General features: G+C 61.3%; 103 protein-coding genes, 1 tRNA gene and 3 pseudogenes (2 of these 107 running past the window's edge). 50 read left to right on the forward strand and 57 right to left on the reverse strand.

Going from position 1 to position 113,344, the window contains the following annotated elements:
- On the forward strand, positions 1-586 hold the end of the coding sequence (locus QAO71_RS15515; protein ID WP_280164838.1) for a methyl-accepting chemotaxis protein. The gene continues 1,322 nt to the left of window position 1, outside the view; the window shows 586 of its 1,908 coding nt (coding positions 1,323-1,908); its start codon lies off the left edge, out of view; its stop codon occupies positions 584-586.
- Positions 587-594: 8 nt separating this feature from the next.
- Here the strand turns inward: QAO71_RS15515 and QAO71_RS15520 are convergent, their stop codons facing one another.
- Positions 595-2,952, reverse strand: coding sequence for a multiheme c-type cytochrome (locus tag QAO71_RS15520; protein WP_280164839.1), 2,358 nt, complete (start codon positions 2,950-2,952; stop codon positions 595-597).
- Positions 2,953-3,082: 130 nt separating this feature from the next.
- Positions 3,083-4,777 (reverse strand): long-chain fatty acid--CoA ligase, encoded by a 1,695-nt coding sequence (locus QAO71_RS15525; RefSeq protein ID WP_036988989.1) that lies wholly within the window; start codon positions 4,775-4,777, stop codon positions 3,083-3,085.
- Positions 4,778-5,027: 250 nt separating this feature from the next.
- Here QAO71_RS15525 and QAO71_RS15530 point away from each other — a divergent pair, with 250 nt between their 5' ends.
- Complete coding sequence (locus tag QAO71_RS15530; RefSeq protein ID WP_036988988.1) at positions 5,028-5,516, forward strand: DUF3015 domain-containing protein; 489 nt, start codon at positions 5,028-5,030, stop codon at positions 5,514-5,516.
- A gap of 93 nt (positions 5,517-5,609) precedes the next feature.
- Positions 5,610-7,466: a DUF4105 domain-containing protein gene (locus QAO71_RS15535; protein ID WP_036988987.1), complete on the forward strand. Its 1,857-nt coding sequence runs from the start codon at positions 5,610-5,612 to the stop codon at positions 7,464-7,466.
- Positions 7,467-7,498: 32 nt separating this feature from the next.
- Here the strand turns inward: QAO71_RS15535 and QAO71_RS15540 are convergent, their stop codons facing one another.
- The 4 genes from QAO71_RS15540 to QAO71_RS15555 all read right to left on the reverse strand — a co-directional run bounded on the left by QAO71_RS15540 (position 7,499) and on the right by QAO71_RS15555 (position 10,558).
- Positions 7,499-8,593 (reverse strand): 3-deoxy-7-phosphoheptulonate synthase, encoded by a 1,095-nt coding sequence (locus QAO71_RS15540; protein ID WP_036988986.1) that lies wholly within the window; start codon positions 8,591-8,593, stop codon positions 7,499-7,501.
- Between the two features lie 259 nt (positions 8,594-8,852).
- A complete protein-coding gene (locus QAO71_RS15545) occupies positions 8,853-8,981 on the reverse strand; it encodes a hypothetical protein (protein ID WP_268875378.1) in 129 nt (42 codons plus the stop codon).
- A 153-nt stretch (positions 8,982-9,134) separates the two neighbouring features.
- Complete coding sequence (locus QAO71_RS15550; RefSeq protein ID WP_177173397.1) at positions 9,135-10,055, reverse strand: stomatin-like protein; 921 nt, start codon at positions 10,053-10,055, stop codon at positions 9,135-9,137.
- A 29-nt stretch (positions 10,056-10,084) separates the two neighbouring features.
- The gene (locus QAO71_RS15555) at positions 10,085-10,558 is read right to left on the reverse strand and encodes an NfeD family protein (RefSeq protein WP_036988984.1); all 474 of its coding nucleotides are present in this window, start codon (positions 10,556-10,558) and stop codon (positions 10,085-10,087) included.
- A gap of 328 nt (positions 10,559-10,886) precedes the next feature.
- Here QAO71_RS15555 and QAO71_RS15560 point away from each other — a divergent pair, with 328 nt between their 5' ends.
- Both QAO71_RS15560 and QAO71_RS15565 read left to right on the forward strand, forming a co-directional pair.
- Positions 10,887-11,834, forward strand: a complete 948-nt coding sequence (locus QAO71_RS15560) for a triacylglycerol lipase (RefSeq protein ID WP_036988983.1) — start codon at positions 10,887-10,889, stop codon at positions 11,832-11,834.
- 54 nt (positions 11,835-11,888) lie between these two features.
- Positions 11,889-12,869, forward strand: a complete 981-nt coding sequence (locus QAO71_RS15565; protein WP_280164840.1) for a lipase secretion chaperone — start codon at positions 11,889-11,891, stop codon at positions 12,867-12,869.
- Between the two features lie 3 nt (positions 12,870-12,872).
- On the opposite strand, the gene QAO71_RS15570 is transcribed toward QAO71_RS15565, so the two are convergent.
- From QAO71_RS15570 to QAO71_RS15580, 3 genes are read right to left on the reverse strand one after another with little or no spacing between them, the layout of a single operon-like run.
- On the reverse strand, positions 12,873-13,217 hold the full coding sequence (locus QAO71_RS15570) for a YdbL family protein (RefSeq protein ID WP_074779524.1): 345 nt from the start codon (positions 13,215-13,217) through the stop codon (positions 12,873-12,875).
- A gap of 14 nt (positions 13,218-13,231) precedes the next feature.
- Positions 13,232-13,420 carry a YnbE family lipoprotein gene (locus QAO71_RS15575; protein WP_036988981.1) on the reverse strand — a complete coding sequence of 63 codons (189 nt, stop codon included), beginning with the start codon at positions 13,418-13,420 and terminating at the stop codon, positions 13,232-13,234.
- 14 nt (positions 13,421-13,434) lie between these two features.
- Positions 13,435-15,726, reverse strand: a complete 2,292-nt coding sequence (locus QAO71_RS15580) for a YdbH domain-containing protein (RefSeq protein WP_280164841.1) — start codon at positions 15,724-15,726, stop codon at positions 13,435-13,437.
- A 73-nt stretch (positions 15,727-15,799) separates the two neighbouring features.
- On the opposite strand from QAO71_RS15580, the gene QAO71_RS15585 reads away from it, so the two are divergent.
- Positions 15,800-17,260: a phospholipase D-like domain-containing protein gene (locus QAO71_RS15585; RefSeq protein ID WP_280164842.1), complete on the forward strand. Its 1,461-nt coding sequence runs from the start codon at positions 15,800-15,802 to the stop codon at positions 17,258-17,260.
- A 15-nt stretch (positions 17,261-17,275) separates the two neighbouring features.
- On the opposite strand, the gene QAO71_RS15590 is transcribed toward QAO71_RS15585, so the two are convergent.
- From QAO71_RS15590 to gabD, 3 genes are read right to left on the reverse strand one after another with little or no spacing between them, the layout of a single operon-like run.
- Positions 17,276-18,514: an FAD-dependent oxidoreductase gene (locus QAO71_RS15590; RefSeq protein ID WP_036988976.1), complete on the reverse strand. Its 1,239-nt coding sequence runs from the start codon at positions 18,512-18,514 to the stop codon at positions 17,276-17,278.
- A 41-nt stretch (positions 18,515-18,555) separates the two neighbouring features.
- Positions 18,556-19,827, reverse strand: coding sequence for a 4-aminobutyrate--2-oxoglutarate transaminase (gene gabT / locus QAO71_RS15595; RefSeq protein ID WP_280164843.1), 1,272 nt, complete (start codon positions 19,825-19,827; stop codon positions 18,556-18,558).
- 29 nt (positions 19,828-19,856) lie between these two features.
- Positions 19,857-21,317, reverse strand: a complete 1,461-nt coding sequence (gene gabD / locus QAO71_RS15600) for an NADP-dependent succinate-semialdehyde dehydrogenase (protein WP_280164844.1) — start codon at positions 21,315-21,317, stop codon at positions 19,857-19,859.
- A 207-nt stretch (positions 21,318-21,524) separates the two neighbouring features.
- Between gabD and QAO71_RS15605 the strand changes: the two genes are divergently transcribed.
- Positions 21,525-23,486 (forward strand): DUF2235 domain-containing protein, encoded by a 1,962-nt coding sequence (locus QAO71_RS15605; protein ID WP_280164845.1) that lies wholly within the window; start codon positions 21,525-21,527, stop codon positions 23,484-23,486.
- The gene (locus QAO71_RS15610) at positions 23,483-24,157 is read left to right on the forward strand and encodes a DUF2931 family protein (RefSeq protein ID WP_036988972.1); all 675 of its coding nucleotides are present in this window, start codon (positions 23,483-23,485) and stop codon (positions 24,155-24,157) included. The genes QAO71_RS15605 and QAO71_RS15610 overlap by 4 nt, the downstream gene beginning before the upstream one ends.
- Positions 24,158-24,185: 28 nt before the next feature.
- On the opposite strand, the gene QAO71_RS15615 is transcribed toward QAO71_RS15610, so the two are convergent.
- Positions 24,186-24,647, reverse strand: coding sequence for a MarR family transcriptional regulator (locus QAO71_RS15615; RefSeq protein WP_083392482.1), 462 nt, complete (start codon positions 24,645-24,647; stop codon positions 24,186-24,188).
- Between the two features lie 207 nt (positions 24,648-24,854).
- On the opposite strand from QAO71_RS15615, the pseudogene QAO71_RS15620 reads away from it, so the two are divergent.
- From QAO71_RS15620 to QAO71_RS15635, 4 genes and pseudogenes are all read left to right on the forward strand, one after another.
- Positions 24,855-26,704 (forward strand): annotated as a pseudogene (locus tag QAO71_RS15620) (asparagine synthase-related protein).
- A gap of 2 nt (positions 26,705-26,706) precedes the next feature.
- Entirely contained in the window at positions 26,707-28,464 is a 1,758-nt protein-coding gene (gene ngg, locus QAO71_RS15625) for an N-acetylglutaminylglutamine synthetase (protein ID WP_280164846.1), read from the forward strand.
- A 10-nt stretch (positions 28,465-28,474) separates the two neighbouring features.
- Complete coding sequence (locus tag QAO71_RS15630; RefSeq protein ID WP_036988969.1) at positions 28,475-29,662, forward strand: osmoprotectant NAGGN system M42 family peptidase; 1,188 nt, start codon at positions 28,475-28,477, stop codon at positions 29,660-29,662.
- Between the two features lie 228 nt (positions 29,663-29,890).
- Complete coding sequence (locus QAO71_RS15635) at positions 29,891-31,798, forward strand: beta-ketoacyl synthase (RefSeq protein ID WP_280164847.1); 1,908 nt, start codon at positions 29,891-29,893, stop codon at positions 31,796-31,798.
- 308 nt (positions 31,799-32,106) lie between these two features.
- Here the strand turns inward: QAO71_RS15635 and QAO71_RS15640 are convergent, their stop codons facing one another.
- Positions 32,107-32,769: a glutathione S-transferase gene (locus tag QAO71_RS15640; RefSeq protein WP_280164848.1), complete on the reverse strand. Its 663-nt coding sequence runs from the start codon at positions 32,767-32,769 to the stop codon at positions 32,107-32,109.
- Between the two features lie 173 nt (positions 32,770-32,942).
- On the opposite strand from QAO71_RS15640, the gene QAO71_RS15645 reads away from it, so the two are divergent.
- Positions 32,943-33,182, forward strand: coding sequence for a TIGR02647 family protein (locus QAO71_RS15645; protein ID WP_036988966.1), 240 nt, complete (start codon positions 32,943-32,945; stop codon positions 33,180-33,182).
- Between the two features lie 55 nt (positions 33,183-33,237).
- Here QAO71_RS15645 and cyaY read toward each other — a convergent pair whose 3' ends face one another.
- On the reverse strand, positions 33,238-33,573 hold the full coding sequence (gene cyaY, locus QAO71_RS15650) for an iron donor protein CyaY (RefSeq protein ID WP_036988965.1): 336 nt from the start codon (positions 33,571-33,573) through the stop codon (positions 33,238-33,240).
- 92 nt (positions 33,574-33,665) lie between these two features.
- Between cyaY and QAO71_RS15655 the strand changes: the two genes are divergently transcribed.
- The 6 genes from QAO71_RS15655 to QAO71_RS15680 are packed head-to-tail and all read left to right on the forward strand — an operon-like array spanning position 33,666 to position 38,231.
- Positions 33,666-33,812 (forward strand): lipoprotein, encoded by a 147-nt coding sequence (locus tag QAO71_RS15655; RefSeq protein ID WP_083392483.1) that lies wholly within the window; start codon positions 33,666-33,668, stop codon positions 33,810-33,812.
- Positions 33,813-33,820: 8 nt separating this feature from the next.
- The gene (gene lysA / locus QAO71_RS15660; RefSeq protein WP_280164849.1) at positions 33,821-35,074 is read left to right on the forward strand and encodes a diaminopimelate decarboxylase; all 1,254 of its coding nucleotides are present in this window, start codon (positions 33,821-33,823) and stop codon (positions 35,072-35,074) included.
- A gap of 1 nt (position 35,075) precedes the next feature.
- Positions 35,076-35,906 carry a diaminopimelate epimerase gene (dapF, locus tag QAO71_RS15665; protein ID WP_280164850.1) on the forward strand — a complete coding sequence of 277 codons (831 nt, stop codon included), beginning with the start codon at positions 35,076-35,078 and terminating at the stop codon, positions 35,904-35,906.
- Positions 35,903-36,610, forward strand: coding sequence for a DUF484 family protein (locus tag QAO71_RS15670; protein WP_036988962.1), 708 nt, complete (start codon positions 35,903-35,905; stop codon positions 36,608-36,610). The genes dapF and QAO71_RS15670 overlap by 4 nt, the downstream gene beginning before the upstream one ends.
- Before the next feature lie 14 nt (positions 36,611-36,624).
- Entirely contained in the window at positions 36,625-37,518 is an 894-nt protein-coding gene (gene xerC, locus QAO71_RS15675; RefSeq protein ID WP_280165697.1) for a tyrosine recombinase XerC, read from the forward strand.
- Positions 37,519-37,532: 14 nt separating this feature from the next.
- Positions 37,533-38,231, forward strand: coding sequence for an HAD family hydrolase (locus QAO71_RS15680; RefSeq protein ID WP_348273400.1), 699 nt, complete (start codon positions 37,533-37,535; stop codon positions 38,229-38,231).
- A gap of 67 nt (positions 38,232-38,298) precedes the next feature.
- Here the strand turns inward: QAO71_RS15680 and QAO71_RS15685 are convergent, their stop codons facing one another.
- The 4 genes from QAO71_RS15685 to glnK form a co-directional block, all read right to left on the reverse strand.
- Entirely contained in the window at positions 38,299-38,604 is a 306-nt protein-coding gene (locus QAO71_RS15685; protein ID WP_036988960.1) for a hypothetical protein, read from the reverse strand.
- A gap of 123 nt (positions 38,605-38,727) precedes the next feature.
- Positions 38,728-39,183 carry a hypothetical protein gene (locus tag QAO71_RS15690; RefSeq protein WP_280164851.1) on the reverse strand — a complete coding sequence of 152 codons (456 nt, stop codon included), beginning with the start codon at positions 39,181-39,183 and terminating at the stop codon, positions 38,728-38,730.
- A gap of 125 nt (positions 39,184-39,308) precedes the next feature.
- The gene (locus tag QAO71_RS15695; protein ID WP_036988957.1) at positions 39,309-40,553 is read right to left on the reverse strand and encodes an ammonium transporter; all 1,245 of its coding nucleotides are present in this window, start codon (positions 40,551-40,553) and stop codon (positions 39,309-39,311) included.
- 53 nt (positions 40,554-40,606) lie between these two features.
- Complete coding sequence (gene glnK, locus QAO71_RS15700) at positions 40,607-40,945, reverse strand: P-II family nitrogen regulator (RefSeq protein ID WP_036988956.1); 339 nt, start codon at positions 40,943-40,945, stop codon at positions 40,607-40,609.
- A gap of 457 nt (positions 40,946-41,402) precedes the next feature.
- Between glnK and QAO71_RS15705 the strand changes: the two genes are divergently transcribed.
- Positions 41,403-41,645: an accessory factor UbiK family protein gene (locus QAO71_RS15705; RefSeq protein WP_036988954.1), complete on the forward strand. Its 243-nt coding sequence runs from the start codon at positions 41,403-41,405 to the stop codon at positions 41,643-41,645.
- 48 nt (positions 41,646-41,693) lie between these two features.
- Positions 41,694-43,217 carry a YifB family Mg chelatase-like AAA ATPase gene (locus QAO71_RS15710; RefSeq protein WP_280164852.1) on the forward strand — a complete coding sequence of 508 codons (1,524 nt, stop codon included), beginning with the start codon at positions 41,694-41,696 and terminating at the stop codon, positions 43,215-43,217.
- On the opposite strand, the gene QAO71_RS15715 is transcribed toward QAO71_RS15710, so the two are convergent.
- Positions 43,210-44,910: a bifunctional diguanylate cyclase/phosphodiesterase gene (locus QAO71_RS15715; RefSeq protein ID WP_280164853.1), complete on the reverse strand. Its 1,701-nt coding sequence runs from the start codon at positions 44,908-44,910 to the stop codon at positions 43,210-43,212. The genes QAO71_RS15710 and QAO71_RS15715 overlap by 8 nt on opposite strands.
- Positions 44,911-45,042: 132 nt before the next feature.
- Here QAO71_RS15715 and rep point away from each other — a divergent pair, with 132 nt between their 5' ends.
- Positions 45,043-47,049, forward strand: a complete 2,007-nt coding sequence (rep, locus tag QAO71_RS15720; RefSeq protein WP_074779765.1) for a DNA helicase Rep — start codon at positions 45,043-45,045, stop codon at positions 47,047-47,049.
- Between the two features lie 101 nt (positions 47,050-47,150).
- Here rep and QAO71_RS15725 read toward each other — a convergent pair.
- Positions 47,151-47,384 (reverse strand): annotated as a pseudogene (locus QAO71_RS15725) (c-type cytochrome); the annotation flags it as partial.
- A gap of 417 nt (positions 47,385-47,801) precedes the next feature.
- Here QAO71_RS15725 and QAO71_RS15730 point away from each other — a divergent pair.
- Positions 47,802-47,878: transfer RNA gene (locus QAO71_RS15730), tRNA-Arg, on the forward strand.
- A 129-nt stretch (positions 47,879-48,007) separates the two neighbouring features.
- Here the strand turns inward: QAO71_RS15730 and QAO71_RS15735 are convergent.
- The 14 genes from QAO71_RS15735 to QAO71_RS15800 form a co-directional block, all read right to left on the reverse strand.
- On the reverse strand, positions 48,008-48,622 hold the full coding sequence (locus QAO71_RS15735) for a recombinase family protein (RefSeq protein ID WP_280164854.1): 615 nt from the start codon (positions 48,620-48,622) through the stop codon (positions 48,008-48,010).
- 157 nt (positions 48,623-48,779) lie between these two features.
- On the reverse strand, positions 48,780-49,097 hold the full coding sequence (locus tag QAO71_RS15740; RefSeq protein ID WP_280164855.1) for a hypothetical protein: 318 nt from the start codon (positions 49,095-49,097) through the stop codon (positions 48,780-48,782).
- Positions 49,094-52,276 (reverse strand): hypothetical protein, encoded by a 3,183-nt coding sequence (locus tag QAO71_RS15745; RefSeq protein WP_280164856.1) that lies wholly within the window; start codon positions 52,274-52,276, stop codon positions 49,094-49,096. The genes QAO71_RS15740 and QAO71_RS15745 overlap by 4 nt, the downstream gene beginning before the upstream one ends.
- Before the next feature lie 26 nt (positions 52,277-52,302).
- A complete protein-coding gene (locus tag QAO71_RS15750) occupies positions 52,303-52,683 on the reverse strand; it encodes a hypothetical protein (RefSeq protein WP_280164857.1) in 381 nt (126 codons plus the stop codon).
- A 30-nt stretch (positions 52,684-52,713) separates the two neighbouring features.
- Positions 52,714-52,917, reverse strand: a complete 204-nt coding sequence (locus QAO71_RS15755; RefSeq protein ID WP_280164858.1) for a hypothetical protein — start codon at positions 52,915-52,917, stop codon at positions 52,714-52,716.
- On the reverse strand, positions 52,901-53,740 hold the full coding sequence (locus QAO71_RS15760) for a hypothetical protein (RefSeq protein WP_280164859.1): 840 nt from the start codon (positions 53,738-53,740) through the stop codon (positions 52,901-52,903). The genes QAO71_RS15755 and QAO71_RS15760 overlap by 17 nt, the downstream gene beginning before the upstream one ends.
- Before the next feature lie 9 nt (positions 53,741-53,749).
- Entirely contained in the window at positions 53,750-53,911 is a 162-nt protein-coding gene (locus QAO71_RS15765) for a hypothetical protein (protein ID WP_280164860.1), read from the reverse strand.
- A 940-nt stretch (positions 53,912-54,851) separates the two neighbouring features.
- Positions 54,852-55,655 carry a hypothetical protein gene (locus tag QAO71_RS15770; protein ID WP_280164861.1) on the reverse strand — a complete coding sequence of 268 codons (804 nt, stop codon included), beginning with the start codon at positions 55,653-55,655 and terminating at the stop codon, positions 54,852-54,854.
- Positions 55,656-55,666: 11 nt separating this feature from the next.
- Positions 55,667-56,002: a helix-turn-helix domain-containing protein gene (locus QAO71_RS15775; RefSeq protein WP_280164862.1), complete on the reverse strand. Its 336-nt coding sequence runs from the start codon at positions 56,000-56,002 to the stop codon at positions 55,667-55,669.
- Positions 55,992-56,270, reverse strand: coding sequence for a hypothetical protein (locus QAO71_RS15780; protein WP_280164863.1), 279 nt, complete (start codon positions 56,268-56,270; stop codon positions 55,992-55,994). The genes QAO71_RS15775 and QAO71_RS15780 overlap by 11 nt, the downstream gene beginning before the upstream one ends.
- Entirely contained in the window at positions 56,267-56,521 is a 255-nt protein-coding gene (locus QAO71_RS15785; protein ID WP_280164864.1) for a hypothetical protein, read from the reverse strand. The genes QAO71_RS15780 and QAO71_RS15785 overlap by 4 nt, the downstream gene beginning before the upstream one ends.
- Entirely contained in the window at positions 56,514-56,645 is a 132-nt protein-coding gene (locus QAO71_RS15790; protein WP_280164865.1) for a hypothetical protein, read from the reverse strand. Before QAO71_RS15790 ends, QAO71_RS15785 begins: the two co-directional genes overlap by 8 nt.
- Positions 56,642-56,842 (reverse strand): hypothetical protein, encoded by a 201-nt coding sequence (locus QAO71_RS15795; protein ID WP_280164866.1) that lies wholly within the window; start codon positions 56,840-56,842, stop codon positions 56,642-56,644. Before QAO71_RS15795 ends, QAO71_RS15790 begins: the two co-directional genes overlap by 4 nt.
- A complete protein-coding gene (locus tag QAO71_RS15800) occupies positions 56,839-57,036 on the reverse strand; it encodes a helix-turn-helix domain-containing protein (RefSeq protein ID WP_280164867.1) in 198 nt (65 codons plus the stop codon). The genes QAO71_RS15795 and QAO71_RS15800 overlap by 4 nt, the downstream gene beginning before the upstream one ends.
- A gap of 171 nt (positions 57,037-57,207) precedes the next feature.
- Here QAO71_RS15800 and QAO71_RS15805 point away from each other — a divergent pair, with 171 nt between their 5' ends.
- The gene (locus QAO71_RS15805; protein WP_280164868.1) at positions 57,208-57,705 is read left to right on the forward strand and encodes a hypothetical protein; all 498 of its coding nucleotides are present in this window, start codon (positions 57,208-57,210) and stop codon (positions 57,703-57,705) included.
- On the opposite strand, the gene QAO71_RS15810 is transcribed toward QAO71_RS15805, so the two are convergent.
- From QAO71_RS15810 to QAO71_RS15825, 4 genes are all read right to left on the reverse strand, one after another.
- Entirely contained in the window at positions 57,702-58,913 is a 1,212-nt protein-coding gene (locus tag QAO71_RS15810; RefSeq protein WP_280164869.1) for a site-specific integrase, read from the reverse strand. The genes QAO71_RS15805 and QAO71_RS15810 overlap by 4 nt on opposite strands.
- Positions 58,914-59,183: 270 nt before the next feature.
- Positions 59,184-61,922: an AAA domain-containing protein gene (locus QAO71_RS15815; RefSeq protein WP_280164870.1), complete on the reverse strand. Its 2,739-nt coding sequence runs from the start codon at positions 61,920-61,922 to the stop codon at positions 59,184-59,186.
- Positions 61,910-64,510: a DUF4011 domain-containing protein gene (locus QAO71_RS15820; protein ID WP_280164871.1), complete on the reverse strand. Its 2,601-nt coding sequence runs from the start codon at positions 64,508-64,510 to the stop codon at positions 61,910-61,912. The genes QAO71_RS15815 and QAO71_RS15820 overlap by 13 nt, the downstream gene beginning before the upstream one ends.
- 181 nt (positions 64,511-64,691) lie before the next feature.
- Positions 64,692-65,831, reverse strand: a complete 1,140-nt coding sequence (locus tag QAO71_RS15825) for a sigma-54 dependent transcriptional regulator (RefSeq protein ID WP_280164872.1) — start codon at positions 65,829-65,831, stop codon at positions 64,692-64,694.
- A 53-nt stretch (positions 65,832-65,884) separates the two neighbouring features.
- Between QAO71_RS15825 and QAO71_RS15830 the strand changes: the two genes are divergently transcribed.
- From QAO71_RS15830 to QAO71_RS15845, 4 genes are all read left to right on the forward strand, one after another.
- Positions 65,885-66,196 carry a DUF3325 family protein gene (locus tag QAO71_RS15830; RefSeq protein ID WP_036991977.1) on the forward strand — a complete coding sequence of 104 codons (312 nt, stop codon included), beginning with the start codon at positions 65,885-65,887 and terminating at the stop codon, positions 66,194-66,196.
- A 172-nt stretch (positions 66,197-66,368) separates the two neighbouring features.
- Entirely contained in the window at positions 66,369-67,850 is a 1,482-nt protein-coding gene (locus QAO71_RS15835) for a carbon starvation CstA family protein (RefSeq protein ID WP_280164873.1), read from the forward strand.
- 140 nt (positions 67,851-67,990) lie between these two features.
- Positions 67,991-68,578: a YigZ family protein gene (locus tag QAO71_RS15840; protein ID WP_280164874.1), complete on the forward strand. Its 588-nt coding sequence runs from the start codon at positions 67,991-67,993 to the stop codon at positions 68,576-68,578.
- An 87-nt stretch (positions 68,579-68,665) separates the two neighbouring features.
- Positions 68,666-69,190 carry a lipocalin family protein gene (locus QAO71_RS15845; RefSeq protein ID WP_074781337.1) on the forward strand — a complete coding sequence of 175 codons (525 nt, stop codon included), beginning with the start codon at positions 68,666-68,668 and terminating at the stop codon, positions 69,188-69,190.
- 217 nt (positions 69,191-69,407) lie between these two features.
- On the opposite strand, the gene QAO71_RS15850 is transcribed toward QAO71_RS15845, so the two are convergent.
- Together QAO71_RS15850 and QAO71_RS15855 are read right to left on the reverse strand one after the other, a co-directional pair.
- Positions 69,408-71,480 carry a TonB-dependent receptor gene (locus QAO71_RS15850; protein ID WP_136868667.1) on the reverse strand — a complete coding sequence of 691 codons (2,073 nt, stop codon included), beginning with the start codon at positions 71,478-71,480 and terminating at the stop codon, positions 69,408-69,410.
- Positions 71,481-71,698: 218 nt separating this feature from the next.
- The gene (locus QAO71_RS15855) at positions 71,699-72,403 is read right to left on the reverse strand and encodes a response regulator transcription factor (RefSeq protein WP_280164875.1); all 705 of its coding nucleotides are present in this window, start codon (positions 72,401-72,403) and stop codon (positions 71,699-71,701) included.
- 123 nt (positions 72,404-72,526) lie between these two features.
- Here QAO71_RS15855 and QAO71_RS15860 point away from each other — a divergent pair, with 123 nt between their 5' ends.
- Entirely contained in the window at positions 72,527-74,296 is a 1,770-nt protein-coding gene (locus tag QAO71_RS15860) for a S8/S53 family peptidase (RefSeq protein WP_280164876.1), read from the forward strand.
- Positions 74,297-74,311: 15 nt separating this feature from the next.
- Here the strand turns inward: QAO71_RS15860 and hemN are convergent, their stop codons facing one another.
- From hemN to ftsY, 6 genes are all read right to left on the reverse strand, one after another.
- Positions 74,312-75,700: an oxygen-independent coproporphyrinogen III oxidase gene (hemN, locus tag QAO71_RS15865; protein ID WP_036991962.1), complete on the reverse strand. Its 1,389-nt coding sequence runs from the start codon at positions 75,698-75,700 to the stop codon at positions 74,312-74,314.
- 118 nt (positions 75,701-75,818) lie between these two features.
- The gene (locus QAO71_RS15870; RefSeq protein ID WP_036991959.1) at positions 75,819-76,424 is read right to left on the reverse strand and encodes a hypothetical protein; all 606 of its coding nucleotides are present in this window, start codon (positions 76,422-76,424) and stop codon (positions 75,819-75,821) included.
- A gap of 81 nt (positions 76,425-76,505) precedes the next feature.
- On the reverse strand, positions 76,506-77,369 hold the full coding sequence (rpoH, locus tag QAO71_RS15875) for an RNA polymerase sigma factor RpoH (RefSeq protein WP_036991957.1): 864 nt from the start codon (positions 77,367-77,369) through the stop codon (positions 76,506-76,508).
- Between the two features lie 196 nt (positions 77,370-77,565).
- Entirely contained in the window at positions 77,566-78,576 is a 1,011-nt protein-coding gene (ftsX, locus tag QAO71_RS15880) for a permease-like cell division protein FtsX (protein ID WP_177173415.1), read from the reverse strand.
- A gap of 1 nt (position 78,577) precedes the next feature.
- Positions 78,578-79,240: a cell division ATP-binding protein FtsE gene (ftsE, locus tag QAO71_RS15885; RefSeq protein WP_036991954.1), complete on the reverse strand. Its 663-nt coding sequence runs from the start codon at positions 79,238-79,240 to the stop codon at positions 78,578-78,580.
- 3 nt (positions 79,241-79,243) lie between these two features.
- The gene (gene ftsY / locus QAO71_RS15890) at positions 79,244-80,527 is read right to left on the reverse strand and encodes a signal recognition particle-docking protein FtsY (protein WP_036991952.1); all 1,284 of its coding nucleotides are present in this window, start codon (positions 80,525-80,527) and stop codon (positions 79,244-79,246) included.
- A 102-nt stretch (positions 80,528-80,629) separates the two neighbouring features.
- Between ftsY and QAO71_RS15895 the strand changes: the two genes are divergently transcribed.
- The 6 genes from QAO71_RS15895 (at position 80,630) to ggt (ending at position 86,841) form a co-directional block, all read left to right on the forward strand.
- A complete protein-coding gene (locus tag QAO71_RS15895) occupies positions 80,630-81,994 on the forward strand; it encodes a pitrilysin family protein (protein WP_036991951.1) in 1,365 nt (454 codons plus the stop codon).
- The gene (locus QAO71_RS15900; RefSeq protein ID WP_280164877.1) at positions 81,994-83,565 is read left to right on the forward strand and encodes a pitrilysin family protein; all 1,572 of its coding nucleotides are present in this window, start codon (positions 81,994-81,996) and stop codon (positions 83,563-83,565) included. The genes QAO71_RS15895 and QAO71_RS15900 overlap by 1 nt, the downstream gene beginning before the upstream one ends.
- Positions 83,562-84,137, forward strand: coding sequence for a 16S rRNA (guanine(966)-N(2))-methyltransferase RsmD (gene rsmD / locus QAO71_RS15905; protein WP_280164878.1), 576 nt, complete (start codon positions 83,562-83,564; stop codon positions 84,135-84,137). The genes QAO71_RS15900 and rsmD overlap by 4 nt, the downstream gene beginning before the upstream one ends.
- 257 nt (positions 84,138-84,394) lie before the next feature.
- A complete protein-coding gene (coaD, locus tag QAO71_RS15910) occupies positions 84,395-84,874 on the forward strand; it encodes a pantetheine-phosphate adenylyltransferase (RefSeq protein WP_036991947.1) in 480 nt (159 codons plus the stop codon).
- 24 nt (positions 84,875-84,898) lie between these two features.
- Entirely contained in the window at positions 84,899-85,150 is a 252-nt protein-coding gene (locus QAO71_RS15915; RefSeq protein WP_036991944.1) for a YfhL family 4Fe-4S dicluster ferredoxin, read from the forward strand.
- A complete protein-coding gene (gene ggt / locus QAO71_RS15920) occupies positions 85,147-86,841 on the forward strand; it encodes a gamma-glutamyltransferase (RefSeq protein WP_280164879.1) in 1,695 nt (564 codons plus the stop codon). Before QAO71_RS15915 ends, ggt begins: the two co-directional genes overlap by 4 nt.
- Positions 86,842-86,904: 63 nt before the next feature.
- Here ggt and QAO71_RS15925 read toward each other — a convergent pair whose 3' ends face one another.
- The 4 genes from QAO71_RS15925 to QAO71_RS15940 form a co-directional block, all read right to left on the reverse strand.
- Entirely contained in the window at positions 86,905-87,243 is a 339-nt protein-coding gene (locus QAO71_RS15925; protein WP_036991941.1) for a hypothetical protein, read from the reverse strand.
- A 154-nt stretch (positions 87,244-87,397) separates the two neighbouring features.
- Complete coding sequence (gene mutM / locus QAO71_RS15930; RefSeq protein ID WP_280164880.1) at positions 87,398-88,210, reverse strand: bifunctional DNA-formamidopyrimidine glycosylase/DNA-(apurinic or apyrimidinic site) lyase; 813 nt, start codon at positions 88,208-88,210, stop codon at positions 87,398-87,400.
- Positions 88,211-88,214: 4 nt separating this feature from the next.
- Positions 88,215-89,558 carry a hypothetical protein gene (locus tag QAO71_RS15935; RefSeq protein WP_280164881.1) on the reverse strand — a complete coding sequence of 448 codons (1,344 nt, stop codon included), beginning with the start codon at positions 89,556-89,558 and terminating at the stop codon, positions 88,215-88,217.
- Complete coding sequence (locus tag QAO71_RS15940; protein ID WP_074781328.1) at positions 89,555-89,983, reverse strand: PaaI family thioesterase; 429 nt, start codon at positions 89,981-89,983, stop codon at positions 89,555-89,557. The genes QAO71_RS15935 and QAO71_RS15940 overlap by 4 nt, the downstream gene beginning before the upstream one ends.
- Positions 89,984-90,204: 221 nt before the next feature.
- Here QAO71_RS15940 and QAO71_RS15945 point away from each other — a divergent pair, with 221 nt between their 5' ends.
- The 6 genes and pseudogenes from QAO71_RS15945 to QAO71_RS15970 all read left to right on the forward strand — a co-directional run bounded on the left by QAO71_RS15945 (position 90,205) and on the right by QAO71_RS15970 (position 95,117).
- The gene (locus QAO71_RS15945; protein ID WP_280164882.1) at positions 90,205-91,719 is read left to right on the forward strand and encodes a 3-hydroxyacyl-CoA dehydrogenase; all 1,515 of its coding nucleotides are present in this window, start codon (positions 90,205-90,207) and stop codon (positions 91,717-91,719) included.
- Positions 91,720-91,723: 4 nt separating this feature from the next.
- Complete coding sequence (locus tag QAO71_RS15950) at positions 91,724-92,923, forward strand: 3-oxoadipyl-CoA thiolase (RefSeq protein WP_036991932.1); 1,200 nt, start codon at positions 91,724-91,726, stop codon at positions 92,921-92,923.
- Positions 92,924-93,066: 143 nt separating this feature from the next.
- The gene (locus tag QAO71_RS15955; RefSeq protein WP_036991929.1) at positions 93,067-93,363 is read left to right on the forward strand and encodes a hypothetical protein; all 297 of its coding nucleotides are present in this window, start codon (positions 93,067-93,069) and stop codon (positions 93,361-93,363) included.
- A gap of 39 nt (positions 93,364-93,402) precedes the next feature.
- The gene (locus tag QAO71_RS15960) at positions 93,403-93,885 is read left to right on the forward strand and encodes a YbhB/YbcL family Raf kinase inhibitor-like protein (protein WP_036991927.1); all 483 of its coding nucleotides are present in this window, start codon (positions 93,403-93,405) and stop codon (positions 93,883-93,885) included.
- Between the two features lie 117 nt (positions 93,886-94,002).
- Positions 94,003-94,119 (forward strand): annotated as a pseudogene (locus tag QAO71_RS15965) (DUF4442 domain-containing protein); the annotation flags it as partial.
- A gap of 188 nt (positions 94,120-94,307) precedes the next feature.
- On the forward strand, positions 94,308-95,117 hold the full coding sequence (locus QAO71_RS15970; protein WP_036991924.1) for a thioesterase family protein: 810 nt from the start codon (positions 94,308-94,310) through the stop codon (positions 95,115-95,117).
- Positions 95,118-95,278: 161 nt separating this feature from the next.
- On the opposite strand, the gene QAO71_RS15975 is transcribed toward QAO71_RS15970, so the two are convergent.
- A complete protein-coding gene (locus QAO71_RS15975; protein ID WP_074781325.1) occupies positions 95,279-95,947 on the reverse strand; it encodes a crotonase/enoyl-CoA hydratase family protein in 669 nt (222 codons plus the stop codon).
- The gene (locus QAO71_RS15980; RefSeq protein ID WP_280164883.1) at positions 95,944-97,578 is read right to left on the reverse strand and encodes an AMP-binding protein; all 1,635 of its coding nucleotides are present in this window, start codon (positions 97,576-97,578) and stop codon (positions 95,944-95,946) included. Before QAO71_RS15980 ends, QAO71_RS15975 begins: the two co-directional genes overlap by 4 nt.
- Positions 97,579-97,799: 221 nt before the next feature.
- Between QAO71_RS15980 and QAO71_RS15985 the strand changes: the two genes are divergently transcribed.
- The 8 genes from QAO71_RS15985 (at position 97,800) to QAO71_RS16020 (ending at position 107,437) form a co-directional block, all read left to right on the forward strand.
- Positions 97,800-98,585, forward strand: coding sequence for an IclR family transcriptional regulator (locus QAO71_RS15985; protein ID WP_036991920.1), 786 nt, complete (start codon positions 97,800-97,802; stop codon positions 98,583-98,585).
- Between the two features lie 138 nt (positions 98,586-98,723).
- Positions 98,724-100,817, forward strand: coding sequence for a 3-hydroxyacyl-CoA dehydrogenase NAD-binding domain-containing protein (locus QAO71_RS15990; RefSeq protein WP_074781323.1), 2,094 nt, complete (start codon positions 98,724-98,726; stop codon positions 100,815-100,817).
- Positions 100,818-100,874: 57 nt separating this feature from the next.
- The gene (locus QAO71_RS15995) at positions 100,875-102,071 is read left to right on the forward strand and encodes an acyl-CoA dehydrogenase family protein (RefSeq protein WP_036991917.1); all 1,197 of its coding nucleotides are present in this window, start codon (positions 100,875-100,877) and stop codon (positions 102,069-102,071) included.
- Positions 102,072-102,083: 12 nt separating this feature from the next.
- Entirely contained in the window at positions 102,084-103,217 is a 1,134-nt protein-coding gene (locus QAO71_RS16000) for an acyl-CoA dehydrogenase (RefSeq protein WP_074781322.1), read from the forward strand.
- Positions 103,218-103,388: 171 nt separating this feature from the next.
- Positions 103,389-104,138, forward strand: coding sequence for an electron transfer flavoprotein subunit beta/FixA family protein (locus tag QAO71_RS16005; protein ID WP_036991913.1), 750 nt, complete (start codon positions 103,389-103,391; stop codon positions 104,136-104,138).
- 1 nt (position 104,139) lies between these two features.
- The gene (locus QAO71_RS16010; protein WP_074781227.1) at positions 104,140-105,069 is read left to right on the forward strand and encodes an FAD-binding protein; all 930 of its coding nucleotides are present in this window, start codon (positions 104,140-104,142) and stop codon (positions 105,067-105,069) included.
- Positions 105,070-105,228: 159 nt separating this feature from the next.
- Entirely contained in the window at positions 105,229-106,545 is a 1,317-nt protein-coding gene (gene yegQ / locus QAO71_RS16015) for a tRNA 5-hydroxyuridine modification protein YegQ (protein WP_074778805.1), read from the forward strand.
- 94 nt (positions 106,546-106,639) lie between these two features.
- The gene (locus tag QAO71_RS16020) at positions 106,640-107,437 is read left to right on the forward strand and encodes an undecaprenyl-diphosphate phosphatase (protein ID WP_074778807.1); all 798 of its coding nucleotides are present in this window, start codon (positions 106,640-106,642) and stop codon (positions 107,435-107,437) included.
- A gap of 179 nt (positions 107,438-107,616) precedes the next feature.
- Here QAO71_RS16020 and QAO71_RS16025 read toward each other — a convergent pair whose 3' ends face one another.
- Together QAO71_RS16025 and QAO71_RS16030 are read right to left on the reverse strand one after the other, a co-directional pair.
- Positions 107,617-109,734 carry a TonB-dependent copper receptor gene (locus tag QAO71_RS16025; RefSeq protein ID WP_280164884.1) on the reverse strand — a complete coding sequence of 706 codons (2,118 nt, stop codon included), beginning with the start codon at positions 109,732-109,734 and terminating at the stop codon, positions 107,617-107,619.
- A 54-nt stretch (positions 109,735-109,788) separates the two neighbouring features.
- Positions 109,789-110,184, reverse strand: a complete 396-nt coding sequence (locus QAO71_RS16030; protein WP_280165699.1) for a DUF2946 domain-containing protein — start codon at positions 110,182-110,184, stop codon at positions 109,789-109,791.
- A gap of 224 nt (positions 110,185-110,408) precedes the next feature.
- On the opposite strand from QAO71_RS16030, the gene QAO71_RS16035 reads away from it, so the two are divergent.
- A complete protein-coding gene (locus tag QAO71_RS16035) occupies positions 110,409-111,560 on the forward strand; it encodes a diguanylate cyclase (RefSeq protein ID WP_036991903.1) in 1,152 nt (383 codons plus the stop codon).
- An 8-nt stretch (positions 111,561-111,568) separates the two neighbouring features.
- Here the strand turns inward: QAO71_RS16035 and QAO71_RS16040 are convergent, their stop codons facing one another.
- Together QAO71_RS16040 and QAO71_RS16045 are read right to left on the reverse strand one after the other, a co-directional pair.
- Entirely contained in the window at positions 111,569-112,681 is a 1,113-nt protein-coding gene (locus tag QAO71_RS16040) for a dihydrolipoamide acetyltransferase family protein (RefSeq protein ID WP_074778809.1), read from the reverse strand.
- On the reverse strand, positions 112,678-113,344 hold the 3' portion of the coding sequence (locus tag QAO71_RS16045) for an alpha-ketoacid dehydrogenase subunit beta (protein WP_280164885.1). Its footprint extends 329 nt past the window's final position; 667 of the gene's 996 nt are visible here — the last part of the coding sequence; the start codon falls outside the window, past its right edge — the gene reads right to left on this strand; the stop codon is at positions 112,678-112,680. Before QAO71_RS16045 ends, QAO71_RS16040 begins: the two co-directional genes overlap by 4 nt.

The raw sequence follows: 113,344 nt of genomic DNA on the forward strand, positions 1-113,344 counted from the left end.
CGAACGCCTCGCCGAAGAAGTTACCCGCTCCACCGAGGCTATGGAGCTGCTGAAGCAGGAAAGCAGCAAGATCGGTACGGTGATGGATGTGATCAGGGCAGTAGCCGATCAGACCAATCTACTGGCTTTGAACGCCGCTATCGAAGCCGCCCGCGCCGGGGAAGCAGGGCGCGGTTTTGCGGTGGTTGCTGATGAAGTGCGCTCCCTGGCCCAGCGCACCCAGCAATCCACCGAAGAAATCGAAGCTCTGGTAGCTGCCGTACACAGCGGCACCCAACAGGTCGCCAGCCGACTGAGCAGCAGCCACACCCTGGCCGGCAACAGCGTGGAGCTGACCCGCACCGCGGGCGCAGCGCTGAGCAGCATTACCGAGAGTGTGTCCAACATCCAGTCGATGAACCAGCAGATCGCCGCGGCGGCCGAACAGCAGAGCGCGGTAGCCGAAGAGATCAGCCGCAGCGTGGTCAACGTGCGCGACGTGGCCGAGCAGAGCGCGACCGGTAGCGATCAGACCGCCGCCTCCAGTATCGAACTGGCGCGGCTGGGTAATGAATTGCAGGTGCTGGTGAGCCGGTTCCAGGTGTAGGACGAGGTTTACCTGTCCGTAGCAGCGTCCGGCAGGCGGCGCGCCAGTTCCAACGCCTGCTGGTCGCCCGGATCGCGCTCGAGCAACGCATCAACGAACTCTCGGGCCAGCCCCGGTTGACCATGCCGGAAGCTGAAGCTGGCTCCCGCCCATAGCACGTCGCGGTCAGTGGGATGCAGTCGGCCGGCTTGACGCAGGATGGTCAACGCCTCCTCCGGCGCTGACGGCTCCACCGCCACCGCTAACACGTAGCCGGTACGCGGTTCGTCAGGCTGCAGCACCCAGGCGCGTCGCAGATGTTCCAGCGCCGCTTCACGCTGTTGCTGACGCACCAGTGACAGCCCCAGCGCATAATGCAGCATGCCTTCGGCTGGCAGTATCACCAGCGCCTCGCGCAAAAGCCGCTCCGTGGTTTTCTCCCGCCCCTGCGAGCGGTACAAATCAGCCAGGTTCAGGTAGTTTGCCGCGTCCAGCGGTGCAGCTTTGATCGCCTGACTCCAGGCCTCCTCCGCCTCTCCCGCGCGCCCCTGCCGCAAACGCAGCAGGGCCAGTTGGCCAAGGTGGCTGGAGCGTTCGGCATGCAACGCCAGCTCTTCTTCATATTCGCGCAGCGCGCGCTCGAAAGCCGGCTGTATGGCAGGCGGCAGATCGACATCCACCAGCTGACTGGCAGCCAGCGAGCGCAGGCTACGCAGCGGGTCGGCCAGCAGCGGCGCCAGGTAGTGCCGACGCAGCGCCGCAGGGCTATCCCCCAGCGCACGGATGCTGCCCAGGCGTACCAACGGATCGGGGTCTTGTAACCCCTTGGCCACAGCCTGCTGCTGGACCTGACCGAGCTGCGGTTGCAGCCGCTGCGCCGCGCTGCCGCGCACTATCGGCGCCAGTTGCGGATCGTTGACCAGGGTCGCGAGGTCCTGTTGCGCGGCCGGCAGTCCCTGATCGGCGGCGGCGATGGTGGTCGCAGGGGATGCCTGTTGCCAGCGGCCCTCCGGGAACCAGCCGGCAATCTGCTGCGCGGCCCAGTCCGGCTCGCGGTCGGTATGGCACCCGGTGCAGGCGTCTGGGGTACCCAGTTGTCGGGCCAGGTCGGGGCGCGGTACGGCAATGTTGTGATCGCGGCGCGGGTCGATGACCATATAGGTACGCTCCGGCATATGACAGCTGACACACTGGGCGCCACTCGAATCGGCAGCATGGTAATGATGCGTGGGCCGATCGAACTCTGTCGGCAGGTGGCAGCTGCTGCACAGTGCATTACCCTCGGCACGCAGCGCCTGGCTGTGCGGCTGATGACAATCACTGCAGGTAACGCCGGCGGCATGCATGCGGCTCTGGGCGAAGCTGCCGCTGATGAATACTTCCTCGCGCTGCTGGCCATCGGCAAAGTACAGCGGATCGCTGAGCAGTTCGGGGCGGTAGAAATCCAGCAATGGCAGGCCGGCGTGATACCCCTCGGCGGTAGCACTGCGCAACGAGTGGCATTGGGCGCACACCTGCTGTTCCTTGTCCGTGCTCAGCGGCACGCTGCGCCGCGCCGTTACCCGCCCCAGTTCATGCAGCCAGTGCATGTCCTGGCGCTCATCCAGCAACAGTGTCAGCCCCTTGTCTGGCCATTCCTGCCCCTGGGTCCATTGCAGATGCCGACTACCAGGCCCATGACATGCTTCACAGCCCACCCCCAGCTCCGACCATTCGGCGGCGAAGCTCTGCGTCTGCGCGTCGAAGCCCTTGCGGTAATCGGTAACGTGGCAGTCGGCGCACATGAAATTCCAGTTCTGCGCCGGGCCAGTCCAGTGCAAGGGGCTGTCATGCCGCACCTGCTCGTCCGGATACAGATGGAACCAGCGCTGGCCTCCCGCTGCGTGCGGCCGGGTATCCCAGGCGATAGACAGGGCCTGCAGGCGGCCACCGCCCAGATCGATCAGGTACTGCTGCAGTGGGTCCAGACCGAAGGTGTACAACACCTCGTATTCGGTCAACTGTCCGTCGGCACCGTCGGTGGTGACGAAGTAACGCCCGTCGCGCTGCTGGAAACGCGAAACGGTGCCGGCATGCTCGAAGCGGCTGTCATTGAAGTCCGCCAACACCGTCTCGGCACTGGCATGGGCCATGGCATGGGCATGCTGGGATTCCTGCCAGGCCTGATGCTGCTCGGAGTGGCAGCCGGCACAGCTGGCGCTGCCGATGAAGTCTGCCGGCGTCTGGTTGCGGACCACTGGCGGTGCAGGCGTTTCAACCGGGACGGCCGCGGCTGGCTTGGCGGGACGATACTGGCTGGCAAAGTAGCTTGCCAACGCCAGCAGCAACACGGCGACAGCCAATGCCAGCCAGCGCCATTTGCGAGAGGAGTGTTCGGATACTGCCATGGTGCGGTCCGATTATTATTGGATTGGGCGAATAATGCTTGCCCGGTAGCCCCGTGGCTACCCCTGGTGCGTAGAAACCTGCGCACAACCGCCAGTGTTTGCCCGCACCAGATAGTCGAACCCGCTGGATTCAGGCCGTCGCCGCTCTGGCCCGCTCCTCATCAACCAGTTCCTTCTTCGACAGCTTGCCCACCGGCGTGCGCGGCAGCGCATCACGGATTTCCATCGCTGCCAGACGCTCATGCTTGCCCAGGCGCGGTTCCAGGAAGGCCTGCAACTGGGCGAAATCAAAGGGCTGGGCGCCAGCCTTGAGCTTGATAAAGGCCTTGGGTGCCTGGCCGCGATAGATGTCATCGATACCGATCACGGAGACCTCCTCGACCGACGGATGCTCGTAGATCGCTTCCTCGATCACCCGCGGATAAACGTTGTAGCCACTGCACAGGATCATGTCCTTGGTACGATCGACGATGTACAGCCAGCCCTGCTCATCCATATAGCCGACGTCCCCGGTGCGCAGGAAGCCGTCCTCGGTCATCGCCTCGGCGGTAGCGTCAGCGCGCTTCCAGTAACCCGCGGTGACATTCGGGCCCGCGATGCATACTTCACCGCGCTCCCCCGGCGCCAGACTGCCGGCCGAGCCATCCAACGGCGCAATGCGGATGGTCGAGCCCGGCACCGGCATGCCGCAAGAGCCGGGGCGCGGCTCGGCGTCCTTGGGCGTGAAGGTGCCGGTGGTGGTGGTCTCGGTCATCCCCCAACCTTCGCGCAGGGCGCAGCCGGCCACGTCCGAGTATCGCTGCTGCACCTCCAGCGGCAACGGTGCGCCACCAGAGTTGCACAGCTTGAGCGAGGTCAGGTCCAGCTGCGCGGTCAGCGGGTGGGCTAGCAGGCCGATGAACATGGTTGGCACACCAGGGAAGGTAGTGATGCGGTTGTCATGAATCTCCCGCAACACCGTCTCGGCATCGAAGCGCGGGTGCAGATAGACCTCCGCGGCCATGCGTATGCTGAACAGCATATTGATCATCAACGCGTAGATGTGAAACGGCGGCAGCACCGCCAGGACCCGCTCCTGCCCCACCTGCAGCGATTCGTCCAGGATCGCCTGCAACTGGGAGCAACTGGCGGTGAGATTGGCATGGGTGAGCATGGCACCCTTGGGCGCGCCGGTGGTACCGCCGGTATATTGCAGTACCGCCAGGGTCGTCGCAGGATCAGCCAGTGGGTGGGCGACGAAGTTACCATCGTTCTCCAGCAGGCTGGCAAAGGATCTGGTGCTGGCGTCCCATGCAACCGTCGTCGCCGGGCCTAACTGGCCGGCTTGCGCCGCGCTGACCGGCCCACAGAATTCCGTCAGCTGGCCGACAATCAAACCCTGAAGACGGCTGCTGTGCACCAGGCCGGCCATTTTCGGATATAGAGCGGCCAGGTCCAGAGTCAGCATGAAATCGGTCTGGCTGTCTTCAATCTTGTGCGCCAGCGTACGCTCGGCATCCAGCGGTGAATAGTTGACGACCGTGCCACCGGCACGCAGCACACCGAGGAACGCGATGAAGTAGTGTGGGCAATTGGGCAGATACAAGCCTACATGCACACCCGGGCCGACACCCAGGCGTTGCAGACCGCAGGCGGCACGCTTGACCAGGTCATCCAGCTGTCGGTAGGTCAACTTGTGGCCGAGGAAGTCGATCGCCGGACGCTCGGCAAAGGCTGCAACAGCCTGGTCCAGCAAGGCCCACACCGGGCCTGTCGGCAATTCGGCATCCCAGCGCATGTTGTGGGGGTAGGAGTCCAGCCAACGTAATTGCGCACTCGCGTTCATGACACGCCTCCTCGGCTTGATTGTAATTATTGAAGCCCCAAACCTAGCGCCATAACACGCTTGCGCAAAGGCCAATCCAGCAGATATATACGCCGCCATAGATTGCCGAGGCATTTGTGATGAACCTCACAGATTGATTCTTTCGGCCTTCAATCTGCGGTAACCCGCTCATCCAAATCAGTAATCAAATTGCAATAAGCGAAGCGGGTTGCTAGATTCTGAAACTTCTTCATACAAACGGAAAAATGTCATGAAACGGATCCTGCTCGGTTCCCTGCTTGCTGCTGCTTCGCTCAACGCTTTCGCCACCGCACCGGGCGGTCCGGGCTGCGGCTGGGGCAACATGCTGTTCGAAGGCCAGCGCGGCCTGCCGTCCCACCTGGTTGCGTCCATCACCAACGGCACCTCCGGCAACGCCACCTTCGGCATGACCTCGGGTACCAACGGTTGCGATACCAGCGGCGCCCTGGCCTATAACGGCAAATCGATGATCGTTCTGAGCAGCATCATGAACGAGCTGTCCGAAGACATGGCCCGTGGCGAAGGCGAAGCTCTGACCACCTACGCCGTGGTACTGGGTGTGCCCGCCGAAGATCGCGCGCATTTCGCCGCCGTGACCAGCCAGCATTTCAATGACATCTTCAGCTCCGCCGATGTCACCGCCGAACAGGTCCACACTGCGACTCTGGCCGTGATGAAGCAGGACGCGGTTCTGGCCAAGTACGCCGACCAGGCCTGATCCCTGCATCACCATCCGGGCCGGTGCTTGCGCCGGCTACGGATACTTTCTCCCGGTGTCAGCTGACATCGCCGCTGCCCACTCCGGTCCTGCATGTCCATACGTTTGTTTCCCCTGTTGCTGAGCTTGCTCGGCACTGCCGTACAGGCGGCCCCGCAAGCTGACCCAGCCACACTGCAGACTCTGGCGGAAGATCCCTATTGGATTTCGCTCGGTCATTACGAGCAGCAAACCTTCGGCGGCTGGCAAAGCTATGTCGATGATGCTGATTTTTTCTTGGCCGTGGACGGTGAGCGCGCGCCGCTGGCGGAGCTGCAAGCCACGCTGCAAGCTCTGTATGCCGACCCGGAGCTGGCAGATGCCCACCCGCAATGCCGCTTCCCTTCGCGCACCCGCTGGCTCCGACAGCAATTACCGCTGGAGGACCTGCCCATCGTGGAGTGTGCAGAGTTCGCTGCCTGGTATGCCGATATCGACCCGCACACCACGGTGCTGGTGTTCCCCGATGCCTACCTGAACAGCCCCTCATCCATGTTCGGGCACACCTTGCTACGCATTGATTCAGCGGCCAACGAGGGCAGCGGCACCGCCCTGCTCAGCTATGCACTGAATTTCGGCGCCATGGTCGAGGGCATGGACAATAGTATTCTCTATGCCTGGAAGGGCCTCGCGGGCGGCTACCCCGGCCAGTTCGCGCTGCTGCCCTACCGCGAGAAACTCAGCGAATACAGCAGTCTGGAAAACCGCGACCTATGGGAATACCGCCTCGATCTGACACCCGAGGAAACCGGCCGCATGATCGAGCATGTCTGGGAGTTGCGGCAGATCCGCTTCGACTACTTCTTCTTCGACGAAAACTGCTCGTATCGGCTGCTCGAACTGCTGGAAATCGCCCGCCCGGGCCTGAAACTGATCGACCAGTTTCCGCTGACCGCCATTCCCGCCGACACGGTGCGGGCGGTGAAAGATGCCGGTCTGGTGCAAGATATCAACTACCGGCCCTCACGAGAGAAGGAGCTGCTGGCCCGCGCTGCACCGCTGCAGCCCAAGGAAGTAAGCTGGGCCCAGGCGCTGGCTGCCGATACCGGGCTGCTCGAGGATGCCGCGTTCCAGACCCTGCCCGCTGAGCGTCAGGCGCTGATCCAGGAAACCGCCTACCGCCTGCTGCGGTATCAGGCGGCCGGCCAGGAACGCGACGCCGGCAATGCGGCGCGCAGTTTCCGCATGCTGCAGGCGATCAATCAGAACCCACCACCGCGGCTGGAGATCGCTACTCCGACTCTGCCCGAGGACGGTCATGAATCGCGCACCTGGCAACTGGCACTCGGCAGTCAGGACCATCGTAGCTTCGCCGAGTATGGGCTGCGCATGGCCTACCATGACCTGAACGACAATCTGGCAGGCTTCCCGCTGGGAGCGCAGATCGAACTGGGTAAGTTACGTGTACGTCAGTATGAAGGCAATCACTGGCAACTGGAGGAACTGGGGCTGGTCAGCATCCGCTCGCTGACGCCCCGCAATCAGTTGCTCAAGCCCTGGTCATGGCAGGTCGAGACCGGCCTGGAGCGAGTCGCGGGCAAGGATGGCAAGCAGCGCCTGGTCGGTCATCTGAATGGGGGTGCCGGCGCCACCTGGGCTCTCACTGAGAATGTCTTGGGCTATGCCCTGATGACGCTGCGCGTCGAGCATCATCAGGATTTTGCCGCCATACTGAGCCCGGCTGCCGGCTTTGACAGCGGCCTGCTATGGCGCAATCGCGCCGGCAACCTGCTGCTGGAAGCCCAGGCCGACTACTTCCACAATGGTGAAGTGCGCCGCAGTCTCGGGCTGACCCAGCAGCTGGAGCTGGCCCGCAACCTCGGGCTACGGCTGACCGCCCAGCGTGAATTCAGCCAGTGGAGCGCGCCACAGAATGAAGTGATGCTGCAGCTGCGCTGGTATCACTACTGAGTTTGCGCTTCGGGGGCGCGCCCCCGAAGCGCTCAACCCCGCCGCAGCCGTTCAGCAGCGCCGCGCAACATCCGCTCGGTCCCATCCCACCCCAGGCAACCATCGGTAATCGAAACACCGTAACGCAGCTCACCCGACAGCGGTTGATTGCCATCAAACAAGTGACTTTCCAGCATTACCGCCCGCAGACTGGCATCACCGGCCAGCCGCTGATCAATCACATCTTCCAGCACGGCCGGCTGGCGTAGCGGGTTCTTGCCGCTGTTGGCGTGACTGCAGTCGACCATGATGCTCGGCTCCAGCCCGGCGCTTTCCAGGGCCGCCCGCGCCATGGCGACGCTCATCGCATCATGATTCGGCCCCCGGTTGCCGCCCCGCAGCACCAGATGAGTGTCCGGGTTGCCCAGCGTTTCCACCAGTGATGGCCGACCCAACTCGTCGATACCGAAATGCTGATGCCCATGGGCTGCAGAACGCATCGCATCGATGGCGATGCCCATGCTCCCGTCCGTGCCGTTCTTGAAACCCACCGCCATATCCAGGCCGCTGACCAGTTCCCGGTGAATCTGCGACTCACTGGTGCGCGCACCAATCGCCGCCCAGCCCAGCAGATCATCAATGTAACCCGCCACCAGCGGCTGTAGCAGTTCACTGGCCAACGGCAGGCCCAGATCGATCATCTGCAACATCAGCCGGCGCGACAGCTCCAACCCCGCCGCCATATCGCCGCTACCATCCAATTGTGGATCGTAGACCAGCCCTTTCCAGCCAACCGTGGTACGCGGCTTCTCGATATAGGCTCGCATCACCAGCAACATCTGGTCCTCAACCTGCGGTGCCAGATCGGCCAGGCGCTGGGCATATTCCAGCGCCGCGTCGGCATCATGAATCGAGCACGGTCCAACCACCACCAGCAGGCGCTGGTCGTCGCCATTGAGAATATTGCGGATGGCCTGGCGCTGGGTCTGAACCTGTTCGGCCTGCCGGTCGTTCAGTGGCAAGCGCTGACGTAGTACCGCTGGGCTCGGTAACGGGCGGGTGCGACGCTGGGCATGCTGGATAAGGCTCTGGGCCTGCTCGGGGCTGGGTACAACGGAAAGCTGCAGGGCGGATACGGAAGAATTCATCAGTGCTGTCCTCAGCTGCGCGGTTCAGTCCGCGCAGCGCTCTATCGTGTTAGTCGTTGCAATGTCTGTGGATTCTGGGCGCGACCACTAAATCGCCAGCTGCAGTAACGGTAGGAGTAGGTAAAGTGATTGCTCATGTCTGAATCCTCTCAATGCATTGGCCGTTATTGGCCGAAAAAACAAAACCCCCGGTCGGGTGGCCGACCGGGGGTTGCTGAGTAGTGCGGTGGGCGGCCCGTCTGGAGTGGGCCGCCTGGTATCAGGCCAGCCCTTGGCTAAACCAATACCCATAAAAATAAGTGGAAACACCCGAGCTTGCATCACAGACAGCAGCAGCCACGGCATTTGCCGGGGTGCGATGGTGCTGAATGGATGTGCTGACTGACATGGGTTTCTCCATTGAATGACAATTAACTTACTGCATTAGCGGGTGCTATTCAACCATTGCGTCAAAGCATGGCAGACCGCGATGACGACAGAATGACACTAGCGGCGCATACCGCACGGTTGCCTGCCTGATGCCCCTGTCGCCACCTCTTGCCTACTGCTTCACCGTATCCAGCGTCTTGGTAATCGCTGCCACCGCAGACCCGATATTACTGAGTTCCGCCGGCAGAATCATGGTGTTATTAGTCTTGGCCAGCTTGCCGAACTCGTTCACGTACTGCTCGGCTACCCGTAATGCCACGGCGTCCTTGCCGCCAGGTGTGGTAATGGCATCGCCCACCAGGCGCAGGCCTTCCGCCGTGGCCTGGGCCACCAGTTCGATCTGCCGCGCCTTACCCTCGGCTTCATTGATCTGGCGCTGTTTGTCCGCTTCGGAAAGGTTGATGGTTTCCTGCTTGATACCTTCCGAGACATTGATCTTGGCCTCGCGCTCACCCTCGGACTGAGCCACCACCGCACGACGTTCCCGTTCGGCACGCATCTGCTTTTCCAGAGCATCGAGAATGGTCGCCGGCAACTCGATATCGGCGATCTCGTAGCGCATCACTTTCACTCCCCAGGGCCGCGCCGCTTCATCCAGCGCAGCGACCACCTGCGTATTGATTGCTTCACGCTCTTCAAAGGTCTTGTCCAGGTCGATCCTGCCGACTACCGAGCGCAGAGTGGTCTGCGCCAGCTGGGTAGCGGCATAACGATAATCGGCAATGCCATAGCTGGCGGCCTTGGGGTCGACCACCTGCAGGTAGATCACACCGTTGACCACCACCTGGATGTTGTCCTTGGTGACGCAGGCCTGGCGATCCACATCGATGGCCTCTTCCTTCATGGTGTGCCTATAAGCGATGCGGTCAACGAAGGGGATCAGCAGATGAAAGCCCGCCTCCAGAGTCTTCGCATATTTGCCCAGCCGTTCAACCACATAGGCCGAACGCTGTGGCACGATCTGTGCCGTCTTGGCGATGGTAATGACGATGAACGCCAGTAGTGCCAGTGAAAGCATTGTTGCGATTTCCATTGCGCGTTGCTCCAGTTATTTAAGTGAATTCAGATCGATCGGTCGGGACGTGAGGTGCTTACGCGCAGCACGATACCATTGATGGCAATGACCCAGGCAGTTTCACCGGTGCGCAGGGGCTCATCGGACTCGGCATCCCATTTGGCACCATTGAGCTGCACATCACCAGTGCCATCGAGGAAATCAGTCAGTACGGACACCCGGCTGCCGACCACGCCAACATCATCCAGGTCCGTTTTCGCCCGGCCGCCGACGCCACCGCGTAGCCAACGCGTGCAGTGACGCCGCAAGCCGAACAGGGCAACCAGACTGATGACGCCGAAGCACAGCAACTGCAACGCCAGACTGTCGATTACCCCCATCAGTGTCAGCAGTCCGACCGCCAGCGCACCCACACCGAAGAAGACCGCCACCAGGCCGGGAATGAAAAATTCGGAAATCAGCAGCGCAAAGCCGAGCAAAAGCCAGAAGGCATATCCATTGAGAAAGCTGTTCAATAACATCGCTTCATCCTTGTGGGGCCCGCTCTCGGGCATCAAAGCGCCAGACTAACAGATCAACGCGGGAAAGCGGTAAGGCACACGCTGCATCGCGACACCTGTCACAAATGATGGCTCTTTGCCTTTTTCATACCGCTCATCGGATAGATTTGGTGAATAGGATAGCGCCAGAGCGGGTGACCCAGTGGTCAACCCGCGCCCGGCAGGTCCGCTGCTATCGCGACTCGTCGGTCGCTCGCAACACACCTATGCTCAGCCGGTCTCTATCAGGCCTCACCGCCTGTGCAGTCAGAGCCCACAAGCATAAAAATAATCGGCCAAGGGTAATCATATGAAACACAATCGCCTTTCATTGGCAGTCGGCCTGGTCGCCGCGCTGGGCGTCACCAGCCAGGTCCAGGCATCCTGGTTCAGCTCCTCCAACTACACCAAGACCCAATATCCCATCGTGCTCGCCCACGGCATGCTCGGCTGGGACAGCATGCTGGGTATCGATTACTGGTATGGCATCCCGCAGGCACTGCGCAAGGACGGCGCCGATGTCTATATTACCGAAGTCAGCCAATTGGACACCTCCGAAGCCCGGGGTGAGCAATTGCTGGAGCAGGTCGAGGAAATCGTCGCCATTTCCGGCAAGTCCAAGGTCAATCTGTTCGGCCACAGCCATGGCGGGCCGACCATCCGTTATGTCGCCGCGGTACGTCCTGATCTGGTCGCCTCGGTCACCAGCATCGGCGCACCGCACAAGGGCTCGGCGTTAGCTGATTTTCTGCGGGAGATGCCGGAAGGCTCGGCCGGCGAAGCCATTGTCGCGGGTCTGGTGAATGCGGCGGGCAAGATGATCAACTTCCTCTCTGGCAGCCCAATCGATACGCCAATGAATTCTCTCGGTTCGCTGGAATCGCTGCATTCGGCAGGCGCTGCGCGGTTCAATGCCAAATTCCCCCAAGGCATTCCCACCACTGCCTGCGGCGAGGGTGATTATCAGGTCAACAACGTGCGCTATTACTCCTGGAGCGGCACCAACCCATCCACCAACCTGCTCGATCCGTCTGACCTGATGATGGTCGTGGCCGCGCAGACCTTCCCCAAGGGAGAGGCTAATGACGGCATGGTCGGACGCTGCAGTTCGCGGCTGGGCATGGTCATTCGCGACAATTACCGGATGAATCACCTGGACGAGGTCAACCAGATCCTGGGCCTGACCAGCCTGTTCGAAACCGACCCGGTGACGGTGTACCGGCAACAGGCCAACCGGCTGAAACAGGCCGGCCTGTAATCATGACGGGCCCCGCGACGGGCCCGTATCACCTTGCCCGACGGTAGCCATCGTATGAAAGCAGTTATCTATCTGCCATTGCTGGGCAGCATCCTGCTGCTCGGCTGGTATTTCACCGCGGACCGGCAGCCCGCCCCGCGCTCGACCGCGCCCATGGTCAGCGCCGCACCCACCACGCCAAGCCCAACGCCAGAGGCGCAGCAGTTGCCCGCCGCTGTCGACACCATCGCCGCCCCATTACCAGCCAGCGTTCGCGGCACCGAGGTGGATGGCCGGTTGGAGGTGGATGCCCGGGGCAATCTGCTGATCAGCAGCCAGATTCGCCATCTGTTCGATTATTTCCTGAGCCTGATTGGTGAGGAGTCCCCCGCCGTCACGCACCAGCGCATCCGCGACTATCTCGCGCAACAGTTGCAGCAACCGGCACTAGGCCAGGCACTGGAACTACTGGATAGTTACCTCGCCTATCAACAGCAACTTGTCGACCTGGAAAGCCGTTTCCCGGTCACCGACAGCCTGGCGGATCTGTTCGCCCGGGAACAGGCAGTGCAACGCCTGCGCGCTACGCTGTTCAGCCACGAGGCACATGAGGCGTTCTTTGCCGGTGAGGAGATCTACAACAACTTCACCCTGGAGCGGCTGGCCATCCGCCGCGACAGCGCGCTGGATGAGCAGGAAAAGGCCCAGGCCATCGAAGCTTTGCGCGAAAGCCTGCCGGAGGAAATGCAGCAACTGCTGGTACCGCAGATTCATCAGGAACTACGCCAACAGACGCTGGCACTGCGCGAAGCCGGGGCCGACGAAAGGCAGGTTCGTGAGCTGCGCATGGAACTGCTCGGGCCAGAAGCCACCGGCCGGCTGGAGGCGCTCGACCAGCAGCGCAGCCAATGGCGTCAGCGGATAGCCACCTTCAATGCGGAGCGGGAGACGATTCTGGCGCAGCCAGGGTTGGCAGAAGCCGACCGCCAGGCCGCGGTGAACGCCCTATTGCAGGAACAGTTCACCGAGACCGAACGATTGCGGGTGATGAACTGAGCGTTATTTCTTCATCCACACATCGTTGACCATGATGTACTGCCCGGTGGGAGTGCGCTCCAGCGCCTTCTTGCCGGCCATGGACTCCACATCTCGTAGCTGGATGTTGTTTTCCCGGGCGAGGCGCTGGTATTCATCGCGCCGGGCCTGGTTGATCTGCTGAGCGATTTCGGCAGCGTTGCCACCGGCTGCCACCACGCCCAGATAACCATCGGGCTGTTCACCCAGCTGACCGGCCGCCTTGGCCGCCGGCAGGGCCGACATCGCCTGGTTCAGCGACAGTGCCAGCGCAGGTGCACTCAGTAACAGGGCCAGCAACAGTCCGCCCAATCGGATACTCATACGCATGTCATTCTCCTTGTTCAGAACAGCCCGCTGGATTCACTGAACAGCTCGTCCAGCTCCCTGTCGACCTTGATGTAGATCTCGTGCTGGATCTTCACATTCAGGTTGATGTTGATCGGTTCGCTGGGCGCGGCCAGCTGCACCTTGGGCGTACAAGCGGTCAGGATGCCGACCATCACCGCCGTTATCGTCAGACGCCAATACATATTTACTTCTCCTGTCATGGACTGCGTCGCTGCAAATAGAACTGCTCAACCCGCTTGCGAATGACCTCGTTCACCTTCCCGGTCAACTGCAGACTGGTCAGCAGGGCCGGAATGTCTTCTTCCAGGCGAATGTTCAGGTGAACCGGCCGCCCCTGCTGAAATGCCGGGTTGCTCCCTTCCAGCCGCAGACCGAGTACCAGCACGCCCTGCTCATCATAGGACAGATCACTGGCCAGTACCTGATACTGAAAGTTATCCAGCGCCACGGCCAGCTGTTCCAGGTTGGGGTTACTGGCTGCCAGCTCGCGTAATTGTTCCGCCTGGTAACGCAGCACACCGGGTTCGCGGGCCTGCAGCCGCCCATCGGCAATCAGCAGATTGCCGTCCACCAGACTGATGGGGAAACGCCCGTCCAGCGTGCCCTGCCCACTCAAGCCTTCCGCGGGATAGACCTCGAAAAGGCGGGCCAGTTCGACGCCTTCCACCATTGCTACCAAGGTCTGCCGTGCCTGCCCCAGATCCAGGGTGGCCGGCTCCAGTATTATCTTTCCATCCAGCACACCGAGGCTGGCGCTGCGCAGGTCAAGCGCACCTGTGGTCGGTTCATTGAGCGTGGCGCGATAACGGCCGCTGGCCTGCAGTGGTCCCAGCGGCAGGCCAGGGTCCAGACTGGTGATGCGCAATGCGTCGGTGTCCAGCTGCAGCTGCTCGTTCTGTAGCATTATCTCCAGCGGCAATGACAACCCGGTGAAGCTGGCGCGATCGTAGATACCCTGACCGCCACTCAACGACAGTTGGCCGGTGAGACGATCCAGCCCGTCTCGGCCGGTCGCCTGCAGCTGACCGGTGATGCGCCCACTGGAGAAACTGAGCAGCGCCGGCCAGTCAGTGAAGGTGCCCATCAGCGGATCGGCGGCGCGTAGAAATATCTCCTGCAGGGTCGCCTGCAGCTGCCAGGGCTGACCGTTGGGCCAGTTCATTCGCAGGTCGGCATTCAGCCCACTGAGCGCGGCAAGGCTGCCATCCAACGTCAGTCCGGTCGGTGATTGCTGGAGTCTGCCGTTCAGGTTCCAGCCCTGGGGTTTGAGCGCGGCATGCGCCAGCCGGGTGGCACCGATCCGCAGCGGCGTGTCCAGTTGCAGCTGATCAGGCGTTGCCAGCGGAGCACTCAGACTGGCCTCGCCAACCTCCACGCGCAAGCCCGCCAGTTGCAGGCCAACGTCCGCCAGCGACAGGCTCTGCGCCGTTACCAATGCCTCTTTGCCGAGCTGCAGATTTAACTGCTGCTCGCTTATGTGTCCGAGAAACGGCCAGTCGAGTCGCACCGTCCGCGCCTGCAGACCGGCCATCGCCAGCCTTGACGCATCCAATTGCAAGAGCCCGTCCCCCAACCGGGCCTGCCACTGCGGCTGACGGCTCAGCTCCAGTTGGGTATCCAACTGCCCGCTAATGCCCCCCTCAAGCGCCATGTGCATGGCCAGCGGAATCGTATCCCGCCAGCTCGCCAGACTGCCCGGCTGCGGCGTGACCTCCAGAGCAATGGCGTCTGGCCGCAGCTCCGCCGGCAGGCTGGCCAGCGCCTGCAGCTCCGGTCGCGCCAATCGCGCGTCCAGTTGCCCCGCATGCAACAGCCATTGATCACCGCGGTTTTCCAGATCGATATGCAGATGGCCACTGAGCTGCCCCAGCCCGGCCAGCGGCAGCGGTTGCGGCAGTTCCAGCTCGGCCTGCAACAGGTAGGCGCCGGCGTCTTCGCGCAGCTGCAGCTGGCCCTGCACGTACTGCTCATCAGCCTGGAGCGCCAACTGGGCGGCAATTGCCAAGGGCTGCTGCTCGGCGCTTACCTGCAGCTCGCCCTGCAAGCGGCACCATTCGCCCTCACAGGGCAGTTGCACCAGCAGGCTGCGCACCGCCAACTCCCGCGGCAGCCAGGACAGCGGCCCGGCCAGTTGCTCCAGGTCGGGAAACTGCCACTGCGTCTCGGTCTCGCGTTGCGGCAGCTGCTGCGCCGACTGCCAGACCAGTTGCAGTTCATCGATCAGCAACTGCTCGATCCGCGGCCCATCGCGCCAGGCCGGCTGCAGGCGAATGCCATCCAGACGGAACCCCAGGCGACCCTGCTCCGTTACCTGTACCCCGCTGGCCTCGCCCAACCACAGCGCGCCATCGGTCCAGCGTAACTGCTGCCAGTGCAACTGTTCGAGCCCGGCGGCCGTGAGGGTGCGCTGCAGCCACTGGCCGGTCAGCACGGCGGCGAGCAGCAACACCAGTAATACTGCCCCGGCACTGACCACGGCTTTGCGCATTCACCCCTCCACAAGACAAGCACCCGGCATCAAGGTTAGCATGCGGGATCAACCCGATCATGAAGGCAGGTATATGGATATTCTCCGCCGGGTCAATCGCCGCAAACGGCGGCCCAGACCGTTGCGCCGACTGGCTCTGCTGTTCTTGCTGTTGTGGGTCGGCATGGGCCTGTTCGAGGCCAACCGACCCATGCCGGAAGGATTGGCGGTCAGCCAGCCCTGGCGACCCGCCACCGACGTGCAACTGTTGCTGGATCAGACCTGGCAGGCTGGTGATGGCGAGCGGATCAGCCAACAGCAGATCTTTGACGAGGCGCTGGCGATGATCAACGGCGCCCGGCGGCTGGTGGTCGTGGATATGTTCCTGTTCAATGAGTTTGCCGACGAGAACAGCTTCCGTCCCCTGTCTGCCGAACTGACCCAGGCGCTGATCGCTGCCCGGCAGCGGCGGACCGCACCTGAGGTCATACTGATCACCGATCCCTTCAATACCTTGTATGGCGGAGTGAACAACCGCCAACTGCAAGCCCTGCAGCAGGCCGGCGTGCGGGTGGTGCTGACCCCGCTGGAGCAGTTGCCCGCCTCCAACCCCCTGTGGTCCGGCCTGTGGAATCTGTGTTGCCGCTTCGTCGGCAACAGCACCGAGGGCGGCTGGCTGCCCAACCCGGTGGGTGATGGCAAGGTTACCCTGCGCAGCTATCTGCACCTGGCCAACTTCCGCGCCAATCACCGCAAGACCCTGGTAGTCGATGCCGGCGACAGCTGGTCGGCGCTGGTCACCTCGGCCAACCCGCATGATGCCAGCAGTCGTCATTCCAACCAGGCGCTGCGTTTCAGCGGCCCGGCGGCGCTGGATCTGCTGCAGACCGAACAGGCCGTGGCCGCGCTGGCGCGTGTCGATACCCGCCACTGGCCGCAGCCACCAGCCGCGACACCCATAACGGAGGAAGCCAGGCTGCGCGTCCTCACCGAAGGTGCGGTACGTGATGCATTGCTGCAGATGATCGACAGCGCCGCGCCCGGCGACCAACTCGATATGGAAGTCTTCTATCTTTCGCACCGATCACTGATCGAGGCACTGATCGCCGCCCGCCAGCGGGGCGTGATCGTCCGCGCCCTGCTCGACCCCAACCGCGATGCGTTCGGCCGCGAGAAGAACGGCATCCCCAACCGCCAGGTCGGCTGGGACCTGCACCGCGCTGGCATTCCGGTGCGCTGGTGCAACACCAGCGGCGAGCAATGCCACCGCAAATGGCTGCGTCTGGATCGGGCCGATGGCAGCAGCGAGCTGATCAGCGGCTCGGCCAATTTCACCCGACGCAATCTGGATAGCCTGAACCTGGAAACCGATGTGCAATTGGTTGCCGGGCATGATGACCCGACCATGATGCGGGCGAGGAACGTCTTCGAGGCGCTGTGGAATAACGCGGATGGGATCGAATACAGCCTGCCCTACGAGGCTTTCGCCGATCACAATGTCGGCCGCTATGGGCTGTATCGGTTGATGGAGGCGGCGGGGTTGTCGACGTTCTGAGAGGCAAAGCCCGCCTCAGGCAGGCTTCAACGCTGCTCGCAACGAAGTGGACGCATCGGCCAGTGCTTCGACATCCACAGTCGCGCCAGCCTGCACCAACGCTTTGGCCTGGACAAAGTCCCGCGCCAGATTGACGCTATCCACTGCCAGCACCCGCCCCTGACGTAGATAGACCAGCGAAAAGCTGCGATTGGCCGGGTCGCCCCGCATTACCGTCTGGTCATGTCCCGCTGACAACCCGACCGTTTGCAGTTTCAGATCGTACTGATCCGACCAGAACCAGGGCAGCGCGGTATAGGGCTGCGGCTTGCCTGTCAGGCTATCGGCCACGACCCGCGCCTGGTCATTGGCATTCTGCACCGACTCCAAGCGGATCGGACCGTCCAGCGCCGAATGGCAGTTGCGGTGGGCGGCGCAATCACCGATGGCGAAAATATTCGCAGCACTGCTGCGACAATACTCATCCACCAGCACACCTCCAGCGGCCTGCGTCAGCCCGGCCTCGGCCAGGGGGGCCACTGACGGCTCGATACCAATACCGACGACCACCATCTCGGCGGGCAATAGAGGGCCATCCGCCAAAGCCACACCCATCACCCTGCCAGCCTCACCGATAATGCGGTCGACACGGGTACTGAGCCGTACATCAACACCTCGGGCACGATGCTCGGCTTCATAAAAGCGAGACAGGGATTCGCCTGCGACACGCGCCAGTACCCGGTTCTGCACCTCCAGCAGGGTCACGCTCCGGCCGAGTTGCTGCAGCACCGCCGCCGTCTCCAAACCGATATAACCGCCACCGATGACTACCACCTGCCGGGTGTGATCAAGCTCGGCCCGCAGCCGATCAACGTCCTGCCGGGTCCGCACATAATGAATGCCGGCCAGCTCGTGGCCGGGACAGGTGAGACGCCGCGGCGAGCCGCCAGCGGCCCAGATCAGATTGCCATAGCCGAAGCATTCACCCGAGCCGGCATACAGGCGCCGTGCCTGGACATCAACTCTGTCGATACGAGTGCCGCGCAATAGCTCGATATCATGGTTGCGCCAGAAGTCCTCCGCTCGCAACAGCAGGCGTTCGAACGGCTTCTCCCCCGCAAGATAGTCCTTGGACAGGGGCGGTCGTTCGTAGGGGAGTTCCGGTTCATCCCCCAGTATCCCCAGCGTTCCCGCGAACCCCCGTTGGCGCAACAGGCTGGCGACTTGAGCGCCCGCATGTCCCGCGCCGACGATGGCCACATCGAATACTTGCATCACGTCCCCATTCAATCAGCGTTTGCAGGTGGCTTCACTCTTCAGAGTGCAGCCAGACACCCGGCCATAATAGCCATCCCCTCTTCCACTTCCCCATCCGTCGCGGTAAGCGGCACCAGGATACGAATCACGTTGGCGTACTGACCGCAGGACAGCAGCAACAGCTGCTTCTCCCGCGCGCGCATTACCAGCCGGCTGGCCAGCTCCGGATCAGGTGCGCCGTCCGGCTTCATCAATTCAAAGGCCACCATGGCGCCGAGACCACGTACTTCGGCGATGCGCTTGTCGCTCTCGGCCAGTTGGCGTAACCGACTGGTCAACATGTCGCCCAGGGTACGGGCACGCGCCAGCAGGTTTTCTTCCTCGAACACATCCAGCACGGCCAACGCCGCGGCGCAGGATACCGGGTTGCCGGCATAGGTACCGCCCAACCCGCCCGGAGCAATGGCATCCATCAGCTCGGTGCGGCCGCAGACACCCGCCAATGGGAAGCCGCCGGCCACCGATTTGGCGAAGGTGGTCAGGTCCGCCGTCACGCCCATCTGCTCCATGGCGAAAAAGCTCCCGGTACGGCCAGCGCCGGTCTGCACTTCATCGGCAATCAGGACGATGCCATGCAGGTCGCACAGTGCCCGCAGGCGCTGCATGAACTGCGGCGAAGCCATGCGGAAGCCACCCTCGCCCTGCACCGGCTCGACTACCAGTGCCGCGATGTCCCGGGGTTCGGCATCGTTCTTGAAGATCTGCTCGATGCTGTCGATGGCATCGTCCTCGCTGACGCCGTGCAGCGCATCGGGGAAGCGGGCGCGAAACACGCCACCCGGCATCAGCCCCATGCCCGAGGCGTAGGGCATGACCTTGCCGGTCATCGCCAGGGTCATCATGGTCCGGCCATGATAGCCGCCGGCAAAGGCAATCACCCCGGCGCGCCCGGTGGCGGCGCGGGCGATCTTCACCGCATTTTCCAGCGCCTCGGAGCCGGTAGTGACCAGCAGGGTTTTCTTGGCGAAGTCACCGGGCACCAACGCATTGATGCGTTCACACAGCTCGACATAGGGCCCATAGGCCACTACCTGAAAACAGGTGTGGGTATACAGCTCCAGCTGGCGCTTGACCGCATCGATCACCTTGGGGTGGCGATGACCGGTATTGAGCACGGCGATACCACCGGCAAAATCGATGTACTGGCGGCCCTCCACATCGACGATGGTGGCGTTTTCCGCATGTTCGATAAATACCGGGTGAATCTGTCCGACGCCCCGGGGCACCGCCTGCTCGCGCCGCTGCATGAGGGACTCATTGTTGTCTGCCATGTCGCTGTCCTCCACTCTCTGCCGGCGGGTCAGATGCCGCCCAGGCACACATATTTGATTTCCAGATATTCATCCATGCCGTACTTCGAGCCTTCGCGGCCCAGCCCGGAAGCCTTCATGCCGCCGAAAGGCGCCACTTCGGTGGAGATGAGCCCGGTATTCACCCCGACCATACCGTACTCCAGCGCCTCGGCCACGCGGAATACCCGGCTCAGGTCGCGAGCATAGAAGTAAGCGGCCAGGCCGTATTCGGTATCGTTGGCCTGGCGAACCACGTCGGCTTCATCAGTAAAACGGAACAGCGGCGCCACCGGACCGAAGGTTTCCTCTCGGGCGATCAGCATGCTGCTGTTCACTTCGGTGAGAATGGTCGGCTCGAAAAACAGGCCGCCCAGGGCATGGGGGTGGCCACCGGCGAGCAGGGACGCACCGCCCGCCACCGCGTCCGCAACGTGGCGCTGCACCTTCTGCACCGCCTCGGCATTGATCAGCGGGCCGGTGGTGACACCCTCGCGCATGCCATCGCCCACCTCCAGCCGGCGCACCGCCACGGCGAGCTTCTCGGCGAAGGCGTCGTATACCCCGTCCTGCACATAGAGGCGGTTGGCGCAGACGCAGGTCTGACCGGCGTTGCGGTACTTGGAAATCATCGCGCCTTCCACTGCCGCATCCAGATCGGCATCGTCGAAGACGATAAAGGGCGCATTGCCGCCCAGCTCCAGGGACAACTTCTTCAGGCTCGGCGCGCATTGCTGCATCAACTGGACGCCGACGGCGGTGGAACCGGTGAACGACAGTTTGCGCACCACCGGGCTGGCGCACAGCTCAGCCCCCACGTCCCGGGAATTATCCACCCCAGCGGTGACCACACTGAGCAGGCCGGCCGGCAAACCCGCCTGCTCAGCCAGGGCGACCAACGCCAATGCGGAGAAGGGCGTCTGCGGCGCGGGCTTGAGCACCATGGCGCAGCCCGCCGCCAGCGCCGGCCCGGCCTTGCGGGTGATCATCGCCGAGGGGAAGTTCCACGGCGTGATCGCTGCCGTCACACCGACCGGCTCCTTCTGTACCAGAATGCGCTTGTCGTTCTGATGAGCGGGGATCAGATCGCCGTAGACCCGCTTGGCTTCCTCGGCGAACCATTCGATAAAGGAGGCGGCATAGGCAATCTCGCCCCGGGCCTCGGCCAGCGGCTTGCCCTGCTCCGCGGTCATGATTCGCGCCAGGTCTTCCTGATGCTGCATGATCAACTCAAACCAGCGACGCAGAACGCCCGCGCGCTCCTTGGCCGTGCGCCGACGCCAGGCCGGCTGCGCCGCCTGCGCCGCAGCAATGGCCCGGCGGGTCTCCTCGGCACCCATATCCGGCACGCTGCCCAACCGCTCGGCCGTGGCAGGATTGAAAATCTCGGTACGCTGGCCGCGCTCGGCCTCGCACCAGGTGCCATTGATGAAAGCCTGCTGGCGGAACAGTTCGGGGGCGTGCAATTCCATGGAGAGTCCTCATGTCCAGAAATGGCATCATGCTTTGCCATATCGGCGTTTGATATTTCAAACATGCTATGTCGCCGAGGAAATTCAGACAAGGCGCATTGTGACCCACCTCCCAACCACACGATAAACCTTTTGACCCTCCTGATGGTTCATCGGGATCATTGCAGCTCCCGGGGCATAACCGGTTTCCAAGGCACAGGGACAGTGATGATCAAGATAGGCATAGGCTCAAGGACGTCCACCGGCGGGGCGGTTATTGAAGGTAATCCCGGCATCATGTTCGATGGTCTGGTAGCGAGCTCGGTGGGACACATGGCCAGTTGCCCGAAATGCAAGAAGGGTGTCGGCCCCATTGTTGCGGTTGGCCCACGAACGATTATGCGGCCCGCCGGCCCTGCCGCCCGTGCCGGGGATTATGTAGCCTGCGGTTGCCCGGCCGGATCAAATACGCTGCTGGCAGAGGGTACGGTGTTTATCGGCAGCGGTAGCGCCGCGGGCTCTGCATCTCGCAGCGGATCTGGCAGCTCGGGCAACACGGCATCGGCTCAGACCCTTGCCAAAGCAAGTGGCGCCAGTCTATTAGCTCCTGGCACCGGCGCGCCAACGCCTGGGCAATTCCGACAAAATGCGGTTGGCGATAATCCGCCTCATTCCTTTGAAGAGGAAGAAGAGGAGGAAGAACGCGAGCTGCCGATGAAGCAACGCATCACCCTGCGCCTGGGCATGTTCTTCGACGGCACCGGCAACAATCTGGGCAACGCCGCCCTTACCGCCGAGTGCCGTCGCCAGGATCTGCATGAATTCGATGAACAGACCCTGAGTAATATCCGTCAGCTGTGCGAAACCCATGATTACCGGGACACCAATGGCGATGGGCTTTATGATCAGTTGCCCGGCAGCAGTTATGGCAATGAATTGAGTAACGTGGCGCTGTTGTATGACCTGTATGAAGATCAGGCCGATGCCCTCGTGGAAGAAAATACCAAGGCAGCAAGCCTTAAAGTCTATATCGACGGAATAGGTACAACTGGCGGCAGCGAAGATTCCACCACGGGGTTGGCAATGGGACAGGGCCGAACGGGGGTGGTCGCTCGTGTCAGCGAAAGCCCTACGCTGATAATGGCAAAGCTGCGCCGATTACTGAACGGGAATCCGCAACTGCTTATCGAAAGAGTCGAGTTCGATATCTTCGGTTTCAGTCGTGGGGCTGCCGCTGCACGGCATTTTGCCAACGAAGCACTCAAGCCCTCAGGTGGTGTAATGGCCAGCCAATTGAATCATGAACTGCCAGCAATGGCTGCCGACTTTGACTGGTCAACCCACGTGAGTATCAACTTTATCGGTCTGTTCGACACCGTCGCCGCGGTTGCCGCCCCTTTGAGCGGCAATCTCAGTGTCGGAGACAGCCACAACCCCGGCGTCAATCTGCACCTGCCGCCCGGCTGCGCCAGAAAGGTGGTTCACCTGACCGCGGCCGATGAGCACCGGCATAACTTCAGCCTCAACCGGGTGCATACCAGTCATGAAGAATTGGCGTTGCCTGGAGTACATTCCAATCTCGGTGGCGGCTATCCGGCCGTGCTACGTGAGCGCCTACTGATCGGACGGCCGCGCCTCTGCCGCGCTGCGTATTATTCGATGGAAAGCGTCGATCGGGCCAAAGTGGAACAATCACGGGAATGGCGGGCCAGAGAGGCGGAGGAGCGCGAACTACGCGCCAGAGGTTTGCCCGGAGAGGGCAAGTTCATTCATGAAAATATTGCCCTGCCGCCCTCGACGGGTAGCCAAAATGGGCACCGGCAAGCCAGGGATGTCCTCTTGGCTCTGGGGCTAGATCGGATGGTGCGGGGCGAGCTGTCGCGGGTTGCGTTGCGGGTGATGCATGCCAAGGCAATCCAGCATAATGCCCCGCTTGGCGCAATCGACGAATTGGATCGGCGAATGAACATACCCGCCGACTTGCAACCTATCGCCCATAAAGTCATCAGTTCTGCCATGACCGGTCAGAGTGCAGAACTGAGTCAAGCGGAGAAACGCTTTCTGCACAGTCGCTACATCCACAGTTCGGCCAACTGGACATCGACATATGGCTTTATGGTGAACAAACCACGCAGCGGGAATCAGCGTGCGGTTTATAGCGATCAGCCACAGAGAGGCTATCCAGTATGAGACGTTTTCTGCTGGCTTGCAGTCTGTTGATACTCATGGCCGGTTGCACCAGCCAATCTGTCCAGGATCCGCTGCATCCGCCGCCACCGGACCTGCCCTACCGCACCTGGGAAATCGGCCTGCTGGCACCCAACTATATGGAGGTCTGGGTCGAGAGCGTCGATGTGCTGGATCAGCGCGGAGTGGGCTATTACCGGGTACATGGCGGTCTCGCGTCCATCCAGAGCCCACCCAATAATCGGGGCAACCCGAGCGGTTGGCCAGCCAGACCAGGAGCCGGCGCTACCCGCCCCATGACCGGTATCGACCTACCCGAAATTGTGTTTGTACGTTGGCAATCATTGGCCGAGCCACAGACCTACCGGGTGCGGATCGATATACCAGAGGCTATACGAAAGGAAATGGTCACCACCTATCCCACCTTCTGCCATTTTGATGGTCAGTATATTCAGGACTACAGAGCCATTATCACTGTTGGACTAGCTCCCGGCGGCATTGCCAAAGCATGGTTGAGCGGGGACTGCCTTGAACCTGTCGAAATCGGCCGATTCACCGGTTCCATTCATCCCGAGGGGCCTTACGACGGAACGTCAGGCGGTCAGCACAGACCACTCTCTCCCGCCGCAAAAAGCTATATCGACACTCATGAGATTCCCTTCGACAGTTGGTAGGCTCATGCTCGCTATTACAACGAGCCCGCTACACCAGCGGCTCGTCATCCATCAACACATGGGAAGATTGCTGGCCTTCCTCGAATAACCCGGCCACCCGCTGCAGGCTGGCCAGCAACATCAGCTGCTCCCAGTCGGCAAGCTTGCCGAAACGCTCGAGAAAAGCGCTGGGCAGCAATGCCGGTTCGGCCTGGATGGCCGCCTCGCCTTTGGCTGTCAGGGTCAGGTGCACCTTGCGCTTGTCACTCTGGCTGCGTACGCGTTTGAGCAGCTCGCGGTTTTCCAGGCGGTCGATGATGGTGCTGAGTGTCGCCTGGGACACGCTGACCTGTTTGGCCAGGGCGCCGAGCGTGCCTTCACCCATCGCCTGAATGCTGTGCAGGATCAACAGCTGGATAGGCGTCAGGCCGCTGTGGCGGCCCAGCCGCTTGGCGTGAATCTCGGTGGCGCGCTGCAGCCGCCGCAGGGCCAGATACAAGTCGTGCATCATGTGGTTTCGCTCCCGGCAAACAAACGGCCTCGGTGGGCGGGCATTCTGCCACAGACCCCGCTCCCTTTGGCCAAAAAACCTTTAAACCAAACCGCGCCCGCGGTTTCCAAGGATTGAGCAATGGAAAATCGGCAGATTAATTTCCACTTCAAACTATCTTCATTGTAGGTCGCCATGACGACCTCACCCCAAACCAAGGAGTAGTAGATGTGTGGATTGGCGGGAGAATTTCGTTTTGATGGCCAGTTGGCGGACCTGACTGCCCTGGCCCGAATGACCGGACAAATGGTCAGCCGTGGCCCGGACGCCGCCGGTATCTGGTCCACCGGCCCGGTCGCCCTGGGCCATCGCCGACTGAAGATCATGGACCTGGCCGAAGCCTCCGGTCAGCCCATGACCGATCCGCAACTGGGTCTGAGTCTGGTCTTCAACGGTGCCATCTACAACTATCCAGCCCTGCGCGGCGAGCTGGAGATCATGGGTTACCGGTTCTTTTCCGATGGTGATACCGAGGTAGTACTCAAGGCCTATCACGCCTGGGGCGAAAAGATGCTCGAGCGCTTCAACGGCATGTTCGCCCTGGCCATCTGGGAGCGCGATACCCAGCGCCTGTTTCTGGCCCGTGATCGCCTGGGCATCAAGCCGTTGTATCTGTCCGAGACCAGCCAGCGCCTGCGCTTCGCCTCCAGCCTGCCGGCGCTGGTGCGCGGCGGTGATCTGGATACCTCAATCAACCCGGTGGCGCTGAATCACTATCTGTCCTTCCATTCGGTGGTGCCAGCACCGCTGACCGTCCTCAACGGCGTGCAGAAACTGCCGCCCGGCCACTGGCTGCGGATCGATGCCCAGGGCCAGCGCGAACAACAGTGCTGGTGGACGCTGGAATACGGTGCGCGCGCCGATGAGCGGGAATTGCCCTTCGAAGCCTGGCAGGACCGCGTGCTTGACAGTCTGCGTGCGGCAGTCAAACGGCGCAATCTCGCGGCGGTGGACGTGGGTGTGCTGCTCTCTGGCGGGGTGGATTCCAGTCTGCTGGTGGGCCTGCTGCACGAGGCGGGCGCCCGTGACCTGCAGACATTCTCAATCGGCTTCGCCGACGTCAACGGCGAAGCGGGCAACGAGTTCCGCTACTCCGGCGCCGTGACCTGCAGACATTCTCAATCGGCTTCGCCGACGTCAACGGCGAAGCGGGCAACGAGTTCCGCTACTCCGACCTGATCGCCGAGCATTACGCCACCGACCATCATCAGCTGATGATTCCCGAGCAGGAGATCCTCAGCGGCCTGCCCGATGCACTGACGGCCATGAGTGAACCCATGGTCAGCCACGACTGCATCGCCTTCTACCTGCTGTCCCGTGAGGTTTCCAAGCACTGCCGGGTGGTGCAGAGCGGTCAGGGCGCCGACGAAATCTTCGCTGGCTATCACTGGTATCCCCAGGTCGATCAGGCCGCCGATCCGGTCGCCGCCTACCAGCAGGCGTTCATGGACCGGGACTTCAACGAGTACCGCGACACTGTCCAGCCTGCCTGGGTCCAGCAGGACCATGCCGGCGATTTCATCCGCGATCACTTCGCCCGTCCCGGCGCCGCGCAGGGCCTGGACAAGGCACTGCGCTTGGACAGCACCGTGATGCTGGTGGAAGATCCGGTCAAACGGGTCGACAACATGACCATGGCCTGGGGCCTGGAAGCACGGGTGCCCTTTCTCGACCATGAGCTGGTGGAGTTGGCCGCACGCATCCCGGGGCGCTTCAAGCTGCCCGGCGATGGCAAATACGTACTCAAGGAAGCAGCGCGCAAGATCATTCCCGCCGCGGTGATCGACCGGCCCAAGGGCTACTTCCCGGTGCCGGGACTGAAATACCTGCAGGGCAGCACCCTGGATTGGGTCCGCGACAGCCTCACCAGCCGCCGCGCCCGGGAACGCGGGCTGTTCAATGAAGCCTACATCGATACATTGCTGCGCAATCCCATGGATCACATCACCCCCCTGCGCGGCTCCAAGCTGTGGCAGTTGGCGGTGCTGGACCTGTGGCTCGACGCCCAAGGGGTGTGACCATGAGTCGACCGATGCCACCCGAACAACAACGCCTCAAGCGCGGCCAGACGCCCACCTGGGAGCGGCTGCAGGCCGGTCATGCCCAGCAGGGCCAACCCCCTGCCGAAGAGTTGCGCGACGTCACCCTCGATTGTGGCTGGGGTCGCTTGCTGATCGGGCATACCTTCAAGGACCCACAGCGGCTAGCCGACACGCTGCTGCAGGAAACGCCCGGCGAGCGCGATATCGCACTCTATGTTGCCGACCCTCATGTGGTGCTGTCCTTCGCGCCGCAGCAACTGTTCCTTGATCCTTCCGACACCCTGCGCCTGTGGTTCAGCAACTACCGCCCGGCGCACAACGGCATGCGCGGCTTTCACATCCGCCGCCCGCAATGCGATGCGGATTGGCAGGCAATCAATACCCTGTATCTGTCCAATGGCATGGTCCAGGTCAATCCGCAGCGCCTGACGCCACGAAAATCCGGTGGGCCGGATTTCTGGCTTGCCGAGGATGCCGACAGCGGCGAGATCATCGGCACGGTAATGGGCCTGAACCATGCCCGCGCCTATGACGATCCCGACAAGGGTTCCAGCCTCTGGTGCCTGGCAGCGGACAGCAAGACCCAGCGCTTCGGCGTCGGTGAAATGCTGGTGCGGCACCTGGTGGAGTATTTCATGAGCCGGGGCAGCGCCTATCTGGACCTGTCGGTGCTACATGACAATACCCAGGCCAAGGCGCTGTATCACAAGCTCGGCTTCCGCCAGCTGCGCACCTTCACCATCAAACGCAAGAACAGCATCAATCAGCCGCTGTTTCTCGGCCCGGAGCAGGATGAAGGACTTAACCCCTACGCCCGCATCATCACCCGGGCGGCCCGTCGTAGAGGCATCGAGGTCACCGTCAACGATGCCGAAGCCGGTTTGTTCACCCTGACCCAAGGCGGGCGCAGCATCCGTTGCCGCGAGTCGCTCAGCGATCTGACCAGCGCTGTCAGCATGACCCTGTGTCAACAGAAGCAGCTTACTCATCACTGTTTGCAGCGCCACGGGCTGAACACACCCGCCTACCGTCTTGCCGCCGACCCGGAGGCCAACGCCGCCTTCCTCGCCGAGCATGGCGCGCTGGTGGTCAAGCCTGACAACGGCGAGCAGGGCAATGGCGTGGCGGTCAATATCCGTGACCCGCAGACCCTGGAGCAGGCCATCGAAGCGGCCCGCCGTTTCGACAGCCGCGTGCTGCTGGAGAGCTTCCACGAAGGCGACGACCTGCGCATCGTGGTGATCAACTTTCAGGTGGTCGCCGCCGCCATCCGCAAGCCGGCGCAGATCTGCGGCGACGGCCGCAAGACCGTTCGCGAACTGATCGAAAAGCAGAGCCGCCGCCGGCAGGCCAGCACCGATGGCGAAAGCCGCATCCCGCTGGACGACGAGACCTGCCGCACCGTGGCAGCGGCCGGCTTCACCCTGGACAGCGTCTTGCCCGCCGACCAGCATCTGCAGGTACGCCGCACCGCCAACCTGCACACCGGCGGCACCCTGGTGGATGTCACCGATGAACTGCACCCCACCTTGCGCGAGTGCGCCATCACCGCCGCCCGCGCGCTGGACATTCCCATGGTCGGCATGGACCTGCTGGTCCCCGCCGTCGACCAACCCGATTACGTCATCATCGAGGCCAATGAGCGCCCGGGGCTGGCCAACCACGAGCCCCGCCCTACAGCAGAGTGCTTCATCGACATGCTGTTTCCGCTCAGTCAGCCCGGTTCGTCAACCTGATGGAGGACTCATGCAACCCAGCCCCGGACCCGACATGCAATATCTGCGGCAGGTGCTACTGGAAATGCTCGCCATTCCCTGCCCGACCGGTTTCACCGACGGCATCGTGCGCTATGTCGCCGAACATCTCGACGCCATGGGCGTGCCCTATGAATTGACCCGGCGCGGCACTATCCGCGCCACGCTCAAGGGCCGCCAGCGCACACCCGACCGCGCCATTGCCAGCCACCTGGATACCGTGGGCGCCATGGTCAGCGAAATCAAGGACAACGGCCGCCTGAAACTCACGCCCATCGGCTGCTGGTCAAGCCGCTTCGCCGAGGGCAGCCGGGTCAGCCTGTTCGCCGAGCATGGCTGTTTCCGGGGCAGCGTACTACCACTGATGGCTTCCGGGCACGCCTTCAATACCGAAGTCGACACCCTGCCGGTGAACTGGGACACCATCGAGCTGCGCCTGGACATTCGCACCACCAGCCGCGCCGAAACCGAAGCCGAGGGTATCGCCATCGGTGATTTCGTTGCCTTCGACCCGTTACAGGAGTTCACCGACAACGGCTTCATCAGCGCACGCCATCTGGACAACAAGGCCGGCGCCGCTGCCCTGCTCACGGCCATCAAGTATATTGTCGACAGTGGCCAGGCCCTGCCCCTGGACTGCCACCCTCTGTTCACCATCACCGAGGAAACCGGCTCCGGCGCGGCAGGCGCATTGCCCTGGGATGTCAGCGAATTTGTGGGCGTGGATATCGCGCCGGTGGCTCCCGGGCAGGCGTCCACCGAGCATGCCGTGACCCTGTGCATGCAGGATTCCAGCGGGCCCTACGATTATCATCTGAGCCGACACCTGCTGAACCTTTGCGCGCGGGACGAGATTCCGGTGCAGCGCGATATTTTCCGTTACTACCACAGCGACGCCGAATCGGCGGTCCGCGCCGGCAACGACACCCGGGTGGCATTGATCGCCTTCGGCACAGACGCGACCCATGGCTACGAGCGCACCCACCGCGACAGCCTGGAAGCTCTGACGCGCCTGCTGATTGCCTATGTCTTCAGCCCACCGGTGTTCGAGCATGATGATCGCGACAGCGCGCCGCTGGAGAACTTCCACCTGCAGACCGATGCCGACATGCCATTGACCGGCGAAACCCCGCTGCCGCCCCTGGAACAGATATTTGCCTGTGACAGGGAAAAGGAATAGGTTGCGGCCATCCCCCGCATCCTGACAGCGATTCGGCCACCGCTGTTTGAGAAACACCCTAGTCTAAACGTGACCATCGGGTTACATTCCTCGTCTGCCTATGCAATCAAACCCAATTCGATGCCTGCTGGTCTTTGGACGATACTCTCGAGTATCCGTCAGGATGTCAGCCCGCTCCGGTCGCTACGTACCGGAGCCACGCAGCGAAACAGCGAGGAGTCTTGCTTGATGTCGCGTTTACCGGTCATTGTCGGCTTCGGTGGTTACAACGCCGCCGGCCGCAGCTCGTTTCACCATGGCTTTCGGCGCACCGTGATCGAATCACTGCCCGCCGCCGAGCGTCAGGAAACCCTGGCGGGGTTGGCCGTGCTGATGGGGCTGGTACGCGCAGAGAATGATCGTTACCTGGATGACGCGGGGCAGATTCTCACGCCAGCGGACATCGAGCAGCGCTTCGGGCAACAGATTCTCGATGGCACTCTGGTACGCCGCATAGAAAAGCGTCACCTGGACGTGGACGCAGCCCATTGGCACAAGGCGCTGCCGGTCGGCCTGGAAGCGGATCAACCCCTCTCGTTCATTACCCTGGCCAAGCAATTGCCAGAGCCGTTGCCTGCGGGCTGGACCGCGGAGGTGCTGGATAACGGCGAAGCCCGTGTCACCATCGCCGGCAATTGTGAGCTCAAGGTCGACAGCTATCGGCCCCTGGCGGTCAAATCCGCCGGCCAACTGCCCACCGGGTTTGAGCCGGGCGAACAGTACAATTCACGCTTCCACCCCCGCGGCCTGCAGATGGCCATCGTTGCGGCGGCAGATGCCCTGCATTCCACCGGCCTGGCCTGGCAGCACATTCTCGAGCATGTCGAGCCCGACCAAGTCGCTGTGTTCGCCAGCAGCATCATGAGCCAGCTGGATGAGTTCAGCTTCGGCGGCATGATGCAGTCGCGCCTGAAAGGCCACCGGGTCAGCGCCAAGCAACTGGCCCTGGGGCTGAACAGCATGCCGGCGGATTTCATCAACGCCTATGTACTGGGCAGCGTCGGCACCACCGGCGCCATTACCGGCGCCTGCGCCAGCTTCCTGTACAACCTGCAGAAAGGCATCGAGATGATCGGCAGCGGCCGCGCCCGTGTGGTGCTGGTCGGCAGCAGCGAAGCGCCCATCACCCAGGAATGCATCGAGGGCTACGGCGCCATGAGCGCCCTGGCCACCGAAGAAGGCCTGCGCAATATCGAAGGTCGGGATGAGGTGGACTTCCGCCGGGCCAGCCGTCCGTTCAGCCAGAACTGCGGCTTCACCCTGGCCGAGTCGGGGCAGTTCTTCATGCTCATGGACGATGAACTGGCGCTGGAGCTGGGTGCCGATATCCATGGGGCGGTGCCGGATGTGTTTGTCGGCGCCGATGGGTTCAAGAAGTCCATTTCCGCTCCCGGCCCGGGCAACTATCTGACCATGGCCAAGTCCGTCCACAGCGCCATGCAGATTCTCGGCCCGGAGCGGGTCCGCCAGCGCAGCTTCGTACATGCCCACGGCTCCAGCACCCCGGCCAATCGGGTCACCGAGTCACAGCTGATCGATGAGGTGGCAGCCGCCTTCGGTATCGAAGAACTGCCCGTGGCGGCGGTCAAGGCCTTTGTTGGCCATTCTCTGGCCAGCGCCAGCGCCGACCAGTTGGCCTCGGCCCTGGGCACCTTCAAGTACCAGATCATTCCCGGCATCAAGACCATCGACAGCATCGCCGCGGATGTCCACCAGCAGCACCTGCGCTTCAGCACCACCGATGTATCACGCGCCGATAATCCGCTGGAAGTGTGCTTCATCAATTCCAAGGGTTTTGGCGGCAACAACTCCAGTGCGGTAGTGCTGGGCCCCCAGCCGGTCGAGCGCATGCTGCGCAAGCGTTACGGCGCCGAGCGCTTTGCCGATTATGAAACCCGCCGCGAGGAAGTGCGCAAGGTTGCCGCCGCTTATGGGCAGCGGGCATTGCTGGGTCAGCTGGATGTGATCTACAACTTCGGCAAGGACATGATCGACGAGAGCGATATTCAGATCAGCACCGAGCAGATGCGCATTCCCGGTTTCAGCCAGCCGCTGGTGTTCAAGCAGGATGCGCGTTTTTCCGACATGCTCGACTGAGCAGGCTCATTGTAGGAACGGCCTTGGCCGCGAACAGGGTCAGCAGCAGCCCCTTCGCGACCAAGGCCGCTCCCACACAGGCCGGCCAATACCCGAAATAATCGGGCTCAGGTGCATAACACGGGGGGCTGCGCGACAGCCTCCGCCATAGGCGGGGCAGAGACTCCTGTCAGCCTAGCACCGCGGCAACCGCCAGCAAGATACGAGCTGGCGCTCGAATCTCCCAGGAGTTCACTCCAGTCATGGCCCGCCCTGGGATTGTCGAGCACCAGCTCGACAGCTCTCCCAGATACGCGCGCAATCAGACCTTACTTGCGCTGACCGGCCATGGCGGCAATAAAGGCGGCCATTTCGGCGTTCTTGTCCGCAGCGATGCTCTGAACATGGGGGTTCTGGTTGAGCAGCTCCAGCAAGGCCTGGGCCTCTGGCCAGTCACCCAACAGATCGATGCCGAACAGTTTCTTGCCGACGATCTGCGCCAGGTCGATGCTGTAGAGGAACAGGATATCGGCGATGGTCATTTCGCTACCCGCCACATAGGGCGCGAAACTGCCATGGCGACGCAGGGTGGCGACGCCGGCCTGCAGATCGGCCTTGGCCTTGTCTTTCACGCTCTGTTCCACCTTGCCACCGAAGAATACCTCCGGGTAGCAGCTGCGCGCCGGCAGCTCGATATACAGTTCGATTTCCTTGGCCAGCGCCCTGACGGTCGCCCGAGCGAAGGGAACGCTTGGTAGCAGCGCCTTGCCGCCCTGGGTCTCTTCGATATATTCCAGGATGACGTTGGTTTCGCTGATGAAACCCTGCTCGGTTTCCAGAAAAGGCACCTTGCCGCGCGGGCTCTTGGCCAGAAACTCGGCATCCTGGCTGCTGTGGACGGTGTTGATTTCGAAATCTGCGCCTTTTTCCAGCAGCGCCAGTTTGGCCATATTGAAGTAATTGCTGACTGCAAATCCGTGAAGTCTGAGCATCGTCGTTCTATCCATCTTGTTTTTGAAAGATGCCAGTGTTGATCAGGAACCCGGGGCACGTCCAGTCCATCACAGCCATGAATTTCACCAGAGCCGATAGCCGCATTGCTACCGCGTTCCGCGCTGGCTAGACTGCAGGTGTAGTTTACCGTCTATCAGAAAAGGTACTGCCCATGTCACTGACTTCCGAAGAAATCGACGATATCAATCTGCTGGTCCAATACGATCTCGCCAATACCCAGGCGGGGCTCAAGGTACATCAGCGGGAGGCGTCGGCCACTACGGTGGAGACGGCCGCACGGTTGTATCGGCGGGGGCTTACCACGATGGATGATGGCGGCTATCTGACCAGTCTCGGGCTGGAAGCGGCGGAACATGCCCAGGCGCTGATGACCATACTGCGCGCGAAATAAGTCAGCGATATCTCGATGGATCGCCGCTCGGCATGAGGAGCGGCGATGGCTCATCTTACTCGTCCAGATCCAGCTCCACCTCATCTCCCGACAGATCTCCCAGCACCTGCGCCAGCACGATACCGAGTGCTTCACCGTCGCTGTCATGGATCCATCCGTGCGCCGGCTGATAGCCAAAGTGCAAGGTGCCATCCGGGGTCGCCACCCATAGCTCGCGCGAAGCCGGCTGTCGGCCGATGACCAGCCGCGGGCCGGCGGCCAGCATCAATATCAGTGACCCTTCGGTCTGTTCCATGTCCAGATCCAAGTCGGCAGCGTCCAGCGCCTGCTCGATACGGTCCTGAATCAGATCAACCTGACGGTGGAATTCGCTTTCATTCAATTCTTGCATTGCCTTCCTTTCCTGCTTCTGCGGCGGGTGCGCCGGACTCCCGGGCTGGGTATACTGCCGGATATTGTCCGTTTATCAACCAGGATTCCACCATGAAACAATCCATTGCGGCATTCTTCATGCTTCTGATCCTCGCCGGCTGTGGCCAGAAAGGCCCGCTATACATGCCCGAAGAGCCAGCCGGCCAGCCGGTTGATCCGGCCCGGGAAGAAATGACCCAGCAACCTACCGGAAACTGAAATACTTCATGAGTGAATTTGAATACCAGAACGGCGAACTGCACGCCGAAGCCGTTGCCCTGTCCGCCATCGCCGAGCAGTATGGCACGCCCTGCTACGTCTATTCGCGCCGCGCCATCGAGCAGGCCTTCCTGGCCTGGGATTCGGCCCTGGCCGGCCAGCCCCACCTGGTCTGCTTCGCGGTAAAGGCCAATTCCAACCTGGCAGTGCTGAACCTGCTGGCTCGCCTGGGTGCCGGCTTCGATATCGTGTCCGGCGGCGAGCTGGAGCGGGTATTGGCCGCCGGTGGTGATCCGGCGCGGGTGGTGTTCTCCGGCCTGGGCAAGACCGAGGACGAGATGCGCCGCGCGCTGCAAGTCGGCATCAAGTGCTTCAACGTGGAATCCACCGCCGAGCTGGAGCGCCTGCAGAAGGTCGCTGCCGAGCTGGGCGTGCAGGCGCCGGTATCCCTGCGGGTCAACCCCGATGTGGATGCCATGACCCACCCCTACATCTCTACCGGCCTCAAGGAAAACAAGTTCGGGATCGATATTGCCTCAGCGCTCGCGGTATACCGCCGGGCTGCAGCTCTGCCCAATCTGGACGTGCAGGGTGCGGATTGCCATATCGGCTCCCAACTGACCGATGACACCCCGCTGATCGATGCCCTGGATCGCATGTTGCTGCTGGTCGATCAACTGGCTGCCGAGGGTATCCAGGTCCACCATCTGGATCTGGGTGGCGGGCTGGGCGTGACCTACGACGACGAAACCCCACCCACGCCGGGTGAGTATCTGGCCAAGGTGCGGGAGAAAGTGGCTGGGCGCGATTTGACCCTGCTGTTCGAACCGGGCCGTTCGATCGTTGCCAATGCCGGCCTGCTGCTGACCCAGGTCAACCTGTTGAAGCCGACCGAGCACAAGAACTTCGCCATCATCGACGCGGCCATGAATGACCTGATCCGCCCGGCTCTGTACAGCGCCTGGATGGGCATCGATGCCGTGCGTCCACGCACCGACGTGGCGGCCAAGCCCTGGGATCTGGTCGGCCCGGTCTGCGAAACCGGCGACTTCCTCGGCAAGGACCGGGAACTGGCCTTGGCCGAGGGTGACCTGCTGGCGGTGCGTTCGGCCGGTGCCTACGGCTTCGTCATGAGCTCGAACTACAACACCCGCCCCCGTGCGGTCGAGGTGATGGTGGACGGTACGGCAACACATCTGATTCGCCGCCGGGAGACGGTCAGCGAGCTGTTCGCCGGCGAGTCACTGCTGCCCGAGGCCTGACATGCTGCTGCGATTCACCAAGATGCACGGCCTGGGCAATGATTTCATGGTCATCGACCTGGTGACCCAGCACGCCCAGTTGTCGCCGAAACTGATCCGCCAGTGGAGCGATCGGCACACCGGCATCGGCTTCGATCAGTTGCTGGTGGTGGAACCGCCGGGCCATCCCGATGTGGATTTCCGCTATCGCATCTTCAATGCCGATGGCAGCGAAGTGGAGCAGTGCGGCAACGGCGCGCGCTGTTTCGCCCGCTTCGTGCAGGACAAGCGCCTGACCGCCAAATCGGAAATCCGCGTGGGAACAGCGGGCGGCCTGATCACCCTGAATGTTCGCCGTGACGGCCAGGTCACGGTGGACATGGGCGCGCCGCGCTTCACCCCGGCGCAGATCCCCTTTGCCGCCGACCATGAAGCCGTGAGCTACCCGCTGGAGGTCAATGGCCAGACGCTGGAAGTGGCCGCGCTATCCATGGGCAATCCCCATTGCGTGACCCTGGTGGATGACCTCGACCACTATCCGGTGGCTGACATCGGCCCGCTGATCGAGCATCATCCGCGCTTCGCCAACCGGGTCAATGCCGGTTTCATGCAACTGGTGGATCAGCATCAGGCGCGGCTGCGCGTCCATGAGCGCGGCGCCGGCGAGACCCAGGCTTGCGGCACCGGTGCCTGTGCGGCTGCGGTGGCGGGCATCCGGCTCGGGCATCTGAAATCCCCGGTGACCATACGCCTGCCAGGCGGCAACCTGAAAATCGAATGGGCCGGCCCCGGCCAGCCGGTAATGATGACCGGACCCGCCGCCCGGGTCTACGAAGGACAGATACGCATATGAGTACAACCAGCCAGCCGCCAGCCACCGAACTGGATGCCACCGTTGTGGCCGATTATCTGCGTCGCCATCCGGCATTTTTTGTCGAGCATGACGAGCTGCTGCCCGAGCTGCTCATTCCGCATCAGTCAGGTCAGGCTGTATCGCTGGTGGAGCGGCAGGTCAAGCTGCTACGCGAACGCAATATCGACGTGCGCCATCGGCTCGGCCAATTGATGGATGTGGCCCGGGAAAACGACCGGCTGTTCGAGAAAAGCCGCCGGCTGATTCTCAACCTGCTGGAATCGCCAGACGTGGAAGAGGTGATCGCCACCATCGAAGACAGTCTGCGTGATGATTTCCAGGTGCCCTTCGTCGCCCTTATCCTGTTCAGCGAGACACCACGCATCGGCAACGCCCGCTACACCACGCACAGCGAAGCCCGCGAGGCCATCGGCCATCTGCTGGACAGCGGCAAGACCCTCACCGGAGTGCTGCGCAGCCATGAGCTGACCTTCCTGTTCGGTCCCCAGGGCGAGGAAGTCGCCTCCACCGCTCTGGCACCGATTCAGCATCAAGGGCTGCATGGCGTGCTGGCGCTGGGCAGCCGCGACCCGCAGCAATACAAGAGCGCCACCGGCACCCTGTTTCTCGGTTATATCGCCGACGCCCTGGCCCGGGTGCTGCTGCGCCAGCGACCGCTGAGCAGCGAGCCGCGGAGCCTGTAGTGAGCAGCGCGCCGCTGCTGACGGAGCTGGAGGCGTTCCTCGGGCATCTGCGCAGCGAGCGGCAGCTGTCGCCTCGCACGCTGGAGGCCTATCGCCGTGATCTGGACAGCCTGTGCCGGTTTCTGGCCGAGCGCCAGGTCAGCGATTGGAACGCGGTGGACAGCGCCCTGCTGCGGCTCTATATCGCAAGCCGGCATCAAGCCGGATTGTCCGGTCGCAGCCTGCAACGCGAGCTGAGCGCGGTGCGCAGCCTGTATCGCTACCTGTTGCGCGAACGGCGTTGCCGGCACAACCCGGCGCTGGACCTGCGCCCGCCCAAGTCCCCCCGCAAGCTACCGCGCACCCTGGACGCCGACCTGGCGGCACAGCTGCTCGATACCGGCGAGGAAGAAGACTGGCTGACGATCCGCGACCACGCCATGCTCGAACTCTTCTATTCCTCTGGTCTGCGCCTGTCGGAACTGGCCAGCCTGGACATGGGCCGGCTGGATATCGATGCCGGCGAAGTCCGGGTCATCGGCAAGGGCAACAAGACCCGGGTGCTGCCGGTGGGCCGTATGGCACGCCAAGCTTTGCGCAGCTGGTTCAAGGTACGGCCGGTAGTGGCGGACACCAGCCAGCCGGTGTTCGTTGGCATGCAGGGCCGGCGGCTGACGCCACGGGCTATCCAGTTGCGGGTGCGGCGTTACGGGGTCGAGCATATCGGCCAACATCTGCATCCGCATATGCTCCGGCATTCCTTTGCCAGCCATCTGCTGGAGTCATCAGGCGATCTGCGCGCGGTTCAGGAGCTGCTGGGCCATACCGATATCAGCACCACCCAGGTGTACACTCATCTGAATTTCCAGCATCTGGCCGAGGTGTATGACAGCGCTCACCCCCGTGCCAGACGCAAGTCTGAAGACTGAACGGATTGCTTATCATGTTTCAATTGCTGACCTTTGATCTGGACAACACCCTGTGGGAGACCGAGTCGGTGGTCGCGGCTGCCGAGCAGACGCTGCTGGAGTGGCTGGACCGGCACGCTCCCCTGTTCACCCAGCGGCTGGACCGGGAAGCCCGACAGGCTCTGCGCCATGAGGTGCTGGCTGGCGACCCCGCGCTGCGCCACCGCGTCACCGCGCTACGCATCGCCGTGCTGGAACATGGGCTGCGCAAGGCTGGTTATACCGCCGAGCAGGCGGCGGAGCTGTCGCTGGCCGGCTTCGAGGTGTTTCTCGAAGCGCGCCATGCGCTGACCTTCTTTCCCCACTGTGAGCCGCTGCTGGAAGAGCTGGCGCGGCATTATCAGCTGGCGACCATTTCCAATGGCAATGCCGACGTGCGTCGGCTGGGGCTGGAAAAGTATTTCAAGATCATCGTTTCCGCCGACGAGATTGGTCTGAGCAAACCCGACCCCGCGCCCTTTCTCGCCGCGCTGGAGCGCGCCGGGGTGGAGCCGCATCAGGCCTTGCATATCGGTGATCACCCGATCGATGACATTCAGGGTGCCCGTGAAGCGGGGTTGCACACCCTGTGGTTCAACCGTCTGGGGTTGGAGTGGGCGGAGGCGGAACGCCCCCATGGCGAGGTGCGCTGCCTGAGCGAGATTCCCGACTGGCTGCGCAATTATCGGGGCTGAGCGTCAGCGCCCGATGGAAATACAACGAGCCCGCGGCGACCGACGGGCTCGTCAATACCGCGATACGTCAGATCGGCCGGCTGCCGTACTTCCCTTCTGGCTTTTTCGGCGGATCACCCAGTGCGTTGTTGTCGACTTCCTGAACCTTGCCGCCGCGTGCAAGGAACTCCTCCATCTGCCGCGCCAGCATTTCACGCTCCCGAGCCTTGGCTTCCAGGGACAACCCTTCCAGGGGGTCTTCCTGATTGGCCGACTTCTTGCGCGGTTTTACCGCGGGCTCATCATCGCTCTCCATGGCATCGGTTTCATCAACATCACTGTTGTCCACCTCTTCTTCCTGCAGGTCATCATCTTCGATATCGTCTTCACTCATGGCGTTCCTCCGCTTGAAACTTGGCTATATATAGCGCAACAGAGGGATTTGAACAGAGGGTAAGGAAAAAAATTTGCCTCATCGAGATGATGTTGCCGGCCCGGCAGGGGCTCGGCCCGTGGATCAGAGGTCCTGCAGGCGCCCGCATTGCTCGGCCAGGCGGCGGGTTTCCCCCTCCTCCAGCGCCAACATGTTGCGCATCAGTTCAGCCGCCGCCGGGATCGCCGCGCGACCGGTCATCGAGGTGTACACTTCGATCAGCTGACCATGCAGCTCGAACAGCTGTTCATTGATTTCATTGAAATCCTTACCGACGAAGCTCAGTTCCCACCTGGCTCTTGGCGGCAGGTCTTCGCCGATATGCTCATACAACCAGGTCCGGCTTTCCGCCTCGCTGGCCTGCGCCCGGAACTGATCCACCTTCCTGGCGATATCACGCTCATGGCCGGCCACGTATTCCATCAACCACCGGCTGCGCTGGTCGGTATCAGGGGTGATGGCCTGTTCCAGACAGTCAGCAATGATGGTGTGCAGATCGCTGGTCCATTCCAGCAGATAATCGAACGTCTCGGCTTTCATGCAAATCTCCCTTGGCGAATGATGCGTTCACAACTTGTGACTCTGTCGGAGCCGGCAAGTTTTGCAGTTTTTGCCCAGGTAAAAACGCAGACAGGGCGCATATGCGCCCTGTCTGCCATCAGCCATCACTTGTTGCCGGTGAACTCGGGGTAGGCTTCCATCCCGCATTCGGAGATATCCACACCTTCGTATTCTTCCGCCTCGGAGATCCGGATGCCGATCACCGCCTTGATAACGCTCCAGATAATCAGGCTGGCGAGAAACACCCAGGCGAAGATGGCGATCACGCCCAGCAGTTGCCCACCGAAGGTCGCCTCGGCATTGCTCAGCGGTACCGCCAGCACGCCCCAGATACCAGCCGAGCCGTGGGCGGAGATGGCACCGGCCGGATCGTCGATTTTCACCCGATCCAGCGCCAGTACGCTGAAGACCACGATCACACCACCCACCGCACCGACCAGCAGGGCGCCGAAGGCCGTGGGCGACAACGGATCGGCGGTGATGGACACCAGCCCCGCGAGCGCACCGTTGAGCAGCATGGTCAGGTCAGTCTTGCCAAACAGCAGGCGCGACACGATCATCGCGGCGATCAGCCCACCCGCTGCCGCCAGGTTGGTATTGACCATCACCTGGGCCACATTATTGGCCGACTCGATGTCGGAAATCTTCAGCTCGGAGCCGCCGTTGAAGCCGAACCAGCCCATCCACAGGATGAAGATACCCAGGGTGGACAGGGCCAGGTTACACCCCGGAATGGCATTGATCTGGCCGTTCGGGCCGTATTTGCCCTTGCGCGGCCCCAGCAGGATGACCCCGGCCAGCGCTGCGGCAGCACCTGCCATGTGCACGATGCCAGAGCCTGCGTAATCGGAGTAGCCCATCTCGCTCAACCAGCCGCCACCCCAGCTCCAGGCGCCCTGAATGGGATAGATGAAGCCGGTCATGATCACCGCGAACAGCAGGAATGCCCACAAACGCATACGCTCGGCGACGGCGCCCGAGACGATGGACATGCAAGCCCCGGCAAAGACGATCTGGAAGAAGAAATCGGCGCGGCTGGAATAATACGGCGCGTCGTCCCCTCCGGCCATGACTGCATCAAGGGTGTTTTCCTGCCCAATCAGCATGCCCAGGCTTGGAAAGATCGGCCCCGTGGATGAGTACATGATGTAGTAGCCGACCAGCAGGTACATGATCGACGCGATGGCGAACAGTGCGATGTTCTTGGCAAGAATCTCGGTTGTACTCTTGGTGCGCACCAGGCCGGCCTCGAGCATGGCAAAACCGCAGGCCATCCACATTACCAGCACGGCACACATCAGAAAATAGAACGTATCAAGCGCGTACTTCAGTTGTACGATGTCTTCCATAATCAAGCCCCCCAGATAGGCTTTATTACTTTGTAAGCGAATGCAGCGACGCGTTAGATAGCGTCGGTGCCGGTCTCGCCTGTCCTGATGCGGATGGCCTGCTCCAGCGCCACAACGAAGATCTTGCCGTCGCCGATCTTGCCGGTGTTGGCCGCCTTGGTGATGGCTTCGATGACGCGGTCGAGCATGTCGTCGCCGATGGCCACTTCGATCTTGACCTTGGGCAGGAAGTCCACCACGTATTCAGCACCCCGATACAGCTCGGTATGGCCCTTCTGCCGACCAAATCCTTTTACTTCGGTGACGGTAATGCCCTGAACGCCGATCTCGGAAAGCGATTCCCGAACGTCGTCCAGCTTGAATGGCTTGATTACAGCCGTTACTAATTTCATGTTGATACTCCCGTTAGATGGACTGCCCTGGGGGACAGGACAAGTCTATGCCGAGTTAAAGCCTTTTAAAATCGGACTTTGCACGGATGCGTGCAGAAAACCCGCAGCACACCGCCCCGCGCGGCCTGATGCAGTTGCCCACCGCATCGTGCACCGGATCACATTTTCGGCACTGCGCTATTCGGTTCCGCGGGTGATCCGGATACTCTGGCTCTTTGCAGAAACCCTGCCATCTTTGAAATATCTTTTATTTTCAAGTGGTTGAATAAATTCCGGGATGAGAATGGCAATGATGGCGGCCGTAGCCGCACCAGCGTGGTGCGCTGCAGTCGCGTCAATGCGCCAGAGTCGGGCAGCGCAGCGGGTGCCGTTTTGGGGCGTGGGGCGGCGGATGTTAGACTCGCACAGCCAGACCGGCCGCGGCCGGCCCCTTTCAATTACCGGAAACGGAACGCATATGCTGCATAAAGTCTTGTTTGATACCGTCGGCAATCAGGCAGCAAAACTGCTGATGAGCGATGGAACACGGCCCACCGCCGAAGTCGAGCGCCAGCTCAAGGCCATGCTGCAAAGCGCACTGGCCAAGCTGGATGTGGTGAGCCGGGAGGAATTCGATACCCAGCAGACCGTTCTGCTGCGCACCCGGGAACGCCTGGAAGCGCTGGAGAAGCGGGTGGCGGAGCTGGAACAGCAACCCTGACGGCACCGCCGTCGCAGCCTCCCGGGTGGAGGCGATCAAGGAGTGATCATGTCCCTGGCGATTGTCCACAGCCGCGCCAAGCTGGGTATCCAGGCGCCACCGGTGATGGTGGAAGTACATCTGGCTAACGGCATGCCGAGCCTGACGCTGGTCGGACTGCCGGAAACCGCCGTACGGGAAAGCAAGGACCGGGTGCGCAGCGCCCTGCAGAATGCCCGGCTGGAATTTCCCAGCCTCAAGCGCATCACCATCAACCTGGCGCCGGCCGACCTGCCGAAGGAAGGCGGGCGCTTCGATCTCGCTATCGCCCTTGGATTACTGGCCGCCAGTGGCCAGATACCTCCCGCCAGCCTGGAACGCTGCGAAGTGTTGGGCGAGCTGGCCCTCTCCGGCGAGCTGCGCCCGGTCCAGGGCGTGTTGCCTGCCGCTCTGGCCTGCCGGGATAACCAGCGCACCCTGCTGCTGCCCCGCGCCAATGCGGCCGAGGCGGCGCTGGTGCAGGGGGTGGAGATCATCGCCGCCGAACATCTGCTGGAGCTATGCGAGCATCTGCGCGGCGAGCAGCTATTGCCAGCGGTGGCGGCCGGCTCACGGCCACCACCGGCCGGCAACCTGCCCGATCTGCGCGACGTGCAGGGACAGGCCCAGGCCAAGCGCGCGCTGATCGTGGCCGCCGCCGGTTCCCATAATCTGTTGCTGTTCGGCCCACCGGGTACCGGCAAAACATTACTCGCCAGCCGCCTGCCCGGTATCCTGCCGGCGCTGGAGGAAGAGCAAGCGCTGGAAGTGGCGGCGATCCAGTCCGTCTGCGGACGCGGCATGTTGCAGCATTGGCCGACCCGCCCGTTCCGCGCGCCCCACCATGGGGCATCCGCCGCGGCGCTGGTGGGCGGCGGCAGTCAACCTCGGCCAGGGGAGATCAGCCAGGCGCATCACGGCGTGCTGTTTCTCGATGAACTGCCGGAGTTTGATCGCAAGGTGCTGGAGATGCTGCGCGAGCCGATGGAGTCGGGCGAGATCCATATCGCCCGGGCCCGCGAACAACTGACCTTTCCTGCGCGGTTTCAGCTGATCGCCGCGATGAATCCGTGCCCCTGCGGTTATCAGGGCGACCCGTCCGGGCGCTGCCGCTGTTCACCGGAACAGGTGGAACGTTACCGCAGCAAACTGTCCGGCCCGCTGCTGGATCGTATCGATCTGCATCTGGCCATGCACAACGAGGCGTTCAGTCTCACCGGGCAGACCGTCGGCAAACCCGACAGCGCCGAGGCTGGCGCTGCAGTCGCTGCCGCCCGTCAACGTCAGCTCGACCGTCAGGGCTGCCTGAATGCCTATCTGGATCTGTCCGATGTGCGCCAGCATTGCGCGCTGCCAACGGCCGACGCGAGCTGGCTGGAAAAGGCGGTGGCGCAGCTGGGATTATCGCGGCGGGCCAGCCATCGCGTCCTGAAGGTCGCACGCACCTTGGCCGATCTCGAACAGCAGCCCATGATCGGGCGGCCGCACCTGGCCGAGGCATTGCAGTATCGGCAACTGGATCGCCAGCCGCTGGATCGCCTGCCACTCAGCTAGCAGGGGAGCACTGAGGCGTGCCGCTCAGCACGTTATCCCGGCCCATACTATAGGCATCGGCGAAATAACACAGTTCGTCAAAGGGCAATGCCGGACTGATGAAGAAACCCTGGATCTGGTCGCACCCCATCCCCCGCAGGATTTCCATTTGTACCCGTTCTTCCACCCCTTCGGCCACCACCTGCAAACCCAGGCTGTGGCCCATATCGATCATCGCTGCGACCAGTTGCCGGTCTGCCGGGCGCTCGGCGGTGCCGCGAACGAAGCTGCGATCGAGCTTGAGCAGATTGATCGGCAAGCGGTGCAGGTGTACGAAGGAGGAAAAGCCGGTGCCGAAATCATCCAGCGAGAAACGAACGCCTAGTCCGGTCATGCCCACCATGGCCTGCTGCACTTGCTCAGGGCGCTGCATGACGGCGGTTTCCGTCAGCTCGAACTCTAGCTTGCGCGGATCGATACCGGTCTTGGCAACCAGCCGCTCGATGGTCGCCAGCAGGCGCCCGTCGAGAAACTGCCGGAAGGACATATTGACCGCCACGTGCAGATCTATCCCTTGCCGCTGGAGGATGCTCAGGTCATGGCAGGCGCGGGCGATGACCCAATAACCCATCGGCACGATCAGGCCGTTCTCCTCGGCCAGTGGGATGAACTCGTTGGGCCCCAGCAACCCCCGTTCGGGATGGCGCCAGCGAATCAGCCCTTCCACCCCAACGATCCTGCCACTGCTGAGCTCAACGCGCGGCTGATAATGCAGCTCCAGTTCGTTATTGCGCAACGCCCGCCGCAGCTCCCCCTCGAATTCGATCTGGCGGGACGCCTGCAGATTGATGCGTTCATCATAGAAATGGAAATGACAGCCACTCTGCGCCTTGGCCTGCTGCATGGCCAGGCCAGCACGCAACAGCAGATCATCGACTGTCTGCCCCCCTTCGGGGAAGGTCGCGATACCGATACTGCAGCCCAGCAGCAGGCTTTCCTCATCCACCCGGTACGGCTCGGCCAGCCCGTCGATAACCTTTTTCATCACATGCATGAGGTTGGCGTGAGAGTCGTAATCTTCGAGGATGACGGTGAATTCATCACCGCCCATGCGTCCAACCGTATCGGTGGAACGCAGGAGATGTCGCAGCCGATCGGCTACCTCGCGGATGATGGCGTCGCCGGCCACATGACCGAGGCTGTCATTAACATGGCTGAAATTGTCCAGATCCAACGACAATACGGCCAGGGGCTGGTTGGTGCGCGTCGCGCGACACATGCCCTGTTTGAGACGATCCTGCAGCACCTGCCGGTTGCAACAGCCGGTCAGCGGATCATCACTGGCGGCACGGGTGAGTGCTACCTGCAGGGCGGCTCGTTCGCCAGCATAACGCAGACAGCGGAACAGTTCGCCGTCGCTGGCCTGATCCGAAATGCTATCCACCACGCCAACGGGCAAAGCATCGGCAGTCCCGTGCGTCAACAGAATCACCGGAACACTGCATTGAGGGATGGGAAGGAAGGTCTCGCGGGCCAGTATCACTGACTCCAGGTCGGGCACCAGCAGGTCCATCGCCTGTTGCCAGTTCCGGGCAACAACGACCGAAGGAACGCCGTCTACCGCCAGACGAATGGACAGCTGTTTCGCAGCGGCGCCATTGTCTTCCAGCAACACAATCCGTTGTAGCGGCCTTTCCACAGACAGCAAGTTCACCTCGTCTCAGACCTGGAAAAAACAAAGCCTGCCTCAGACTAGCTTTTGGCCATTATCATGTCGAGCGTTTCCGGCCCGGTCAGTAGCATACCCTATGCTAGAATCGCGCACCCGGTTTTGCGTGAGGTCAATGTGTCGCAACTCAATCCCCGTCAACAGGAAGCAGTCCACTATATCGGTGGCCCCATGCTCGTGCTGGCCGGCGCCGGAAGCGGCAAGACCAGCGTGATTACCCGCAAGATCGCCTACCTGATCAAGGAATGTGGCCTGCGCGCGCAGAATATCGTCGCGGTCACCTTTACCAACAAGGCCGCCCGGGAAATGAAGGAGCGCGTCGGCTCACTGCTGCGCGGCGCCGAGGGGCGGGGCCTGACGGTATCGACCTTTCATAATCTTGGCCTGAACATCATTCGCAAGGAGCACAAGCGCCTGGGCTACAAGCCCGGCTTTTCGATCTTCGACCAGAATGATGCCCAGGCGCTGATCAATGACCTGATGCACAAGGACTACGGCGCGGACGACGGCGTCGAGGGCATCCAGGCGCAGATCTCCGCCTGGAAGAATGACCTGATCACCCCCGAAGAAGCGCTGGAGCATGCCAAGACGCCGCAACAGCAGACCGCTGCCAGCGTCTACATGCACTACAACCGCACGCTGAAAGCCTACAACGCTGTAGATTTCGACGACCTGATCCTGATCCCGGTGTTGCTGTTCCGCGACCACCCTGACGTGCTGGAAAAGTGGCAGTTTCGCATCCGCTACATGCTGGTTGACGAGTATCAGGACACCAACGCCAGCCAGTACCTGCTGGTGAAGATGCTGGTGGGCAGCCAGGCGCGCTTCACCGTGGTGGGGGATGATGACCAGTCGATCTATGCCTGGCGCGGCGCTCGCCCGGAAAACCTCGCCCAGCTGAAAGAGGATTTCCCGGCGCTGAAGGTCGTCATGCTGGAGCAGAACTACCGCTCCACCAGCCGCATCCTCAAGGCCGCCAACACCCTGATTGCCAATAACCCGCATGTGTTCGAGAAACAACTGTGGAGCGAGCTGGGCTATGGCGATCCGATCCGGGTGATCCGCTGCCGCAACGAGGATGCCGAGGCCGAGCGGGTGGCCACTGATATCCAGAATCTGCATCTCAAGCAGCGGATTCCATGGAAGGACATTGCCATCCTCTACCGGGGCAACCACCAGTCCCGGCTGATCGAACTCAAGCTGCAGCACCATCAGATTCCCTATCACCTGTCGGGTGGTACCAGTTTCTTCAGCCGCCAGGAGGTCAAGGACGTGATGTCCTACTTCCGCCTGCTGGTCAACCCGGATGACGACAACGCCCTGCTGCGGGTGATCAACGTACCGCGCCGGGAAATCGGCCCGGCGACCCTGGAAAAGCTCGGCACCTACGCCAACCAGCGCGAGATCAGCCTGTTCGCCGCCTGCACCGAAATGGGCCTGGCCGAGCATATGGAACCGCGTTACTGCGAACGCCTGCAGCGCTTCGGCCACTGGCTGGAAAAGGTCCGCCAGCAGTGCGCCCAGAACGAGCCCATCGCCGCCCTGCGCAGCATGGTGATGGATCTGGACTATGAGAACTGGATACGGCAGAACTGCTCCAGCGACGAGATCGCTGCCAAACGCATGGGCAACGTCTGGTTCTTGCTGGACTCGCTGAAAACCACCATGGATCGTGATGAAACCGGCGAAACCACCTTCGAGGATGCCATCGCCAAACTGGTGCTGCGCGACATGCTCGAACGCCAGGAAGAGGAAGAGGACGCCGATCGCGTGCAGCTCATGACCATGCACGCCTCCAAGGGCCTGGAATACCCACACGTCTATGTGCTCGGCATGGAAGAAGAGATCCTCCCGCACCGCTCCAGCATCGAAGCCGACAGCGTGGACGAAGAACGCCGGCTGGCCTACGTGGCCATCACCCGCGCCAAGCGCAACCTGACCTTCACCTTCGCCGCCCGCCGCCGTCAGTTCGGCGAAATCATCGACTGCCTGCCCAGCCGCTTTCTCGATGAGCTACCGCCAGATGATCTGGAATGGGAAGGCACCGAGGACGTCCCGGTGGAAAAGAAACAGGCCCGTGGCAATACCGCCCTGGCGGACATCCGCAGCATGCTCGGGCGTTAAACTCGCGGGCAAGCCCGCCCCATAGCATCTGCCCCATAATCCAGCCGCCAGAAACAGAAAAACCACCGCAATGGGTGGTTTTTCTCAAAGCACAGCTCGACTCAGTTGAGGGACAGAATCCACTCAGCCAGCGCAGCGGCTTCTTCATCATTGACCGCATTCGGCGGCATCGGGATCGGACCCCAGTTACCGCTGGAACCGTTCTTGATGCTGGCGATGATATGGTCCGCATCACCCGCGTACTTGGCCGCCACTTCCTTGAGTGCCGGACCTACCAGCTTGTTGTCGACGCTGTGGCACGCGACACAGGCCTTGGCACTGAACAGCGCCTCACCCTGAGAACCACCGCCGGCAGCCGCATCGCCACCGGCCGCAGCAGCAGGTGCAGCGGCGACTTCGTTCGCGCACTCATCACCGGTCACGCACACAGTACCGTAAGGCTTGATGCGCTCAGCAATGGCCTCGTCAGTGGCCGCAAAAGAGTTGCCGGCAACCAGGGCAAGCATGGCGGCGGACGCAGCCAGATATTTTTTCAAGATCGTCACTTATACATCCTCATCATGGCTATAGGTATGAGCCCAAGTACAGTGCCCGGACAATTGCGCAAGTATACCGGTAAACCCATAAGCAGCAAAACAGCAACCGCGTGCAGCGACAAGCCGCCGCACCTGGGCGGGGCTCGGCGACACGGCCGGTATTGTACCGAAACCATGGACGAATGCCTTATCTATGCGTATCATGGCCGCGCTTACGCACCCGTAGCTCAGCTGGATAGAGTACTGCCCTCCGAAGGCAGGGGTCACAGGTTCGAATCCTGTCGGGTGCGCCATACGAATCAAGCACTTACGGGCTTTCACGCCAGACGCTGCAAACCCCATGGGTGCAGGATGGGTGCAAGCCAACATAGAAAAGCCCCTCCAGCGCTCAGCATGAAGGGGCTTTTTTGTGCCTGCGGGTGTCACGCCACCTGGTCACGGATCTTCAAAACGGTGGTGGTTGAACAGCCTGCGTGCCTGGCGGTGGCGCGAATACCCAGGCCGGCACCCAGGAGCTCGCGGACCCGCTTATGCAAATCCTCATCCACCGGCCGGCCCTTATAGCGGCCCTCGGCCTTGGCCTTCTCAATGCCCTGGGCTTGGCGCTCTCGGCGCTGCTCGTAATCCTTGCGAGCAATCGCCGCCATCATATCCACCAACATCGAATTTATGGCGCCCAGCATTCGATTGGTGAACTCATCGCCGGCGGCGGTTGTAATGCCTTGGTGACTGGTGGGCAGGTCCAGCGCAACGATGCGCAGCCCCTTTGAGTCGATAGCGCCTCGGAGCTTTGCCCAATCCTCGGTCGGCAAGCGCGAAAGGCGGTCGATGGATTCCACCAGCAGCACGTCACCCTTTTTTGCGTCCTTCAGCAGGCGCAGCAGCTCGGGACGGTCGGCCTTGGCTCCGCTCTCGTTCTCCAGGTATTCGCAAGCAATGCGCTGGCCATGGCTCTCCGCGAACTGCTCAAGGGCGGCACGGGCGCGGCTGGCATCCTGCTCACTGGTTGACGCTCGAAGGTAGGCTCTGACAAACATGGCTCGATCTCCACTGTTACACTTTGGGTGTCGCACTTAATGCGTATCACTTTAAGCGTTACATAAATATCAATCAAGCAATATTTGCTTAAATCTGCCTGTATCAGCTCATCTATACTTTATTTGCACGGAGCGAACAGCCCGGCCTTTCGCGCAATCATTGCCCGCCATCTTCGGTCTGAACAGGCCTTATCCATTTTTTGATCACGGTATCGGCGGCCTCAATTGCAGCTTCGCCAAAGGCGACCTCGAAACGGCGAGAAAGCATGAGATAATCACCATCGATCTTGCCCGTATGAGTTACTGCAGCGACAGCCCGCCCTATCACCTGGCTCGTTTTTTCTGCCGCCCTTCGGTTGCCGGCCGTCGCCGGAACCGACTCTTTGCCCAGGAAAAAAGTGTAGATAAACCCTCCCAACGCGCCGGCCAGCTCTTTGCGCTCTTCATCTGTGATCTCTACCAGCAGGTTACTCACCGGCCTCCTCCATATAGATTCCACAGCAGGCCGCCCTGGCGGGACTCCCTCTCCACGTTGTGCAAGAAGTTGGCGGTCATTGCACTCGCAAGCTCTCTGCCATATTGCTGGGCATCCTCCGCACTGGCTCCTGGCTGCGCCTCGACTGTAACTGGAGCGCTGATATTAATGATCGGCGCAGCGCCTCCTCCGCCTCTTGTTGAGTTACCGGACAACGCCCTTGCAGTGTCCGTTCTACTGGTAACCATTGCCGGCCCGCGCACAATCTCCGGGCCGTATTCACCGACGATTCCCCACTGACCCGAAGGGATGGTGCCGCCCTTGTCGAACGCACCGGCAAAGTTGACAGATGAAATATTGCTCACGATACCGGCTGTGGCAGCTGCTACCGACGCCATGGCCCCGATATTCATTGGCCATGGGTTGGCCGCGGCCATCGCGATACCTTGCTGAATGGCAATGATGGACTGAGCAATAGCTGCCGCTTTCTGAACTGCGAACATGGCCCGGTAGATGCCAGACTGCTCTCCGGCGAAGGTAGCAGCCATACTGGCAAGGCTACCGAACATCTGCTCAGACGCTGCCAGCGATACCTGGGTTCGGGCCTGCTCCAGATTGGATAGCTCGGCCTGATGCTGTTGGTGGATGTTGCGGACGCGCTCGGCGTAGACCTCTTCATTGATCGCTTTCGCCTCAAGAAAGCCCTGCTGCTTCTCCAGCTCGGTTTGACGCCAGGCCTCCAGCTCGGCAGCTTGCTCTTGCAGCTTGAGTAGCTCCCCGGTGGCGCCACCAAACATTGCATCAATGCCCTGCCCGCGCGGTGCTTGCGAAACCCCTTCCACCGTGCCGGGCGCCTGATCAGCAGCAAGCTGAATATCACGAATGCGCCTGAGCGTTTCCAGTCTCTGCAGAGCTTCCTGATTACCCTGTCTCTCGTATTCAGCGATTTTGGCTGCATACTCCAGTTCAAATTGGGCGTCATTTGCCGCACGAATCTGGCCTGATTCGCGAAGAATCTCAATCCTGCGCTGCTCCTGCTCGGTCAGGTCGCGCTTTGCGTCCAGTTCGCGGGCCAGCCCTTCGAGGTACAGGATCTGCTTGCTGGCGAGCCCCTGGAGATTTCCGTTTTCGATCTCATAGCGAAGCTTTGCCACCTCGCCCGCGTCTTCATGCAGGCTCAGCTCACGATGAAGATTGGCGGCAATTGACTGATAGCTGGAGTTGAGTGACTCCAGTGACCGCTTCCTGCGATCATCCCCTTCTTCCAGAGCCCGCTGCGCATCAATCTCACGCGCCAAGATCAGCAAACGCTCCTGCTCTGCCGGGCTGACCTTGATCAGGCCCTCGCGGATCTGAGCGCGGATTTTCTCTTCTTCAGTGACCGTTCCGAGCAGTGCGCGCTGCTCGGTCAGACGCTTGATGTACGCCTCGCCTTCCTTGGTGCTTGCATTCTCCTGCTCGGCGGACGCGGCTCCGAGGACTTCGAGCTGCTCTTTGATGGCGGCGATGTTGTCTTCTTTCTGCTGAATGAGGCCGCGGGTAATGCCCTTATTGCCGGCTTCATACAGACGCTGGAAACGCTTGAGGTCCTGCTCTTCCCGGCGCATTACCAATTGCAGTCGCTCAGCGACCTGCTCTACTTCAGCCTTGTTCATCCGGCCGATGTTTGCGGTTGCACCGGCGAATCTCTGCTCCGCTATTTCGGCCGTGGTACGCAGCCGGGCCAGGCTGTCATTCAGCCCGTCGGTTGAGCGCTTGGCGCTGTCGGCCTTGCTCGAAAAGTCCACGAACGACAAGGCCACCGCACCCACGGTAAAGAGCACGCCGACCGGGCCGCCGAGCAGCCCTAGGAGACGACCGCCCACGCCTGTTACGACCCGCATAGCGCCCGCAAGGGTGGCACTGGATGCGGCGGCAGCGGTGTTTGCAGCAGCGGCCGCAGCCGAGGCCTTGCTCAGTGTGGCAGCAGCTCCGGCAGCAGCTGCCGTTGCTGCGGTGCGCGCACTGGTTGCCGCCGCGACTGCTTGTTCGGACGCCGCCAGGTTGCGGTTCACTGTAGCCAGTCCACTGCTCAGCGCAGCGTATTCAGCTGTGCCTTTGGCGAGCGCGACCTGCAGGGCAAAGCGCTGCTGCTCCGCCCTGTTCTGCGCCAAGGTGGCCAGTGCAGCCGCTTCGGTTGCTCGCGCTTTGTTCAGCTCCGCCAGCGCACTGACCTTGGCAGCCTCGGCTTTACGGACCTCAAACGCAGCAGCCTGGGCGGTCAGCTGGTTCGATTTGGCTTGCTGGGCAGCCTGCAGCACCATTGCTGTGGTGCTGGTTGTTATCGCAGTAGCGCCCCGCGCCAGGGCGACATACAGGCCGGTTTCCAGTACCTGAACTACGCCCTCAACATTTTCGTCGAGGGCTTTCAAAGCGCTGGTATAGAGTTCAACCCCCTTGCCAAATGCCGGCTGATTGCTCTCCCCTAGCTTAACCAGTAGATCTTGGAGATAGCGCGTCGATGAGCGGAACGCCTTGCCCGCATTTTCCATTGCCGCTTCATAAGCTCCCGCAATATTTGGCGCAGCGTCCATAACCGCATTCGTTCTGGCTTGGGTTTTCTCGTACTCATCAAGCTCATCTACAGACTTATCAAGCTGCTTCGCCAAGTCGACGTAACTTTTCTGGAAGTTTACGTTCAGACCGATGGTGCGTAGCGTCTCGACCTGAGCAGTCTGAATGCCCATTACCAGGCGCTGAAACGCATCGGAAGAATTGAGACCTCCGATAACTGCAGCATCTTGCGCGAGTCGGGCCAGCTCGGTGGCTTTCGCGAGGTCAATGTTCGCCGCGATCATCCGGGCAATGTTGTTCCGCGACTCGATAGCGGAAATCCCGGTGCGCTTGAGTCCATCCTCAAGCGCATCAAGCTCGAGCCGGCTGTACCCAGCGTTTCGACCCACCACTTCCATCACAATCCCCAGCTCTCCATAACGTGAGGCTAGCGTGGTGGTCTCTTTGACTACATCGGCAACTTTGAGGGTGGCAAATATCCCAGCAAGGGGGCGAAGTGCGGAAGCTAGGCCTCCCGCCGCACCTTCGGCTTTTCTTGATTCATCTGCGAGCCGGCGCAGATCATCGGTTGACCGCTTTGCCTGAGTGGAGTCAACCGCAATCACTAACTTCGCATATTCAGCCATCACTACGCTCCATCAGGGGTTCGGGGTTACTTGGCGGGTTTGCCACCGTAGAACTTCGAGCGGTCGGCAGCGATCTGATCAATTGCTACGGCGATTTGTGGAGCGTTCTTGAGAAGCAAACGTACAGATTCAGGAGTGCATGGGTCCTTGAATGACCACCCGGCAACCAGTGAGACGAGGTCATTCAGGATCACTTCGTCGATGGCTCTTGAGCGCTCCCAGTCGCCCATGTCTTCCGGCAGCTTGCTGACTGCTTGGGATGATTCAAAGCTGGACTTGCGAAAAGCATCGGAGTCGGTGCCCCGCACCAGCAGCCACTGCCCTGATTCAGAGCCATCCTCTTTGAGGAGCGGCAGCTTGATGCCGGCATTGGCTTTCGGGACGGTATAAAAATCTTCTTTTTTCATATCTTCCTCTAATCTTTGTTTCTCAGACGGTCAGGCTGGCTCAATCCTCACTCCCTCCCGTCCGCTCAGCAGCTCATCAGCCAGCCTTTCCGCACGCCGGTATGCCTCGATCTCGGACTTGCCAGAGAGTACCGCCAGCGTCCGGCCCTGGTGCTTCAGCCGGACGTGGTACAGCGGCGGCAGACCCTGGAGTTGCCGATAGGCTTCAATGCCCCGCTCAATCGGCCTCAACATTGTCCCGAGCCTTTCCGACTTCACCGGGAGCATTCTTTCTGGGCAGCTCCAGCGGAATGGGTTTCAACCATTCGATCAGAGCGTTAAGGCCTTCATTGGTCGTACCCCAGGAGCCGACCTCTTTGGAGAGCTGGTCTTTTTGGGTGGACGCTCCGGCACTAACCACGTCGTGCCCCAGGGTTTGGGTCATGTAGTGCAGGTCGCGCATACTGCAGGCGAGCTTACCCAGGGTCATCACTGCATCAGGGTAATTGGCGGCGATACCCGCAGCGCCGAGGGCGATCAGTTGATTGCGAGTGAACCCACTCAACCGGGCCGGCCCCCGGAGGATAGCTGCGGCAATGCGTTGCTCAATCCCCTGGTGGATATCTCCCACAAGCTCGGCACGACCCTCGGGTTTCAGCTTGAAAGCATACGCACGGCATTCAGCGTCCAGGGCAGCGCTGGCAGCGTCTGTCGGTTCGATATCCTGGACGGGTCGGAGATTCCGTTGCGCGTAGGTGGCCAGGTTTGCCGCGCATTCGGTTACCGATGGAAACCCGGATTTAACCACCAGCGCAAACTCGTTGAAGACCTCGCGTGACTGGCGGGTTTTTGCCTCGGATGTCAGATCCGCATTTTCTCGGATCTTTTGCAGGGCCGGCAGGGCCCGGGCGTGCTGCTCCAGTAAAGCTGCTTGGAAGTTTGACAGGTTCCGTACGTTGGGCCACAGCGGCCATTTGGTGTTCGGCAGGTTCTGGCCGCTGTAATCTGTGAAATTGTTGAGATACACGGTTGCACCGCCGATGCGCTGGAGCGTGCCGTTTGCCTGATCAATTCTCATACTTACCCCTCATGCCGTAATCGGTGTGTATTTGTTTTCCGCCAGCGCGATCAATGCAGCGCTTGCCTGCACGTCTCCTTTTTGGGCCTTGCTGCGAAGCAATTCGTAATAGGCTGCAATCTCGCTGCGGGTCGGCCTGGCCTGCTTGCCGCGAACAGCTTTCATAGTCATGACAAGAAACCCTCTTGTAACTTTATAACATCGCAATGCTAGATTAGGCCTTATCTGGTTTTATGTCCAGTGTTTTATGGGTGCACTTCAGGTGGTACACAACGGATAGCAAGGCGGTGGGGTTATTAGAGAGTCGAGCCAGGCACATTCGTTTCAGTAATCATAGGGAATCCAAACTGATACGGCGCGATTAGTGTCGGCTGCGACTCGGAGTGTCATTCTCGACACGCTGGGCGGCAGCCTGTTCTTACCTGCTGTCAGGCTCAGCTCTCACGCCAGGTGCAAATTCTTGACGGGGTACCTGCTGCGCTCGCTTCAGCGAACCACTCAAACCATCGTCGTACCTAGCTGGAAGCCAATATGCACGCATCACCCTGGCGCCTGATCCGTCAAAACCTGTCAAGAGTCTCGGCCAGCCGGCGCGCAAATCCGTCTGGGGTCTGTCCGAGATTCAGGTATTACATGGGGTTGTTTTTCAAAGCCCTGCCATCGTGTTCAATGGCGATTGCATGGGGTGTTTCGCGCACGGGCGTAATGCGCGAAGAATCTGCGCGAAAAGGGTCTGTAAATTCTTGACGATCACATCCCTCACGCAACGGGGTAGCACGGTTAAATACCTGGATTTATGCAGGCTGCAGCCCAATCGGGAGGTCAAGCGCGTCCCGGATCCGTCTAGAGCCTGTCTAGAATTTGTCTAGTGTCTGTCAAGGTTGAACCGAGGTATGCCACCAATGGTGGGAAAGGCCAAACTCCCGGAATCCCGGTAGTTCAGGGATGGCTCTGTGGGCAAGGCTACCCCAGATTGGGGCAGCCCTTCGCACCCGCGCACGCAGGGATGCCCCAGATTTGGGGCATTAAAAACCCCAGCGGGTGCCGGGGTCTGGTGTGCGTCGATTGCGCCGTTTTCGACCGCGCGCCGTTTACAGTGTGGTTTGCCGTATCAGTTCCAACTACTGGCCTGGTCGTATTCCTTCAGCCAGTCATCCACGCTCTGGTCTTCTGGTGATGTATTGAGTACAGGAACATCTACCGTGTAACCGTCCTCCCTTATTACCGTATTACCGTGGTTTGAAACGCACGTAGTTGAAATCGGCTGTATGCCTTGTGATGCCTGGCTTTGCCGCATTCGGCTGTGTCTGGTGTTTGTGTCTACTGTGTGTCCAGTTTGTGTCTTGCTTGTGTCTGGTTTGTGTCCACTTACGGCCACCCTGATCAAGTCCGCTGGGATCTCAATTGGGGTCAGAGTGCTCGCATTCAGGCGCTCGCCCTGCAGGTCGCCATCAAATAGGATGGGGCGCAGGGTGCCCATACGCCGGCAGAACCGCTGCAGACGATCAGGGACAGCCAGGCCGGTACCCAGCCAGAACTTGTAGAACGCGCTACGCTTACCCACTCGGAATTCACCCTTGGGCAGCAATGCGCCCGTCTTGCCGCCTGGGCTATCTTTCACCCGCTTCAGCTCCGCGTTGAAGATCGTGTAAACAGCTTCGCCGGTAACCACCGAGACGAAGTGCAGGGTCACGCCCCCGGCTCTGGATTTGCCATAGTGGCCGGTGTCATAGCCCACATACTCGAACGCATCCAAGCCGGCCAGCACCAGCACCTCCCGGCACAGGCGCAGGCGGTTATCAGCTAACCACTGCTCCGGTACCGGCAGGCCACTGGCCGGGCGGATGACAAGGCGGCCACGCTCAATGGCCACACTGTCACCACGCCTCAGCAGTTTTTGCAGGATGCTATCCAAGGGGGTTCGACCTATGCCGCTTCTTCGATCAGGACGTACAGCCCAACGCGGTGTTTCGGGCGGCCCGGGCCGGTGGACAGATGGGTCCATTCAGTGGCGATCACGTAGCCGCGGCCCCGCAGATATCGGACCGTCGATGGCGGATGAATGATATCCAGCGACCGGGCAGCATCCACCGTGGATACCGGGCCCTGTCGCAGCGCTTCCAGCAGGCGGGCCGCCTGGGCCTCGCTGGAATGGTCGACGAAGGGGTCAGGGTGTGCCAGAATCGTGCTTGTCATGCCCATGACATTTTGGCCCTGGCGGGGTTGCAGCCCCGCTTCGGGCTTCTCTGCTTTATTGCGCATGGCTGTTCCCCCGCTCCGCTCCCAGTCTTACCGATGAAATCAGTGCGCCGGACATCTCAGCCATCACTCTTAGTGCCTGCAGCTCGCTGGTGTATATCGAGTCGCCATCATTCACAGCGTCATAGAATCGCTCCAGGATCTGGCCGACCCCCTCGGCGAGATCTCCGGCGACCTCCAGGGCGATAATCCCGTCAACATCCTTGATGACCTCGAACAGATGGCCATCGCTGGTCAAATGGGTGAGCATAGGTTGTGTTTTCAGGGTCATGATTTTTTACCTCGCTTTTTGTCTTGGGCTTCTTCGTTCTTGGCAACGTCGTAGAGCTCGCTACCAGCTGCGTAGACGAACCCGCCGATGGCCTTCACGGCGTGAAGCAAGCCGGTGAATTCATCGCTTGTGAGGTCTGGATCCGATGGGCCCAAGCCAAGCAAATCGCCCAGGGTTTCCAGCGCAAGCCCAGCGCTGAACAGCCGATCACCATGATGAAGCGCGACTCTCGTCAATTGGTTCTCAACCACCACACACCTCCACACGGGCAGCGCCCAGCTTCTTCAAGGGTTCAAGATCAATCAGTTTGGTGGTGGCCGGCAGGGTAAGGGTGCCCAGCACCAGGCTGGCCCGGTCGATCAGTCGGATAGTCATTGGTTGCTCGCCTCCGCACGCAGAACTATTGCAATGAACAGGAACGCCAGCTGGGTCTTCGCCTGCTCCCAGCGCTTGCGGTGCTCGTCCGCTTCCGGGGTGCCATCCTGAGCAGCGTTGTAGGCCAGCCAAGCCTCATTGACTTTCTTCACCAGCCTCACGTCTGCCGGATCGAGCTTGATGGTCAGATTGCTCACCGTGCGCCCTCCTTTGCCAAGCGGTTCAGCCAGACTCGCAGCTCCTTTACCAAGAACAGGCGACGGCGGCCGGACTTAAACGCAACCAAGTCGCCAGTGGCGATGGCTTCATAAATCGTAGTACGGGACAGCCCGGTCATACGGACAGCCTCTTCGATGCCGACAGACAAGGCGGGTAGCTTCGCTACGTTCATAAAATTTCTCCTCTTGGCAGACAGGAAAGGGCCAAGTGAGCGAACTGTAGCCAACAGATTGCTGCACGTCAACTGCATTGCACGGACACACACGGACACATGGACTCAAGTTGCAATACCCGATACCATCTGGAATCAACGAAACTGAGAATCTGAGAAAGGGATAGCGAAATGGCGAAAAACAGGCCAAATCAAGGCGCAAGGAAAACCGAGACTCTTACTTTGCGGCTCGATCCAAAATACAAACTGCTGATCGAGCTCATCTCAAGGGTGCGCCGGCAGTCCATCACCGGTGTGATTGAAGCCGCAGTCGAGGATGTTGCTTCTGATCTTGATACGCCTTACTTCGATGATGGCGAGATGCACAACTATTCGCTGGGGGCAGTTTTCAGCGATGTTTGGTCATCGGATGAAAGCGAGCGTTTCATCAATATGTGCTATCGGCTTCCCACACTGCTTACCTATGAGGAGCAGCGGATCTGGGAAATAATCAAATCCTCGCCGGTTTTCCACGCTAAGGAGGCCACTACACTCCAGACAGACTGGGAGATTGGTGGCATAGGTCGCTTGGATAGGGGGATGCTGAGGCTTCACTGGGAAGACCTGCTCGAGTACGCCGCAGACAAGCGGGACAGTAAAACTGTCGACCCTTTTGTCCCGGACTTCTAGATCAGCTCCACCGCCTGAGCCTTCACGTCAGGGGCCAGGTGAGCATATCGCAGCGTCATCTGAATATCAGAGTGCCCCATCAGCTCGCGGATAGTGTTCAGCGGTACGCCAGCCATTGCCAAGCGTGACGCGAAGGTGTGACGCAGGTCATGCCACCGGAACGCCTCGATGCCCGCATCCTTCAGCAACGCAGCCCAGGCGGAATTGACATTATCCAGCCGCTGGCCGCCCTTGCCGGGGAACACATAGCCGGTCTTGCGGGATTGTTTCTTCCACGCCTTCAGCGCCGCCAGGGCCTCACGGTTCAGCGGTATGTGTCGAGTCTGGCCCGACTTCGCCCCGTCGCCTTCCACGGTGAGCACCTTCTGCACCAGATCCACGTCAGCCCAGCGCAGGTTGAACAGCTCGCCACGGCGCAGGCCGGTATTGATCGCCACCAGCACCAGCGGTTTCAGGTGGTCGGCATACGCGCACTCTCGCAGATCCCGCAGCAGTGGCTTCTTCCGGGCCTTGCGCCATTCGTTGCCGTTGTCCCGGTCGGCCCTGATCTTTTCTTCTCGGGCATCCAGGGCAAACCGAAGCGATTTATCCTCATCAGGCAGCAGGTAACGCACCCGGCCCCGTTTATCGACGCGCAGCTGTTTGAGCTTGGCCAGCGGGTGCTCGGTCAATACGCCCCACTCCACCGCCCTGGACAGCAGGCCGCGCAACCGGGTGACGTTGCGGTTCACCGTGGAAGGCTTCAGGTCGGCAGCCAGCCAGTCAGAGCGCAGCTTATCGAGACGCTTGGCGTTCAGCTCATCCAATCGCAAATGCAGCAGGTCGGCATAGCTGGCCCTGATCGCGCTACAGCCGTTTGCGCCGTCCTTGTGATGCACCAGTGCCCAGGGCTCGAAGGTATCCGCCAGGAAGTGGTCAAGGGTCGGAATAGCGGCGCTGCGGCGGCCCTGGGACACTGCCAGCGGCTCGCCATGTTGTCGGGCCTCGTTGAGATACTGGAGCGCTTCCGCTTGCGCTTGAGCCAGCGTCAGGACACCCACGCGCCCCAGCGTCTTTTTCCGACCACGCGCCCAGGACACCACATAGGACTTTGCGCCCTTGGCTGTGACACGAACGAACAGGCCCGGCACGGTGGTATCATGAACCTCGTATTCAGTGCCTGTAACCTCCAGCGAATTCAGTAAGCGCGCGGTGAGTTTTGCTTTCATCCCGTCCCCATGGGTGCAGTGTGGGTGCAAAAATCACTATACGGCTATGTCCGTGCGGATACAACGGGACGGTAAGCCGTTGATTATCAACGCAAACCCTTGATCTACAAGGGAGCCAAATGACCCTCCGAAGGCAGGGGTCACAGGTTCGAATCCTGTCGGGTGCGCCATTTCTTCCAGAATGAAGGTGACTACCAGCATCCACATGATGCTTCGCCCCTTTGTTCATGCTCCAAGGGGTAGTCTTTCACCACCCCCAATTCAATTTTATTACCTACTCTCGGGCTCAGGATCTGGCTCTATGTTTACTTGAGTAGGTTCGGCAACTGTATCTTGTAGAGAGCCCGGTGAATCTGCGCCTTCAACAATACGCATGCTTTCGGCCTGCTGCTTCTTTTCAAGATACTCGCAAAGGGCATTATGGAGTCCATCCAGCGCTTTATTGCGATTCGTCCACCAGTCCGTAGACCACACCCTGAATAGAGTCCAGCCCAAGCCCTCCAGCACGCCTTGGCGTATCTTGTCGCGTTCGCGCGCATAGGCTGAACTGTGATACATGGCGCCGTCACATTCGATTCCAGCCAGGTAGACCCCGGGCTTGTCGGGATGCACGATCCCCATATCGACCCGATAAGCCGATACGCCAATCTGCGGATGAACAATCCAGCCCTTCTCTTGCAGCCCGCGCGCCACTGCCACCTCAAACGGGGACTCAAAGTCACCCATGGAGCCATGCACCGCCGCCCCTAGTGCGGAAGCACCGCGCTCAGCGTATTCCAAGAAGTGCTTGAGATCGGCCACGGCTCGGGCCTGCGTTCTGGCCAGATCGATACGCTCCGGCGGCATGGTGGAGAACACTACCATCTCGGAACGGGCGCGGGTCATGGCCACGTTCAGGCGGCGTTCGCCACCAGTACGGTTGAGCGGGCCAAAGTTCATGGTAACGTGACCCGCTTCATCCGGGCCGTAGGTAATGCTGAACAGGATCACATCGCGCTCGTCCCCCTGCACCGTCTCCAGATTCTTCACAAACACCGGTTCTAACGTGACCTCTTCCGAGAATGCCCACTCAATAGACGGATCGTCCGAGCGGGCCTTGTCCAGCAGATCCTCAATCAGACTTTGCTGTTCCGTATTGAAGGTCACCACCCCGATGGACTGTTGGCGTACCACCTGATCCTCGGAAGCAAGCCGCCGCACGATCTCCGCCACGATGGCTTTTGCTTCGCCCTGGTTATGGCGCGCCTTGCCACGGGCATAAAAGCCCTCTGGTCGCACCAGCGACACCCCCTTGTCCGGGTGCACCGGTGCCGGGAAGGTGACCAGAGAGCTGTCGTAGTAGCGGCTGTTGGAGAACGCAATCAGGCTCTCGCGCCGTGAGCGGTAATGCAGGTTGAGCACACGCTGCGGAATACTGGCGCCGATCAACTCATCCAGAATGCTCTCCAGATCACCCTCTTCATCAATATCGCCATCCGGGTCATCATCGGAACGGGCAAAGAAATTGGTCGGAGGCATCTGCTTCGGATCACCCACCACAATGACCTGCTTGCCCCGCGCCAGAGAGCCCACCGCATCCCAAACGGTAATCTGCGATGCTTCGTCGAAGATCACCACATCAAACAAGGCCTGCCCCGCAGGCAAGAACTGGGCGATGGACAGAGGCGACATCATCAAGCACGGAGCCAGAGAAGTGATCACGTCCGGCATGTCCTCCATCATTTCTCGCACCGGCTTGTGGCGGGATTTTTTCTGCAGTTCGCGGCGTAATCCCCCCCACGAGGAATTGCGCTTGATGTCTTCTTCGTCCGGAATCTGTCCGGCCAGTTTGGCTGCAATATATTTCGCGGTCAGCTCGCTGAATTGGCTATCCAGCTCCCGGAAACTATGAATGGCCGCTTCATGCTCGGGGGAAGAAAAGGTTCTCAGTACCTCGTCCTCGTCAATCAGGGCAGCGGACCACCAGGTGCAATAAGCGGCCTCAAATGCTTCCGCCACCTCATCCGGCTGAACGTCGCCGCTTTCGATAGCCTGCACCAAGGGGCCCAGTTGCAGATCCATCGCCTCGGAGCGCCGCCGTACCCAGGCACACCAGTCCCGCAGAGCGATATGATGATCAACGATGCTCTGACACAGCGACGGTATCGATTCCAACACATTCGCCTCTCTGGGCAACCGACCTTCGAGGGTGGAGCCAGTCAGGCTTTCAAACTGTGCGCGAATACTATTGAAGTCGGACAGTGTGCCCAAAAACTGGACAATCGCCCGACCAACCGGTGCCTCCGGTGCCAACAAATCATTGGCATCGTAGAGCAGTGTCCGGATCTTCCCTCGCAGCGCCGCCAGGGACTCCGCATCTTCCGCCAGCTTACTGACGGCCACACGTGCACGAGAACCCAACGATTGCAACGAAGCCATGGCTTGCGGGTCGGAGTCGTAAGATTTCCAGTCTCGCAGGCCCTGTAACACTCCATCAAGCCGATCAATATGGCCGCCAACTTCACGCAGCTCACGCAGCACAGGGATATCATTACTCGGGTCTGGCTCAGACTGAGCACCGCCTACCCTCATTTGCTTCAACACTTTGCGCTTGGCAAAAAAAGATTTCGGCCACCAGGTTTCATTGGCTTGGGCCCAGGCACTGCCCAGCTCATCAGCATCCAGCGTCTTCCAGGCCAGCGGCGCATACTGACAGCTCAACTTCGCCTGAGTAGCGATGTAGTGCTTCAAGCGGGTGACTGCATCCTCCAGCGCCTCCAACCGGTCTGTCGCGTCCGGCTCCAGCGCAAAGGACGCCTGGGTACGGTAGGCATCCAGCATCACCTGCCCAAATTCCGCTACCGCAGCCAGTTTGGGTAAGGACATAACGCCCAGTTCAGCACCCAACGTTTTTTCAAGGGCCGCCAGACTACCGTCCAGGCGCTCCGCCTCGGCTTTCAAGCTACCGGCAACCCGCACCAGCTCGCCCTGCCATTGCGAACTCCATTCGTATTGGGTTACGGCTTGCAAGGATGATCGACAAGCGTGCCCACCGCCCTGGCCTGCACGCTCAACAACGCAGCCATTTCCCGCAACTGCTGCAATTGCTTGTCGTCGTGATAATCCGAGTTGGGCCAACTCAGTTTGGCCTTGGCCGCCAGATCCCCGTCACGCACCTTTATGCCGATGGCATAGTGAGCGGTGAGTCCATTACGGCGAGCTTGGTGCAGAATATTGACCACCCGATTCAAACGGTCACGCAGTGCTTTCAGGCGCTCAGCCTCGACCTGCCACTGACTTACCTGGGATTGAGAAGCGCTGTTCCAGGATGTCCGTAACTGATCCAGCACATCCGCCTTCTTCGCCTTGTTGGAATGCAACTGCAGGCAAAACTGGCCCAAACCGATATCCCGCAGACGGCGGTACACGACTTCCAGTGCAGCGGTTTTCTCCGAGACGAACAACACCCTTTTGCCTTTGCCAAGCATATGGGCAATCAGGTTGCCGATGGTCTGGCTCTTACCGGTTCCCGGCGGGCCTATAATCACAAAGTCCTTGCCCCGGTCTGCCGTGGCGATAGCCGCCATCTGGGCGGAATCTGCCGGCAGCGGTGCCAACAAATCTGCTGGGGTGTATTCCCTGTCAATATCCCCAGGCTCCACAAAACGGATATCGCTGTCGTAGGGTTCTCTGGGCGTATCCAGCAGGTGTTTCACTACCGGACTTTCTTTCAGCTCCGCAGAGCGATCCACCAGATCCTTCCACATCAGGTACTTGGCAAAGGAAAAATGGCCCAGCACCACATCTTCGACTACCTCGAACCCAGGCACGTCCTTGATGGCATGACGCACCCGGTTCCAGATGGCTGCCACGTCCACACCACTCTCGTCCTCGGGCAGAGCGCCACCAAGGCCGTGGATCTCGATACCGAAATCCTTCTTCAGCATCTCCAGCAGGGTGGTATTGAAACGGGGCTCGTCATCATTGGCGATCATCTTCACCCCGCTGCGGACGGACTTTCGCTCCAGCGCCACTGGCAACAAGATCAACGGGGCACGATAACGCCGGTTATCTTTGTCCTTCTGCTTCCATAGCAAAAAGCCCACTGCCAGAAATAGCGTGTTGGAGCCGCCCTCCTTCAGCGAGGTTTGCGCCCGGCGGTAGATTTCCACCGCCCGCTTGTCGAGCTCTTCCTGACTCAGCTCCACCAGCACCTGCTTCTTGGTCAGGGCGTCGCGAGCGTATTCCTCCTTCAGATCACCACCGGTGCGCTGCCGATAAATCTCTTCATCCTGATCCTGGGTCTGCAGCCGGGGGAAAGGAGCGATGGATATCCGCGCTCCGGTAGCCAATACATCTTCCAGGGCGCCGGGATCGCCACACACCATGGCAAGACTGCTTTTGCTCGATTTATGGTTGAGCAGGGGATTGCGCGCGGACAGATCCAGCAACTTACGCTGCCAGCGATCCAGACGTCCACCCGGGGTTTCCTCGGGAGGATCCGCTTCCACGATCACCGTGTTGGAAGGCAGGACAGGCGCATCTTCCAACCCCGGCTCCACCAGCTCACCGATGCTGCCCGTGGCAATAGTATTGTCCGCCTGCGACTTCAGGCTGATGGGGTTAATCCGATGCCCTCGCGCCCGGCGAATATCAACGGCAGCGACAAACTCATGATCTTTATCCAGAGCCACCTGTTTAGCACCCTCCTTCACGGCTCTGGAAAACGGCACGGCGGGGTGCTGGGTCATCAGCGTGGTTTCGATCAGGATCAGCTCCTTGAGGGGAATCCGCTGACGCAGAATCTCGGCCTCATCCACCACCACGCTGGAAAGATCCTCCTGCTCCAGCCACAGCCCCACCAGCGCATGTCCCTCAGTGATAACAATCATCGGGTTGAGCCGCGCCTGCTCCAGAGCGGCGGCAAACAGCAGTGTGGTATCCAGGCAGGTCGCCACCTTGGCACTTTCAATCTGGCTCGGCAGGCGAATCTTCTGTCCATTGGTTTCAAAGCTGGCCGGTGGCAGCGCATAACCAAGCTGCATTCTGACTATTGCGGAGTAAATGGCAGAGGCCAGCAACCACACGCGCTCGCGACTGTTGGTGGTATAGCCATCAATCCCAGCTAGCTTGCCGGCCTTGCGCAGAATCTGACTGGCCTGGCCCAGCAGCCTGTCCACCGCCGGATCATTAGGCGTGCAGAACGCAGCCAATAATTCCGGCATATAACCTGCCCCACCCCACTCGTTGCAGGCCAACAGTTCGACGTTGATCACCTGCTCAGTCAAGGTCTCGCCACCCTGACAAACCCGAATCGTCACCGTACCGCGCATGGACTCCGTCAACCCGAACAGGAAGCCACCGTCCAGTTCCAGATCGCGATCCTTCATGCTCAGCAACCCGCCCGCTGCCAGCCAATCCACTGTCCAAGTCTTCTGCTTCAGAAACGCCGGAGAGGCTTCCAACACAATCGACAGGTCGGATAAATCTTGTTCGCTGTCGAGGTTCTCGATCTGCAATTCACGTAAGACGGCGAAGGCGCTTTGGTGGCAGGCGAAGTTGATTTTCTCCACCAGGGTGGCGTGGATTTTTGTTTTTGGTGATTCCTGATCAGACATGGCCCTTCCCTCGATTGATCGCTTCAGCAGCGGACACAGCATCCGTCATAACGTAAGCAGGCATTACTTGCCATCCACGCAGACCTCGACCATTTTACTGACATCAGCAAAATGGTCTGCAACATGATTCCTGGACTTCTCACAGGCCGGCTTGGCTTTGTCGATGACCTCGTCATATACGTTATTTTGTCCATGCTGAATGAATAGCGAAGATCGTGCCAACACTAGTGTCAATGTCGTATGTTTCCATCCAGTTACTCAGCGTTTGCTGACTTTTCAGACCCAATAGCTTGGCAGCGCGGGTCTTGTTGCCTGCTGTCTGGGCAAGCGCCTGCTGCAGATAAGGCCGCACAAACATGCAAAGTAACCTTTGTATATCAACACCTTGCGATAAATCCACGATAGCAGAGTGGTCTGTTCTGGCCGGTATTTCGAACAGCGCTCCAGCCATATCCTTCTGCTCGATAGTATCACCCTGACACCAAAGTGCAGCCCTTACCAAGGTCGCCTGCAGCTCCCTCACATTTCCGGACCATGTATGGCTAAGAATAAGATTTTTTGCATCAGGGGGTATTTTCTTACCATCCAGGGCGGCATCCTGCTTACCTAAGGTGGCCAACAATGCGTCGCACAACAGCAGCAAGTCGCCCTCCCGCCGCCGTAATGGTGGCAGGTGCAGAACCCCAACAGCCACCCGGTAGAACAGATCCTCACGGAAGCGTCCCTCGGCAACATCTGTTATCAGGTTACGGTGGGTAGCCGCTATAAGCCGCACATCGACACGCTGCTCTCCCGCACCACCCACCGGTGTGCAAACCCCCTCCTGCAATACCCTGAGCAGTCGCACCTGTACGTCGGCTGTCAGCTCACCAAACTCATCAAGGAACAGCGTGCCGCCGTCCGCCTGCTGAAATACCCCCAGCCGATCTGCGATGGCACCGGTAAAGGCACCCTTTTTGTGCCCGAACAGGGTGGAGTCGATCAGCTCGGCCGGAATCGCTCCGCAGTTAATGGCAACAAAAGGCTTATCGGATCGCGGGCCTGCGTTGTGAATCGCCCTGGCGAAGAGCTCCTTGCCCGTACCGGTCTCCCCGTACACCAGCACCGGCACCAGCTTCTGTGCCAATACCTGGGCCTGCTGCTTGAGCAACAACATGCTTTTATTGCGGGGGATGATGTTGTCAAACGCAGCATTGATCGGGGTCGCCTGCAGAGCGATGTTACTCAAGCTTGCGGTGCTGATCTCCGAAGCGGCCGGCACATATTCGGCAGCGATCTCGAAAGGTATGTCGACCTGCTGCCTGATCAGCGCAAAGCGCATCAGGCTCGCGCAGCTCAAACAGGCGACACATCAGGATGACCGAGTGCCTCGCAATGCCTGAGCTGATCCCCACCTTCCTGGCTTTTGCCCTCGCCTACCTGGCCTTCGCCCAGCTTGCACTCAGCCAGCCGCAGCATCTGAAGACCATTGCCCCCGACGCCCGCCCTCCCGGTAAATGCCGGGGACGCAAATCAGTCGCCACGCTGTTGTTGCTGATCAGCCTGGTACTGCTGCTTCGCACCGAAGGTGCGGCCTTCGGCACACTTATTTGGGTACAGCTGCTGAGTGCGGCCGGCTTCTGCGTAGCCCAGACGCTGGCCTGGAGGCCCGCCTGGTTGCGCTGGCTGGTAGCAGCTAGACGCTGAAAACCGCCACGCACGCCTCAGCAAGACTCCTGAAGGGACACGCCTGCGACCATAGGCTAGTAGGCAGTGACAAATCGCCTCTGTTAAGTTGCCGGGCTTTTTCCAGATCGGCTCCGGCTCAAGAAGGGGACAGTTGTCGTGTCTCCAGAATAAATAACGAGGAACGTAATAAATGCTTCTTTTCTTTGCCAGTCTTGCCATATTGCTACTGGGCTATAAGTTCTACAGCCCTTTTGTAGAAAAACAGGCCGGGATCGACCCTGCCATCAAGACGCCGCAAGCGCGCCTCGATGATGGCGTTGACTATGTTGCCATCAGCCCGATCCGGGCATTTCTCATCCAATTTCTGAATATCGCGGGGATCGGACCTATTTTCGGCCCTATCCTGGGCGCCATGTATGGCCCGATCGCCCTGGTGTGGATCGTGATCGGTAACGTGGTGGGCGGCGCGGTACATGACTATTTCTCCGGCGTTATGAGCCTGAAAGAAGACGGCAAGAGCCTGCCCGAGATTGCCGGTCACTATTACAACGTGATCTTCAAGGGCGTCATGCTGATCTTCACTTGCATGCTGCTGTTCTTCGTGGGGGTTGTCTTCATCATGAGCCCGGCAGGGCTGCTGAGTAATCTCTCCTACTTCGAAGGCACTTTCCTGGCGGGCAATACCTTCTGGGTACTGGTGATCCTGGCGTATTATTTCTTCGCCACCCTGCTGCCCATCGACAAAATCATCACCAAACTCTATCCAGTGTTCGGTCTGCTGATGATCGTGATGACTTCCCTGGTGGCTATTTCAGTACTGCTGGAAGCACCCCACCTGCCGCAGGTCACCGACATTTTCGCGTTCTTCGATAGCCATGAGCATCATGACTTCCTGACGCCCAACCCCGATGGGTTGCCGGTCTGGCCGCTGCTATTCCTGACCATCACCTGCGGTGCGATCAGTGGTTTCCACTCCACCCAGTCGCCGATGATCGCGCGCTGCCTGACCAACGAGAAATATGCCCGCCCGGTGTTCTACGGCGCGATGATGTGCGAAGGCATCGTTGCCTGCGTCTGGGCGACGGCCGGTATCGCCACCTTCCCGGGCGGCTATCCCGAGCTCAAGGCCATGCTGGATCTGGGTGGACCGGGCCTGGTAGTGAACCACATTGCCACCAGTTACCTGGGTATCTTCGGTGGGGTAATGGCCATCCTGGCGGTGGCGATCTTTCCGATCACCTCCGGTGACACCGCCTTCCGCTCGCTGCGCCTGACGGTTACCGATGCATTCAACATTTCCCAGTCCGCCACACGCCGACTGGCTCTGGCGGCGCCGATACTGGGCGTGGCCTATCTGATGACCTTCCTGGACTTCTCGTTGATCTGGCGCTACTTCGCCTTCTCCAACATGCTGCTGTCGACCAGCGTATTGTGGCTGGCAACCAAGTATCTGCTGGATAGAGGCACATTCCATTGGATCGCCAGTATTCCAGCGGTGATCGGTACCGCCATTACCGTTGCTTATATTGCAACGGCCGGTATCGGTTTCAATCTCCCCGCGGAATACAGCAAGGCGATAGGCATCGTGGTTGGAGTGATCTGCTTTATCGGGCTGGTGATGCACCATAGCAAACGCAATGTCGCCGGCGGTTATGCGAAGCCGGAAGCGTAATAAAGCTCTTGTAAGCTGAGGTGCGCCTCAAGTGAACACCTGACCTTTCGGTCAGGTGTTTTGCGTTGAAGAGGTCTCGCCTGCGACCTCTTTTCTCTCCTGACGTATACTCCCCCGTTCGCCCTCAACCTGTCGTCGCCATGTTCAGCCTTGCCCGCCCCGTCAATATCACCCTGGAAATCCGCAAAAGCCGGTTTATCGCCTGTGTCGAACCGATAGCCGATCGCGCCAGCGCCCAGGTTCGGGTGAACGCCTTGCGCGCTGAGCATCCTGACAGCACACATGTCTGCTGGGCACTGCTTGCCGGCGGGCACAGTGCGGCAGTGGATGATGGCGAACCCTCCGGCACCGCCGGACGGCCGATGCTGGAAGTGCTGCGTCACCAGCAGCTCGATGGCGTGCTGGCGACCGTGGTGCGTTACTACGGTGGTATCAAGCTGGGCGCTGGCGGGCTGATGCGCGCCTATACCGACGCGGTCGCCCAGGCGCTGCAGCAAGCCGAGAAGGTTGCTCACATTCCCACCCTGCTGGTGCTCTGCGAGCTACCCTACGCCCATGAAAGCTCCGCCCGCCATCTGTTGGCGCAGCTTGAAGGCGAGCTGTTGGAGGTGCGGCATGGGAGTGGCGTGCAGTTGCACCTGCGTCTGCCGGCCACCGCGGCGGAGGAACTCCACCGCCAACTGCTGGCCATCACGCGTGGCGATATGACCTGGCAGCCGCGCTCCTGAGCGGCCCCTCCTCCCCGGCCGACTGCGCCGTGCTCCTCTGCCGCGCTCTGCTATCGTTCAAGGACTCTGCTACTTAAGGATTCAACGATGAAACTGCTCAGCATCGTCTTTGCCGCCCTGGTCCTGCTCGCCGGTTGCACCGGCGTACCCAAGGGCATCGAACCGGTCACCGGCTTTGACCCGGAACGTTATCTGGGCACCTGGTACGAGATTGCCCGGCTCGATCACTCCTTCGAGGAGGGCCTGAGCCAGGTCACCGCCGAATATACGCTCAATGAAGACGGCAGCATCAAGGTGATCAACCGGGGCTATAACCAGGCCAAAGGCGAATGGAAGGAGGCTGAAGGCCGCGCGGTGCCTGCCGGTGACAGTGACGTCGCCCACCTGAAGGTCTCGTTCTTCGGCCCCTTCTACAGTTCCTATGTGGTGTTCGCGTTGGATGACGACTACGCCAACGCGTATATCTCCGGTTATAACCGCAACTATCTGTGGTTCCTGTCCAGAACGCCCCAGGTCAGCGCTGCACAGCTGGAGGCGTTCAAGGAGCGGGCAACAGCCGAAGGGTTCGAGCTTGGGGAACTCATTGTGGTGGAACACCCAAGCTCGGATTGAAGCCCCCGCCCGCTGATCCGCTTACAGTTTGTCGCCAAACTCCTGCAGCGTGGTCAGCCAGAGCGGCTGGATCTCCCGGTGAAAGTGCACCGGGTAGGCCACGTCCTGAACATAGCCCGCCGTTTCTTCATTCACGTACTTGCTCTCCAGCCTGCAGCAATGCCACCGCCCCCGACAGCATTGAACCGGCGGAGGCGGTGATGCTCGTTGGATAGACTCAGAAGCTCTTGGTCAGCCCGACGATGAATCTTCTGCCATCCAGGTTGTAGGCATAGTCGTCATCCGTGGATACCTTCTTGTTGGTGACGTTGTATACACCGGCCTTCAAGCTCAGACCATCCTGCGGCCGGAACACCAGTCCCATGTCGGCGAAGGTATAGGATGGATACTTGATGCCATTGGTGCTGGAGCCACTGGTACCTGTCTGCCACCGGCCGGAGGTCTCACCCCGGTAGTTGACCTGGGTCCAGAGATTCAAGCGCTCGGTCACTTCCCAGTCCAGCGAGGCGTTGAACATGTGTTTGGCGACGTCGTTCAGCGGCTCGCCCTTGTACTCGCCGGACTTCTGTTCGGTATCGGTCCAGGTGTAGCTGTGGCGGTAGGTCAGGTTGTCGAGGACATCATAGTCCAGGGTGAACTCGATCCCGCGCAGCTCGGCCTTGTCGACGTTTTCATAGGAGGTATAGCCGAAGGGGTGAGCGGGATATTCCTTGCCCTTGTAGAAGCAAGGTGCGTTCTGCTCACATACCCGGCCGGTACGGTTGATCTTGTCTTCGTAGTCGATCACATAGGCAGTCAGCGAGCTGCTGAGGCCAAGCTCGAAATTCTCGTAGTTGATGCCGATCTCGCGGTTCAGGCTGGTTTCCGGGACCAGTTCCGGGTTGCCGATGATCACGCCACCCCTGGAGGTGGAGCCGTAGTCGGTGGCAGCGGAGCGCAGGTCCGGCGCCTTGTAGCCCGAGGTCACCCCGCCCTTCAGGGTGAAGTTGTCGTTCAGGTGATAGACCGCATACACCTTGGGACTGAACTCGCCACCGAACACCTGGTTGTCATCGTAGCGGCCGCTCAAGGTGAGGATCAGATTGTCTGTCAGGCTCCAGTTATCTTCCAGGAAGATGGAGTTCTGGTAACGGTCCATTTCAACCAGCGCGTTGGCATCAGGCACGACCGGCTCGCGCAGGCCATTGCTGCCGTCTTCCAGTTTCTCGTACTTGTGGGTCAGACCGCCGGTCAGGGTGTGCGCGCCAAGGAACCAACTGGCCTGGGTGTTGGCGGTAACCACTTCGAACTCGACACCGTTGCCAGTCGTTTCGTTGACCGTGGTCGGGTTTTCCGAATGATCGTAGTTGATGTAGGAGTTGGAGAAGACGTTGCCGTACTTGCCTTCGTGCTGCAGGAAGTAGTTCTTCTTGATGGACTCGCTATATTGGGCCTCGCCGTCAGCGGCCAGGCTCTTGCCGGCGTTATGCCAGCGCTCCTGCTTGGTATAGGTGTGGCCGAAGGTCAGCGCGTTGGCTTCGTTGAGGTTCCAGGACAGTTTGCCGCCCACATTACGCTTGTCGTATTCCGGGTCAGACGCAGCGCTGTCGCTGCCGCCGACGAAATTACTTTCTTCCTGATTGTGGAAAGCACCGGTCAGCTGCAGGCCCAGGACATCTTCGATCAGCGGCATGTTCAGATAGGCGCTGGTCTGGAAGGTGTCCTCATTCAGCTTGTTGGAGCTGTGCGGGGTGATGTATTCACTGGTGATGCTGCCACTGAATTTATTGCCGACCTTCTTGGTGATGATGTTGATCACACCGCCCATGGCATCGGAACCGTACAACGCCGATGCCGGGCCGCGGATCACTTCAATCCGCTCGATGGCCTCGATTGGCGGCAGGAAGTTGATCGGCGTGCCTGCCTGGGAGCCGCGCTGGGCGAAGGCATCGTTGCCCTGGGCCGGGCGACCATCGATCAGAAACAGGGTATAGGCCGAGGTCATGCCGCGCATCATGATCGACTGCTCGACGCCGCCCCCGGCAATCTGCACGCCGGCGACATTCTTCAGCGCATCGGTGATATCGGTATAGGATTTCTTCTTCAGCTCTTCCGCGGAGATGACCGAGATGGACGCAGGAGCATCCCGGAGGTTCTGCTCAAAACCGGAGGCGGTCACCACCACCTGTCCCAGGTCCAATGCCTCTTCCGCTACCGCCGAGCAAGCCAGTGAGGCCATGGTGACTGCCAACAGGGCTCTCTTGAAGTGGGGCTGCGAACTTGAAGCAAACTGACGCATATGGCGTGACATGCATTTATCTCCAAACAACTCGGAATGATTTAGCGAACCTCTGACAACCCTGGGTTGCCGAGGCTTCTTTGCGATTGGCTTGGTTATGGCAGCGCCTGCTCAGGCGCGGCGGTCTTCCCGCGCTGAGCTGGCGGATGAAGCCGTATGACCCACCGGTTATCCGATGAACCGACGCAAATGATATACATTACTATTTGGGAGTAAACGCAATTTACAATCTATACACTTTCAGACAACGGCTCCTGCAGGCCAACCAGCATGTACCCCTGCCCCCATACTGTTTCCAGTCGTGCGGCGCGATAACCGATAGCCTGCAGTTTGCGGCGGATATGGCTGATATGCATGTCCAGGCTGCGATCATGCCGGGCATAGCCGCGGCGCAGAGCCTGTTGATACAGGAAGGGTTTGCTTAACACCTCGTTGAGGTGCTGCCAGAGCAGTTCCAGTACGCGATACTCGCTGGCGGTCAACCCAGCGGGGCTATCGGCCAGACTGACATCAGTGTTCGTCTCGTCAAAAACCAACTCACCGGACTCGCTGGGCAGCGACGTCTTGCGCTCATAGGCCACCCGCCGGAGGATCGCGGTGACCCGCACGCAGAGCTCGGTAATGCTGAAAGGCTTCGGTAGGTAGTCGTCCGCCCCCAGGCTGAACCCTGCGATGCGATGCTGCTCGTCACCCAGCGCCGACATCAATAACACCGGGACATGGCTGCGACGACGCAGTTGCTCCAGCATACCCAGGCCGTCGGTTCCAAGAATTGCCAGCAGGATCAGATCGAAATTCCCGTGCTCGGCCAGCAAAAGACCGTTATTGCCTACGCTGAGCGTGACGCAATGGCCGCGCCGTTGCAGGTGGGTCTGCAATTCGCGGGCGAGCAGCGAATCTCCTTCAACCGCAAGAATACGCGCAGCAATGGGCATGGTCGGTGTCATGATGGCAAACACGAAGCCAAATGAGAACCATTCTACATGAAATCTTCTGAAACAATTACCGCTTTACCGGTCTGATTCCACATAGTCTCAGATGACGTTTCGGGGATGTGGATGAGGAAGTTTCGAGCAGTTGTGTCCGGGCTGGTCATGGCATTGTCATGCGTATCTATTAACGCCGCAGCCGCTGCACCGCTGCGTATAACCCAGCTGCAGCGCTGCGGCGATCTACTGGAGACGCACCAGCTGACGTTCTGTCTGCAGATCGCCGGACTTCAGCAAACCCCGTTACAGATCCAGCACAACGGCAACGCCCTGCCCTCGGATCAGATCAGGCAGGGCGACGGGCAGATACAGCTGCAAATCGACGCTGCCAGTAGCAAAAGCGGCCCGCTATGGGTCGAGCAGCGGGGCCAGGCCAGCAATCCCATATGGCTGAGTCTGGGCTCCAGCCATGTGCTCGCCGCTGATCAACAGGCGGTGGCGAGGAACCAGGACGGCTTGACCACCTATCTGGACCTGATCAGCGTGATCATCGAAGAAAGCCATGACGCGCCGACGGAAGCCCGGCGACTGGCCGAGCGTTACGACGCCGAGGTGGTTGGCGCGATTCCGCCTCTCAATCTCTATCAGTTGCGCCTGCCCGTCGACAACCTGGAACAGCGCGACGCCGCGGTGCTGCGCATCGGCAATGAAGTTGGGGTGGATGCTGTGGTGATCGAGGAATCCGGTGCGGAAGAATCAGTCGGGCAAGAGCAGGACGCGGCCAACCCACCGATGGACCCGCGTGAGGAGTGGTCATCCAACCGTTTTCTGGATGCGCTGAACTTCTATCAGCGGCGGCTGAAGAAACCCTCGGATCATATTGAAACGCACCCCGTGCGCATTGGCGTGATCGAGCGGGATGTGGATTTCGACACGCCGGACTTCGCCGATTATCTCGGTGACTGCCGCAGTAAGGCCAGCCGCACCTGCGTGTATGGCCGCGACGCCGCAACCGCAGATGGCCACGGCACCACCGTCACTGGCGTTCTCGCAGCGGGCTGGGGCAATGGTGGCAGCAATGGTTTTCTGCGCGGGCTGGATGAAGTTGGGCCCGGCTTCGATGTGATTGTCGATCGCGGCTCGGATGCCGGCATCACCGCCAATGTCGCCACTTCGGTAAACCTCGTCGAAGACGGCGCCAGAGTACTCAACTGGAGCTGGGGCATGCATCGGATCGGCGCCCGTGACATCCATGGCGACCCGGTGGATTCGCTGTTGCGTTCCGGTATCGCCATGAGCGGTTATGAAGAGCTGCTGGAAGAATTCTTCCTGTGGCTGCGCCGCGAGCATCCCGATGTCGTGGTGGTGAACTCGGCCGGCAACGGCGCCTCTTTCTCCAGCCGTGATGACTATCGCCTGCCCTCCTCCTTCATCACCGACCAGCTGTTCGTGGTGGGCGGACATCAGCGCAGCAGCAAGGATGTTGATCTTGACGACCCCCACTATGCCACCCGGCGCCAGGCTTCCAATTCCGACATGCGCGTCGATATCACCGCCGCCGCCTGCACGGCCGGTTCATCCCCGCTCCGCGAACAGGACGGACCGGTTCACTGCGGCACCTCCTACGCTACCCCGCTGGTAGCCGGAACCATCGCCGCCATGCTCTCGATCAACCCCGAGCTGCAGCCCGATCAGCTACGCATGCTGCTGCGCCGCAGCGCCATGACCATCGGCGGGGAGAGCGACTTCGAGCCCATGGAAGCCGACGACCTGACCGCCCCGATCCTGCCGTCGGAGCGCGGTAACAACCTGCAGGACCCGGACATCGGCCACTCGGCCAGGCTGGACATGTACAAGGCGCTGGAATTGGCGGTGGAAAGCCTCAAGCACGCACGTTGAGCCCCCCGGTTCCAGTCACACCGTACGAGAAAAATTACCTTTCTGCGCCGCACCCAGATAAGCGTCGAAGGCCATTGCCACGTTGCGCAACATCAATTGACCCTCGGGCAATAGCAGCAGTTCGTTGTCTTTGATTGCCACCAGCCCGTCGGCCACCGGCTCGGCCAACTGGTCCAGCGCGTCGGCGAAGTAGCTCTTGAAGTCGATGCCGTAGTGATCTTCGAACTTGCAGAAGTCGATGCGCCCTTGGCACATCAGGTCGAGAATCACCTCGCGGCGCAGCACGTCATCCTCACTCAGGTTGTAACCCCGGTGAATCGGCAGCATGCCGCTGTCCAGCCGTGCATAGTACTGGGACAGCTCCTTGACGCTCTGGCTGTAGGTGTCACCGACCTTGCCGATGGAAGACACGCCAATGCCGATCAGGTCGCAGTCGGCGTGGGTCGAATAACCCTGGAAGTTGCGTTGCAGGGTGCCGTTCTCGCGGGCCAGTGCCAGTTCGTCGTCGGGCAGGGCGAAATGGTCCATGCCGATGTAGATATAGCCGGCGGACGTCAGCCGCTCGATGGTCAGCTCCAGCAGCTCCAGCTTGCGCTCCGGTGGCGGCATGTCCTGCGGGCGGATCAGCCGCTGCGCCCGCACCAGCTCGGGCAGGTGCGCGTAGCTGTAGGCTGCGATGCGGTCGGGACGCATGTCGATGATCTTGCTCAGGGTGACGTCGAAGCTCTGGATCGTCTGCAGCGGCAGGCCGTAGATCAGGTCGACACTGACCGACTTGAACTGCGCCTCGCGGGCGGCCTGAACCAGCTCGCGGGTCTGCTCCTCGCTCTGCAGGCGATTGACGGCGGCCTGCACGGCCTCATCGAAATCCTGCACACCGAAGCTCAGGCGATTGAAGCCCAGAGCGCGCAGCTGATGGATCTGCACAGGCGCGACGGTGCGCGGATCGACTTCCAGGGAGAACTCGTGATCATCGCTGTCATCCAGGTTGAAGGATGTGCGCAGCGTGTTCATCAGGTCTTCCAGCTGCTCGCTGGTCAGGTAGGTCGGTGTGCCGCCGCCCAGGTGCAACTGGGTCAGTTTGCGAGACTTGTCGAACAGCGCCGCCTGCATGGCGATTTCGCGCTTGAGGTATTGCAGATACTCCACCGCCCGCTCGGTCTTGTGGGTGATGATCTTGTTGCAGGCGCAGTAGTAACAGAGACTCTTGCAGAACGGGATGTGGATATATACCGACAGGCACTTGGGCTCGGCAGCAGCGTTGCTGGCCTTGGCGGCTGCCTGATAGTCATCCATGGCGAAAGCCTGATGAAACTGCGGCGCGGTCGGATAGGAGGTATAACGCGGGCCCGGCCGGTCGTATTTCTCGATCAGGGTCCGGTTGAAGCTGATTTTCTGCGTCACTAGGGTCTCTCGCCATCATCACGGGATATACGTGAAGTGTACGGCAAGGGGCTTTGCATGGCACTCGGGCCGGGCTGCGACTGTGCGCCGCAGCCGCCACAGCACCGGCTGGCCTGGCTCAGAGCTCCTCGTGCAGACCGAACATGATCGAATGCGCCTGCCCATCGCTGACAGCCACCACCACGCCCTGACGCGGGTAGATCCAGGCTTCTCCCTCGCTGACCGGCATGCGCACCTCGACCGGACCGAAGGTGCCCTCGATGTGCCCCAGGGTCAGCGGCTGATCGGGAATCATGCTGATCCGTTCCACCAGGTAGGCAGCCAACGCCTGGCCTACCGCCGGGCTTACCGCCTGGTCAGGGGAGCCCGGCTGCCAGGCCTGCGCCTCGACCAGGCTGGCGGTCTGCTGTTCATCCAGGCCGATCACTGCCTGCACCCGCCATTGCCGATCATCGGACTCCAGCTGATGGCGGCTGACCAGCCGAGGCTCACCATCGGCGCTGATCATCCACAAGCTGCCTTCACCGAGCACCCGCTCCACGCCCGCCAGCGTCAGGGTCCGCTGCTGCACCGGCGCCCACAGGTTCTCCTGGTAGGTCTGCTTCCAGGCCAGTTGCTCCGGGCGATCCCCGTCCTGCCCGCCCAGCCATTTGCCGAAGGCAAAGAAGCACAGCAGAATCACTCCCAGCCAGGTGCCTACTCTCAGCCCGGTGCGTGCGTTCATTGATCTGTCTCTCTGATTATTCAAGGGGCGCACAATGCAAAAGGGCATCCTGCGGATGCCCTTTTGATTCAGTGCCGGATATCAGGCGGCGCCATCTACGCTGATATGCTTCTTCAATTTGTTCATGGCGTTCTTTTCCAACTGCCGGATGCGCTCCGCCGAGACTTGGTACTTGGCCGCCAGTTCGTGCAGGGTGGCCTTCTCCTCGGCCAGCCAGCGCTGGAAGAGAATATCGCGGCTGCGCTCGTCCAGCTGGGCCAGACCTTCCTGCAACTGATGGCTGGAGCTATCGCTCCAGTCCGCGCTTTCCAGTTGGGTAGCGGGATCGTAACGCTTGTCTTCCAGATAGTGCACCGGCGCATAGGCGGTGTCGTCATCATCATCCTGGGCGCCATCGAAACCGAGATCCTGACCATACAGGCGGCTTTCCATTTCGCGCACTTCCCTCGCGGCCACACCGAGGTCCTGCGCTACGGCGTTGACTTCGTCATGGGACAGCCAGGCCAGCTTCTTCTTGGCGCTGCGCAGGTTGAAGAACAGCTTGCGCTGCGCCTTGGTGGTGGCCACCTTGACGATGCGCCAGTTGCGCAGGATGAACTCATGGATCTCGGCGCGGATCCAGTGCACAGCAAAAGACACCAGGCGCACACCCATTTCCGGGTTGAAGCGCTTGACCGCCTTCATCAGACCGACATTGCCTTCCTGCACCAGGTCAGCCTGGGCCAGGCCATAGCCGGAATAGCTGCGAGCGATATGCACGACAAACCGCAGGTGGGACATGACCAGTTGTCGGGCAGCCTCCAGGTCCTGCTGGTAGAACAGACGATCAGCCAGCTCGCGCTCTTCTTCGACGCTGAGGATCGGAATGCTGCTTACGGTCTGAACATAGGCCTCCAGGTTGGCACCTGGAATCAGGTTATGTACGGGCTGCAAAGCAGTGCTCATATGTGCGTGAACTCCAAGAATATTGGGGAAACTCTGCGCCGCGTCAGTGGCGGCGCTGGCCTGCAATCTATCGCAGGCCCAAAAAGACGAGTCAGTGTATCACTGCCAACTCAGACATGGAATGCCTGCCGAAGTTCCGAAATACAGGTAATAGGTCTTTAAAATCAATCATTTACAAAGAAATAGACATAAGCTGTTACTGGGGTTCGATTTCACGGATATGCCGACCGACGGCCAGCCAGGCGCCCGCCAGACCCAGCAATATGGCGCCGCCCAGCAGCACCAGCCCATCCTGCAGCGGCATCCCGGTCAGTTCGAAATCGCTCTGGTAGAGCGCCGCCAGCTCACGCACCGTGCCGTTGAGCCAGGCCAGCCCAACCCCCAACAGCAACCAGGCCAGTATCCCCGCCAGCAGGCCATAGAGCATCCCCAGATAGAGAAACGGCCGGCGGACGAAGGCGTCGGTTCCGCCGACCAGCTTGATCACCAGAATTTCGTTGCGCCGGCTTTCGATGGCCAGGCGGATGGTATTGGCCATCACCAGCAGCAGTGTCAGTACCAGGAGCAGCGCCAGAGCGCCGGTAAAACGTTCAACCATGCTCAGGATAGCGGTCAGGCGCTCGACCCAGAGCATGTCGATCTGCACTTGATCCACACCGGGCAGTTGCGCCAGTCGTTCACGCAGCGGCTCCAGCGCGGCAGCACCGCCATCGATATCCCGGGGCATGACCAGGATAACGTCGGGCAAGGGGTTATAGGCCAGCTGCTGCAACGCATCACCCAGCCCGGAATGCTGCTGAAATTCCGCCAGTGCCAATTCCCGATCCAGCAGCTGCACCTCAGCCACGTCGTCCATCGCCGCGATGTCCTGCTGCACTGTCTGCGCCGCGTCAGGTTTGACGTCCTGTTGCAGATAGACCGACAGCTGGGCGGCACGCTGCCAATCGATACCCAGCCGCTCGACCTGATCGATCAGCACGGCCAGCCCCATCGGCAACGCCAGTACGATGGTCATGACCAGCACAATCATCACGGTGCTGACCGGGTGTTCGCCAATGCGGCGCAAGGCCAGGCGGGCACTGTCGCGGTGGCTGCCGGCCCAGCTGCGCAGCGGATGGCGCCAGTCCCGTCGGGAACGGGCTGCGCCGCTACCGGATTTCGGCGGGCGTTTGTCGGTCTTGTCGGCTGGCCGCGGTTGGTTCGCCATGTTATTCCCCATCGGCCAGCAGCCGGCCTTCGCTGAGTGTCAGCATGCGATGATCGAGCTCGGCGATCAGCGGCAAGTCGTGACTGGCAATGATCACCGTCACCCCGACCCGGTTGAAATCCTCGAACAATCCCATGATCTCCGCCGACAGCTCAGGGTCCAGGTTACCAGTCGGCTCGTCGGCCAGCAGCAGCGCGGGCTTGTGCACCACCGCCCGGGCAATGCCGACCCGCTGCTGCTCGCCACCGGACAGCGCGATCGGATACATGCTTTCCTTCTTCAGCAGCCCGACCTTGTCCAGCGCAGCGCGCACCCGGCGGCCGACCTCATCCCGTGGGGTGCCGTTGATGATCAGCGGCAACGCCACGTTGTCGAACACGGTACGGTCAAACAGCAGCTGATGGTTCTGGAATACCACCCCGACCTGGCGGCGCAGATAGGGAATGTCGTGGCTGCCCAGATCCCGCAGGTTCTGCCCACCGACGAACACCTGCCCCGAGCTGGGGCGCTCCATACACATGATGAGTTTCAGCAGGGTGCTCTTGCCCGCGCCGGAATGGCCAGTGATGAAGACCATCTCCCCGGTGCGGATGTGAAAGCTCAGGTGATCCAGCCCCTGATGACCGTTGGGATAACGTTTGCAGACCTGCTCGAAACGGATCATCGATTATTCGCGCCCAAACAGAGCCTTGACGAATTCCGGCGCGGTGAACGGCCGCAGATCATCGATCTGCTCGCCGACACCGATAAAGCGGATCGGCAGGCCGAACTGCTTGGCCAGGGCGAAGATCACCCCGCCCTTGGCGGTTCCATCAAGCTTGGTTAGTGCCAGCCCGGTCAGACCGACCGCCTGATCGAACAGCTTGGTCTGGCTGATGGCATTCTGGCCGGTACCGGCATCCAGCACCAGCAGCACTTCATGGGGCGCCTCGGCATCGAGCTTGGCCAGCACGCGCTTGACCTTCTTCAGCTCGTCCATGAGGTTGTCCTTGTTGTGCAGCCGTCCGGCGGTATCGGCGATCAACACATCCACACCGCGGGATTTGGCCGCCTGCAGCGCATCGAACACCACCGATGCGGAATCGGCGCCCGTGTGCTGGGCAACCACCGGAATATTGTTGCGCTCGCCCCATACCTGCAACTGCTCGACGGCCGCCGCGCGGAAAGTATCACCGGCGGCCAGCATCACCTGTTTGCCTTCGCCCTGCAGACGCTTGGCCAGCTTGCCGATGGTGGTGGTCTTGCCCACACCGTTGACGCCCACCACCAGGATCACATAGGGGCGCTTCTCGCTATCGACCACCATTGGCTTGGCGACATGCGCCAGCAGGCCTTCCAGTTCATTCTGCAACGCCTTGTACAGCGCGTTGCGATTGGACAGTTCGCGGCGGCGAACCCGTTGCTGCAGCGACTCCATGATCAGGGTGGTCGCCTCGATGCCGACATCGGCCATCAGCAGACGGGTTTCCATCTCCTCCAGCAGTTCGTCATCGATTTCCTTTTCGCCAAGAAACAGGTTGGCCATGCCCTCGCCGAGGTTGGCGCTGGTCTTCGACAGGCCGGCGCGCATGCGGGCGAAGAAGCCCTTGGGCTCCTGGGGCTGCGGCGCGGGCGCGGCGTCGGCCGGCTGTTCGGCAAGGCCGGAAAACAGCTCGGCTGCAGCCTCACGGGCAGCCTGATCGTGGCTGGGGGCCGGCGCAGCAGCGGGTGCGCTGGGCTCCGTTGCTGGGGTCGGCGCGGTGACCGGCTCGACTTCCGCTGCGGCAATCACCGGCTCGACTTCGGCGGCCGGAGTATCAACCGGCGTCTGCTGCGGCGGGGCAACTGGCGCGGCCGGCTCGTCGCCCTTGCGCCGCATCCAGCCGAACAGGCCTTTCTTGCCGCCCTTGCCGTTATCGCCGCTTTCGGGGCCCTGTTCAGGGTGTTCTGGCTTGTCTTTGGAACCAAACATTGATGATCACTATCTGAGTCTGGCGCCGGCACTTGGCCTGCGCATTGAAGGTTGGGTTATCCTACCCCACTTCCGTCATAGGCGGTAATCACAGGACATCACATGCACATGGCGCGATCCACACTGCTGCTTACCCTTTTCCTGCTGCTCTGCGGCCTGACCGGGGGGCTCCAGGCCACCGAGACCCGGCAACCCACCCACGAATTCAGCCTGGACAACGGCCTCAAGGTCATCGTTCGGGAAGATCACCGCGCCCCTGTGGTGGTTTCGCAGCTGTGGTACCGGGTCGGCAGCAGCTACGAGCCGCCCGGGCGTACGGGTATGTCCCATGCCCTGGAGCACATGATGTTCAAGGGCAGCGAGCGCTTGGCTCCGGGCCAGGCCTCGCGCCTGCTGAGTAGCCTCGGCGCCCAGGAGAATGCCTTTACCGGTCGCGATTACACCGCCTATTACCAGATCCTCAGTCGTGACCAGCTGGCCATCGCCCTGGAACTGGAAGCCGAGCGCATGCACGGTCTGACCCTGCCGGAAGACGAGTTCCTGCGCGAGATGGAAGTCATCAAGGAAGAACGCCGCCTGCGCGTCGACGACAACCCCAACAGCCTGGCCTATGAACGCTTCCTGACCCAGGCCTACATGGCCAGCCCCTATGCCCAGCCGGTGATCGGCTGGATGCATGACCTGGATCGCCTCACCGTGGACGATCTGCGCGCGTGGTACCGCCAGCACTATCAACCCAGCAACGCCATTCTGGTAATCGTCGGCGACGTGCAGGTGGATGAGGTGCGCGAACTCGCCGAGCGCTATTTCGGCCCGCTGGCCGATGCGCCCACGACCCCGCCGAAGCCGCCGCTGGAGTTGCCCGGCGGCAGCGAGCGCAGCCTCACCCTGCACCTGCCGGTGCAGATGCCCAGCCTGCTGCTCGGCTTCAACGTGCCCGGCCTGAGCACCGCCGAGCACACCTGGGAAGCGCACGCCCTGCGGCTGCTCGAAGCAGTTCTCGATGGCGGCTACAGCGCCCGCCTGCCCAGCCACCTGGAGCGCGACCAGGCCATCGCCACCTCGGCCTCGGCCAGCTATGACGGCTTCGTCCGCGGCGATACGCTATTTCTGCTATCGGGGCTGCCCAACCAGTCCCGCGACGTTGACCTCGAACAACTGGAGCAGGCGCTCTGGCAGCAGATCGATGAACTCAAGCAGACGCCACCCAGCCAGGAAGAGCTGAACCGGGTGCAGGCGCAGATGACAGCCGAATTGGTGTACGCCCAGGACAGCATCAGTCATCAAGCCAACCAGATCGGCATGCTGGAAAGTATCGGCCTGCCCTGGACGCTGCTGGATGAAGATATCGCTGCCCTGGAAGCCATTACCCCCGAACAGATCAGCGAAGTGGCGCGGCGTTATCTGGTGCCCGAACGCCTGACCCGCGCCCATATCCTGCCTGTTGCCACCGAGGAGAAGCGCTGATGGCTGCTGATACCCACAACCGCCGCCCGCTGGTCCTGCTGTTGCTGGCCATCCTGGCGGCCATCGTGCTGAGCTTTCTCCTGCTGCGCGACGACGCCCCGCAGACGCCTCCCGCTACGCCCGAGGAAGCCACCGCACAGCCGGTCGACCCGGCGCAGATCGAGGCCGAGCCTGATACCGTGGTCGCCGAGCTGCTGCCGGAGCTGCACTCGCTGCAGCAGGTTGACCTTGACCAGCCACCGGCGCGCCGCAATCTCGATCTGCAGCACTGGACCACCGAGCAGGGCACCCGGGTGTACTTCATGCAGGCTGAAGAGCTGCCCATGCTCGACATGCAACTGCTGTTCGCCGCTGGCGCCAGTCGCGACAGCGGCCTGCCCGGGCTGGCGACCATGACCAATGCCATGCTCAACGAAGGCACCGGCGACATGGACGCCGGCAGCATCGCCGCCGGCTTCGAACGCCTCGGCGCGCAGTTCTCCAATAGCTCACACCGGGACATGGCCCTGACCGGCCTGCGCACCCTGACCGCCACCGACAAGCTCGATCCGGCGCTGGCCCTGTTTGCCGAGGTGATCGCCCGCCCCAGTTTCCCGCAGGATGCCTTCGAGCGTTTGCGCAATCAGCTCCTGGCCAGTCTGCAGTTCCGCCTGCAACGTCCGGCGGCACTGGCCAGCGAAGCCTTCTGGACCGACCTGTATCCGGACCATCCCTACGGCAGCCTGCCCGAAGGCCAGGCCGACAGCCTGCAGAGCATGACGCCGGAGTCCCTGCGCCAGTTCCATAGCCAGTACTACACCGCGGGCAACGCGGTCATCGCCCTGGTCGGCGATATCAACCGGGAACGCGCCGAACGTCTGGCCCAACGCCTGGCCGACGCCCTGCCCCAGGGCCCTGCCGCGCCGGTCATTGCTGAGCCCGAGCCAATCGCTTCCAGCCATCGTCATATCGACTTCAACGGCCAGCAGACCCATATCCTGGTCGGCCAGCACGGCATCAGCCGTCATGACCCCGATTACGCCGCGCTCTATGTCGGCAACCAGATTCTGGGCGGCTCGGGCTTCGGCTCCCGGCTGATGCAGGAGATCCGCGAAAGCCGCGGGCTGTCCTATTCGGTGAGCAGCCGGCTGATCCCGATGCAGGCCACCGGCCCGGTCATGGTCAGCATGCAGACCCGTGCCGATCAGGTCGACCTGGCGCTGGAGGTCATCCACCAGAGCCTCGATGCTTTCATCAGCGAGGGCCCGACCGAAGCCGAATTGACCCGCACCAAACGGCAGATCAATGGCGAATTCCCGCTGAGTACCGCCAACAACGCCTCGATCGTCGCCCAGCTCGGCATGATTGGCTTCTATGAACTGCCGCTCAACCACCTGCAGCTGTTCCTCGATCAGGTGCAGGCGCTGACCACCGAAGACATTCGCGCCGCCTTCGCTCGGCATTTCGATCCCGAGCAGCGACTGGTGATCACCGTCGGACCGGCCATGGTCATCCAGGAAACAGCACCTGCGGAGCCGGAAGCCGCCGAGCCTGAAGCTGAAACCCATAACGCCCCGGAGCCAGAGCTATGAAACAGCCCAAGGCCCGCGAAGGCCAACTGCGCATCATTGCTGGAGAGTGGCGCAGCCGACGTTTCAGCTTCACCGAACAACCGGGCCTGCGCCCCACCCCCGACCGGGTGCGTGAAACCCTGTTCAACTGGCTGAGCATGCACATCGAAGGCAGCCGCTGCCTCGACCTGTTCGCCGGCAGCGGCGCGCTGACGCTGGAGGCGCTGTCCCGTGGCGCCGCCCACGCCCTGGCTTGCGACATGAGCCGTGACGTGGTCGCCACCCTGCGCGGTCATCTACAGACCCTGCAGTGCGACCGCGGTGAGGTGCGCCAGCAAGATGCCCTGACGCTGGTCGCCGGCGCGGCCGAATCGCCCTTCGATCTGGTCTTCCTCGATCCGCCATTTCACCAGGACCTGCTCATCCCCGCCTGCACCGCCCTGGAAACCAACGGCTGGCTGGCGCCCGATGCGCTTATCTACACCGAAAGTGAAACCGCCCCCGGCCGCTTGCCCTTCCCGGCAAACTGGCATCTGCATCGGGAGAAGAAAGCCGGACAGGTGTGGTATAGCCTGTGGCAGCGCGAGGGGTAAAACCGTCCCACCTGGTGCGGCAAGTCAGCTAGCGCTGACGTTGCAGATGGGACTGACCGGCAGGGTTGAAACGACCCTGTGTCGCCAAGGATGGCGACACGGAGCTTACATGGACGTACTTGCAACGCGTCGTCACAGCCCGGCCGGTCAGTCTCATCATGCACGGAGCACCAACATCGCGGGCATTCTCGATTTGGCCGCAACCGGGTCATTACGCTACCATCGCCCCTCCGGAACCCACAGGCAGGATAAAGCCAATGAATACTGTTCTCTATCCCGGCACGTTTGACCCCATCACCATGGGCCATACCGACCTGGTCGGCCGCGCCTCCAAGCTGTTCGATCGAGTGGTGGTGGCGGTAGCCGCGAGCCCGAAGAAGAACCCGGCCTTCTCGCTCGAGCAACGAGTGGAATTGGCCCGCGAAGTGCTCAAGGATCTTCCCAACGTAGAAGTGGTGGGGTTTTCCACGCTGCTGGCGCACTTTGCCCGTGATATCGGCGCCAATGTCCTGCTGCGCGGCCTGCGTGCGGTTTCCGATTTCGAATACGAATTTCAACTGGCCAACATGAACCGTCAGCTGGCACCCGAGGTAGAAAGTCTGTTCCTTACGCCCTCGGAGAAGTATTCTTATATCTCGTCCACCCTGGTGCGGGAAATTGCTTCCCTGGGTGGCGATGTCACCAAATTCGTTCATCCGGTAGTACATGAAGCCCTGCTCAAACGCTTCAACGGCTGAACCGAGCGCTTCGCGGAGTAGCCGATGGCCCTGATCATTACCGACGACTGCATCAATTGCGACGTCTGCGAACCCGAGTGCCCCAACGGGGCCATCTCTCAGGGCGAGGAAATCTATGTCATCGACCCCGGTCTGTGCACCGAATGCGTCGGCCATTTCGACGAGCCCCAGTGCCAGCAGGTCTGCCCGGTCGACTGCATCCCCCTTGACCCCAACCGGGTCGAAAGCAAAGAGCAACTGATGGCAAAATATCAGCTGCTCACCAGCGCCGAATGACTCTGCTGCGATCCTTGCTGGTCCTGCCGCTGCTGCTCAGCCTTGCGGTTCAGGCAGCACCTGCACCCGACCAGCAAGCAGTAGCCAGCGCCCACCCGACCGCTACCGAAGCCGGTCACCGGATTCTCGACCAGGGCGGCAACGCCTTCGATGCCGCCATCGCTGTGGCCGCCACGCTGGCGGTGGTCGAGCCCTACGGTTCCGGTATCGGTGGTGGCGGCTTCTTCCTCCTGCGCGAGGCCAGCGAGACCGGGCCCCGCTATCAGTTTCTCGATGCCCGGGAAACCGCGCCCCAGGCGGCCAACCGCGACATGTACCTGGATCAGGAAAATGATCGCCAGTTGCAGCGGGTAATCAATGGACCGCTGGCCGCAGGGATTCCCGGTCTGCCCGCAGCCTTGGTCCATCTGGCCGAGCGCTATGGCCAATTGACGCTGGAACAGAGTCTGGCGCCAGCGATTGCCGCCGCCGAGCAGGGCTTCGCTCCCGGCCCGAGCTACCGGCAGTTGGCCGGCTTCCGGTTGAAGGCCATGCAACAGGATGCCGAAACCGCCCGCATCTTCCTGCAGGACAATGATATTCCCGCCGCCGACGCGCTGATCCGCCAACCCGAGCTCGCAGCCACCCTGCGCGCCCTGGCGTCGCAGGGCCATGCCGGTTTCTATAGTGGGCCAGTGGCCGAGCAGTTGATTGCCGGCGTGCAAGCCGCCGGCGGTATCTGGCAACAGACCGATCTGGATAGTTACCGGGTCATCGAGCGCCAGCCCGTTCGCTTTACCAGCCGCGGTTTCGAGGTAATCAGCGCACCGCTACCCTCGGCCGGCGGCATCACCCTGGCCGGCATTCTGCAAGGCCTCGACCATCTGCCCACCGCCACGCCCGGCTCCGTTCAATGGACCCACAATCTGGTCGAATTGATGCGACGCACCTATCGCGACCGCGCCCTGCTGCTGGGTGACAGCGATTTTGTCAGCGTACCGACCGAGCGGCTGCTGTCACCGGCACATGCCCGCCAACTGGCAACCGGCATCGATCCCGAGCGCGCCACGCCTAGTCTCGAGCTGGGTGAGCCCAAGGGCATTCAGGAAGGCACCAATACCACCCACTTCTCGCTGATCGACCGTCAGGGCAATGCGGTGGCCGCGACCCTGAGCGTCAACCTGCCCTTCGGCGCAGCCTTCACCGTGCCGGGCACCGGCGTGCTCTTGAATAACGAGATGGATGACTTTGCCGCCGACCCGGACGGCAGCAATAGCTACGGGCTGGCCGGCAGCGAGGCCAATGCCATCGCCCCGGGCAAGCGCCCACTGTCGAGCATGACCCCGACCATGCTGGAAAATGCGGACCAACTGGCGGTACTCGGCACCCCCGGCGGCAGTCGCATCATCAGCATGGTAATGCTCGGCACGCTGCAGGCGATGGATGGCCGGCCAGTGCAGGAATGGGTCAGCCGCCCGCGCTTCCATCATCAGTATCTGCCGGACCATATCCAGGTCGAGGACAACACCTTCACTGTTGAGCAGCAGAAAGCGCTGGAAGCCATGGGCCACAGCATCAAGCCGGTCGGTCGAGACTATGGCGACATGCAGGCGCTGTTGTGGGACAAGCGCCGCAACGAGATCAGCGCCGCCAGCGATCCCCGCGGCGAAGGCGAAGCCAGCGTGTGTTGTAGCCTACCCGTCACGCCTTGAAGATTATCTGCACGTGGCACCTGGTGGCCTCGCGACCAGCATTGCCCCGAGGCGAGTGCCTCGTTAGAGGCTCTCATCCTGCTGTTTGCGGCCATAGCCGCTCTTGGTGCAACCCAGGCAACGCATGAAGGTTTCCTTGCCGGGACGCACCACCAGTTCCTGCCCAGCTTCGGCGGTGTTACCGGCCAGGGCGGTGAACGGCAGGCTGATGACAAAGGCTGCGGCCCCGACCGCCGTGATGGCGGCCCCGATCGGCCGGGCGATGATCAGATCACCGACCATGGCGAAGATGCCGGGGTTCTCGACGTGTTCCTGGTAGCCATAATTGGCTTCGGTGGCCATGACATTGCCGGCAAGTAGCAGACCGGCGAGCAGAGCGGTGGTGTGACGTAACAGGCGCATGATAGTAATCCCTGGTTTGTGGCCCGATAGGCGTTCAAGTCGTGGTGCGGCCCCCTTCCCGGGAACCTGCAACCGACTTCATTGTAGGCATATTCGCGCTATTGCGGAATGCGGCCGTTGAAATTTGCCAACCCGGTCGGCAAAACGGCCCTGCTCAGCTCTGACAGCGTCGGCAGAACACCGTGCTGCGTTGGCCCAGCCGACACTCCGACAAGGTCGTGCCGCAGACCTTGCACAGCTGCCCGGCACGTCCGTAGACGAACAGTTCCTGTTTGAAATAGCCCGGCTTGCCATCGCCGCCGATGAAATCGCGCAGCGTGGTGCCGCCACTCTCGATGGCCCGCGCCAGCACTTTCTTGATCTCCTCGGCCAGCGCCTGATAGCGGGCACGGCTGATACGCCCGGCCTCGCGGCGCGGGTCGATGCCAGCGGCGAACAGCGCCTCGGTGGCGTAGATATTGCCCACTCCCACGACCACCGCGTTATCCATGATGAACGGCTTGACCGCCATGCTGCGCTTACGCGACAACTCATACAGCCGCTCACCGTCGAACTCAGCTGACAGCGGCTCGGGTCCGAGGCGAGCGAGCAAGGGATGGACTTCACCGGCGCGCTGCCAGAGCATGGCGCCGAAGCGACGCGGGTCGGTGTAGCGCAGCGTCAGGCCGGAATCCAGCTCGATATCCACATGCTCATGCTTGAGCACTGGCGTCTCGGCCGGCACCAGCCGCAGGTTGCCGGACATGCCCAGATGACTGATCAGCGTGCCGCCGCCGATGTCCATCAGCAGATACTTGGCGCGCCGGCGCACAGCGGTGAAGGCCTGGTTCTCGACCTGGATCGCCAGATCCTCGGGAATCGGCCAGCGCAGACGTGGGTCCCGGACGATCAGCCGGGTCACGCGGTGGCCCTCCAGATGGGGGGCAATACCGCGGCGGGTGGTTTCGACTTCGGGTAATTCGGGCATGGTGTCAGGATTGCAGCCAATGGACGATGAACAATAACAGCAACAACAGCGGCAATGCACTGATGACAAAGCGGCCATTCCAAACGAACGCCACCCGCAGCGGATTCTCACCGGTGTAACGCGCCAGGATCAGCGTCGAGGGGCCGAACGGCGAGAAGATCATGGCAATCGAGAAGCCGCACATCAAACCCAATGCCGGGGTCATGATCGGCACGCCCAGTCGTGCCAGCTCGGCCAACAGGCCGACCAGCAGGGATAAGGAGACGATCGGCGCCACCCCAGCCATTGCCAGCAGGATGATGCCGAACAGACTGCCCACGGCCAGCAGCATATTGTATTTCGGCTCCTGGGCCAGCCAGAGCGCCAGCTCCTCCAGCGGCGCAATCGCCCCCAGCGCCCCGCCCATCAGCGCGGCGCAGCCGAAAATGAACATCTCGTTGTGCATGGTGATCAGATTGTCACTGATCTCACTCAATACTCGCCGTGGCGAGCGTTCGCACCACAACAGGTAGCAGGCAATACCCACCGGAATCAGGATCATCGCCGCCTGGGAGGGGGTCAACACTGTCAACCAGGCCAGCACCCCAATGGCAGTCAGCCCAAGCAGACTACCCATCAACAGCGCACCCATGCCCGCGGCGCGACTGCTGTCACCAATATTCTCCCGCAGCTGCAATAGCCCACGGGTCTCCCGACGCCAGCCAACCATCAACAGCAGCAACGCCGCTAGCAGGCCATAGGGCACCATGGTGGCCCAGGACAGCTGCGGCATTTCCCGTGTGATCATGGCGATGGTCACACTGGTCGGCGCTACCAGCGGTACCAGGGCAAAACCGCGCAGGGTGGTAACCAGGACCGCACGCAGCCCCTCACGGCGCTGCTCATTACTCAGAGAATATTGCCGCAGGTGCTGATCGAGCGTGCCGCACAACAAGCTCATCATGCCGAAGTTGAGAATCGAGCCGATGCTGCCGGACGTCAGCACGTAGCGCGGATACAGCCAGATCGCCGGCCCGGCCAGCAGCGCCTTGTGCAGCTCGCGCAGGTGTGGCAAGCGCTTGGCCAGCAGCTGCATCAACCCCAACGCGCCGAGGAAGCTAGCGTAATAGGCACCCGACGATGCCAATCGGCCCCACAGAGCCTGATCGCCTTGCCCCAGCACGGCCACCGCCAGCAGCATGCCGACGGTGAGCAACCCGAGAATCCTTGGATAGGGCAACAGGCGCCGGAAGTGAATGGTGAAATAGCCTGCCAGCGCTGCGGCGGCGAACCAGCTCAGTTGCGGCCACTGCCCGGCCAGCGCGATCAGTTCCAGACCGACGCCCAGCGGCAACAGCAGCGCGCTCATGGCAAGTCTCTGCGCAGCGCACCCTTCTTGAATACACCTTCACCAAAGGCCAGCAGGTTATCGTTCGCATCGAGCAGATCACAACTGGCCATGAAGATCTTGTGGCCGGCCTTGCGGCAGGTAGCGACCGCCCGCACCCGCGCACCCTCATCGGCGGTGGCGCTGAAATTGACGTTCATCGACAGGGTGATAGCCACCCGGCGCTCATCCGGATCGGCCGCATAGGTGCCACACAGCCCCATGGCAATATCCAACAGGCTGGCAGTAATGCCACCATGCAGATTGCTGGCGTTGTTCAGATGTCGCTTTTCGAGGGTCAGGCCTACCACCGCACGGTTGTCGCTGTATTCCAGCAGCTCACCACCCAACTCCTGAAAAAAACCGGTCACCGTACGCTGTACGGTCAGATTCTGGTCTTCACTCATAGATGATCCTGATTGCGAATGTCACGGCAGCGCATCGGCGCGTCTGAAGGTTGAGCAGTATGCCATGGCGCAACCCGGACGTAACCGCTGTGATAGCCGCCTTATATGTGGTCATAACGGCGGCCCGGCTTGCACTCGAGGAGCGCAGGATTTAATCTCATCCCACTTTTAAACGAAATACGGTTCCGCATAGCGGAACAGAGTAACTGAGGAGCCTGAGTATGTTCAACCGGATTGGTGTTATCGGTGCCGGCGCGATGGGCCGTGGTATCGCCCAGCTGTTCGCCAGCAGTGGTCAACAGGTGTTGCTGTACGATACCCGCGCCGAAGCCATCGAAGATGCCCTCAGCTTCAACCGCAACCTGCTGCAGCGCCAGGTCGCCAAGGGCAAGCTCAGCGAGGCGGATTTCGATGCGATCAACACGCGCATGCAGCCCGCCGCGCAACTTGAGCAGCTCAAGGACTGCGACCTGGTCATCGAGGCCATCGTCGAAATCCTCGAAGTGAAGCAGAAACTGTTCACCGACCTGGAAGCCATTGTCAGCGAAGATTGTCTGCTGGCGACCAATACCTCTTCCCTGTCGGTTACCCGTATCGCCGCTGGTTGCCAGCGTCCGGAGCGCGTCGCCGGCTTCCATTTCTTCAACCCCGTGCCGCTGATGAAGATCGTCGAGGTGGTACGCGGTTCACGCACTGACGAGCGCTACATTCAGGGGCTGGTCGAGCTGGCGGATAAGGCCGGTCACTTCCCGGCGATCACCCCGGACACCCCCGGCTTCCTGGTCAACCATGCCGGCCGCGCCTTCGGCACCGAAGCCCTGCGCATGCTCAGCGAAGGTGTTGCCACACCCCAGCAGATCGACCGCATCCTGCGTGACGGCCCGGGCTTTCGCATGGGACCGTTCGAGCTGTTCGACCTGACCGGGCTGGATGTCTCCCACGCGGTGATGGAGTCGGTGTACGAGCAGTTCTACCATGATCCGCGCTATACACCGTCGTTCATTGCCGGTCAGCGCGTCGCCGCCGGCCTGCTGGGCCGCAAGACCGGTCAGGGCTTCTACCGTTATGAAGGCGGGCAGAAGATCGAGCAGGCCGAGCCGGCTACCGAAACCGTACTGATCAACCGGCCGTTCTGGTTGCAGAGCGACGACCAGGGTCTGCGCAGCCAGGTGGCCGCCGTGCTGCAAACCGCCGGCGCTACGCTGGAAAACGGCGAGCGGCCCTCCGCCGAAGCCATCTGCCTGGTCACCCCGCTGGGCGAAGACTGCACCGCTGCCCTGACCCGCCAGCAACTGCCCGCTGCCCGTACCCTGGCGCTGGACAGCTTCGCCAACTGGGACAAGCGTCGCACTCTGATGCGCCAGCCCGCGGCGGACGCCAATGTGGTTGCCCAGGCCCGTCAGGCACTGGCTGCCGATGGCGTACCGGTGGAAGTGATCAATGACTCTCCCGGCTTCGTTATCCAGCGGCTGATCGCCAGTGTGGTGAATCTGGGAACCGAGATTGCCCAGAAGGGTATCGCCACCCCCGATACACTGGACCGCGCCATTCAACTCGCCCTGGGCTATCCGCAAGGCCCGCTGGCCTTTGGCGAGCGCTACGGCAAGCAGGCGATTCTGACTGTGCTGAACAACATGCAGGCGGTCTATGGCGAGCCGCGCTATCGTCCCAGCCCCTGGCTGCGCCGGCGCGTTCAGCTTGACCTGCCCCTGACCACCCCCGATTTCCAGGAGTAATCCGATGACTGCTTATATCTATGATGGTTTGCGTTCCCCCTTCGGTCGCCACGCCGGCGCGCTGGCCCCGGTACGCCCGGACGACCTGCTGGCCGAGGTGATCCGCGCCGTGGTTGCCCGCAACCCCTTCGACGGTCAGGACTACGAAGATGTGGTCATGGGCAATACCAACCAGGCCGGGGAAGATGCCCGTAACCTGGCGCGCCATGCCGGCCTGTTGGCCGGTCTGCCGCAGGAAGTGGCTGGCGTTACCGTAAACCGCCTGTGCGGCTCCGGTCTGGCTGCCATCCTGGATGCCGCCCGTGCCGTCAAAGCTGGCGAGGGTGACCTGTTTGTTGCCGGTGGTGCCGAGAGCATGAGCCGTGCGCCCTTCGTCATCGCCAAGAGCGAAAGCCCCTACGCCCGCGAGTTCCGTGCCTTCGACAGCACCATCGGCGCACGCTTTCCCAACCCCAAGGTAGAGAAGCAGTACGGTGATGACACCATGCCGCAGACCGCCGATAACGTCGCCGCCGATCTGGGTATTACCCGCGAAGAAGCCGACACCTACGCCGCTCGCAGCCAGGCCCTGTACGAGAAAGCCCGTGCCGAAGGCTTCTTTGCCGAGGAAATCCACCCCATCGAAGTGCCCCAGGGCCGCAAGAAGCCGAACAAGGTGGTCGATCAGGACGAGCATCCGCGCCCATCCAGCGACATGGCCGCATTGTCCAGCCTGCGCCCGCTGTCCGAGGGCGGCGTGGTCACTGCCGGTAACGCCTCGGGCGTAAACGACGGCGCCGCGGCGCTGATCATCGGCAGCGAAGCCATTGGCCAGAAGTACGGCATCAAGCCCCGCGCCCGCATTCTCGCCGGTGCTGTTTCCGGCGTCGCGCCGCGGGTCATGGGTCTGGGTCCGGTTGAAGCCTGCAAGAAAGCGCTGAGCCGTGCTGGCCTGACACTGGACGACATGGACGTGATCGAAATCAACGAAGCCTTCGCCTCCCAGGTACTGGGCTGCGCCAAACAGCTGGGCATCGCCTTCGATGATCCGCGCCTGAACCCCAACGGCGGCGCCATCGCCGTCGGTCACCCACTGGGTGCCTCCGGTGCACGTCTGACCCTGACTGCACTGCGTCAGCTGGAGCGTACCGGCAAGCGCTATGCGCTGGTCAGCCTGTGTATCGGGCTGGGTCAGGGCGTGGCGGCAGTAATCGAGCGGGTGTAAGTTCCACTGCTCCCCTCCCTCCTCGCGGGAGAGGGGAGCCTGGCGGACAGGGAAGCATCCGGCATTGAAAACCGGCGCTGGAACTTCTGGCCTTGTCCCGATCTCTGCTATGGTATCGATCCCATCGAACCGGAAGCTTTCCGATGTATGTAAATACCAACCCCTTCGAATGGCTGGGCCAGGCCTTCGGCACCCTGGTCAGGTTGATAGTCGACGGCCTGGCCTGGGTATTCGATATGCTCAGCGGTGCCAGCACCGCCTTCGTCAATGGCTTTTCCCGCGCCCTGGGCATCGATAGCAGTATCCTCAGCATCGCCTTTGTCGTGCTCGGACTCTTTCTCATCTATCTTGGGGTCAGCTCGTTCATCAAGAAACGGATCGTTGCCGGTGTGATCTGGCTGCTGCTCGGCCTCTGGCTGCTGAGCACCTTGATCCGCTGATCCGTGATCGCCCACCTCTGCATATAAAAGGAGAACACCATGGGTTTTGCCTTGAATCTCGATCTGCAACTGACCAGCAGCGCCTTCACTGCCGATGGCGCCATTCCCACCCGGCATACCGGTGAAGGGGAAGATATCTCTCCGGCACTGAGCTGGAGCAATGCGCCGGCCGGCACCAAAAGCTTTGCAGTGATCTGCCATGACCCGGACGCACCGCTAGTCTCCGCCAACGGCACCTACGGCTTCGTGCATTGGGTGCTGTACAACATTCCCGGTGAGGTCACCAGCCTGGCCGAAGGCTGTGGGGATTACACCCAGGGGCAGAATAACTTCGGCAAGACTGGCTACGGCGGCCCGATGCCCCCGGAAGGCCATGGTCAGCATAAATACTACTTCTGGGTACTGGCTCTGGATGCCGAGCCGGATCTGTCAGCAGGCCTGGATCTGTGGCAACTGCTGGCCAAGGTCGAGCCGCACACTCTGGCGATGAACCGCCTGGTCGGCACCTACCAGCGCGGCTGATCGATTGAGCGGGTGTCCAATGGAGACCCGTTCAGTTGCTGACTGAACGCCAGGCGGCCTCCGCCAGCATTTCCCGATAGACCGTAGGCGGCGTACTGGCTCTGCCTGACAGCCCCCGATGGTAGCGACGTGGACTGGAGCACCGCCGGTGACAAGCTGGTATCCGTGACCGTATTTGATGAGCAGGACCAGCAGGTATTCACCGCTCGCATCACCATGAACGTAAAACTGTAACCCGCTGCAGAAGCTGCTCCCACCGGGGAGCAGCTGCCAACCCAAGCCCGGCGCGGCTGAATCGGCATTTACAGGAGCGAAAAGCAGCTCATGTATGACGGCGAATTCATGCCGTCATATCAGCTTGCCGCCCTCTCCCTGCATGCCTAGGATGAGCACTCAGCAAGCCTGCCAATGGATAATCACTAATGAGCAACAACCACGCCTTCGATCAGGCCATTGCCCTGACACCCCGCTCCGACAATCTGTACCAGGGCAAGACCAGCGAAGCCTTCCAGAATATGGTCGGCCCGTTTGGCGGGACCACTGCCGCTACCCTGCTGCAGGCGGTATTGCAACATCCCCAGCGGCTGGGCGATCCGGTCTCCCTGACCGTCAACTTCGCCGGGCCGGTAGGCGATGGCGAATTCGAGGTGGAAGCCACGCCACTGCGCACCAACCGCTCGACCCAACACTGGTTACTGCTGCAGAAACAGAATGGCGAGGTGGTCACCAGTGCCACGGCTTTTTTTGCCATTCGCCGTGACACGCTGACGGAGCAGCAACTGAGCGCTCCACCAGCGCCGGCACCAGCCTCGCTGCAGCGCATGGATATCAGCATTCGTAATTGGTTCAAGCAATACGATTTCCGCTTTGTGCACGGTATTCCGTTGATGGGTCGCGCAGAAGGACAGCCGCTCGATACCGAATCGCTGTTGTGGGTACGCGACGCGGTGGAACGGCCGCTGGATTTCACTTCGCTGACGGCGATGGGGGATGTGTTCGCCCCGCGCATCTTCCTGTTGCGCAAGAGTTTTACGCCATCAGGTACCGTGTCCATGACGCACTATTTCCATGCCACCAGCGACGAGTTGGAAAAGGTAGGCAGCGGTTTCCTGCTAGGTCGCGCGCAGGCTTCGCGACTGCATAACAACTACGCGGATCAGGTTGCCCATTTGTGGTCGGAAGATGGCCTGCTGCTGCTGACCAGCACCCAGTCGGTGTATTTCAAGGAGTGACCTTGATGGGCTGGCTCGCTGTTAGCGTCAGCCCAGGTTGTCGAGCAGGTGCTCGACAACCCGAAAGACGGGCCGCAGCGTCACCGTCAGCCGCGGCGCAAAACCTGATTCCCGGGTGTAGCGCACCTGCGCTACGCCTGTGCCGCCCGGCGACCGAAGGATCAGGACGCCGCCAGCGCCGCTACCACTTCCGCCCTTAATGGCGCATTGAGCAGCAGACGGGTTTCCCGGTAGGCCTGGCGATGCAGCGCCGCCAACTGCCGGGCCTTGTCACGGGCGCGCTCCAGCAGATCACCGCCGGTTGCCAGTTCATCATAAAAACCCGCTTCCAGCGCCTGCTCCGGGTCCAGTGTCTGGGCCTGCAGGGCGCAGCGATTGAGCCAGCTCGGCGCCAGCCGCGCGCGGGCCTGGGGCATGGCGGCATCGGGCATGGTCATGCCGATGGCCACTTCATTCAGACTGATACTGAACGCGCCTGCTGCACCGATGCGATAGTCAGCCAGCAGCAGCATGAACGCTGCCTTGGCCATCGCATGGCCGGTGCTGGCGATGACCACCGGTGCCGGATAATCCAGCAGGGCCAGGGTCAGGCGATCACCCGCGGCGCGCATGGCATCGCAGGCTGGGCCACCGGCGGCGATCAGCTTGCGATCGTAGCCGCCACTGAAACAGCCGGCCCGGCCATAGATAAGCAGCGCAGCATCAGCCTTGGCGGCTTCGGCAATGGCCTCCAGCAGACTTTCCAGCATCTGTTCGGACAGTGCATTGACCTTGCCATCGTCGAGCGCGATCTCCGCCACGCCATCGGCGATGCTCAGCGACAGGCTCATGCACTTACCTCTGCTACCTCTGCCCTCGCCTCATCACGCAGTACCCGGCGCAGCAGTTTACCGACAGTGGACTTGGGCAGATCGTCACGGATCTCGACGAAGCTCGGCACCTTGTAGCCGGTCAGCTGTTCGCGGCAATGGGCAACGATATCGGCTTCGGTCAGGTTCTGGTCATGCAGGCTGACATAGAGCTTGATGGCCTCGCCTTTGCGCTCATCAGGAATACCCACCGCTACACACTCGCGGATGCCCGGGTGGCGCATGACCGCGTCCTCGATGTCATTGGGGTAGACGTTGAAACCCGAGACCAGAATCATGTCCTTCTTGCGATCGACCAGCTTGAGGAAACCATCCTCATCGATGACGCCGATATCGCCGGTTTTCAACCAGCCGTCGGCAGTGAAGGTTTCAGCGGTGGCTTCAGGGCGCTGCCAATAGCCTTTCATTACCTGCGGTCCACGCACCAGCAGTTCGCCCGGCTCGCCGGTCGGCAACTCGTTACCTGCATCGTCGACGATCTTCAGCTGGGTATCGATGATTGCCTGACCGATATAGCCTTCCTTATAAGGAGTGGTAGCGGTAGCGGCAATTACCACCGGCGAGGTCTCGGTCATGCCGAAGCCTTCACGGATGACGCTGCCGGTACGCTCGTACCAGCGCTTGGCGACCGCCAGGTTCAGCGGGGCTCCACCGGAGTTGACCCACTTCACCTGGCTGAAATCGATGCTGTCGAATTGCGGGTGCGCCATCAGGGAGACGAACAGGGAGTTGATACCGGTCAGCAGCGTGATGCGGTGGCGCTGCAGATCAGCAATCATATTGTCCAGGTCACGCGGGTTGGTGATCAGCACGCTGTTGAAGCCGGTGAATACCGAGGCTAGGCAGTTCGCCGTGAAGGCGAAGATATGGTACAGCGGCAGCGGTGAGACGCGAACTTCGTTACCGTATTCCAACTCACCGGGGCTGAGGATGCTGACCGCCTGCAGTACGTTGCACAGCAGATTGTTATGGGTCAGCATGGCGCCCTTGGACACGCCGGTGGTGCCGCCGGTGTACTGCAGCACCGCGAGGTCTTCCAGCCCGCGCTGCGGGTCGACTTCCGGCAGCGCCTTGCCCTTGGTCAATGCCGCCATGAAGCGGGTCACGTCGGCCTCGTCGCTAGCTACCTGGGGGTTGCTCCAATCGTCTACGCTAGTGACAATCAATCGCTCGATGGCGGTCTCGCCTTGCACAGCCCGCACCAGCGGCACCAGCTTGTCGAGTACCACCACTGCCCGGGCGCCGGAGTCGGTAAACTGATGGCGGGTTTCCGGCACAGTGTACTGGGGGTTGGTGTTGACGATGACCAGACCGGCCTTGAGCGCACCGAAGATGGTGACCACATACTGCAGCAGGTTGGGCAGTTGGATGGCCAGGCGGTCGCCGGGCTGCAATCCGAGTTCATGGCGCAGGTAGCGAGCAAAGCTGTCCGACTTGTCTCGCAACTCCGTGAAATTGACCGAATCCGCACCGCAGGAGAAGGCGGTCTTGTCGCCGTAAACATGACTCGCCTGCTTCAGCAGATCATACAGATTGGTATGACCGAGTTCGGCCAGCCGGCCGGCGACAACGCAGGATTCTGGTGTGGACATCTGAACCTCTTTTTTGGACTATTATTTTGCAGTGCGGAATAGAATACCAAAAGATGCTATTCTATCTGTCGCGGCTGTGCAATCATCGGTACAAATCAAAACAAAATTGCTGTGCAGGACATTTCCGTTGGTTCCGCCCGCATGAAAAGAGTAGCCCGGCATCGTCTGCGCGGCAGCGGTCGCTACGCAAGGATGCCCTTCCATCAAGGTATGAATGCTTTATGAATGACGATCAGGCAACACCCAACCCAACCAAGGACCGCAAATTCGTCGAGGCACTCTCACGTGGGCTTGATGTGTTGCGCGCTTTCAGTCAGGGCTCGGTGGTCCTGGGCAACCAGGATATTTCCCGGATCACCGGGCTACCCAAACCCACTGTGTCGCGCATGACCTATACGCTGACCAAGCTCGGCTATCTGGCCTACTCGCCACAGCTGGAGAAGTACCAATTGGACTCCGGTGTGCTGGCGCTGGGTTATGCCTATGTCTCGAACCTGCGGGTACGCCAGCTGGCCAAGCCCTACCTCGATGAATTCGCGCGCAACACCAACACCTCCGTGGGCCTGACCTGCCGCGATCGTCTGTCGATGATCTATGTGGAGAATTGCCGTCCCGCCGAAATCACGTCGCTGCGCATGGATGTCGGTGTGCGTCTGCCGCTGGCTACCACCGCCGCCGGTCGTGCCTACCTGGCCGCGATGAAGGAAGAGGAACGCCGGCACGTGATGAGCTCCCTGGCCGAACGCCATCCGGACACCTGGCCGGAGCTCAAACAACAGCTGGAAGAATCCTTCCGCGACTACGAAAAATATGGTTTCTGCCTGTCCCTCGGTGACTGGGATCGCAATGTGAATGCCGCTGGCGTGGCCTTGCATCTGCAGGACGGTACGCTGATGGCATTGACCTGCGGTGCACCGACCTACCTGGTGTCCGAAGAGAAAGTGAAGAACCAGTTGGCGCACCAGTTGGCGATCCTCGCCCGGGATATTGAACGCCTCGGCGTATAACCATCAACGCGCCTTATGTCGCACCATTTTCCAACGGGCATCGACAACGCTCTGCAAGTTTTGTATTTTGCCATGCGAAACATGGTTTCATTATTCCGCACAATGAAACGCATCTGATCGACTCACAGGAGATTCATCATGTCGGACGTGGTCACACTGGAGCGGCAAGGCGCCGTTGCCGTTGTCAGAGTCAACAATCCGCCGGTCAACGCTCTGGGCGTGGCAGTGCGTCAGGGGCTGGAGAACAGCTTCAAGGCCGCTGAGGCCGACCCTGAGGTCAAGGCCATCGTACTGGTCTGTGAAGGCAACACCTTCATCGCCGGCGCCGACATCAAGGAATTCGGCAAGCCGCCACAGTCGCCCAGCCTGCCTGACGTGGTCAATGGCATCGAGGCCGGCAGCAAGCCGAGCGTCGCCGTGATCCATGGCACCGCCCTGGGTGGTGGTCTGGAAGTGGCGCTGAGCTGCCATTACCGCATCGCTCGCAAGGACGCCAAGGTCGGCCTGCCGGAAGTCAAACTGGGCCTGCTGCCCGGCGCCGGCGGCACCCAGCGTCTGCCCCGCGTGGTAGGTGTCGAGAAGGCTCTGGACATGATCGTCAGCGGCGCGCCGATCAGCGCTACCGAAGCCAATCAGCTGGGTGTGGTCGATGAAGTGTTCGACGGCGAGCTGCTGGCCGCAGGCCTGGCCTTTGCCAACAAGCTGATCGCCGATGGCAAGGGTCCGCGCCGCACCGGCGAGCGCACCGACAAGCTGGAAGGCGTCGACAATGCGGCGCTGGTCGCTGCCAAGCGCGCCGAGCTGGAAAAGAAAGCGCCTGGCCTGTTCTCCCCGCAGCGCTGCGTCTCCGCCGTCGAAGCCGCCTTTACCCTGCCGCTGACCGAAGGTCTCAAGCGCGAGCGCGAGCTGTTCGCTGAATGCCTGGTCTCCCCGCAGCGTGCTGCGCTGGTGCATGCATTCTTCACCGAGCGTCTGGCCTCCAAGGTTGACGGCCTGCCGAAGGACACCCCGGTGCGTGAGTTCAACTCCGCCGCGGTAATCGGTGGCGGCACCATGGGTGTCGGCATCGCCATGTGCTTCGCCAATGCCGGTATCCCGGTGAAAATTCTGGAAATCAGCGAAGACGCTCGGGACAAGGCGATCCAGCGTGCTCGCGATACCTACGGCATGAGCGTCAAGCGCGGCAGCCTGACTGAAGCGGCGCTCGAAAAGCGCATGACCCTGATCAGCGGCGTGACCGACTATGCCGACCTGGCTGATGTGGACGTGGTGGTCGAGGCGGTATTCGAGGAAATGGGCGTCAAGCAGAAGGTCTTCGAAGCCCTGGATGCCAACTGCAAGCCCGGCGCCATTCTGGCCAGCAACACCTCCTCACTGGATTTGAACCAGATCGCCCAGTTCACCAAGCGCCCCGAAGACGTCGTCGGCCTGCACTTCTTCAGCCCGGCCAACGTCATGCGTCTGCTGGAAGTGGTGCGCGGCGAGAAGACCAGCGACGAAGTGCTGGCCACCGCCATGGCGATTGGCAAGAAGTTGAAGAAAGTGGCCGTGCCCGTGGGCGTGTGCGACGGCTTCGTCGGCAACCGCATGGTATTCCAGTACGGTCGCGAATCCGAGTTCCTGCTCGAAGAAGGCGCCACACCAGAACAGGTGGACGCTGCGCTCCGTAAATTCGGCATGGCCATGGGCGCGTTCGCCATGCGCGACCTGTCCGGTCTGGATATCGGTCTGGCCATCCGTACCCGTCAGCGCCAGACCCTGCCCGCCGAATTCAAGCTGCCAACCATCCTCGACAAGATGGCCGAGGCTGGCATGCTCGGCCAGAAGACCGGCAAGGGCTTCTATGTCTATGAGAAGGGTTCGCGTACCCCGCTGCCGAACCCCGAGCTGCCGGCCATTTTGGCGGCCGCTTCCAAAGAGCAGGGCGTCGAGCGTCGCGAGCTGTCCGATGACTACATCATCGAGCGCACCATGTACGCCTTGATCAACGAAGGGGCGAAGATCCTGGAAGAAGGTGTTGCCCAGCGCGCCAGCGATATCGACGTCATCTACATCAACGGCTACGGCTTCCCGGCGCATCAGGGCGGCCCCATGTTCTATGCTGACGCCGTCGGTCTGGATCGTGTCTATGCTCGCATCTGCGAATTCCACGAGCAGCTCGGCGCCTGGTGGAAGCCAGCGCCGCTGCTGGAAAAATTGGCCAAAGAAGGTCGCAAGTTCGCCGATCTCTGAGACTTTTCTGCGGGCACCCGACGGGTGTCCGCAGCTGAATAACAACGAGGACCCAACATGGAAATCCATTACACAGCTGAACAAATCGCCTTCCGTGATGAAGTGCGTGCATTCCTCAAGCAGGAGCTGCCAGCCGATATCTCCCGCAAGGTAAAGCTCGGCAAGCACCTGACCAAGGCTGACCACGAGCGCTGGCAGCAGATCCTGTCCCGCAAGGGCTGGTACGCGCCAGGCTGGCCGGTCGAGCACGGCGGCACCGACTGGGGCCCGGTAGAGAAACACATCTTTGATGAAGAAACCTCTGCCGCCGGCGCGCCGCGCACCATTCCCTTCGGCGTCGCCATGGTCGCTCCGGTGATCATCAAGTTCGGTACCGAAGCACAGAAGCAGCAGTACCTGCCACGCATCCTGTCCGGTGAGGACTGGTGGTGCCAGGGCTACTCCGAGCCAGGCGCCGGTTCCGACCTCGCCTCGCTGAAGACCCGCGCCGTGCGCGATGGCGACCATTACGTCGTCAACGGTCAGAAGACCTGGACCACCCTGGGCCAGCACGCCAACATGATCTTCTGTCTGGTGCGTACCGACCCGGAAGCCCAGCAGCAGCGCGGCATCTCCTTCCTGCTGATCGACATGGCGACCCCGGGTATCACCGTGCGCCCGATCATCACCCTGGACGGCGACCATGAAGTCAACGAAGTGTTCTTCGATGACGTTCGCGTACCGGTGGAAAACCTGGTCGGTGAAGAGAACAAGGGCTGGACCTGCGCCAAGTACCTGCTGACCCACGAGCGTACCGGCCTGGCCGGCATCGGCGCCTCCAAGGCGGCCTTGAGCCACCTGAAGAAGATTGCCGCCAAACAGGAAAAGGGCGGCAAGTCGCTGCTTGAAGACACCCTGTTCCGTGCGCAGATCGCTGAAGTGGAAATGTCGCTGATGGCGGCTGAAGTGAGTACCCTGCGCATCGTCGCCGCTGCCTCCGAAGGCGGTGTACCGGGTGCGGAAAGCTCGATCCTCAAGGTTCAGGGCACCGAGATCCGCCAGGCCATCACGCATCTGATGCGCAAGGCGCTGGGGCCATATGCCCTGCCCTTCCTGCCGGAAGAGCTGGAGCTGGACTACGACGGCGAATTCCTCGTCGACGACTATGCCGCTGCCCCAGCCTCGACCTACTTCAACATGCGCAAACTGTCGATCTTCGGCGGATCCAACGAGATCCAGAAGAACATCGTCTCGAAAATGATTCTCGAACTCTAAGGAGCGCCGATCATGGACTTCAAATTGACCGAAGAGCAGCAGATGCTCCAGGACACCGCGGCCCGTCTGGTTCGCGACGTTTACACCTTTGAAAAGCGCCTCGAGTTCAGCGCCAGCGACGCCGGTTTCAGCACCGAGTTCTGGCAGCAGCTGGGCGAGCTGGGTCTGACCGCTATCCCCTTCGCCGAAGAGCTGGGCGGTTTTGGCGGCGGCGGCGTGGAAACCATGCTGATCATGGAACAGCTGGGCCGCGGTATCTGCCTGGAACCCTACATGGAGTCGGTAGTACTGGCGGGTGGCCTGATCGGCCAGCTGGGCAACGAGCAGCAGAAGGAAGAACTGCTGGGCGCCATCGCCAGCGGCGAACTGCAGGCCAGCGTCGCTCTGGAAGAGCCGAGCAGCCATTACAACCTGTATGACGTGCAGACCACCGCCCGGCAGTCCGGCAGCGAGTGGCTGCTGAGCGGCCGCAAAGGCGTGGTGATCGGCGGCCATACCGCCGGCAAGATCCTGGTCTCGGCCCGTACTGCGGGTGATGTACGTGATCAGCAGGGCATCAGCCTGTTCATCATCGACCCGAACGCCGAAGGTGTCAGCCGCCGCGTCTACGCTACCGTGGATGGCCGCAAGGGCTGCGAGCTGTTCCTTGATAACGCCAAGGGTGAGCTGCTGGGCACCGCTGGCGATGCCTATGACGCCATTCGCTATCAGAGCGGCCGCGCCATCGCCGCCCTGTGTGGCGAAGCGGTCGGCGCCATGCGTACCGCTTGCGACCTGACCCTGGAGTACCTGAAGACCCGCAAGCAGTTCGGCGTGCCGATCGGCAAGTTCCAGGTACTGCAGCACCGCATGGTCGACATGATCAGCGAACTGGAGCGCGGCACCTCCATGGCCATCCTGGCCGCCTGTCTGGCTGACGACAAGGACAGCGAGGAGCGCAGCGCCAAGCTGTCCGCCGCCAAGTTCATCGTCAACCGTGCCGCTCGTTATGTGGCCGAGCAGTGCATCCAGCTGCATGGCGGTATCGCCATGACCTGGGAATATAACGGCGCCCACTACGCCAAGCGTCTGGTCATGATCAGCCACCAGTTCGGTGATGACGATCATCACCTGGAAGCCTACTCCAACCAGCTGGTTGTTGCCTGAGGCAACCTTGAGGCCGGAAAAACAGGAATTTGTCCTGTTTTTCCGGCCAATTCATTTCAATCAGGCGGCCTGGGTACTATCGGACACGAAAACTGCCCGGTATGCTAAGGCCCCTTTTTAATGTCACACGCCCCGACGGGCGTTTCACAGACTTGCGGAGGACTAACGTCCATGAAAATCCTCGTCGCCGTAAAGCGCGTGGTTGACTACAACGTCAAGGTTCGCGTCAAGGCGGACAACAGCGGTGTTGATCTGGCCAACGTCAAGATGTCCATGAACCCCTTCTGCGAAATCGCCGTGGAAGAAGCGGTACGCCTGAAGGAAAAAGGCGTGGCGACCGAAATCGTCGCCGTCACCGTCGGCCCGACCGCTGCCCAGGAGCAGCTGCGTACCGCCCTGGCACTGGGCGCCGACCGCGCCATCCTGGTCGAGTCCGCTGACGAACTGAACTCCCTGGCTATCGCCAAGCTGCTCAAGGCGGTCGTCGACAAGGAACAGCCGCAGCTGGTCATCCTCGGCAAGCAGGCCATCGATTCCGACAACAACCAGACCGGCCAGATGCTGGCTGCGCTGTCCGGTTACGCCCAGGGCACCTTCGCCTCGGCCGTGAATGTCGACGGTGAGCGCGTCAAGGTCACCCGTGAAATCGACGGCGGTCTGCAGACCGTTGACCTGAAACTGCCGGCCATCGTCACCACCGACCTGCGCCTGAACGAGCCGCGCTACGCTTCTCTGCCGAACATCATGAAGGCCAAGAAGAAGCCGCTGGACGTGCTCAAGCCCGACGAGCTGGGTGTCAGCACCGCCTCCACCCTGAGCACCGTCAAGGTCGAAGCCCCGGCTGCCCGCAGCGCTGGCATCAAGGTCAAGAGCGTTGACGAGCTGGTCGACAAACTGAAGAACGAAGCCAAGGTGATCTGACATGACGATTCTGGTTATTGCTGAACACAACAACGCCGAACTGAATGCCGCCACCCTGAACACCGTGGCTGCTGCCGCTGCCATCGGTGGTGACATTGACGTACTGGTTGCCGGCGCCGGTTGCGCCGCAGTGGCCGACGCCGCTGCCAAAGTCGCAGGCGTCTCCAAGGTCCTGCTGGCCGACAACGCTGCCTATGCGCACCAGCTGCCGGAGAACATCTCCCTGCTGATCGCCGAACTGGGCAAGGGTTACAGCCACGTCCTGGCCCCGGCCAGCACCAACGGCAAGAACTACCTGCCGCGCGTTGCCGCGCTGCTGGACGTTGATCAGATCTCCGAGATCATCGCGGTAGAAAGCGCCGATACCTTCAAGCGCCCGATCTACGCCGGTAACGCCATCGCCACCGTCAAGTCCGACGCGGCGATCAAGGTCATCACCGTGCGCGCCACCGGTTTCGACCCGGTTGCTGCTGAAGGTGGCAGTGCGGCGGTAGAAGCCGTTGCTTCGGCCCAGGACGCCGGCACCTCCGCCTTCGTTGGCGAAGAGCTGGCCAAGTCCGACCGCCCCGAACTGGCGGGTGCCAAGATCGTCGTTTCCGGTGGTCGTGGCATGCAGAACGGCGACAACTTCCAGCTGCTGTACGGCCTGGCCGACAAGCTGGGCGCCGCTGTCGGTGCCTCGCGCGCCGCCGTTGACGCCGGCTTTGTACCGAACGACATGCAGGTCGGTCAGACCGGCAAGATCGTTGCTCCGAGCCTGTACATCGCCGTCGGTATCTCCGGCGCGATCCAGCATCTGGCCGGTATGAAGGACTCCAAAGTCATTGTTGCGATCAACAAGGACGAGGAAGCGCCGATCTTCCAGGTCGCGGACTACGGTCTGGTTGCTGACCTGTTTGAAGCGGTGCCGGAGATGGCCAGCAAGGTGTAAACCTGCGGCAAGCTAGGCAGTAGACAACAAGCCCCCGGCTCGGAAGAGTTGGGGGTTTTGTTTTTTGACCATCGCCCCATTCCTGATCCTGATCAATGTCCCACTCAAGCCATGAGGATATGCTCCCCGCCCCTCTTGTCTTGTAAACAGGATCATCCCATGCCCCACGCCCCTGAACTGCTGGCCCCGGCCGGCACCCTCAAGGCCATGCGTTACGCCTTCGCCTATGGCGCCGATGCGGTCTATGCCGGTCAGCCGCGTTACAGCCTGCGTGTACGTGAAAACGATTTCCACAACCCGGCCGTGCTCGCCGAGGCGATTGCCGAGGCGCATGCCCAGGGCAAGAAATTCTATCTGGCGAGCAATATCGCCGCGCACAACAGCAAGGTGACCACCTATGTCCGGGATCTGCAAGAGATCATCGCCATGGGCCCGGATGCGCTGATCATGTCCGATCCCGGGCTGATCATGCTGGTGCGTGAACGCTGGCCGCAGATGCCGGTGCACCTGTCGGTGCAGGCCAATGCCACCAACTGGGCGACGGTGAAGTTCTGGCAGCAGCAGGGGCTGGAGCGGGTGATTCTGTCCCGCGAGCTGTCACTGGATGAGCTGGAGCAGATCCGTCAGCACTGTTCGGACATGGAGCTGGAGGTATTCGTGCACGGTGCGCTGTGCATCGCCTATTCCGGGCGCTGCCTGCTATCCGGCTATTTCAATCACCGCGATGCCAACCAGGGCGCCTGTACCAATGCCTGCCGCTGGAAATACGACCTGCAGCCAGCGCAGGAAACGGCCGAGGGCAATGTCGAGGCTGTCGCTCCGGCCAGGGAGCCACAGGAGGTGCAGCCGCAGCCGGTGTATCTGCTCAACCAGAGCGACAAGCCGGACGAACAGATGGCCATCGAGGAGGATGAGCACGGCACCTACATCATGAATTCCAAAGATCTGCGCGCGGTGCAGCATGTGCAGCGCTTCGTCGATATGGGGATGCACTCGCTGAAGATCGAAGGCCGTACCAAGTCGCACTTCTATGTTGCGCGTACCGTGCAGACCTATCGCCAGGCAATCGATGATGCGGTGGCAGGTCGCCCCTTCGACATGGCGCTGATGGATGATCTGGAAAGCCTGGCCAACCGTGGCTACACCGAAGGTTTCTATCGCCGCCACCCACCGGGGGTGTACCAGAACTACGAGCAGGGCAACTCGCGCATGTCGCGCCATCAGTTTGTCGGCGAAGTGCTGGAAGATCTGGGCGAATGGCTGAGCATCGAGGTGAAAAACCGCTTTGCCGTCGGCGACCGCCTGGAACTAATGACGCCTTCGGGTAATCATAGCTTCACTTTGAATTCGCTGCTGGATCGACGCGGGGAACCAGCGGACGTGGCGCCGGGTACCGGGCATATCGTACGCATTCCGAAACCACTCGGGCTGGATGTGAGTATGGCGTTGCTGCTCCGCTATCTACCGGAGCAATAACGGCTAAGCAAGACACTCGCGCTGGCGTTCCGATCATGGTTTACTGGCGCGCTCCACTGAACCTCACTCTTCATATCAGGAGCGCGTATCCGCTATGGATTGGTTGCAAGTTGTCGTTCTCGCCCTGCTCCAGGGTCTCACTGAGTTTCTACCTGTATCCAGCTCTGCCCACCTGATCCTGGTCCCGGTCCTTACCGGCTGGCCGGATCAGGGGCTGGCGTTCGACGTGGCATTGCACTTCGGCAGCCTGTTTGCGGTGCTGCTGTATTTTCGCCGCGACCTGATCGGCATGACTACCAGTTGGACGCAGTCGCTGGTGACTCGCAAGCCCAATGATGATGCGCGGCTGGCCTGGGGGGTGCTGTTTGCCACTATTCCAGTGGGGCTCGCTGGGCTGGCGTTCAAAGATGACATTGAGCTATACCTGCGCTCTCCTTTCTATCTGGCTTTGGGGCTGGTTTTCTTCGGCCTGCTGCTGGGCTGGGCCGACTGGCGTTTTCGGGGCAGCCGCACCGAGAGTCAGATGACCTGGAAGGATGTGCTGATCATTGGCTGCGCCCAGGCGCTGGCACTGTTTCCCGGCACCTCGCGGGCCGGCATCACCATTACCGCAGCATTGATGATGGGGTTGAACCGGGAAGCAGCCTCGCGCTTCTCCTTCCTGCTGTCGATCCCCGTGATCCTGCTGGCCTGCCTGCTCAAGACCAAGGATCTGGTCGAAGCCCAGGTGCCGGTGGAATGGGGGGCCATGGCCCTGGGCGTCCTGGTCTCGGCGATCAGCGCTTTCCTCTGTATCCACTACTTCCTGGTATTCATCAAGCGCATCGGCATGCAGCCGTTCGTGATCTACCGGCTGATCCTGGGTGCAGCGTTGTTGGTGGTGTTCTACTGACCTGGACGGGTCGAGCTCCTGGGAACGTCGAGCCCACGGGCCGCGATCGGACTCGATGAAAGGAGCCAGCCGGCACGCACAAAACCGCCCGCCAGCACCATGGACGAGCTGGTGCTCGTCCCTCCCAGGGTTGTGGAGTGTCCGACATAAGGGGCTGCAGGCAGCCCCTCAGAGTTACCTCAGAAGCTGAAATCCAGCTTCGCCCACAGCGTCCGACCCGGCTCGTTGATCCGGGTATCGGCCGGGAAGCCGAAACTGCCGTTGCCAGCCAGATTGAGATGTTCGGCGTAAGCCTTGTCCAGCAGGTTATCTACCCCGACACTGCCCGTTATTTCAGCACTGAAGCGATAGGCCGCGTTGATCGACAACACGCCGAAACCGGACGAATCACCAAAGTCGCGACTGGTGACGTTACCCTTGCCATCAGCAGTGCGGCTCTGCGCCGCCACCACCCGCCACAGGGCACCAGCACTCCAGTTGTCCCGGGCATAGGTCAGATTGACGCGTGCATCCAGTGGCGGCATCTGCGGCAGGGCTTCGCCGTCGCTGCGATTGCGCCCCCAGGCCCAGGCCAGGCTGGTTTCCGCTTGCCAGTTATCCGTTATATCCAGCGCAACACCCGTTTCGGCACCCATGATCTGGGCATCGATATTTTCCGCGTTACTGCCCATGCCGGTGTAATCAAACAGGATAAAGTCATCAACCACCCCGGCATAACCGGAGATCCAGGCCTCCATCCCCTCGCGCTTGTATTGCAGTCCGACATCCAGCTGCGTGGTGCGCTCGGGATCAATACCGTCAAAGGCGTTGACCGCACCAAGCGATTGGTTGGGCGAGAACAGCTCCCAATAATCCGGGAAGCGCTGCACATGGCCAATGCCCACATAGGCGGTGGCCGGCAGGCTGGACAGATCCTGCTCCAGGCGCAGGAAAGCACTGGGCAAAGTTTCCCGGCGGGTATCGCCGGCAGTAGGGTTGGGCATGGCGTGCCCGCCGCCGTGCATGCCACCGCTGACAGTGGCCCGGGAGTCCTCAACGTGGTGCTGATCCAACCGCATACCGCCGATCAGCCGCTGATCATCCTGCCGGGACCAGGTCAGCTCGGAGAACAGGCCAATCTGGCTGAAGCTGGCGTCCTTGACCCATGGCTGCTGACGATAGGTGTCGATGCCCATGCCGTTGCGGGTGCGATGGGTGTTGCGCTGGGCGTCGGCACCGGCCAGCAACTCCAGGTCATCCCAGACCCAGATCGAGGCCAGCCGCATGCCCAGGGTGCGGCGGTCGACATTGGACGCCATCGGGTGCGGCATCATCATGCCCGAGGGCACCCGCAGATTGTAGTTGTCCATTACATGGTCGGCATAGTTGTAATACACCCGCGCTTCCAGCTCCTGCAGCGCACCGCCGTGGAATTGCCTTTCGAAGCGCAGACCCAGACTCTCCCGCTCGAACTGCGAGCCATCCATGCCGCGCCCAGCGTAGCGCGCCTCGCCATCACCGGCACCAACGCTCAGCTCCAGCAGGGTATCGTCATCCGGTGTCCAGCCCAGGGCCAGGTCGGTGTTCCATTTGTTCCAGCGCGACGGCACACGATCGCCATTACCGTCCTTGTAGTCCCCGGACCGGGAACGGTTACCGCTCAGCCGCAGGTAGCCGTCGCGGCTGCCGATGGCACCGTCCACTTGCATATCGCGGCGGGTATTGGAGCCGCCTACCACGGTGGCATCCAGCCGGCTGCCCGGCTCATCGAAGCTTTCCGGCAGGCGATCAAACAGAATGGTGCCGGCTGACGCGCCCGGTCCCCAGGCCACGGTCTGTGGTCCCTTGATCACGGTCAGCTGATCGAAGTTCTGCGGCGCGATGTAGGAAGACGGGGCGTCCATGCGCGAAGGGCAGGCACCGAGCATCTCGCCGCCGTTGGTCAGCAGCTTCAGCCGCGATCCGAACATGCCACGCAATACCGGATCACTGTTGCTGCCACCGCTGCGGACGGCCGAGAAACCGGGAATGGTCTTCAGGTAGTCGGCGCCGTCGCTCGCCGGGATCGGCTGACGCGCTTCCTTGGGGTTGGTGATGATGGTCAGTGGTGAATCCTGCTGCACGGCGGTGATCACCCGAGGCGGCAGCGACAGGTGCTCCAGTGAGTGCGCGTGATGATGTTCGTCGGCCAGGGCGCCACCGGCGAGCAGTACGAGCAGCGCCGCATGGGCGGCCTGCCAATGCAGGCGCGCGGGTTGCACGGCAAAGATTCCGGGCAGACGCGCACGCGCCTGCCGGTCACACATATTTCGGGACATGGCAATTTCCACTTCAATATTCAACAGCGCCGCGACAGCGCGCGGCAACGGCGTTCAGCTGTGAAAATAGCCAGGTGGGGCCCGGGCATGACTGCCACCATGTCGCAGCATCGGCAACAACGGGGCGGTAGGCAGTGACGCAAACCGCTCCGGTTCATGCCGGGGCAGAACAAGGTCGACGGACAGGCTCAGCGGCGGGTTGAGGGTCAGCAGCTCGCAGTAGCCACACAGCTCCAGAGCGGCTAGCCAGGCTGGCTCGCCGGGACTCTGCCGGTGGTGGCCATGGCCGCCGGCATCCGGCTCGCCATGGCCCGCATGAACATGCTGCTCCTGCGGCGCCACGCTGGCCTGGGCCATTTGCAGCGCGGAATACAGCGGGCCGACATGAATCATCAACATGGCAAACAGGCCAAGCCAGATACAGGATGTCGTCAGCCGTTTGCGCACCAGCAGCAGTTCCTTTCTCGTCAATGAAAGCCCGGTGAGTCTGCGTTCGAGATAATCAGCCGAGCGGCGGTCATGCGTGACCGGGCCATGCCAGTGTAGATGAATCCGTAAGTCCATTCCTTGGGCGCGGTCAATTTTTCCGGATTGTTTGATCTGCATCAGTTGCTGGTAAGAAGCCCCAGGCTAATCTGGCCCCATGCCATCATAACAACATCAAACGAGTCCCCATGTCTGCCCTCGTTGACCTGTTCTGCCAGCGACTCAGCTCCCTTCTTCCTGCCGAGCTGGAGCCCCATGAGCGCGTGAAACTACTGACGCCGCTCCGCCACCCGCTGCTGGTCAGCCGCCAGCGGGCGCACCTGATCGTGGACCGGGTACGCCTGTTCGCGTTGTTGTTCGCGCTGCTCACACCGCTATGGGGCATCGTCGATGTGCTCGCCTTCCCCAATCCCCTGTGGGGTCAATTGTTGGCGTTGCGATTGCTGGTGTGCGTGGCGTTCTTCTGCCTGCTGCTGTTCTACCGTGAGCGGGGCCGGATGGCCGATGCTTATCTGGCCATGTTCATCCTGTTCGCCATTCCGACGCTGTTCTATATCAGCTCACACACCTTGCTGGCGCACTACCAACTGGTGGATATGCCCGCGGCGGTCGCCGCCGGTTACGCCTTTCTGCCCTTTGTGCTGATGGCTGGTCTGGCGCTGTTCCCACTGACGTTGCTGGAGAACCTGCTGGTCGCCATGGTGCTGTTACTGGCCCAGGGCATCGCCGGTTATCTGAACTGGTCAACCTTGAACTGGCCCTCCTTCGTCGGCGCTTTCTGGCTGCTGATCCTGATTGCCGGTGTCACCGGGCTGGCCTGCATGAGCCAGCTGGCGTTCATGATGGCCCTGCTGCGCCAGGCAATCCGGGATGACCTGACCGGCGTGTTCAGTCGTGGCAGTGGCGAGGAAATCCTGCAGATGCAGTGGCACACCAGCCAGCGCAACAACAGCGCCCTGTCTCTGGCCTTCATCGACCTGGACCGTTTCAAGGAAATCAACGACCTTTTCGGTCATGCCATGGGCGATCAGGCGTTACGCAGCGCCAGCCAGCACATCCAGAACTGCATGCGCAGCTCAGACAGCCTGGTACGCTGGGGCGGCGAGGAATTTCTGCTGATCATGCCCGATACCGATATGACCCGTGCCCGCCAGGCCATGGAGCGACTACGCAGCAGCGGGCTGGGCCAACGACCGGACGGCCTGCCGCTGACCGCCAGTATCGGTCTGGCCGAGCGCTATTTCGACCACATCGACTTGCCCCAGCAGTTGCTGGAGCTGGCCGACCAGCGCATGTATCACGCCAAGGCGTCCGGGCGCGATCGCATCCATGCGCTCTGACGAGGCGGTCATTCGGCCGCCTGCAGATCCTCCACCAGCGCCTTGAGAAAACGCGCCGCTTCGCCACCGGTAACCGCGCGATGATCCACCGTCAGTGATACCGGCAGGATCGGGTGCACCGCCACCTGCCCCTGGTGGGCCACGGCCTGCTCCCTGATCACCCCGGCACCGATGATCGCCACCTGCGGCGGCATGATCACCGGGCTGGCATAACGGCCGAACAGGGTGCCGTAATTGGACAGGGTGATGGTCGCGCCCATCAGTTCGCGCGGCGGAATCGAGCGGTTCAGCACGTCCGCGCGCAGCCGCGCCAACCCCTGACGCAAGTCCTCCGCGTCACGGTTGCCAACATCACGCAACACCGGCACGAACAGCCCGTCCGGGGTATCCACTGCCACACCGAGGTCGATGTGCTGATGACGGGTAATGCTCAGGCGCGCGCCGTCGAAGCCGACATTCAGCGCCGGCTCTGCCTGGCAGGCACGGGCAATGGCCCGTGCCAGGCGCACCATCGGGTCACGCGCGCCAGCGTCCCATTGATGCAGATCGGCATCCTCAACGATGGTAACCGGGACCACTTCGGCATGGGCGCGGGACATATTCTTGGCCATGGTCCGGCGCACGCTGCGTAGCGCTTCGCCCGCTGTGGGCTGGGTGTCGGCGGCCTGGACATCGGCCACCGTGACCAGCCCGCCAGGCCCGCTGCCTTCGAGCTGGCCCAGCTCCACACCGAGGCGCCTGGCCAGCTCGCGAGCTGCCGGCATTACCGGCAACGGGCGGGCATCGCGGCTGGAGGGCGCAGCGCCGATGATGAAATCGTCCGCCGCCAGATCGCTGGTGCCACTGGCATGGCCCAGGTTACCGACCACGGTACCGCTGTCCTCGCCCTCGCCTTCGAATTCCACCAACGGCTCGCCCACATGCAGCAGATCACCCGACGCACCGAAACAACGGCTGATCACCCCGGCCTGGGGCGATGGCACCTCGACGATGGCCTTGGCGGTTTCCACCGAGACCAGCAGTTGATCCACCGCCACCTCATCCCCGGCCTTGACGTGCCATTCGACAATTTCCGCCTCCTGCAGGCCCTCACCCAGATCCGGCAATTTGAACTGTTTCATTGATCATTTCCCCGCATGGTCTGACGGCCGGCCTCACAGATACTGTCCACATCCGGCAGGTAGGCCATTTCCTGCCGGGCATAGGGAATCACGCAATCGAACCCGGTGACCCGCTGCACCGGCGCATGCAGGCTGTAGAACAGCTGCTCCTGCACCAGCGCGGCGATTTCCGCGCCGGGCCCGTAACTGCGCGCCGCCTCATGCACGATGACGCAGCGCCCGGTCTTGCCGACCGAGGCGAGGATGGTGTCGCCGTCCAATGGTTTGAGCGTGGCCACGTCGATCACTTCGCAATCGATGCCCTCCTCGGCCAGCCGACTGGCCGCTTCCAGGGTTTCCTTCAGCGCTGCGCCCCAGCTGACCAGGGTCAGATCCTTGCCCTCGCGCAGGGTAAAGCAGGTGTCCAGCGGCAACGCCTGGCCATCGTCCTCCACCACTTGCTGCACCGAGCGGTACAGCCGCGACGGCTCAAGAAAGATCACCGGGTCCGGATCGGCAATGGCAGCCAGCAGCAGACCATAGGCCCGCCGTGGCGATGAGGGCACCACTACGCGCAAGCCGGGAACGTGCGCCAGCAGCGCTTCGGTACTTTCACCGTGATGTTCCGGTGCATGGATACCGCCGCCGTGGGGCGTGCGCATGACCATCGGGCAACTCAACCGG

This window comes from Halopseudomonas sp. SMJS2 (assembly GCF_029866945.1).
In the GTDB taxonomy this organism is placed as follows: domain Bacteria; phylum Pseudomonadota; class Gammaproteobacteria; order Pseudomonadales; family Pseudomonadaceae; genus Halopseudomonas; species Halopseudomonas bauzanensis.

What these genes read in the sequence shown, in the direction of transcription:
- QAO71_RS15520 (WP_280164839.1), bottom strand. Translation starts at nt 2,952, where the DNA reads ATGGCAGTATCCGAACACTCCTCTCGCAAATGGCGCTGGCTGGCATTG.
- QAO71_RS15525 (WP_036988989.1), bottom strand. Translation starts at nt 4,777, where the DNA reads ATGAACGCGAGTGCGCAATTACGTTGGCTGGACTCCTACCCCCACAAC.
- QAO71_RS15530 (WP_036988988.1), top strand. Translation starts at nt 5,028, where the DNA reads ATGAAACGGATCCTGCTCGGTTCCCTGCTTGCTGCTGCTTCGCTCAAC.
- QAO71_RS15535 (WP_036988987.1), top strand. Translation starts at nt 5,610, where the DNA reads ATGTCCATACGTTTGTTTCCCCTGTTGCTGAGCTTGCTCGGCACTGCC.
- QAO71_RS15540 (WP_036988986.1), bottom strand. Translation starts at nt 8,593, where the DNA reads ATGAATTCTTCCGTATCCGCCCTGCAGCTTTCCGTTGTACCCAGCCCC.
- QAO71_RS15545 (WP_268875378.1), bottom strand. Translation starts at nt 8,981, where the DNA reads ATGTCAGTCAGCACATCCATTCAGCACCATCGCACCCCGGCAAATGCC.
- QAO71_RS15550 (WP_177173397.1), bottom strand. Translation starts at nt 10,055, where the DNA reads ATGGAAATCGCAACAATGCTTTCACTGGCACTACTGGCGTTCATCGTC.
- QAO71_RS15555 (WP_036988984.1), bottom strand. Translation starts at nt 10,558, where the DNA reads ATGTTATTGAACAGCTTTCTCAATGGATATGCCTTCTGGCTTTTGCTC.
- QAO71_RS15560 (WP_036988983.1), top strand. Translation starts at nt 10,887, where the DNA reads ATGAAACACAATCGCCTTTCATTGGCAGTCGGCCTGGTCGCCGCGCTG.
- QAO71_RS15565 (WP_280164840.1), top strand. Translation starts at nt 11,889, where the DNA reads ATGAAAGCAGTTATCTATCTGCCATTGCTGGGCAGCATCCTGCTGCTC.
- QAO71_RS15570 (WP_074779524.1), bottom strand. Translation starts at nt 13,217, where the DNA reads ATGCGTATGAGTATCCGATTGGGCGGACTGTTGCTGGCCCTGTTACTG.
- QAO71_RS15575 (WP_036988981.1), bottom strand. Translation starts at nt 13,420, where the DNA reads ATGTATTGGCGTCTGACGATAACGGCGGTGATGGTCGGCATCCTGACC.
- QAO71_RS15580 (WP_280164841.1), bottom strand. Translation starts at nt 15,726, where the DNA reads ATGCGCAAAGCCGTGGTCAGTGCCGGGGCAGTATTACTGGTGTTGCTG.
- QAO71_RS15585 (WP_280164842.1), top strand. Translation starts at nt 15,800, where the DNA reads ATGGATATTCTCCGCCGGGTCAATCGCCGCAAACGGCGGCCCAGACCG.
- QAO71_RS15590 (WP_036988976.1), bottom strand. Translation starts at nt 18,514, where the DNA reads ATGCAAGTATTCGATGTGGCCATCGTCGGCGCGGGACATGCGGGCGCT.
- gabT (WP_280164843.1), bottom strand. Translation starts at nt 19,827, where the DNA reads ATGGCAGACAACAATGAGTCCCTCATGCAGCGGCGCGAGCAGGCGGTG.
- gabD (WP_280164844.1), bottom strand. Translation starts at nt 21,317, where the DNA reads ATGGAATTGCACGCCCCCGAACTGTTCCGCCAGCAGGCTTTCATCAAT.
- QAO71_RS15605 (WP_280164845.1), top strand. Translation starts at nt 21,525, where the DNA reads ATGATCAAGATAGGCATAGGCTCAAGGACGTCCACCGGCGGGGCGGTT.
- QAO71_RS15610 (WP_036988972.1), top strand. Translation starts at nt 23,483, where the DNA reads ATGAGACGTTTTCTGCTGGCTTGCAGTCTGTTGATACTCATGGCCGGT.
- QAO71_RS15615 (WP_083392482.1), bottom strand. Translation starts at nt 24,647, where the DNA reads ATGATGCACGACTTGTATCTGGCCCTGCGGCGGCTGCAGCGCGCCACC.
- ngg (WP_280164846.1), top strand. Translation starts at nt 26,707, where the DNA reads ATGAGTCGACCGATGCCACCCGAACAACAACGCCTCAAGCGCGGCCAG.
- QAO71_RS15630 (WP_036988969.1), top strand. Translation starts at nt 28,475, where the DNA reads ATGCAACCCAGCCCCGGACCCGACATGCAATATCTGCGGCAGGTGCTA.
- QAO71_RS15635 (WP_280164847.1), top strand. Translation starts at nt 29,891, where the DNA reads ATGTCGCGTTTACCGGTCATTGTCGGCTTCGGTGGTTACAACGCCGCC.
- QAO71_RS15640 (WP_280164848.1), bottom strand. Translation starts at nt 32,769, where the DNA reads ATGCTCAGACTTCACGGATTTGCAGTCAGCAATTACTTCAATATGGCC.
- QAO71_RS15645 (WP_036988966.1), top strand. Translation starts at nt 32,943, where the DNA reads ATGTCACTGACTTCCGAAGAAATCGACGATATCAATCTGCTGGTCCAA.
- cyaY (WP_036988965.1), bottom strand. Translation starts at nt 33,573, where the DNA reads ATGCAAGAATTGAATGAAAGCGAATTCCACCGTCAGGTTGATCTGATT.
- QAO71_RS15655 (WP_083392483.1), top strand. Translation starts at nt 33,666, where the DNA reads ATGAAACAATCCATTGCGGCATTCTTCATGCTTCTGATCCTCGCCGGC.
- lysA (WP_280164849.1), top strand. Translation starts at nt 33,821, where the DNA reads ATGAGTGAATTTGAATACCAGAACGGCGAACTGCACGCCGAAGCCGTT.
- dapF (WP_280164850.1), top strand. Translation starts at nt 35,076, where the DNA reads ATGCTGCTGCGATTCACCAAGATGCACGGCCTGGGCAATGATTTCATG.
- QAO71_RS15670 (WP_036988962.1), top strand. Translation starts at nt 35,903, where the DNA reads ATGAGTACAACCAGCCAGCCGCCAGCCACCGAACTGGATGCCACCGTT.
- QAO71_RS15680 (WP_348273400.1), top strand. Translation starts at nt 37,533, where the DNA reads ATGTTTCAATTGCTGACCTTTGATCTGGACAACACCCTGTGGGAGACC.
- QAO71_RS15685 (WP_036988960.1), bottom strand. Translation starts at nt 38,604, where the DNA reads ATGAGTGAAGACGATATCGAAGATGATGACCTGCAGGAAGAAGAGGTG.
- QAO71_RS15690 (WP_280164851.1), bottom strand. Translation starts at nt 39,183, where the DNA reads ATGAAAGCCGAGACGTTCGATTATCTGCTGGAATGGACCAGCGATCTG.
- QAO71_RS15695 (WP_036988957.1), bottom strand. Translation starts at nt 40,553, where the DNA reads ATGGAAGACATCGTACAACTGAAGTACGCGCTTGATACGTTCTATTTT.
- glnK (WP_036988956.1), bottom strand. Translation starts at nt 40,945, where the DNA reads ATGAAATTAGTAACGGCTGTAATCAAGCCATTCAAGCTGGACGACGTT.
- QAO71_RS15705 (WP_036988954.1), top strand. Translation starts at nt 41,403, where the DNA reads ATGCTGCATAAAGTCTTGTTTGATACCGTCGGCAATCAGGCAGCAAAA.
- QAO71_RS15710 (WP_280164852.1), top strand. Translation starts at nt 41,694, where the DNA reads ATGTCCCTGGCGATTGTCCACAGCCGCGCCAAGCTGGGTATCCAGGCG.
- QAO71_RS15735 (WP_280164854.1), bottom strand. Translation starts at nt 48,622, where the DNA reads ATGTTTGTCAGAGCCTACCTTCGAGCGTCAACCAGTGAGCAGGATGCC.
- QAO71_RS15745 (WP_280164856.1), bottom strand. Translation starts at nt 52,276, where the DNA reads ATGGCTGAATATGCGAAGTTAGTGATTGCGGTTGACTCCACTCAGGCA.
- QAO71_RS15750 (WP_280164857.1), bottom strand. Translation starts at nt 52,683, where the DNA reads ATGAAAAAAGAAGATTTTTATACCGTCCCGAAAGCCAATGCCGGCATC.
- QAO71_RS15755 (WP_280164858.1), bottom strand. Translation starts at nt 52,917, where the DNA reads ATGTTGAGGCCGATTGAGCGGGGCATTGAAGCCTATCGGCAACTCCAG.
- QAO71_RS15760 (WP_280164859.1), bottom strand. Translation starts at nt 53,740, where the DNA reads ATGAGAATTGATCAGGCAAACGGCACGCTCCAGCGCATCGGCGGTGCA.
- QAO71_RS15765 (WP_280164860.1), bottom strand. Translation starts at nt 53,911, where the DNA reads ATGACTATGAAAGCTGTTCGCGGCAAGCAGGCCAGGCCGACCCGCAGC.
- QAO71_RS15775 (WP_280164862.1), bottom strand. Translation starts at nt 56,002, where the DNA reads ATGCGCAATAAAGCAGAGAAGCCCGAAGCGGGGCTGCAACCCCGCCAG.
- QAO71_RS15780 (WP_280164863.1), bottom strand. Translation starts at nt 56,270, where the DNA reads ATGACCCTGAAAACACAACCTATGCTCACCCATTTGACCAGCGATGGC.
- QAO71_RS15790 (WP_280164865.1), bottom strand. Translation starts at nt 56,645, where the DNA reads ATGACTATCCGACTGATCGACCGGGCCAGCCTGGTGCTGGGCACCCTT.
- QAO71_RS15800 (WP_280164867.1), bottom strand. Translation starts at nt 57,036, where the DNA reads ATGAACGTAGCGAAGCTACCCGCCTTGTCTGTCGGCATCGAAGAGGCT.
- QAO71_RS15805 (WP_280164868.1), top strand. Translation starts at nt 57,208, where the DNA reads ATGGCGAAAAACAGGCCAAATCAAGGCGCAAGGAAAACCGAGACTCTT.
- QAO71_RS15810 (WP_280164869.1), bottom strand. Translation starts at nt 58,913, where the DNA reads ATGAAAGCAAAACTCACCGCGCGCTTACTGAATTCGCTGGAGGTTACA.
- QAO71_RS15820 (WP_280164871.1), bottom strand. Translation starts at nt 64,510, where the DNA reads ATGTCTGATCAGGAATCACCAAAAACAAAAATCCACGCCACCCTGGTG.
- QAO71_RS15825 (WP_280164872.1), bottom strand. Translation starts at nt 65,831, where the DNA reads ATGCGCTTTGCGCTGATCAGGCAGCAGGTCGACATACCTTTCGAGATC.
- QAO71_RS15830 (WP_036991977.1), top strand. Translation starts at nt 65,885, where the DNA reads ATGCCTGAGCTGATCCCCACCTTCCTGGCTTTTGCCCTCGCCTACCTG.
- QAO71_RS15835 (WP_280164873.1), top strand. Translation starts at nt 66,369, where the DNA reads ATGCTTCTTTTCTTTGCCAGTCTTGCCATATTGCTACTGGGCTATAAG.
- QAO71_RS15840 (WP_280164874.1), top strand. Translation starts at nt 67,991, where the DNA reads ATGTTCAGCCTTGCCCGCCCCGTCAATATCACCCTGGAAATCCGCAAA.
- QAO71_RS15845 (WP_074781337.1), top strand. Translation starts at nt 68,666, where the DNA reads ATGAAACTGCTCAGCATCGTCTTTGCCGCCCTGGTCCTGCTCGCCGGT.
- QAO71_RS15850 (WP_136868667.1), bottom strand. Translation starts at nt 71,480, where the DNA reads ATGTCACGCCATATGCGTCAGTTTGCTTCAAGTTCGCAGCCCCACTTC.
- QAO71_RS15855 (WP_280164875.1), bottom strand. Translation starts at nt 72,403, where the DNA reads ATGCCCATTGCTGCGCGTATTCTTGCGGTTGAAGGAGATTCGCTGCTC.
- QAO71_RS15860 (WP_280164876.1), top strand. Translation starts at nt 72,527, where the DNA reads ATGAGGAAGTTTCGAGCAGTTGTGTCCGGGCTGGTCATGGCATTGTCA.
- QAO71_RS15870 (WP_036991959.1), bottom strand. Translation starts at nt 76,424, where the DNA reads ATGAACGCACGCACCGGGCTGAGAGTAGGCACCTGGCTGGGAGTGATT.
- rpoH (WP_036991957.1), bottom strand. Translation starts at nt 77,369, where the DNA reads ATGAGCACTGCTTTGCAGCCCGTACATAACCTGATTCCAGGTGCCAAC.
- ftsX (WP_177173415.1), bottom strand. Translation starts at nt 78,576, where the DNA reads ATGGCGAACCAACCGCGGCCAGCCGACAAGACCGACAAACGCCCGCCG.
- ftsE (WP_036991954.1), bottom strand. Translation starts at nt 79,240, where the DNA reads ATGATCCGTTTCGAGCAGGTCTGCAAACGTTATCCCAACGGTCATCAG.
- ftsY (WP_036991952.1), bottom strand. Translation starts at nt 80,527, where the DNA reads ATGTTTGGTTCCAAAGACAAGCCAGAACACCCTGAACAGGGCCCCGAA.
- QAO71_RS15895 (WP_036991951.1), top strand. Translation starts at nt 80,630, where the DNA reads ATGCACATGGCGCGATCCACACTGCTGCTTACCCTTTTCCTGCTGCTC.
- QAO71_RS15900 (WP_280164877.1), top strand. Translation starts at nt 81,994, where the DNA reads ATGGCTGCTGATACCCACAACCGCCGCCCGCTGGTCCTGCTGTTGCTG.
- rsmD (WP_280164878.1), top strand. Translation starts at nt 83,562, where the DNA reads ATGAAACAGCCCAAGGCCCGCGAAGGCCAACTGCGCATCATTGCTGGA.
- coaD (WP_036991947.1), top strand. Translation starts at nt 84,395, where the DNA reads ATGAATACTGTTCTCTATCCCGGCACGTTTGACCCCATCACCATGGGC.
- QAO71_RS15915 (WP_036991944.1), top strand. Translation starts at nt 84,899, where the DNA reads ATGGCCCTGATCATTACCGACGACTGCATCAATTGCGACGTCTGCGAA.
- ggt (WP_280164879.1), top strand. Translation starts at nt 85,147, where the DNA reads ATGACTCTGCTGCGATCCTTGCTGGTCCTGCCGCTGCTGCTCAGCCTT.
- QAO71_RS15925 (WP_036991941.1), bottom strand. Translation starts at nt 87,243, where the DNA reads ATGCGCCTGTTACGTCACACCACCGCTCTGCTCGCCGGTCTGCTACTT.
- mutM (WP_280164880.1), bottom strand. Translation starts at nt 88,210, where the DNA reads ATGCCCGAATTACCCGAAGTCGAAACCACCCGCCGCGGTATTGCCCCC.
- QAO71_RS15935 (WP_280164881.1), bottom strand. Translation starts at nt 89,558, where the DNA reads ATGAGCGCGCTGCTGTTGCCGCTGGGCGTCGGTCTGGAACTGATCGCG.
- QAO71_RS15940 (WP_074781328.1), bottom strand. Translation starts at nt 89,983, where the DNA reads ATGAGTGAAGACCAGAATCTGACCGTACAGCGTACGGTGACCGGTTTT.
- QAO71_RS15945 (WP_280164882.1), top strand. Translation starts at nt 90,205, where the DNA reads ATGTTCAACCGGATTGGTGTTATCGGTGCCGGCGCGATGGGCCGTGGT.
- QAO71_RS15950 (WP_036991932.1), top strand. Translation starts at nt 91,724, where the DNA reads ATGACTGCTTATATCTATGATGGTTTGCGTTCCCCCTTCGGTCGCCAC.
- QAO71_RS15955 (WP_036991929.1), top strand. Translation starts at nt 93,067, where the DNA reads ATGTATGTAAATACCAACCCCTTCGAATGGCTGGGCCAGGCCTTCGGC.
- QAO71_RS15960 (WP_036991927.1), top strand. Translation starts at nt 93,403, where the DNA reads ATGGGTTTTGCCTTGAATCTCGATCTGCAACTGACCAGCAGCGCCTTC.
- QAO71_RS15970 (WP_036991924.1), top strand. Translation starts at nt 94,308, where the DNA reads ATGAGCAACAACCACGCCTTCGATCAGGCCATTGCCCTGACACCCCGC.
- QAO71_RS15975 (WP_074781325.1), bottom strand. Translation starts at nt 95,947, where the DNA reads ATGAGCCTGTCGCTGAGCATCGCCGATGGCGTGGCGGAGATCGCGCTC.
- QAO71_RS15980 (WP_280164883.1), bottom strand. Translation starts at nt 97,578, where the DNA reads ATGTCCACACCAGAATCCTGCGTTGTCGCCGGCCGGCTGGCCGAACTC.
- QAO71_RS15985 (WP_036991920.1), top strand. Translation starts at nt 97,800, where the DNA reads ATGAATGACGATCAGGCAACACCCAACCCAACCAAGGACCGCAAATTC.
- QAO71_RS15990 (WP_074781323.1), top strand. Translation starts at nt 98,724, where the DNA reads ATGTCGGACGTGGTCACACTGGAGCGGCAAGGCGCCGTTGCCGTTGTC.
- QAO71_RS15995 (WP_036991917.1), top strand. Translation starts at nt 100,875, where the DNA reads ATGGAAATCCATTACACAGCTGAACAAATCGCCTTCCGTGATGAAGTG.
- QAO71_RS16000 (WP_074781322.1), top strand. Translation starts at nt 102,084, where the DNA reads ATGGACTTCAAATTGACCGAAGAGCAGCAGATGCTCCAGGACACCGCG.
- QAO71_RS16005 (WP_036991913.1), top strand. Translation starts at nt 103,389, where the DNA reads ATGAAAATCCTCGTCGCCGTAAAGCGCGTGGTTGACTACAACGTCAAG.
- QAO71_RS16010 (WP_074781227.1), top strand. Translation starts at nt 104,140, where the DNA reads ATGACGATTCTGGTTATTGCTGAACACAACAACGCCGAACTGAATGCC.
- yegQ (WP_074778805.1), top strand. Translation starts at nt 105,229, where the DNA reads ATGCCCCACGCCCCTGAACTGCTGGCCCCGGCCGGCACCCTCAAGGCC.
- QAO71_RS16020 (WP_074778807.1), top strand. Translation starts at nt 106,640, where the DNA reads ATGGATTGGTTGCAAGTTGTCGTTCTCGCCCTGCTCCAGGGTCTCACT.
- QAO71_RS16025 (WP_280164884.1), bottom strand. Translation starts at nt 109,734, where the DNA reads ATGTCCCGAAATATGTGTGACCGGCAGGCGCGTGCGCGTCTGCCCGGA.
- QAO71_RS16035 (WP_036991903.1), top strand. Translation starts at nt 110,409, where the DNA reads ATGTCTGCCCTCGTTGACCTGTTCTGCCAGCGACTCAGCTCCCTTCTT.
- QAO71_RS16040 (WP_074778809.1), bottom strand. Translation starts at nt 112,681, where the DNA reads ATGAAACAGTTCAAATTGCCGGATCTGGGTGAGGGCCTGCAGGAGGCG.